General features: G+C 52.6%; 90 protein-coding genes (2 of these 90 only partly in view). 43 read left to right on the top strand and 47 right to left on the bottom strand.

Annotated features, from left to right (window positions below):
* From CBR65_RS12660 to CBR65_RS12640, 5 genes are all read right to left on the bottom strand, one after another.
* On the bottom strand, nucleotides 1-134 hold the start of the coding sequence (locus CBR65_RS12660; protein WP_087467181.1) for a TonB-dependent receptor. Its footprint begins 2,197 nt before the window's first position; 134 of the gene's 2,331 nt are visible here — the first part of the coding sequence; it begins with the start codon at nucleotides 132-134; its stop codon lies off the left edge, out of view.
* Between the two features lie 121 nt (nucleotides 135-255).
* The gene (locus CBR65_RS12655; protein ID WP_087467180.1) at nucleotides 256-639 is read right to left on the bottom strand and encodes a hypothetical protein; all 384 of its coding nucleotides are present in this window, start codon (nucleotides 637-639) and stop codon (nucleotides 256-258) included.
* Between the two features lie 15 nt (nucleotides 640-654).
* On the bottom strand, nucleotides 655-1,314 hold the full coding sequence (locus CBR65_RS12650; protein ID WP_087467179.1) for a DUF4142 domain-containing protein: 660 nt from the start codon (nucleotides 1,312-1,314) through the stop codon (nucleotides 655-657).
* Between the two features lie 21 nt (nucleotides 1,315-1,335).
* Nucleotides 1,336-1,941: a DUF4142 domain-containing protein gene (locus tag CBR65_RS12645; protein ID WP_087467178.1), complete on the bottom strand. Its 606-nt coding sequence runs from the start codon at nucleotides 1,939-1,941 to the stop codon at nucleotides 1,336-1,338.
* Nucleotides 1,942-2,165: 224 nt separating this feature from the next.
* On the bottom strand, nucleotides 2,166-2,648 hold the full coding sequence (locus CBR65_RS12640) for a termination factor Rho (protein ID WP_232461192.1): 483 nt from the start codon (nucleotides 2,646-2,648) through the stop codon (nucleotides 2,166-2,168).
* Nucleotides 2,649-2,801: 153 nt separating this feature from the next.
* On the opposite strand from CBR65_RS12640, the gene CBR65_RS12635 reads away from it, so the two are divergent.
* Together CBR65_RS12635 and katE are read left to right on the top strand one after the other, a co-directional pair.
* Nucleotides 2,802-2,978 carry a general stress protein gene (locus tag CBR65_RS12635; RefSeq protein WP_087467177.1) on the top strand — a complete coding sequence of 59 codons (177 nt, stop codon included), beginning with the start codon at nucleotides 2,802-2,804 and terminating at the stop codon, nucleotides 2,976-2,978.
* Nucleotides 2,979-3,107: 129 nt separating this feature from the next.
* A complete protein-coding gene (katE, locus tag CBR65_RS12630; protein ID WP_087467176.1) occupies nucleotides 3,108-5,240 on the top strand; it encodes a catalase HPII in 2,133 nt (710 codons plus the stop codon).
* 39 nt (nucleotides 5,241-5,279) lie between these two features.
* Here katE and CBR65_RS12625 read toward each other — a convergent pair whose 3' ends face one another.
* A complete protein-coding gene (locus CBR65_RS12625; RefSeq protein WP_087467175.1) occupies nucleotides 5,280-5,504 on the bottom strand; it encodes a hypothetical protein in 225 nt (74 codons plus the stop codon).
* Between the two features lie 119 nt (nucleotides 5,505-5,623).
* Nucleotides 5,624-6,604: an IS110 family transposase gene (locus CBR65_RS12620; protein WP_087465561.1), complete on the bottom strand. Its 981-nt coding sequence runs from the start codon at nucleotides 6,602-6,604 to the stop codon at nucleotides 5,624-5,626.
* A gap of 356 nt (nucleotides 6,605-6,960) precedes the next feature.
* Here CBR65_RS12620 and CBR65_RS12615 point away from each other — a divergent pair, with 356 nt between their 5' ends.
* From CBR65_RS12615 to treS, 4 genes are all read left to right on the top strand, one after another.
* The gene (locus tag CBR65_RS12615; protein ID WP_087467174.1) at nucleotides 6,961-7,203 is read left to right on the top strand and encodes a hypothetical protein; all 243 of its coding nucleotides are present in this window, start codon (nucleotides 6,961-6,963) and stop codon (nucleotides 7,201-7,203) included.
* Nucleotides 7,204-7,248: 45 nt separating this feature from the next.
* Nucleotides 7,249-8,178, top strand: coding sequence for a Ku protein (locus CBR65_RS12610; protein ID WP_087467173.1), 930 nt, complete (start codon nucleotides 7,249-7,251; stop codon nucleotides 8,176-8,178).
* 98 nt (nucleotides 8,179-8,276) lie between these two features.
* Entirely contained in the window at nucleotides 8,277-10,943 is a 2,667-nt protein-coding gene (gene ligD / locus CBR65_RS12605) for a DNA ligase D (protein WP_087467172.1), read from the top strand.
* A gap of 159 nt (nucleotides 10,944-11,102) precedes the next feature.
* Nucleotides 11,103-14,426 carry a maltose alpha-D-glucosyltransferase gene (gene treS / locus CBR65_RS12600; protein WP_087467171.1) on the top strand — a complete coding sequence of 1,108 codons (3,324 nt, stop codon included), beginning with the start codon at nucleotides 11,103-11,105 and terminating at the stop codon, nucleotides 14,424-14,426.
* Between the two features lie 31 nt (nucleotides 14,427-14,457).
* Here treS and CBR65_RS12595 read toward each other — a convergent pair whose 3' ends face one another.
* Nucleotides 14,458-15,198: a glutamine amidotransferase gene (locus CBR65_RS12595; RefSeq protein ID WP_087467170.1), complete on the bottom strand. Its 741-nt coding sequence runs from the start codon at nucleotides 15,196-15,198 to the stop codon at nucleotides 14,458-14,460.
* A 114-nt stretch (nucleotides 15,199-15,312) separates the two neighbouring features.
* Between CBR65_RS12595 and CBR65_RS12590 the strand changes: the two genes are divergently transcribed.
* From CBR65_RS12590 to CBR65_RS12580, 3 genes are all read left to right on the top strand, one after another.
* On the top strand, nucleotides 15,313-16,386 hold the full coding sequence (locus CBR65_RS12590; RefSeq protein WP_087467169.1) for a beta-ketoacyl synthase N-terminal-like domain-containing protein: 1,074 nt from the start codon (nucleotides 15,313-15,315) through the stop codon (nucleotides 16,384-16,386).
* 66 nt (nucleotides 16,387-16,452) lie between these two features.
* Nucleotides 16,453-17,559: a hypothetical protein gene (locus tag CBR65_RS12585; RefSeq protein ID WP_087467168.1), complete on the top strand. Its 1,107-nt coding sequence runs from the start codon at nucleotides 16,453-16,455 to the stop codon at nucleotides 17,557-17,559.
* 70 nt (nucleotides 17,560-17,629) lie between these two features.
* Entirely contained in the window at nucleotides 17,630-18,433 is an 804-nt protein-coding gene (locus CBR65_RS12580; RefSeq protein WP_157672059.1) for a hypothetical protein, read from the top strand.
* A gap of 35 nt (nucleotides 18,434-18,468) precedes the next feature.
* Here CBR65_RS12580 and CBR65_RS12575 read toward each other — a convergent pair whose 3' ends face one another.
* The 9 genes from CBR65_RS12575 to CBR65_RS12535 all read right to left on the bottom strand — a co-directional run bounded on the left by CBR65_RS12575 (nucleotide 18,469) and on the right by CBR65_RS12535 (nucleotide 27,046).
* The gene (locus CBR65_RS12575) at nucleotides 18,469-18,855 is read right to left on the bottom strand and encodes a hypothetical protein (RefSeq protein ID WP_087467166.1); all 387 of its coding nucleotides are present in this window, start codon (nucleotides 18,853-18,855) and stop codon (nucleotides 18,469-18,471) included.
* Between the two features lie 120 nt (nucleotides 18,856-18,975).
* Nucleotides 18,976-19,989: a lysylphosphatidylglycerol synthase domain-containing protein gene (locus tag CBR65_RS12570; RefSeq protein ID WP_087467165.1), complete on the bottom strand. Its 1,014-nt coding sequence runs from the start codon at nucleotides 19,987-19,989 to the stop codon at nucleotides 18,976-18,978.
* Entirely contained in the window at nucleotides 19,986-21,236 is a 1,251-nt protein-coding gene (gene clsB / locus CBR65_RS12565; protein ID WP_087467164.1) for a cardiolipin synthase ClsB, read from the bottom strand. The genes CBR65_RS12570 and clsB (CBR65_RS12565) overlap by 4 nt, the downstream gene beginning before the upstream one ends.
* 30 nt (nucleotides 21,237-21,266) lie before the next feature.
* Complete coding sequence (locus CBR65_RS12560) at nucleotides 21,267-22,337, bottom strand: YbhN family protein (protein ID WP_087467163.1); 1,071 nt, start codon at nucleotides 22,335-22,337, stop codon at nucleotides 21,267-21,269.
* Nucleotides 22,318-23,583: a cardiolipin synthase ClsB gene (gene clsB, locus CBR65_RS12555; RefSeq protein WP_087467162.1), complete on the bottom strand. Its 1,266-nt coding sequence runs from the start codon at nucleotides 23,581-23,583 to the stop codon at nucleotides 22,318-22,320. The genes CBR65_RS12560 and clsB (CBR65_RS12555) overlap by 20 nt, the downstream gene beginning before the upstream one ends.
* Complete coding sequence (locus tag CBR65_RS12550; RefSeq protein WP_087467161.1) at nucleotides 23,580-24,341, bottom strand: endonuclease/exonuclease/phosphatase family protein; 762 nt, start codon at nucleotides 24,339-24,341, stop codon at nucleotides 23,580-23,582. The genes clsB (CBR65_RS12555) and CBR65_RS12550 overlap by 4 nt, the downstream gene beginning before the upstream one ends.
* Nucleotides 24,338-25,255, bottom strand: a complete 918-nt coding sequence (locus CBR65_RS12545) for a DUF72 domain-containing protein (RefSeq protein WP_087467160.1) — start codon at nucleotides 25,253-25,255, stop codon at nucleotides 24,338-24,340. Before CBR65_RS12545 ends, CBR65_RS12550 begins: the two co-directional genes overlap by 4 nt.
* Before the next feature lie 39 nt (nucleotides 25,256-25,294).
* Complete coding sequence (locus CBR65_RS12540; protein ID WP_087467159.1) at nucleotides 25,295-26,599, bottom strand: zinc-dependent alcohol dehydrogenase; 1,305 nt, start codon at nucleotides 26,597-26,599, stop codon at nucleotides 25,295-25,297.
* A 33-nt stretch (nucleotides 26,600-26,632) separates the two neighbouring features.
* The gene (locus CBR65_RS12535) at nucleotides 26,633-27,046 is read right to left on the bottom strand and encodes a CBS domain-containing protein (protein WP_087467158.1); all 414 of its coding nucleotides are present in this window, start codon (nucleotides 27,044-27,046) and stop codon (nucleotides 26,633-26,635) included.
* Between the two features lie 594 nt (nucleotides 27,047-27,640).
* Between CBR65_RS12535 and CBR65_RS12530 the strand changes: the two genes are divergently transcribed.
* The 14 genes from CBR65_RS12530 (at nucleotide 27,641) to CBR65_RS12465 (ending at nucleotide 35,837) form a co-directional block, all read left to right on the top strand.
* Nucleotides 27,641-27,871: a hypothetical protein gene (locus CBR65_RS12530; RefSeq protein ID WP_087467157.1), complete on the top strand. Its 231-nt coding sequence runs from the start codon at nucleotides 27,641-27,643 to the stop codon at nucleotides 27,869-27,871.
* A 168-nt stretch (nucleotides 27,872-28,039) separates the two neighbouring features.
* On the top strand, nucleotides 28,040-28,696 hold the full coding sequence (locus tag CBR65_RS12525) for a hypothetical protein (protein WP_087467156.1): 657 nt from the start codon (nucleotides 28,040-28,042) through the stop codon (nucleotides 28,694-28,696).
* 122 nt (nucleotides 28,697-28,818) lie between these two features.
* Entirely contained in the window at nucleotides 28,819-29,304 is a 486-nt protein-coding gene (locus CBR65_RS12520; RefSeq protein WP_087467155.1) for a hypothetical protein, read from the top strand.
* Between the two features lie 274 nt (nucleotides 29,305-29,578).
* Nucleotides 29,579-30,064, top strand: coding sequence for a hypothetical protein (locus tag CBR65_RS12515; protein ID WP_157672058.1), 486 nt, complete (start codon nucleotides 29,579-29,581; stop codon nucleotides 30,062-30,064).
* Between the two features lie 67 nt (nucleotides 30,065-30,131).
* Entirely contained in the window at nucleotides 30,132-30,350 is a 219-nt protein-coding gene (locus CBR65_RS12510; protein ID WP_087467153.1) for a hypothetical protein, read from the top strand.
* A 71-nt stretch (nucleotides 30,351-30,421) separates the two neighbouring features.
* On the top strand, nucleotides 30,422-30,670 hold the full coding sequence (locus CBR65_RS12505) for a hypothetical protein (RefSeq protein WP_087467152.1): 249 nt from the start codon (nucleotides 30,422-30,424) through the stop codon (nucleotides 30,668-30,670).
* Between the two features lie 43 nt (nucleotides 30,671-30,713).
* Nucleotides 30,714-30,830 carry a GrpB family protein gene (locus CBR65_RS22720; protein ID WP_087467151.1) on the top strand — a complete coding sequence of 39 codons (117 nt, stop codon included), beginning with the start codon at nucleotides 30,714-30,716 and terminating at the stop codon, nucleotides 30,828-30,830.
* 124 nt (nucleotides 30,831-30,954) lie between these two features.
* On the top strand, nucleotides 30,955-31,356 hold the full coding sequence (locus tag CBR65_RS12495) for an SRPBCC family protein (RefSeq protein WP_087467150.1): 402 nt from the start codon (nucleotides 30,955-30,957) through the stop codon (nucleotides 31,354-31,356).
* A 108-nt stretch (nucleotides 31,357-31,464) separates the two neighbouring features.
* Nucleotides 31,465-32,001 (top strand): hypothetical protein, encoded by a 537-nt coding sequence (locus CBR65_RS12490; protein ID WP_087467149.1) that lies wholly within the window; start codon nucleotides 31,465-31,467, stop codon nucleotides 31,999-32,001.
* 104 nt (nucleotides 32,002-32,105) lie between these two features.
* Nucleotides 32,106-32,855 carry a type 1 glutamine amidotransferase domain-containing protein gene (locus tag CBR65_RS12485; protein ID WP_087469061.1) on the top strand — a complete coding sequence of 250 codons (750 nt, stop codon included), beginning with the start codon at nucleotides 32,106-32,108 and terminating at the stop codon, nucleotides 32,853-32,855.
* 380 nt (nucleotides 32,856-33,235) lie between these two features.
* Nucleotides 33,236-33,544 carry a hypothetical protein gene (locus CBR65_RS12480; protein WP_087467148.1) on the top strand — a complete coding sequence of 103 codons (309 nt, stop codon included), beginning with the start codon at nucleotides 33,236-33,238 and terminating at the stop codon, nucleotides 33,542-33,544.
* A 642-nt stretch (nucleotides 33,545-34,186) separates the two neighbouring features.
* On the top strand, nucleotides 34,187-34,594 hold the full coding sequence (locus CBR65_RS12475) for a helix-turn-helix domain-containing protein (RefSeq protein WP_087467147.1): 408 nt from the start codon (nucleotides 34,187-34,189) through the stop codon (nucleotides 34,592-34,594).
* A gap of 116 nt (nucleotides 34,595-34,710) precedes the next feature.
* On the top strand, nucleotides 34,711-35,163 hold the full coding sequence (gene arr / locus CBR65_RS12470; protein ID WP_087467146.1) for an NAD(+)--rifampin ADP-ribosyltransferase: 453 nt from the start codon (nucleotides 34,711-34,713) through the stop codon (nucleotides 35,161-35,163).
* Between the two features lie 200 nt (nucleotides 35,164-35,363).
* Nucleotides 35,364-35,837: a hypothetical protein gene (locus CBR65_RS12465; RefSeq protein WP_087467145.1), complete on the top strand. Its 474-nt coding sequence runs from the start codon at nucleotides 35,364-35,366 to the stop codon at nucleotides 35,835-35,837.
* Nucleotides 35,838-35,910: 73 nt separating this feature from the next.
* On the opposite strand, the gene glgX is transcribed toward CBR65_RS12465, so the two are convergent.
* The 5 genes from glgX to glgA form a co-directional block, all read right to left on the bottom strand.
* Nucleotides 35,911-38,082, bottom strand: a complete 2,172-nt coding sequence (gene glgX, locus CBR65_RS12460; RefSeq protein WP_087467144.1) for a glycogen debranching protein GlgX — start codon at nucleotides 38,080-38,082, stop codon at nucleotides 35,911-35,913.
* Nucleotides 38,083-38,186: 104 nt separating this feature from the next.
* Nucleotides 38,187-38,558 (bottom strand): DUF2934 domain-containing protein, encoded by a 372-nt coding sequence (locus tag CBR65_RS12455; protein WP_087467143.1) that lies wholly within the window; start codon nucleotides 38,556-38,558, stop codon nucleotides 38,187-38,189.
* Nucleotides 38,559-38,582: 24 nt separating this feature from the next.
* The gene (locus CBR65_RS12450) at nucleotides 38,583-41,402 is read right to left on the bottom strand and encodes a malto-oligosyltrehalose synthase (protein ID WP_087467142.1); all 2,820 of its coding nucleotides are present in this window, start codon (nucleotides 41,400-41,402) and stop codon (nucleotides 38,583-38,585) included.
* A 95-nt stretch (nucleotides 41,403-41,497) separates the two neighbouring features.
* Nucleotides 41,498-43,276 carry a malto-oligosyltrehalose trehalohydrolase gene (gene treZ, locus CBR65_RS12445; RefSeq protein ID WP_087467141.1) on the bottom strand — a complete coding sequence of 593 codons (1,779 nt, stop codon included), beginning with the start codon at nucleotides 43,274-43,276 and terminating at the stop codon, nucleotides 41,498-41,500.
* Nucleotides 43,276-44,832: a glycogen synthase GlgA gene (glgA, locus tag CBR65_RS12440; protein WP_087467140.1), complete on the bottom strand. Its 1,557-nt coding sequence runs from the start codon at nucleotides 44,830-44,832 to the stop codon at nucleotides 43,276-43,278. The genes treZ and glgA overlap by 1 nt, the downstream gene beginning before the upstream one ends.
* Nucleotides 44,833-45,087: 255 nt before the next feature.
* Between glgA and CBR65_RS22715 the strand changes: the two genes are divergently transcribed.
* Entirely contained in the window at nucleotides 45,088-45,279 is a 192-nt protein-coding gene (locus tag CBR65_RS22715) for a CinA family protein (protein WP_198300734.1), read from the top strand.
* Nucleotides 45,280-45,389: 110 nt separating this feature from the next.
* Here the strand turns inward: CBR65_RS22715 and CBR65_RS12430 are convergent, their stop codons facing one another.
* A complete protein-coding gene (locus tag CBR65_RS12430) occupies nucleotides 45,390-46,496 on the bottom strand; it encodes a mechanosensitive ion channel family protein (RefSeq protein ID WP_087467139.1) in 1,107 nt (368 codons plus the stop codon).
* A gap of 308 nt (nucleotides 46,497-46,804) precedes the next feature.
* On the opposite strand from CBR65_RS12430, the gene CBR65_RS12425 reads away from it, so the two are divergent.
* Together CBR65_RS12425 and CBR65_RS12420 are read left to right on the top strand one after the other, a co-directional pair.
* Nucleotides 46,805-48,358 (top strand): glycosyltransferase family 39 protein, encoded by a 1,554-nt coding sequence (locus tag CBR65_RS12425; protein ID WP_087467138.1) that lies wholly within the window; start codon nucleotides 46,805-46,807, stop codon nucleotides 48,356-48,358.
* A 160-nt stretch (nucleotides 48,359-48,518) separates the two neighbouring features.
* Entirely contained in the window at nucleotides 48,519-49,724 is a 1,206-nt protein-coding gene (locus CBR65_RS12420; protein WP_087467137.1) for a DUF5009 domain-containing protein, read from the top strand.
* A 340-nt stretch (nucleotides 49,725-50,064) separates the two neighbouring features.
* Here the strand turns inward: CBR65_RS12420 and CBR65_RS12415 are convergent, their stop codons facing one another.
* Nucleotides 50,065-52,050, bottom strand: coding sequence for a carbohydrate-binding module family 20 domain-containing protein (locus tag CBR65_RS12415; RefSeq protein ID WP_198300733.1), 1,986 nt, complete (start codon nucleotides 52,048-52,050; stop codon nucleotides 50,065-50,067).
* 739 nt (nucleotides 52,051-52,789) lie between these two features.
* On the opposite strand from CBR65_RS12415, the gene CBR65_RS12410 reads away from it, so the two are divergent.
* Both CBR65_RS12410 and CBR65_RS12405 read left to right on the top strand, forming a co-directional pair.
* On the top strand, nucleotides 52,790-58,630 hold the full coding sequence (locus CBR65_RS12410; protein ID WP_087467136.1) for a starch-binding protein: 5,841 nt from the start codon (nucleotides 52,790-52,792) through the stop codon (nucleotides 58,628-58,630).
* A gap of 18 nt (nucleotides 58,631-58,648) precedes the next feature.
* On the top strand, nucleotides 58,649-60,034 hold the full coding sequence (locus CBR65_RS12405; protein WP_087467135.1) for a DUF1552 domain-containing protein: 1,386 nt from the start codon (nucleotides 58,649-58,651) through the stop codon (nucleotides 60,032-60,034).
* A gap of 134 nt (nucleotides 60,035-60,168) precedes the next feature.
* Here CBR65_RS12405 and CBR65_RS12400 read toward each other — a convergent pair whose 3' ends face one another.
* The 7 genes from CBR65_RS12400 to CBR65_RS12370 all read right to left on the bottom strand — a co-directional run bounded on the left by CBR65_RS12400 (nucleotide 60,169) and on the right by CBR65_RS12370 (nucleotide 69,990).
* Complete coding sequence (locus CBR65_RS12400; protein ID WP_087467134.1) at nucleotides 60,169-61,110, bottom strand: cyclopropane-fatty-acyl-phospholipid synthase family protein; 942 nt, start codon at nucleotides 61,108-61,110, stop codon at nucleotides 60,169-60,171.
* Between the two features lie 171 nt (nucleotides 61,111-61,281).
* Nucleotides 61,282-62,307: an AraC family transcriptional regulator gene (locus tag CBR65_RS12395; RefSeq protein ID WP_087467133.1), complete on the bottom strand. Its 1,026-nt coding sequence runs from the start codon at nucleotides 62,305-62,307 to the stop codon at nucleotides 61,282-61,284.
* A gap of 176 nt (nucleotides 62,308-62,483) precedes the next feature.
* Nucleotides 62,484-63,374 (bottom strand): NAD(P)/FAD-dependent oxidoreductase, encoded by an 891-nt coding sequence (locus tag CBR65_RS12390; protein ID WP_087467132.1) that lies wholly within the window; start codon nucleotides 63,372-63,374, stop codon nucleotides 62,484-62,486.
* A 77-nt stretch (nucleotides 63,375-63,451) separates the two neighbouring features.
* The gene (locus CBR65_RS12385; RefSeq protein ID WP_087467131.1) at nucleotides 63,452-63,895 is read right to left on the bottom strand and encodes an Rrf2 family transcriptional regulator; all 444 of its coding nucleotides are present in this window, start codon (nucleotides 63,893-63,895) and stop codon (nucleotides 63,452-63,454) included.
* 152 nt (nucleotides 63,896-64,047) lie between these two features.
* Nucleotides 64,048-64,299 (bottom strand): hypothetical protein, encoded by a 252-nt coding sequence (locus CBR65_RS12380; RefSeq protein ID WP_087467130.1) that lies wholly within the window; start codon nucleotides 64,297-64,299, stop codon nucleotides 64,048-64,050.
* A gap of 357 nt (nucleotides 64,300-64,656) precedes the next feature.
* Nucleotides 64,657-67,737, bottom strand: coding sequence for an ExeM/NucH family extracellular endonuclease (locus CBR65_RS12375; RefSeq protein ID WP_087467129.1), 3,081 nt, complete (start codon nucleotides 67,735-67,737; stop codon nucleotides 64,657-64,659).
* Nucleotides 67,738-67,953: 216 nt separating this feature from the next.
* Nucleotides 67,954-69,990 carry a 5'-nucleotidase C-terminal domain-containing protein gene (locus tag CBR65_RS12370; RefSeq protein WP_087467128.1) on the bottom strand — a complete coding sequence of 679 codons (2,037 nt, stop codon included), beginning with the start codon at nucleotides 69,988-69,990 and terminating at the stop codon, nucleotides 67,954-67,956.
* A gap of 128 nt (nucleotides 69,991-70,118) precedes the next feature.
* On the opposite strand from CBR65_RS12370, the gene CBR65_RS12365 reads away from it, so the two are divergent.
* Together CBR65_RS12365 and CBR65_RS12360 are read left to right on the top strand one after the other, a co-directional pair.
* The gene (locus tag CBR65_RS12365) at nucleotides 70,119-70,697 is read left to right on the top strand and encodes a hypothetical protein (protein ID WP_087467127.1); all 579 of its coding nucleotides are present in this window, start codon (nucleotides 70,119-70,121) and stop codon (nucleotides 70,695-70,697) included.
* A 133-nt stretch (nucleotides 70,698-70,830) separates the two neighbouring features.
* Nucleotides 70,831-71,514 carry a hypothetical protein gene (locus tag CBR65_RS12360; protein ID WP_087467126.1) on the top strand — a complete coding sequence of 228 codons (684 nt, stop codon included), beginning with the start codon at nucleotides 70,831-70,833 and terminating at the stop codon, nucleotides 71,512-71,514.
* A gap of 127 nt (nucleotides 71,515-71,641) precedes the next feature.
* Here the strand turns inward: CBR65_RS12360 and CBR65_RS12355 are convergent, their stop codons facing one another.
* From CBR65_RS12355 to argH, 4 genes are all read right to left on the bottom strand, one after another.
* The gene (locus CBR65_RS12355; protein ID WP_087467125.1) at nucleotides 71,642-72,163 is read right to left on the bottom strand and encodes a lipocalin-like domain-containing protein; all 522 of its coding nucleotides are present in this window, start codon (nucleotides 72,161-72,163) and stop codon (nucleotides 71,642-71,644) included.
* A 173-nt stretch (nucleotides 72,164-72,336) separates the two neighbouring features.
* Nucleotides 72,337-75,225, bottom strand: coding sequence for a class I adenylate cyclase (locus CBR65_RS12350; RefSeq protein ID WP_087467124.1), 2,889 nt, complete (start codon nucleotides 75,223-75,225; stop codon nucleotides 72,337-72,339).
* Nucleotides 75,226-75,311: 86 nt separating this feature from the next.
* Nucleotides 75,312-78,002 (bottom strand): response regulator, encoded by a 2,691-nt coding sequence (locus tag CBR65_RS12345; protein ID WP_157672057.1) that lies wholly within the window; start codon nucleotides 78,000-78,002, stop codon nucleotides 75,312-75,314.
* A gap of 143 nt (nucleotides 78,003-78,145) precedes the next feature.
* The gene (argH, locus tag CBR65_RS12340) at nucleotides 78,146-79,546 is read right to left on the bottom strand and encodes an argininosuccinate lyase (RefSeq protein ID WP_087469058.1); all 1,401 of its coding nucleotides are present in this window, start codon (nucleotides 79,544-79,546) and stop codon (nucleotides 78,146-78,148) included.
* A 172-nt stretch (nucleotides 79,547-79,718) separates the two neighbouring features.
* Between argH and CBR65_RS12335 the strand changes: the two genes are divergently transcribed.
* Both CBR65_RS12335 and CBR65_RS12330 read left to right on the top strand, forming a co-directional pair.
* Nucleotides 79,719-80,801, top strand: coding sequence for a sensor histidine kinase (locus tag CBR65_RS12335; protein ID WP_232461191.1), 1,083 nt, complete (start codon nucleotides 79,719-79,721; stop codon nucleotides 80,799-80,801).
* 64 nt (nucleotides 80,802-80,865) lie between these two features.
* Nucleotides 80,866-81,603: a LytTR family DNA-binding domain-containing protein gene (locus tag CBR65_RS12330; RefSeq protein ID WP_087467123.1), complete on the top strand. Its 738-nt coding sequence runs from the start codon at nucleotides 80,866-80,868 to the stop codon at nucleotides 81,601-81,603.
* On the opposite strand, the gene cls is transcribed toward CBR65_RS12330, so the two are convergent.
* On the bottom strand, nucleotides 81,600-83,060 hold the full coding sequence (cls, locus tag CBR65_RS12325; protein ID WP_087467122.1) for a cardiolipin synthase: 1,461 nt from the start codon (nucleotides 83,058-83,060) through the stop codon (nucleotides 81,600-81,602). The two genes, CBR65_RS12330 and cls, sit on opposite strands and share 4 nt — an antisense overlap.
* A gap of 214 nt (nucleotides 83,061-83,274) precedes the next feature.
* Here cls and hemC point away from each other — a divergent pair, with 214 nt between their 5' ends.
* The 5 genes from hemC to CBR65_RS12300 all read left to right on the top strand — a co-directional run bounded on the left by hemC (nucleotide 83,275) and on the right by CBR65_RS12300 (nucleotide 88,376).
* The gene (hemC, locus tag CBR65_RS12320) at nucleotides 83,275-84,219 is read left to right on the top strand and encodes a hydroxymethylbilane synthase (protein ID WP_087467121.1); all 945 of its coding nucleotides are present in this window, start codon (nucleotides 83,275-83,277) and stop codon (nucleotides 84,217-84,219) included.
* Nucleotides 84,220-85,041, top strand: coding sequence for a uroporphyrinogen-III synthase (locus CBR65_RS12315; RefSeq protein ID WP_232461190.1), 822 nt, complete (start codon nucleotides 84,220-84,222; stop codon nucleotides 85,039-85,041). It abuts the gene before it with no gap.
* 24 nt (nucleotides 85,042-85,065) lie between these two features.
* A complete protein-coding gene (locus CBR65_RS12310) occupies nucleotides 85,066-86,229 on the top strand; it encodes a uroporphyrinogen-III C-methyltransferase (RefSeq protein ID WP_087467120.1) in 1,164 nt (387 codons plus the stop codon).
* A gap of 3 nt (nucleotides 86,230-86,232) precedes the next feature.
* Nucleotides 86,233-87,474: a heme biosynthesis HemY N-terminal domain-containing protein gene (locus CBR65_RS12305; RefSeq protein WP_087467119.1), complete on the top strand. Its 1,242-nt coding sequence runs from the start codon at nucleotides 86,233-86,235 to the stop codon at nucleotides 87,472-87,474.
* 158 nt (nucleotides 87,475-87,632) lie between these two features.
* Nucleotides 87,633-88,376 carry an SDR family oxidoreductase gene (locus tag CBR65_RS12300; RefSeq protein ID WP_087467118.1) on the top strand — a complete coding sequence of 248 codons (744 nt, stop codon included), beginning with the start codon at nucleotides 87,633-87,635 and terminating at the stop codon, nucleotides 88,374-88,376.
* 29 nt (nucleotides 88,377-88,405) lie between these two features.
* Here CBR65_RS12300 and metF read toward each other — a convergent pair whose 3' ends face one another.
* From metF to CBR65_RS12280, 4 genes are all read right to left on the bottom strand, one after another.
* Nucleotides 88,406-89,254 carry a methylenetetrahydrofolate reductase [NAD(P)H] gene (metF, locus tag CBR65_RS12295; protein WP_087467117.1) on the bottom strand — a complete coding sequence of 283 codons (849 nt, stop codon included), beginning with the start codon at nucleotides 89,252-89,254 and terminating at the stop codon, nucleotides 88,406-88,408.
* 141 nt (nucleotides 89,255-89,395) lie between these two features.
* Complete coding sequence (gene ahcY / locus CBR65_RS12290) at nucleotides 89,396-90,796, bottom strand: adenosylhomocysteinase (RefSeq protein ID WP_087467116.1); 1,401 nt, start codon at nucleotides 90,794-90,796, stop codon at nucleotides 89,396-89,398.
* Between the two features lie 214 nt (nucleotides 90,797-91,010).
* Entirely contained in the window at nucleotides 91,011-92,165 is a 1,155-nt protein-coding gene (metK, locus tag CBR65_RS12285) for a methionine adenosyltransferase (protein WP_087467115.1), read from the bottom strand.
* Between the two features lie 189 nt (nucleotides 92,166-92,354).
* Nucleotides 92,355-93,365: a metalloregulator ArsR/SmtB family transcription factor gene (locus tag CBR65_RS12280; protein WP_198300732.1), complete on the bottom strand. Its 1,011-nt coding sequence runs from the start codon at nucleotides 93,363-93,365 to the stop codon at nucleotides 92,355-92,357.
* A 291-nt stretch (nucleotides 93,366-93,656) separates the two neighbouring features.
* On the opposite strand from CBR65_RS12280, the gene tkt reads away from it, so the two are divergent.
* From tkt to CBR65_RS12260, 4 genes are all read left to right on the top strand, one after another.
* Nucleotides 93,657-95,654, top strand: a complete 1,998-nt coding sequence (tkt, locus tag CBR65_RS12275; protein ID WP_087467113.1) for a transketolase — start codon at nucleotides 93,657-93,659, stop codon at nucleotides 95,652-95,654.
* Between the two features lie 63 nt (nucleotides 95,655-95,717).
* On the top strand, nucleotides 95,718-96,026 hold the full coding sequence (locus CBR65_RS12270) for a hypothetical protein (protein WP_087467112.1): 309 nt from the start codon (nucleotides 95,718-95,720) through the stop codon (nucleotides 96,024-96,026).
* 37 nt (nucleotides 96,027-96,063) lie between these two features.
* A complete protein-coding gene (locus CBR65_RS12265; RefSeq protein ID WP_087467111.1) occupies nucleotides 96,064-97,236 on the top strand; it encodes a phosphoglycerate kinase in 1,173 nt (390 codons plus the stop codon).
* A gap of 311 nt (nucleotides 97,237-97,547) precedes the next feature.
* Nucleotides 97,548-99,137 carry a family 16 glycosylhydrolase gene (locus CBR65_RS12260; RefSeq protein ID WP_087467110.1) on the top strand — a complete coding sequence of 530 codons (1,590 nt, stop codon included), beginning with the start codon at nucleotides 97,548-97,550 and terminating at the stop codon, nucleotides 99,135-99,137.
* A gap of 65 nt (nucleotides 99,138-99,202) precedes the next feature.
* Here CBR65_RS12260 and CBR65_RS12255 read toward each other — a convergent pair whose 3' ends face one another.
* From CBR65_RS12255 to CBR65_RS12245, 3 genes are read right to left on the bottom strand one after another with little or no spacing between them, the layout of a single operon-like run.
* Complete coding sequence (locus tag CBR65_RS12255; RefSeq protein ID WP_198300731.1) at nucleotides 99,203-101,206, bottom strand: TonB-dependent siderophore receptor; 2,004 nt, start codon at nucleotides 101,204-101,206, stop codon at nucleotides 99,203-99,205.
* A 2-nt stretch (nucleotides 101,207-101,208) separates the two neighbouring features.
* Nucleotides 101,209-103,608: a response regulator gene (locus tag CBR65_RS12250; protein WP_087467108.1), complete on the bottom strand. Its 2,400-nt coding sequence runs from the start codon at nucleotides 103,606-103,608 to the stop codon at nucleotides 101,209-101,211.
* Nucleotides 103,609-103,610: 2 nt separating this feature from the next.
* Nucleotides 103,611-104,159, bottom strand: a complete 549-nt coding sequence (locus CBR65_RS12245; RefSeq protein ID WP_087467107.1) for a YfiR family protein — start codon at nucleotides 104,157-104,159, stop codon at nucleotides 103,611-103,613.
* 733 nt (nucleotides 104,160-104,892) lie between these two features.
* Here CBR65_RS12245 and CBR65_RS12235 point away from each other — a divergent pair.
* Both CBR65_RS12235 and CBR65_RS12230 read left to right on the top strand, forming a co-directional pair.
* Nucleotides 104,893-108,045, top strand: coding sequence for a discoidin domain-containing protein (locus CBR65_RS12235; protein WP_087467105.1), 3,153 nt, complete (start codon nucleotides 104,893-104,895; stop codon nucleotides 108,043-108,045).
* A gap of 290 nt (nucleotides 108,046-108,335) precedes the next feature.
* Entirely contained in the window at nucleotides 108,336-111,911 is a 3,576-nt protein-coding gene (locus CBR65_RS12230; protein WP_087467104.1) for a discoidin domain-containing protein, read from the top strand.
* Between the two features lie 56 nt (nucleotides 111,912-111,967).
* On the opposite strand, the gene CBR65_RS12225 is transcribed toward CBR65_RS12230, so the two are convergent.
* From CBR65_RS12225 to CBR65_RS12210, 4 genes are all read right to left on the bottom strand, one after another.
* On the bottom strand, nucleotides 111,968-112,345 hold the full coding sequence (locus tag CBR65_RS12225; protein WP_087467103.1) for a hypothetical protein: 378 nt from the start codon (nucleotides 112,343-112,345) through the stop codon (nucleotides 111,968-111,970).
* 127 nt (nucleotides 112,346-112,472) lie between these two features.
* A complete protein-coding gene (locus CBR65_RS12220) occupies nucleotides 112,473-113,882 on the bottom strand; it encodes an RICIN domain-containing protein (RefSeq protein ID WP_087467102.1) in 1,410 nt (469 codons plus the stop codon).
* A 426-nt stretch (nucleotides 113,883-114,308) separates the two neighbouring features.
* Nucleotides 114,309-114,674 (bottom strand): hypothetical protein, encoded by a 366-nt coding sequence (locus CBR65_RS12215; RefSeq protein WP_087467101.1) that lies wholly within the window; start codon nucleotides 114,672-114,674, stop codon nucleotides 114,309-114,311.
* Nucleotides 114,667-115,343, bottom strand: partial view of a hypothetical protein gene (locus CBR65_RS12210; RefSeq protein WP_198300730.1) — the 3' portion only. Its footprint extends 421 nt past the window's final position; only the last 677 of its 1,098 coding nucleotides appear in the window; its start codon lies off the right edge, out of view — the gene reads right to left on this strand; the stop codon is at nucleotides 114,667-114,669. Before CBR65_RS12210 ends, CBR65_RS12215 begins: the two co-directional genes overlap by 8 nt.

Here is a 115,343-nt window from a genome sequence, read left to right as displayed (position 1 = left end):
CGAACTTCTTCGACATTTTTAATCTGCGTCGCCTCGTGTGCGACAGCGGATGACGTGACAATTGCAAGTTGACCGAATACTGCCAGAGTAAAGTGTGGGATCTGTCTGGCAAGGCTGGTGTTACGCAGACCCATAACGTCCCCATTTTGTTGATTTATATGAAAGGGACGAATGTAGAGGAAAAGCGGGGGAGGTCCAATGTGGCAAATTGTCGCACCAGCGGCCTCCCTGCCGCGCGGTGCGGGATGATGCGTTTTAGTCAGAGTAGGTGGTTGGGGGTACGGTCCCGACACCGCGGTCAGTATCCAGATTTTCACCCGGTATAGTCGCGCTGGAGCTGCTCATACTATTGTCCATGCTGGACGACGATGAACTCGATCCGTAGCCAAGGCTCGCGTTCATATTGTTCTCTTCATACTGCTCCATATTATCTTCCACACCGCTAGGAGTGTGCCCGGGAGTCTGCGTATTCGGCGTGTTAGGGGTTTGTGATTCAGGATTTATCGTCGGTGAATTGTTTGTAGTGGGCTGGGGATCATTGTCGGGCGAGCAAGCGGCCAATGTCAGACAGGCAAGGGTACCTATAGCAAACATACGAGTCGCTGCAAACAGACGAGTAAACGGCAACGTTTTCTTCATAGTTAATCCTCCAGATTATTGAATTGTGTCAGCAGGTGGTTGTGGCTGCGTGTTATCGCCGGGATTCATCTCGCGCGGGGCCGGTTGCAACACCGGTTGCTCGGGTTCCACCGGTTCATCGGCAGGGGCATCAAAGGTTTTGCGCGGTGGTAATTCCACGCCCGCCGGTTTTATCGTGGCTAACAATGTTTCAGCCATCCGCCGATGTTCCTGCAACACGGGCAGATTTTTTTCGGCAAACTTACTGATATCGGCATCGTCGAGAAACACCGCTTTTTGAAACAGGCTGATTACTTCCTCGTGGGTGGTGATCTGATTTCTTGCATAGGCAATATCAAATGATTCGCCGTCGCGCACTTTCAGCATAGTGAGTTTGGCTTTGTTGAGCAGCTCTGCTTCATCGGCAATGGGAATATCTTTGCGCTGCGCGAGGCGGATCAGGTTACGGTTGATGGAGCCGTGTTCGCTGATCATTGTGCGGGCAAAACGCTTCACGTCAGGCTGCGAAGATTCACGTAACGCCAAATGACCCGCTTCAATTTCGGCGATGCCTTTAGCGGAAGCCTGGTCGACAAAGGTAGCAGCGGTAAACTGTTCATCAGCAACGGCCATGACGCAGCACAGCGATACCAACAGGATCGAAAAATAACTGAATAGTAACGTGATTGTTTTCATGTCTTATCCCAAAAAACGTGATTACGGATTGTCAGTCTGGTTGGTGTCTTCATCCAGATCTTTCAGATGCTGATGATTGTCGTAAGTTTTTCCTTCGCGATCCTGATAAATATCGGTTTTGGTTTCTGCGGTAGCCGCTACCAGTTGCTCAGCCATGCGCAGGTGCTGTTCTATAACCGGGAGATTTCTTCTGGCGAATGTGACAATATCAGCGTCTGATGAATCAACCGCACGCTGTAACATTCGTAACGTCTGCTGATGCGCAATGACCTGATTGTTTGCGTAAGCGATATCAAAATATTCTCCGACGCGGATTTTAAGCATCAAGGGCTTTACGCGTTCCTGTAACTCGTCGCTACGGGTGAGTTGGACATTTTTCTCCCGGGCGAGAGCCATCAGCTCCGCATTGATATCTTCATGTTCATTGATCATGTGATTTGCAAAGGCCTTGACTTCCTGTGAACTGGATTCTTCCAGTGCCAATTTGGCGTTGGCAACTTCCACCCACCCTTTCATCAAGGCTTCATCAATAAAAAAAGCGGTGTCTTCATCTGCAACCGCAAATGACGCTGCCACGCTAAATGCCAATGCCACTACGCTGTTGCGCAGGAGATTCATTCCGTTCATAGGCTGGACCCTTCATAAAAGTGAGCATCATTACATCCAGACATCTAGAAAAAAACGGGGGGCAAAAGTTTCGCGCTCGCCGCTTGGTTTTCCAGCAATGTAACTCAGTTACCCAAGTCTAAAAGATAGGGGAAAATTTCTTCGTGCGTGCGCGCACGAAGATGCATGTCATTAACGTGTTGGCAGTCCTACACCTTGCTGGTACAGGAATCCTCAAGGGGCACTTAACGCAGCGCTTCAATAAGTTGTTCTTTGTTCATCGTAGATCGGCCGTGGATATTTTTTGCGCGGGCTTTTTTGAGTAAGCTTTCCTTGGTTTCCATGTCGAGCGATTGGGAGCGGGGCACACCCCTACGAGAGGCTGCCGCGCGTTTTGCCGAGGTTTTTCGTGCCTGCTGTTTTTCAGTGGCGGACGTTTCTTTTCCTGAGCCGCCGCGTTCACCGCCGCCGGACTGTTTATTGACCGTAGCCCATGCAATGGCTTCGGCTTTTTCGCTATTGACTCCCTTTTCCTTGTAGCCTTCTTCAATATGCTCTGCTTTACGTTTTTGTTGCTCGGTATATTTTTCTTTGCTACCTCTGGCCATGATCTGTCTCCTGTTTAAACGCTGCCGGTAGATAAGGTTAAGGTCATTTTTGACCTTCAGGGGAGCATTTGTTTGACAGGAACCATCAATCAATTCGCCAAAGGAAACATCCGGCGACATCAATGTGTGATGCCAAACGAACAGCTCTAAATTTTCTTTTTAATCGTTAAAAACTATAAAAACAAAACGAACCTATCAAGCGGATCATCCTCCATGATGAGGAGCTTATGCTCTCAAGTCATTAATGTATTAACCAACTATGAGGAAATCACTATGACACAGCAACGAGGTGGTAAAGGTAACTTTGCCCGTGATCCCGAGCGTGCCGCAGAGGCGGGTAGAAAAGGTGGCCAGGTTAGCGGCGGTAATTTTAAGAATGATCCTGAGCGCGCCGCAGAAGCCGGACGCAAAGGTGGTGCAAACAGTCACGGCGGCGGCCGTAAATCCTGATGACATTTCAGGATTGATGCGACGGAGGCAGGGGCTTCCGTCGTCATCTGAAAAATAAGTTATGAGAATAATAACAACACCGCATCCAGCAACGATTAGCAACCAAACAATCAACAGGGGGAGAGGAAGATGGCAGATACAAACAAGCGCAGTGAAGTAGCCGGTACCGATACTACGGATCGTGAAAATACCAATAAAAAATTGGAGCAGTTGGAAAACTATCGTGAAGATGCTACCGGCGAATCCCTGACGAACAGCACGGGCGTGAAGATCGCTAACAATCAAAACACCTTGAAAGCCGGCGAGCGTGGTCCTTCGCTGCTGGAAGATTTTTTAATGCGTGAAAAGATCACGCATTTTGACCATGAGCGTATTCCCGAGCGGGTTGTGCATGCGCGTGGCGCCGCCGCTCACGGTTATTTTGAAGTTTATGAGCCATTAAAAGATGTGACCAAAGCGCACTTCCTGAATGATCCGTCATTGAAAACCCCGGTGTTTGTGCGATTTTCTACCGTGCAAGGCCCGCGTGGTTCTGCCGACACGGTGCGCGATGTACGCGGCTTTGCCACCAAGTTTTATACCGAAGAAGGTAACTTCGATCTGGTGGGCAATAACATGCCGGTGTTTTTTATTCAGGACGCCATTAAATTTCCCGACTTTGTCCATGCGGTGAAACCCGAACCCCACAATGAAATTCCCACCGGCCAGTCGGCGCACGATACCTTTTGGGATTTTGTGTCATTAACGCCGGAGTCGGCGCACATGGTGTTGTGGACCATGTCTGATCGCGCCATTCCTGTGAGTTTCCGCGCGATGCAGGGATTTGGTGTGCACACCTTCCGATTGATTAATGCAGCGGGTAAGAGTGTGTTTGTCAAATTCCATTGGAAACCAATATCCGGTGTGTACTCGCTGGTATGGGATGAAGCGCAAAAACTTGCGGGGAAAGACCCGGATTTCCACCGACGTATGCTGTGGGACGATATTGAAAAAGGCGATTATCCGCAGTGGGAATTGGGCATTCAGGTCGTGCCGGAAGAGGACGAATGTAAATTTGATTTTGATCTGCTGGACCCCACCAAGCTTATTCCTGAAGAACTGGTGCCGGTACGCCCCGTCGGGCGCATGGTGCTCAATCGCAACCCGGATAATTATTTTGCCGAAACCGAGCAGGCTGCATTCCATGTCGGTAACATCGTACCGGGAATTGACTTCAGTAATGATCCCTTGATGCAAGGCCGGTTATTTTCTTACACAGACACACAGCTCCTGCGTTTGGGCGGACCGAATTTCAATGAAATTCCCATCAATCGTCCGGTGTGCCCCTTCCACAATAATCAACGCGATTCATTTCATCGACAAACCATCAATAAAGGTCGCGCCAGTTATGAACCGAATTCCATCGATGGTGGTTGGCCGAAAGAAACGCCGGAAGCTGAGGTCGGCGGTGGTTTTGATTCTTACCGCGAAACTATGTCCGGCCATAAGGTTCGCGACCGCAGCGAATCCTTTGGCGATTTCTTTTCCCAGGCGCGGCTTTTCTGGAACAGCATGAGCCTGCACGAACAGGAACACATTATTGCGGCCTACAGTTTTGAATTGAGCAAAGTAGAGCGCATGCACATTCGCGAGCGACAAGTGAATGAGATTCTTGCCAATATCGATCTGGGGCTGGCGACGCGGGTCGCGGAAAATATCGGTGTACAACCGCCGCAGGGGCCGACGGTGCCTTTGCGGGTGACGGCACCGGAGGTATCACCGGCATTGAGTCAAATGAATTTATTGCCTGGCAATATTATGTCGCGCAAGATCGCGATTCTTATCGCCGAGGGTGTAGATGGCAGCGATGTTGACTACGTCATGAAAGAAGCCAAGCGCGAAGGCGCCAGTACCAAGCTGATCGGACCATCAGCGGCACTGATAAAAACGCATGAAGGTGCAACCTTAACACCCGATGCATCCATGGAAGGCATGCCATCCATTGCGTTCGATGCCATATTTATTCCCGGCGGGGAGGATGCAGCGAAAGCTTTAGTGGCGAGTGGTACTGCCGTGCATTATTTGTTGGAAGCCTACAAACATTTGAAAGCCATCGCCTTGTGCGGAGCAGCGTGCGAATTGACAGCGCGCCTGGTGCTGGACGCGGACGACGGCCTGGTGACAGGTGCATCGGCGAAGGATGTCTTCGGTGCGTTTGCGGCGGCTATTGCCCATCATCGTGTGTGGGCGCGGGAACCGCGGGTTAAATCCATTCCAGCGTAAAAAGAAAATGGGAGACAGGGAAGTCTAGGGTTAATGTTTTTATTCTTGTTGTTGATAATGTCCGGGCGTTTGGTGGGGGCGGTGGTGGTGAATGCCCATGACCTGTATGTCCGAGATGTCATTCGAAGAACTGACCGCATGTAGTGCTTCCAGATAAACCCGCGCCTGGTCGACCGACACGCGGTCAGCTTCCGTAGGAATTTCTGCTGTCTTTGGTTGGTTGTTCAGGATGTAACTCACTAAAAAAAGATGGCTGTCGCCCATAACGATATTCCTCATAAAAAAGTTAAAAGTGCCTGTTATCGAGACTCTCACCGCACCAACATGTTCCACAAATTATCGACCGTAGATACCATCTCTCCGATACCACCACAAGCAACCCATCAGGCCGCTTGTGGTGAGTATGCTGTTTGATGCTTGAGCACACCGAAACACAGGTGCACCAACTTACGCATCGCCGCCCCCAGCGCCTGCATCCTTGTTTTGCCGTTGCGGATCAGGCGGTCCTGTTGCGCTTTGATCGTGGGGTTATATTGACCCGCTACAATGGCCGCCATATACAATTTCGCCCGCACCTTCGGCGAGCCTTTCTTGCTCAGAAAGCTGCGCCCACGCAAGATGCCCGATTCACGCAGAGCGGGAATAACCCCGACAAACGCCGCGCATTCACTCGCCGCCTTGAAGTCCCGGCTGCGGATGACCGACAGCATCAGACGCGATACCACCCGGCCTACACCGGGAATACTTTTTAGTAACGCCACGTCATTTTTCAAATCCGGGTGACGGTCAATGTGGTCGTCTATCTCCTGATCCACCCGATCCCGCTCCCGTTGTAATTCCACAATCATCTTGCCCAATGATTCCAGAACAATCGTTGAGGCCTGGCTGATCTGCGCCTTTTCCTGACGATTTAATTCCCGCTGCAAATCCGTCTCCAGCGCCTCTAACCGGGCCAGCAGGGCCTTTAATTCCCGAATACTTTGCGGTTCCGGCTGCCATAAACCCGGACAAGCTCGCACACCGTATAACGCCAGAACGACACTGTCTTTCTTGTCCGTCTTGTGAACACTGCCCAGGCTCCGGGCAAAGTCGCGCACATAGGCCGGATTCACCACACTCACCTTCAACCCTTGCTCAAATAGCCAATAGGCCAGCGCTTCGTGATAAACCCCGGTGGCTTCCATCACCACCTGGATATCTTCCCGTGGTTGGGCAATATGTTTATCAAGCCAGGCGACCAGGGCCATATGGCCAGCCCGATCATTGGGGAAGACTTTCGATTTAACCTTGCCGCTCTCACGGTCTTTGAGCCACAACACATCCATCTTAGCTTTACTGACATCAATACCAACGATACTCGTCATCTCTGAAATTACCCTTGTCTATGCAGCGTCACTGATACATCAGGCGCTCGGATACCATTCAATTTTTCATCGAAGAACAAGCCGGGGATGCTATCTACAGCACAGGGTGTTTCCCTCAGGTCGAATACGCATTCACCCGGCTCGGGTGTTGAAGTTGGTAGCTAATCAACTTCTTCAGAGAGATACAAGGTCGGATTAGCGCAGCCTAATCCGACAATTTAATTTTCATGCGCACATACTATGTGAGCCGTCGCACCAAGCTGAATCGTTTTACCAAAAATCCGTCATTTGTTTGCCACAAACGAAACTCCTTTCGCTGGTCAAGTTCTTATGCAAACCCCGTGAAGGAAAAAGTCATGTTTAAAGATTTTTCGCATTACATAGCCTGGACGGACATCATGAAATCCGATGACGGTTTTGTCGGTTTGATTGAATACCAATCCAAGCGTCAAGGCTCGCCAGTTAATGTGCTTTGGGTTATCGCGCCGGATTGTGTTTGCGAAGACGAAGCGGAAGCGGTAACCGACGCCATGTTAGAACAGATCAGTAATATCACCCGCGCAGGAAAAGTGATTTACAGCGACGGTGTATCGCTTTAACGGGTTCCGGTTTTTATCCACTCACGTGTAACAGGAGCAGACACTATGCCGCGATCCATCTGGAAAGGTGCCATCAGTTTTGGCCTTGTGCATATTCCGGTGGGTGTGGTTTCTGCCACGTCATCGGAAGGGGTGGATTTTGATTGGCTTGACGAGCGCAGCATGGACCCGGTTGGCTATAAACGGATTAACAAGGTGACGGGTAAAGAGGTGACCAAGGAACATATTGTGAAAGGCGTGCAATATGAAAAGGGCAAATATGTCGTGCTGAGTGATGAAGAAATTCGCGCAGCCCACCCGAAAGCCACTCAGACGATTGATATTTTTTCTTTTGTCGACAGCGCAGACATTCCGCTGACCAATATCGATACGCCTTACTATTTGAATCCCCTCAAACGCGGTGAAAAAGTGTATGCCTTGCTGCGCGAAACCTTGTGTAAAACACGCAAGGTGGCATTGGCTCATGTGGTGATACGCACCCGTCAACACCTGGCGGCGGTCATGCCTTTGGCCTCGGCACTGGTAATGGTGTTATTGCGCTGGCCCGATGATGTGCGAGATGTCGAAGATCTGGATATCGGCGATGCGATTTCGGATGTGGATTTAAATAAAAAAGAATTGGATATGGCGCGTCGGCTGGTGGATGACATGTCGGCCAAGTGGAATCCTGAAGAATACCAGGACACCTTCACCGATAAAATTATGCAGCTGGTCGAACAAAAAGCCCGGGCGGGCAAGATTGAATCCGTGGAACGTGCCGATGATCAGGAAGAGCGGCGTTCGGCAGATATTGTGGATTTGACCGAATTGCTCAAACGCAGCCTGGGTGGCAAGCCGCATGCGCGCAGCGAAACAGGCAAGAAAAAAACCACCAGCCGAGCCAAAAAATCCACTGCTACCAAAACGCGAAAAACACCGGCAAAAACCACCAAAAAAACCTCGACCACCACACGCAAAAAAACCGCCAGCCACTGACCTGTGGCAAAGCGTAGGTCGGATTAGCACAGCGTAATCCGACACTAAAAGTGAACCACGTCCTGTAAAAACCGTTTTCAACAAAAGGACAGCACACAATGGCGAAATCCACCAAGAACGACAGCGAGTACAATCGCAAACGCAATTTCGATATGACTTCTGAGCCGCGCGAAGATCATGCCGCGCGAGAAAAAAAACCGTCGCGTCAAAAGCGCACCAATGCATTGCGTTTTGTGGTGCAAAAACACGCGGCGCGTCGACTGCATTACGACTTTCGTCTTGAGCTGGATGGCACGCTTAAAAGTTGGGCGGTGCCGAAAGGCCCAAGTCTCGATCCGAAGGACAAACGCCTCGCTGTGCATGTGGAAGACCATCCCATGGCTTACGCCAGTTTTGAGGGCAGTATTCCAGCGGGACAATACGGCGCGGGCGACGTCATCGTGTGGGATCAGGGCGTCTGGCGTTCGCTCGACGAAGATCCCACCGCCGCCTATGCGGCGGGCAAACTGAAGTTTACGTTAATTGGTGAAAAGCTCAGTGGCGACTGGAATCTAGTACGCACCACCATGCGCGCCAGCGGTGACAAGGAGCAGTGGTTGTTGATCAAGGAACGCGACCAGGCGGCGCGACGTGGGGAGGATTACAACATCGTCAAGGAAGAGCCGGACAGTGTGCTCAGTTCCGCCAATATCCCTGGGAAACCTGCCGGAAAATCCTCCGCCAGCGCCAACAAAAGCGCGAGCCGGTCGGCCAGTAAACATACGTCCTCACACAATGTTCGACCCATCAAGGCGGGCCAGTCTCTGCCGGAACATCTGGCGCCTGAGCTGGCGACTCTGGTTAGCGAACCGCTGACCGGGAAGTGGCTTTACGAGGTCAAGTTTGATGGTTATCGCATCCTGGCGCGTATTCTCGATGGGGAGGTGCGCCTGTTCACCCGCAATGACAATGACTGGACCCGCCGAATGCCCAAACAGGTGCAGGCGATCAAGGAACTGGGGCTGGATAATTCCTGGCTCGATGGGGAAGTGGTGGTGCTCAATGATGAAGGGCTGCCGGATTTCCAGGCATTGCAGCGGGCCTTCGAGATTGGCCGCAGTCACAATATTGTCTACTACGTGTTTGATGCGCCCTTCCTCAATGGCAGCGACATGCGCCGTTTACCGGTGGAGGAACGGCGCGCGGCGCTGGAAGGTGTCCTCCCGGGTAACAACAAAGGCTTGGTGCGTTTCTCCACTGCATTTGAGGACGGCCACGCCAGCATTCTGGAAACTGCCTGCGCCATGTCGCTGGAGGGCATTATTGGCAAGCGCTTGGGCAGCCCTTACGTGTCCCGGCGTAGCGCGGATTGGATCAAGCTGAAATGCCGCCTGCGGCAGGAGTTTGTGATCGTGGGCTACACCCCGCCTCAAGGCAGCCGCAGCCATTTTGGCGCGCTCTTACTGGGGGTACACAAGGCGGTGAACGACCCGGAATTGATCTACGCCGGTCGGGTAGGCACCGGCTTCAATGCCACCAGCCTGAAGGATATCCACCGTCAATTGCACCCGCTGGAGCGCACTGATTCTCCCTTGAGCCACAGCATCTCCAGTAGTGAAGCACGCGATGTCCATTGGCTGGAGCCTACCCTGGTGTGTGAAGTGGAATTTGCCGAATGGACCGGCGATAACCGTTTGCGCCAGGCGTCGTTCATCGCCTTGCGCAGCGACAAACCGGCGAGGGAGATTATTCGCGAGCAACCGCGCACCCCCGGTGATGTGGCCGGTGCCCGTAGCAATGCGGCAACAAAGAAGCACCAGACTACTAAGGCAAAAGCCGGACCGCACAACGACCAGGATAAACCCACAAAATCGAACAAAAAGGACAGCTCCACGCTGGCCGGGGTCAAGATTACCCACCCGGAACGCGAGCTTGATAGCGAAAGTCAGACTCGCAAGCTCGACCTTGCGCACTTTTATGACGACATCAGCGAATGGATTCTGCCGCATCTGGATAATCGTCCGGTGTCGCTGCTGCGGTTACCGACGGGTCTGGACGGCGAGCAGTTCTTCCAGAAGCATTCCGAGCACCTAGCGATCCCGGCGGTAAAGCAGCTCGATGCGGCCCTCGACCCCGGCCACGCGCGGCTGATGGAGATCGACAGTACGGCAGCGCTGGTGGGCGCGGTGCAGATGGGCACCATCGAATTCCACACCTGGGGTTCCACCAGTGACCGTATTGAAAAGCCCGACCGTATCATCCTGGATCTGGACCCGGACCCGGCCTTGCCGTGGAAAAGCATGCTTGATGCCACGCGCCTGACGCTCGCCGTGCTCGATGAACTCGGGCTGGAAACTTTCCTGAAGACCAGCGGCGGCAAGGGGATTCACCTGATTATTCCCCTGGCGCGGCGCGATGACTGGATCACCATCAAGGAGTTTGCGAAGGCGATTGCCCAGTTTATGGCACGCCAGTTGCCTGATCGTTTTGTAGCGCGTATGGGCCCGAAAAACCGGGTCGGCAAGATCTTTGTGGATTACCTGCGCAATCAGCGCGGCGCCAGTACCGTCGCGGCCTACTCGGTGCGTGCGCGGCCGGGCCTGCCAGTATCGGTGCCCATCGCGCGCGATGAATTGACGCACCTGCACAGTGCCGCGCAGTGGCATATCGGCAACCTGCGTCGGCGATTAGCCGCACTGAAATCTGACCCGTGGGCGGACTATGCTAACCAGCAGCGGATTACCAGGGCGATGTGGAAACGCCTGGGGGTTTCGCCGCCCGAATAATGGATTGGTGAACCCAACGGCGGTTTATCAGTCGACAGACAACAGCAGAAGGAGGGCGCCAGATGGTGAGGGTTCATCAACGCATAGCGCTTTATCTGGCAACGCAATGCCTTTGCGTACCTCCTGTTCTGGTTTATGAACATGACACGAGGTTTGCAGATGGCTAGCAAGGCAAAAACCGCGACATTTCTCAAAGACCCGCTGTGGTACAAGGACGCGGTGATTTATCAGGTTCACATCAAATCCTATTTCGATGCCAACAATGATGGCTCCGGGGATTTCCCCGGCCTGATTGAGAAACTGGACTACATCGCCGAGCTGGGCGTCAACACCATCTGGTTACTGCCGTTCTATGTATCGCCGCGCCGCGACGACGGTTATGACATTGCTGAATACCGCAGCGTCCACCCCGAATACGGCACCATGGCCGACGCACGCCGCTTTCTGAAAGAAGCCCACAAACGAGGTTTGCGGGTGATCACCGAATTGGTCATCAACCACACCTCGGATCAGCATCCCTGGTTCCAGCGCTCCCGCCGGGCCAAGAAGGGCTCCAAATGGCGCGACTTCTACGTCTGGTCCGACACCAATCAGAAGTATCAAGGTACGCGCATCATCTTCTCCGATACCGAAAATTCCAACTGGACCTGGGACCCGATTGCCGGCCAGTACTTCTGGCACCGCTTCTACTCCCACCAACCCGATCTTAATTTCGACAATCCGGCGGTGCTGAAGGAAGTCCTGAGTATCATGAGTTTCTGGTTTGATCTGGGTGTGGATGGCCTGCGGCTGGACGCGATTCCTTACCTGGTGGAGCGCGAAGGCACGCTCAATGAAAACCTGCCAGAGACCCACGATGTCCTCAAGCAGATCCGCGCCGAGCTGAACCAGAATTACCCGGATCGTATGCTGTTGGCCGAGGCCAATCTCTGGCCCGAAGATATCCAGCAATACTTCGGCAATGGCGATGAATGCCATATGGCCTTCCACTTCCCGCTGATGCCGCGCATGTACATGGCCATCGCCCAGGAAGACCGCTTTCCCATGACCGATATCCTGCGGCAGATGCCGGAGATCCCGGACAACTGCCAATGGGCTATCTTCCTGCGCAACCACGATGAGCTAACCCTGGAGATGGTGACCGACGACGAGCGGGACTATCTCTGGGAGTACTACGCCTCCAATCGCCGCGCCCGGTTGAACCTGGGCATTCGCCGCCGTCTGGCGCCGTTGGTGGAGCGGGACCGCCGCCGCATCGAGCTCTTGCACAGTTTGCTGCTGTCCATGCCCGGCACGCCGACGTTGTATTACGGCGATGAAATCGGCATGGGCGACAACCTGTTCCTCGGCGACCGCCACGGCGTGCGCACGCCCATGCAATGGTCTATCGACCGCAACGGCGGTTTTTCTCGCGCCGACCCGGCCAGTCTCGCTTCGCCGCCGATCATGGACCCGCTCTACGGTTTCCAGACGGTCAACGTGGAAAGTCAGGCCGTTGACCCGCATTCGCTACTCAACTGGACCCGGCGCATGCTGGTGGTGCGCAAGCAACAGAAAGCCTTTGGTCGCGGTACGCTGAAGATGTTAGCGCCCACCAACCGACGCATCTTTGCCTATCTGCGTGAGTACACGGGTCCGGACGGCGATCATGAGCTGATCCTGTGTGTGGCCAACCTGTCGCGCTCGGCCCAGGCGGTGGAGCTGGATCTGGCAGCTTATGCCGGCAAGGTACCGGTGGAGATGATCGGCGGCTCTTCGTTTCCACCCATCGGCCAGCTCAGTTACCTGCTGACCTTACCGCCCTATGGTTTCTATTGGTTTCTGCTGGCGGACGAAGCGCAGATGCCCAACTGGTATGTACCGCCGGTAGAACCCATGCCCGACCTGCCGCCGCTGATCATCAAGAAAGACCTGTCGGAGCTGTTACAGACACCCAATATCACCGTGCTGGAACATGAGTCCTTGCCGGATTACATCTCCCGCCGCCACTGGTTCTTCCATCGCGGACGCCAGCCGGAAGACGGCGATCTGCATCTGAGTTACCTCATACCCTTCGGCGAACCGGGCAAGAAATATGCGCTGGCTGAAGTGGAGATCCGCTACGACAGTGGCAGCGAGCACTACCAGTTACCGCTTGGTTATGTCGCGGAGAAGCGTGAGGGCAGCGCGATTCCCCAACAACTGGCTATGGCGCGCTTGCGGCAGGGCCGGCAGGTGGGGTTGTTGACCGATGCCGCGACCCTCACCGGCTTTGCACGGGAGGTGGTGCAGGACATGCGCCGCCATCAGGTACTGGCGCTCGAAGGCAGTGAAGTGCAGTTTATTCCGGCGCCGGAACTACAGCAGTTCAAGGAATCGGTGGAAAGCACCGAGGAAGACATCAGTTTTAGCACCGCAGAACATGCCAACAGTTCGATCGCCATCGACGAAACCATGCTGCTGAAACTCTTCCGCCGCATAGTGCCGGGCATTCACCCGGAGGTGGAGATGGGACGCTTCCTCACCGAGCGCGGCTTTACCCACACAGCCCCCTTCCTCGGCGAGGTGCGGCGGGTTGATCCGCGCGGCGAGACATACACCCTGATGGTGTTGCAGGGTTATCTGAGCAATCAGGGCGACGCCTGGCAGTGGACGCAGAATACCCTGGAGCGCGCGGTGCGCGACCAATTGGCGGCGGGCGACTCCAGTATTGAAAATGAAGCGACGGCGCTGGCAGAGCTGGACGCCTTTGCGCGCATTCTTGGCCGCCGCCTCGGTGAATTACACCAGACACTGGCGCAACCCTCAGATAACCCCGACTTCGATCTGGTGATCACCAGCGAAGCCGATGTGGTGGTATGCCAGGACGAGGCCCGTCAGCAAATGGAAATCGCGTTGCGTATGCTGGACGAACACCGCCATGAGCTATCCGGCAACGAGGCGCTGCTGGCCGAGAACCTGCTGACCCGGCGCGAACAGATACTGGCGCGACTGGATCAACTGGCCCTGGGTTCGCTGGGCGGTGTCATGCAGCGGGTTCACGGTGACCTGCATCTGGGCCAGGTATTGGTGGTACAGGACGATGCCTACTTTATCGACTTTGAAGGCAATACCCATCTCAGTCTGGCCGAGCGACGCCGCCGCCAAAGCCCCCTGAAAGATGTAGCGGGCATGCTGTGTTCCTTTGACTATGCCGCCGCCATGATCCTGCGCAACCCCGGCGGTGTGGATGATTCCCCGGAAGCAGAAACCGCGCGCCGCTCCATGGTAACCAGCTACCTGCAACATGCGCGGCGCGGCTTCCTTGATGCCTATCGCGTGGCGGCCGCCGATGTGCCCCACGAATGGGTTGAGCGGGATGGCGAGGACAACGCGCTGCGCTTCCACCGTCTCGACACCGCTGCCCATCAGGTGATCGCGGAGTGTCACGACCGCCCGGATTGGTTAGCCGTGCCACTTCAGGGGCTGGCAAGTCTGGTAGAGCATTTAGGGTTGAAGGAATAACCTGCGCGGTAACGATCCGCTGGCGTCTGGATTAGTCCACGACGCCGTGTTCCACCAATGCGGCGAACCGGGTCATCACCTCAGCGGCGTGGGGTGTAGAGATGTCGCGCAGCAATTGCTCGACGTCCTGACCCATGCGCTCCAATACCTCCGCCTGGTGTTCGATATAAGCACGCATGATCGGCGGCGTATATTCCGGGTGAAACTGCACACCCCAGGCGCGAGCGCCGATGCGGAAGGCGTGGTTAGGTTCATGCAGGTTAGCGGCCAGACGCACTGCTCCCGGTGGCAAGCGCAACACCGTTTGCGCGTGGGTGGTGTGGGCCAGAAATGACGGCGGAAAGCTGCGAAATAGCGGGTCCGCCGCGCACGCTGGCAACAGCTCAATGTCTTTGGTACCCACTTCTTTCCCTTGGGGGTGATAACCCACTTCACCGCCCATCGCCTGCGCCAGCAATTGATGCCCATAACACACGCCGAGGACCGGCACCTCGGCTTCTACCAAAGCCGGCAACCACGCCTCGATGGCCACGCTCCAGGTCAAACGCTCCGTCACCATCGCATGGGAACCAGTGATGATGACACCGGCGCAATCCTGAATGGCGGGTAGGGAAACGTCTTGTTGGATATCGAGTGCGACTACCGGTAGGGTCAGGTCACCAAGGGCGGCCTGGGTCCACGCATCAAAATCCCCTAAAGATTCAGCGGTGGCAGGAAAGGTGGAACCCACTTTGAAGATAAACAGCGAAGGGGTAGTGCGGGAGGAGGACATAACCACGGACTCTGAATAAACCAGGTCTTATCCTGCGGCGGTTGTAGTGGTGATGCAAGCGGGTTATGTGTTATTGATGGCGCAGTGCGACCTTACAAGGATTTGATTTACCCAATGGCCTCAACTGCAACCAAACACTTTTTCCTCGCCGCCAGTGGGATGGTAACGCCTCTTGGCGCTAACACCGTCATGACCGCCGCCGCCGTCAACGCCGGTGTCAGCGCCTATGCCCTGGCGGATTTCTACAACCGCCATTTCCAGCCTATTAAAGTCACGACAGTGCCGCCGACCGTCTTTGCTGAACAAGGTATTGATGTGGCCAACTGGAACGGCACCCATCCGGCGCGGGTGGCGGCCATGGCGAGCCTCGCCGTTCAACAAGTCATAATGGGTGAACCACCGGAAAAATCGATACCGCTGGTGTTGGCCCTTCCTGAAGCCAAGTATCAGGAGGTATCGGCCTTGGGGGCGGACCTGGTGAAATATCTCGCCGACACCTTTCCCGGCTGGATCTCGACGGTTATGAGCCGCTGCGTCTACTCGGGGCGCGCTGCCGGACTGGAGGCGCTGGCCTTTGCCTTTGATTATCTGTACGACCTGCCCACCCACTATATGCTGGTGGGCGGCAGTGATTCCCAACTGGAAGATGTGCGTCTGGCCGAATTGGATAAAGCGGACCGCTTGCTCGCGCCGGATAGCGGGGACGGTTTTGCGCCCGGTGAAGCCGCGGGCTTTTTATTGCTCACGCGCGCCCCGGCATTGGCTGCTGTAGTTAACGGCCACCGGATAGTACTCCACTCGCCAGGCATTGCCGATGAACCGGGCCACCTGGGCAGCGATGAGCCTTATCGCGGTGAAGGGCTGGACCAGGCGTTTAAAAAAGCGCTGGCCGGCGCTACGGTGCCGCCGATTCACAGCATCTACAGCAGCATGAATGGCGAAGACTACTGGGCCAGGGAATATGGCGTGGCCCATATCCGCAACCGCCAGGCTTTTGCTGATCCGGTAACCTTGCAACATCCCGCCGACTGCTACGGCGATATCGGGTCAGCAACGGCTCCGGTGTTGATCGCCCTGGCGGCGCAGGATTTATGGACGTCTTCTGTCGCTCGCGCGCATCTGTTATACAGTTCCTCCGATGGAGAGCGGCGCGGTGCGATAATTCTTGAAAAAGTGCCCGCTGCTTAGGATTCGCCACCAACATGTTTTATTCACAGCACATGGGTAATGGCCTCGCAATAACAAGGAAACGCGATGACGCAAATCGGTGAAAGTGTCAATGTCTCCACGATTCCGGAAGACCCGGAAAAATCCATCACTGCCGAGGTGCTGGAGCTGGAATTTGTGGACTCCTTTAAAGCCTGCCTCGCGCAAACCGTGATTAATCCACCGCACTGGCCGGCCACGCGCAGTCCATCGAATCAATCATCCAAAGCGGTGGTGTTCCGGTTTAACCATCGCGGCACCCAGAAAGCCAAGCTCAAGCTAAAAATCACCAGCAAGGGTTACAGCGGCAACGGCAAATTAACCGGCGTATTACAACGTTTTGAATTCGAAGGCAGCGTGCCACTGTCGTCTGGTGAGCATGTGGTGGAAGTGACGCTGAAAGAACCGCCGGACAGTTTACTCTGGTGCAAAGGCGAAATCTTTTGGGGTATCGATGCCACCGACCGCAGCATCATGGCCGGCCGCACCCATGTGGAAATTTTCTTCATCTTCGCCGATCCATCCTTGCAACCTTGTTTTGCCAGCGACGGTGTGTGGATCGAGGCGTTGAGATTTTTGTTTGACAACAGCAGCGTCAGCGGCGTACAGACGATGCCTTCAGCGGTGGAGAAAGTGACGCAGTGTTGTTTTGGGTTGCCGAATCATAAGTATGAAGTCACCCAGGGTGCCCCTGCCTATGGCGGGGCGAGCGGTACCTTTCACTTAAAAAATTACATTGATCACTCGCTGGGTTTTGTTAACTGTTACGACCAGACGTACGCGGTTATTGTGTTGTCCGCTGCACTGGGTATTGGTGTTGATGGCCTTTATCTGAACCCGTTCGGCTACATTCGCACCGTTAATCTGGTGGGTTGGGGTCCATGCAATAATCCGTTCCCATCCGGACGCCCGATTGCCGATCATCTCGTGGTGGCTCCGCTCGATCCTGCACGGAGTGGGTTTGGTAATCACATGTTTTGCGAATACAGCGCGAAAATTTATGACGCTTGTGCCGGGCCGGTGAAGGGAACGGTCGACAGGGCCGGATATGTCGCCAACACCATTGATACGAGTGTGCCGGGCGCAGTTAGCGGTACGGCAGCAGGTATTATCGGTATTGCTGGTACAACGGCGGCCGTAAGGGGCGTGCAGTGAGGAGTGCAAGGTTATGCATTATCTGCGAACAATTATTCTTCTGTTTGGCGTGTCATGGGGAGCGACGGCTATGAGTTTTGAAACTGACTTCAATCGCGATACGCGCGAAGCCTTTAAAAAATCTATTGACTACCCGTCGTTAGTTGTCCGTCGTCCGCCAGAAAAAATTGTTTTACTGGACTGGCAAAAGACCCTGGAAAAACTACGCGATGCGCAGGGCAATGAATGGTCTGGCAAGGTTAATGAACCCTCTCTGGGTTTGCTGGGCGAAGGTTCATTGCGTGTACAAATGCAATCGCAGAAGGGCGCAGCCATTGTCGACATCACCTCGCTCGCTGGTGACTGGCAAGAGCGTCTTGATTATGTAATGTGGCAAGAGTCATTAACCCACCGTACAGAAGTCAACGCGAAAGTGTTGCCGGGTATGGATGATCTCTACCTGGTTCCAAAATTATCACCCGGCACGGGATTTACAAATTTTTTGTACGGCAATTTTTTTATCGAAGTTAAAGCCTGGGATATCGACGATATCGACAGCTTGGCTAAAGCGCTTCATCAGGTTATGAAAGACAACAGCCGTGTTCTCGGAACGGAGCATAAACGCTGTTTTAAAGCGACAGCGGATAAAACCGTATTGTCTGTCGGCGAGGTTGTATCCATAACTATAGAGGGATTGGTAAAAAACTGGGATTCAGAATGGATAGCCAATCAATCACGCCAATTATTGGATGACGATATAGAGTATCTTGAGCGAAGAGGAAATGTGTTTTTACTTAAAGCCGTAAAAAAAGGAAAAATAAAAATCCCCTTTGCCGCGATGAACAAGCAAACCTTGTATGTGGAGCAGCAAGAGGTGGAGATAGAAGTTAAATAGGCCACGTTTTGTGGCCCAAAATTTCAGGTTGCGCGTTAATTTGCAGCGACTTTCCCTTCACTTTCAAACGCACTAATCGAGACTTTAAATTCGAGATTATTGTTACGAACGTGAGTCTCTTTTCCCAACTCAGATAAAAACGAGGGGCTGATGTTGTTGGTGCGGGTGATGATAATGGGCTGCACTAACACGTGACCATCAGCTGTGGGAGAAAGCGTCAAGCTGAGTTCATAACCCTGATCACCAGACACCTGAACTGAAGTCTTTTCACCAGGTATTACTGTCAATGTCGGCGCACCCAGCACTACACCATCTTCGATGATGGTTGCGGCTACGACATAGTGGTTAAGCTCTTCGGCGGTTACCGACAGACAGGTGAGTAAGCCACCAGCCAGGATGCTCAGGATGAAATTGCGAACCATGGTAAATCTCCTTTTATGTCAATTTATTGTGAGGTTGGAGCGTAGCGGTATAAGCAGGCTATGTAAACGTGTCTTGGTCAGTCTTCACGGCCGTATTCTATATAAATAAAAATGTATTGGTTAGTTTGACTTCTCATTACTCCCCCGCATCGCCTTGGCCCGCTTCTCCATCACCAGATATGCCACACAGGCAATACACAACGGCAACAAAAAATACAACGCGCGGTAACCAAGCAGTGCCGCGAGGATTTCGCTTTTATTAAATTCGTGTTGCAGCATGGTAAGAAAAATCGTTTCCAATACACCGAGGCCAGCGGGGATGTGGGTGATGATGCCGGCGATGCTACAGATGAGTAAAATCCCGAGTACGGTGGGGTAAAAAGCTTCCTCGGGTAGGAGTATATAAACCAGTAATGCCATCAGCATCCAGTTCACGGCGCCCATGGTGGCTTGCAGTATTGCGAATTGCCAGGTGGGTAAAGTGATTTCGTGGTCGCGGATTTTCCAGGTGCGGCGTTTGGAGAAGCGACAAGCAAGCAAGTAAATCGCTGCCACCAATAATAAGCCGAAGCCGATTAACTGTAAGGCCGTCGCGCCCAGGTTCCATTCGTCTGGCAGATTGAGCAGGCGCGCAGCAAAAATAATACCGGCGAGGATAATATAGCCGAGCCAGTTGGTGACGACGTTGATGGTAAAAATTTTGGTGATGGTGCCGACTTCCAACCCCAGACGTGAATAAAGTCGATAGCGTACCGCGAGGCTGCCGACCCAGGCGCTGAGGTTTAAGTTGAAGGCGTAGCAAACAAATGCGAGCGGCAGGATTTGCCGTGCGGGGAGTTTATGTTGGGTGTAATGCCGCGCAAGCAAGTCAAAGCTGCTGAATAATCCATAACTGATTAATGCGATGGCGGCGCCGAGTAAAAGCGTTGTGGTTTTGTATCCGGTGATTGCGTCTTTGACTTCCTGCCATTCGAGATTTTTTACCAGATTGAACAGTAAACCGAACACCAGCACGAACAACAAAACCGTTAAAGCGCGCTTGGTCCAGGTCCACCAGGGCTTCTCCTGCTGCTTTTGTGAATGACTTTCCGTGTGTCCTGTATTTTTTGCGGCGGCCGAACCTGATGTGCTCATACGATTTTTTCCTGTTCGCAAATCGTTGGTTTGGTGTCGCTGTCGTCTTCCAGTTCTTCCGCTTTTACCGGCTTGAGCACTGGCGTATGAGCGGGCAGCCAACCGGCGATGGCGGGAAAGTAGCGCGCGAAGTGGAAGCAGATAAAGACAAATGGCAAGCGCCACCAATAACCGCGCATGATTCGCTCAAGACTGATGGGTTTACAGGTTTTTGCAGCAAGCTCTTTCAGGTGTGAATAAAGTTGCTCGTTGAATGCTTTATCTTTGATAAAGACATTGGCTTCGAGGTTCATGGCAAGACTTAAGGGGTCGAGATTACTGGAGCCGATAGTGACCCATTCGTCGTCAATCAAGGCGACCTTACCGTGAAAGGGACGCTCGCAATATTCCAGAATTTCCACGCCCTCTTTCAACAAATAATTATAGAGCGCGCGGCTGCAAGCACTGACCCAGGGCATATCCGGCTGGCCTTGCATGATTAGCAGCACTTCCAGTCCCTGGCGCGAGGCGTTACGCAGTGCGCGCAATAAACGGTAGCCGGGAAAGAAATAGGCATTGGCGATAACGATACGTTTTTTTGCGGAGCGAATCGCTTGCAGATACAGGTGCTCGATATCGGCTTTGTGTTTATTGTTGTCACGCACGGCGACGAGCATCTTGCTGTTGCCTGCGGGTGGGTTTGCGGACGGCGTCGTGCGCGGAATATCAATGGGACCATTCTTTTTCGGTGTTGCGTCACGCAGCAGGCTCAGGCTGGCAGCATGGATATCGGCAACGATAGGACCGCGCACTTCCACGGCATAATCCTGTTTAGCCATCTCACCGAAGTCAGCGATATGTTCTTCAGAAAAATTAATGCCGCCGACATAGGCAATCTTGCTATCTACCACCACAATCTTGCGATGCAGACGACGAAACATATTGGTGCGCATGCCCAACATGCGCGGGCTGGGGTCAAACACACGCAGGGTAACGCCAGCATCAACCAGCTCGGTCAAAAAAGGCGTGCTTAAATCAAACGTACCGTAGCCATCGACCATCACCTCCACGCGTGCACCGGCCCTGGCGGCGGCAATCAACGCTTGCTGCAGTTGTCGGCCGATTTTGTCTTCCATGATGATAAAGGTTTCGAGCAATACTTCTTCGCGCGCATTGCGGATGCATTCAAACACGCGCGGGTAAAAGCCTTCGCCATTGATCAGCAACTCAACACTGTTGCCATCGCGCCATGTGTGGTTTTGCCTCATAAAAACCTCTTAACCTCTAGTATCCGGATTTCAGTTTTTGTCGAGCGGGTGGAAATGGTGATCCGTTTGTTTACGAATGACGATCACACCGGGTATTTCCTGAAGATTATCGCTGCGCCGCGCGCGTCGCCGCCAATGCCATACCTTGCCCTCCAGCACCACATAAACAACACACGCAACCATCAGCGGTAATAAAAAATAAATAACGCGATAGGCGATCAGCGCTGCCACGATGCTGGCGGTGGGCAACTGATGTTGCAGGATGCCGATAAAGACCGCTTCCAATACGCCGAGCCCTGCCGGAATCTGCGCAATCATCCCGGCGATGCCACTGATTAATAAAATGCCCAGCACCGCTGAGTAAGACACAGCATCCGGTAACAAAATAAAAATCAGCCAGGCCATCAACAACCAGTTAAGGGTGGACAAACCCGCCTGTGCCAGCGCCAGCCGAAAACTGGGCAGGGTGATTTCGTGGCTTGACCAATACCACGAGCGGCGCGATGAAAACTGGCACAGCAGGAGATAACCTGCGGCGAGTAACAACATGACGGCGCCGATGATATGTAGTGCCCCGGTATTGATCGCCCAACTCGCAGGCAACTTCACCCAACCGGCGGAGAAGATAAATCCTGCCACGATGATGTAGCCAAGACTGTTGGTAAACACACTCAAGCTCAATACGCGCGTAATCGTGGATACGCGTAAGCCCAAACGTGAATACAACCGGTAGCGCATGGCAACGCCGCCGATCCACGAACTCAGGTTCAAATTAAATGCATAACAGACAAAAGCCACCGGCAAGATTTGCCGTGCAGGTAAATGATGGTCAGTGTAAGCACGGCCCAGCAGATCGTAACTGCTGAAGGCAATATAACTGACCAGGGCGACGGCCAAACCCATGACCAGGGTTTCGCGCTGGTAAGCGTGCAATGCCTGCTTTACTTCGAGCCAATTCAGGTTATCCATCAACATGAATAACAACGCGGCCATGGCCACAAAAAAGCATAATGTCAGCAGGCGTTTCGCCCACCGCCAGTAATGGTGTTGTTCATCGCGTTGGGCAAGCGCGAAATAATCGTCAGGCTCTTTCCTGGTCATAATGGGATTTCTTCCATAAGTGTTTCTGTGAACCGACCCGCTCAAGCTTGGGAATGTGCGCGGGAAACCATCCGGCTATCACCGGAAAGTGACGCAAGAAATGAAACGATAAAAATATCAGCGGCATGCGCCACCAATAGCTGCGCTTTACCACTTGCATACTGACCGGTTCGCCATGTTCCTGCACCAAGGTGCGCAGATGTTTAAACAAGTGTTGATTGAAGGCTTCATCATCAATCATGACGTTGGCTTCCAGGTTGAGCGACAGGCTTAACGGATCAAGATTGCTTGAGCCCAGTGTGGCCCAATGGCGATCAGCCAAGGCCAACTTGCCGTGGAACGGACGTTCCTTGTATTCATAAATCTTCACACCTTCACGCAGTAAATAACCGTAGAGCAACTGCGCGCATAAACGCACCCAGGGCATGTCCGGCTCACCTTGCAGAATCAAGGTGACATTCACCCCGCGTCGCGCTGCATTACGCAATGCCCGTAGCAAACCGTAACTCGGAAAAAAATACGCATGGGCAAGTACCAGGCGTTCTTTGGCTGTGTTAACTGCGTGTAGATAATGCTTTTCGATATCCCGCTTATGCAATCCGTTATCGCGTATCGCCAACAAAGCGCGGACCGACTCCTGTTTTTCGGGAGGGTTTTCATGGTGGCTTTTATGAAGGGCGTCGTGTTGGCTTGCGGCGAATTTTTTCAAGCGTTGAAGCCGCGGCGGTTTGCTGTCGCCGTGGTGTAATAAATCCAGGCAGGCCTGATGAATATCCTGCACCACCGGCCCACACAAACGCATGGAATAATCCTGTTTGGCTTCTTCGCCAAAACTGGTTAATTGATCGGCGCAGTAATTGATACCACCGATAAACGCCACCTCGTTATCCACCACCACCAGTTTGCGATGCAGACGGCGGAATACATTCAGACGCAAATTAAATAAATGGCGCGTGGGCTCAAACAAATGCACATGCACCCCGGTATCGGCCATGGCCTCAAAAAATGCTGCGCTGGCTTCATTGCCGCCGTAAGCGTCGATGGTGATTTCCACATGCACCCCACGCCGCGCCACATACATCAGGGTTTGTTGCAATGCCTTGCCAACTTCATCGTCGCGGATGATAAACGTTTCGATAAGGACTTCGCGCCGGGCTTTGCGAATGCTGTCAAAGACGCGTGGAAAAAACGCTTCGCCATTGATCAGTAATTCGACTTCATTACCCGCGCGCCAAGGCTCGTTCATAGGTGAACCTCAACCGCCAGTGGTGCGTGATCGGACAGGTGCGACCAGGGGCGAATACGCAAGACTTCCGGGTTGCGGGCGGTGGCATTGCGCAGGTAAATCCGGTCCAGCCGAAACCACGGCCAACGCGCCGGAAAGCTGCGTGCCGGTTTACCGAATTGCTGAGCAAACACTTCTTGCATGCCGCAATGCTCCAGTATGGCATCGGCGCGCTGGCGCCAGTCGTTAAAGTCTCCTGCGACGATAACCGGCTCTCCCGGAGGCAGGCTATCGACCAATTTACACAGCAGCCGCAACTGCTGCTGACGATGATTTTCACGTAAGCCAAGATGCACGCAAATGGCGTGAACTTCCGTCTGGCCGGGCACATAAATCACCGAATGTAGCAAGCCGCGCTGCTCGATCGTGCCGATGGAGACGTCGAGATTGTGGTAGCGCACAATCGGAAACTTGGACAAGAGCGCGTTGCCATGATCACCGTGGGGATAAACGGCGTTGCGCCCGTAGGAGAATTCCGGCCACATGCTGTCAGCAAGGAATTCATACTGGGGCACCTCTGGCCAATTATCATAGCGGGAGGCGTGGCGTTTGTGTTCGCCCAGGACCTCCTGCAAAAACACAATATCGCTCGCATGGGTGCGCACCGCATCGCGCAATTCCGGCAACATAAAACGCCGGTTCAGTGCTGTAAATCCCTTGTGTAAGTTCAAGGTCAGAATCCGCAGGCAATGGATCGGCGTATCTGAAGATGAGGTCATGCAACGGCTCCTGTCAACTTGCCCGGTTCGGCCTCCAGCTGATCGGCCAAGCCGAAATACTCCAGCAGTTGGCGCGCATCATAGGGTGCGAAGAGTTTGTCGGTATTATCGAAATAACAATACACATCCCGACCGCCGCGCGCCTTATCTTTTTCCTTAACCACCAGATTCGCGTCGCCGGGCTGCCGCCCCTGGCTCCATAAGCGGATACGTTTATACCAGCGTTCCAGCGCTTTCTTGCCGTAACCGCTGTTATACAACTCTTCATCGCCATGCAGACGCATGTAAACAAACTCGCTGGTGAGATCTTCCAGATAAGGCCAGCGCCCGGCGGTATCGGCGACGACGAGTGCCACCCGATAACGACGCAGCAGATGGATAAAGGCTTCGTCCACAAAACTGTCGTGACGAATTTCCACTGCGTGGCGCAGCGGCATCTTGGCAGGGATGTCCAGATAGCCTTCCCGTTGCACCGCCGCGTCGCTATGTTTCGCATGGGTTTTAGCTGCATCGCTGGTCATGGGCAATTGCGCCAGGAATTCCTCAAACAAGGTTTCATCAAATGTAAAGCTGGGTGGAAATTGCCACAAGAACGGACCGAGTTTTTCTTTGAGGTGAAACATACCGGAGGCAAAAAAATTCGCCAGCGGTTGTTCAATATCACGCAGACGTTTTTCATGGGTAATGTGACGCGAGGCCTTCACACTGAAGATAAAATTATCCGGCGTGTCGGCGTACCAACGTGCGTAACTGGTGGGGCGTTGCAGCCCGTAAAACGAGCCGTTAATTTCAATGGAATTGACGGCGCGGGACGCGAAGTGTAATTCATCCTTCTGGCGTAGCCCCTTGGGGTAAAAGTTCTTACGCCAAGGCGCATAACGCCAACCGGAGATGCCAATACGAATATCGCTCATAAGCTCCCTCTGATGTGTGTTTGTTGTAAAAGCTGGTCCTTAATGATGACGCGCCGGCGCCGTCATTGACGGTGGATCACTGGCCGGAAAGGAATCATCCAGGGCATCGTCGAGCATGCCTTCATCATCCTCGCCAAGTTGACGTTGTTGCGGATTCAATTCTACTTTCAGCCAGCCGCTACGACGTTGATCAAAGGCTTTGAAAGCTTCAATCGCATCACCCATAGGTTTGACTTTTGTCAGAATCTTGCTCGGATCAATACGACCGCTCACCGTCAGTTCGATCAGTTTCGGAATATATTTTCGGTGATGGCAATTGCCCATATTGATCGTCAGGTTTTTATTCATCGCCATGCCAATAGGAAAGCTGTTGGACTGCTCTGAATACACACCGATGATGCCAAGAGTGCCCGCTTTAGCTAATCCTTTGATTGCCCACTCCAGTGCCTGGCTGGGACCGTCACCCGGTTGCCAATTTTCGCCATCGGGCTGCGCATCCGGCGCTGTTGTCTCGACCTCCTTGGCAAAGCGTTGTTCATCTTCCTTCGTTATATGGGTGTGGCGATGTTCAGCATCGACACCGACCGCATCAATGGCGCGATCAACCCCGATGTTTTTGGTCAAACGGTGCAGCGCTTCGACCGGGTCTTCCTCTTCAAAGTTGATCACTTCCGCACCTTGCTGGCGCGCCATGCGCAAACGGTCTGCGTGTTTATCAATCGCAAATACTCTTGCCGCACCTAATAAAAATGCACTCGCAATCGCGAACTGTCCCACCGGCCCGCAACCGAATACGGCGACGGTATCGCCATTGGTGACCTCGGCCAGATCAGCACCGAAATAACCGGTGGGAAAAATATCTGACAACAAGATCGCTTGGTCGTCGGTGATCTGCGGCGGGAGTTTAATTAATCCAACATTGGCATAAGGAATACGCGCTTTTTCCGCTTGCAATCCATGGAAGCTGCCGGTGGTCGCCGGTCCACCAAAAAATGCTGTACCCGCTTGTTTACCGTTAGGGTTGGCATCATCACATTGCGCGTAATAACCGGCACGGCAGTAAGAACAATTACCACAGGCGATGGTGGATGGAATGACCACCCGATCACCGATCTGCAAATTGCGCACATCATCACCGAGCGCTTCCACAACGCCCACACCCTCGTGACCAAGGATGGTACCTTGCTCCATACCACCCACCGTACCGCGCACAAAATGCAAGTCGGTGCCGCAAATAGCGGAAGCGGTTAATCGCACAATAGCATCAGTGGATTCCTGCAATTGCGGTTCGGGGACATCGTCCAAGCGAATATCGCCGATCCCGTGAAAAACGACAGCTTTCATGGTGACCTCCATAATAAATGGACGCGAAATAAATTAATGCGCGCGAGCAACACCTTGCAACACAGTGTCGCTGGTTTTTTGGCTATGACAGCTCGCGATATTTCCCAGCGAAACGACACCCACCAGACGTTTTTCGCGGTTGAGTACCGGCATCCGCCGCATTTCGTTTTCTGCCATGTTTTGCGCCACATCCTGAACGCTTTCGTCGTCGAAGCAGTAACGAATGGTGTTACTCATCACCTCGCGTATCGGCGTGCCACAATCCAATCCTTTGGCCACAGCGCGGATGGCAATGTCGCGATCCGTGATCATACCGATCAACCGGTCCTGCTCATTGACGAGCAGCGCACCGCTATCAATATCGGCCATCAGTGCAGCCGCTTCGCGAATACTTTGATCGGGGGTAAGGGTTTTTACTTCGGTGGTCATTACGTCTCGAATTTGCATCTTGTGTTCTCCTTAATAATTAACGTGAAAAGCAACAATAGAACATCAGCGACAGGTTCTTTGCTTTCTGTTCAAGGTAAAAGTTGCGACTGATGTACAAAGCCCAAGTTCAGTGGATTATTGGGCTTTGTTAATGAATTACTTAGGGGATTAAAGGCATGTTTACTAGGCGGGCGATGAAGGTCGAAATGGATGGCTTTCAATCCCCTATAGCGATGGAGAACCCAAAAATGGCCTCGCAGGCTAATATTTGGGAAAGGCATGCAATTTGCGAGGCGATGCCTTATGGATCAAAGGGTTAGTTGCTTTTCCGAAAAGGGGAATATGAGGCGCAGTGATTGTTTTGTACGAGGAAACATTTGAGGCAGTTTGCTCACAACCTTGACGCTTAAAGGATTCCAACCTAACGTTGCTTGAACGATGGGGGGCGGGATATGAGGCTCTGGGAAACGGTCCTTTGCAGCCACTAAAAGGATTTGGTGATCCGGAATCTGATTATGAGCACGGATATACCGCTGGTTTCAAAAAGGGATTCGCGGCTGGTTCCAACTGATAATCTTTGGCTGACATTCATATTTATTCAAGGAAATCACAATGAAATACAATATTCATTTACTCCTAATTATATTAGTGCCTATATTTTTAGCTTCATGTGGTGAAAAGTGGACTTGCCATACCAAAGAAAAAACCATGTTTTCTATTAGCGAGTCTGGAAAGTTAGGTAGTGCAGAAAAAGGGTGTAGCTGCGAAGAAATTCGTTCTTTCGAGCTTGAAACGTTTGGGGAAGTAGACGAAGAAGGTCTAGAAAATGATTTTGATTGTTAAATCTAATTAGCCATACAAGTCATAACAAAGTGTATCAACCCGCGCACTCCGTGCGATGGACAGTTTTTAAGTCGCGGCTTTGTGATTTTGCTGCGCAAAAGTAACCCACAAAGCCACAACTTAAAAACTGTCGTTGTACTGGGTGTTAGGCTATAGGAAGTTTCATTTATGGTTTCTCTATTTGAGCATCCCGATTCAAAGGAATTTTTGGAGCGAACGTATTCATTGCTTATGAAAGAAGCGGATAGAGGATGTGTTTTGCTCGGTGTTTCCTTATTAGATGAAGAGCTTACTAAAATGTTCAAGTCATTGATCCCGATCAACACAAGCGGAAAGCGAATGAAGGAAATCTTTGATGGTAAAGGAGCTTTCGGTTCCCTATCTGCAAAATTAGATATTGCATATGTTTGCCGATTATTACCTTCAGACTTAATAAATTGCATTCATTCATTAAGAGGCCTGAGAAATAATTTGGCACATCAAGCGTCTCCATTTTCTATCGAAGAAAACTTGGAGCGAGTTTACGAAATATTTAGCAGAACTAACGACAACCTTACTGCTGGAATGGCTCATCTTTCCGGTGAATTTATCTATGACCAGTTTATAGAAAAAATCATGAACACAAATGATCCAACTGATGAGAGCAAGAGACTGTTTAACTCGAAAGAAGAAGCAATTGCATATTTGAGAGAAAATGATGATGTGCAAAAAACACTTTTCGAACAAAGAATAAAAAGCATGTTTGTAATAGGTATTGCGAGCTTGGGAGCATCAATAGTATTTCATAGAGAAAAGTCAAAGGCTAAGTTTGCTGAGCAAGCCTAACAAGGCAATCAAACGGACGGTTTTTAAGTTGCATTTTTGCCATTCCGCTTCGCTCAACTTTATGGCAAAACTGCAACTTACAAACAACCGTTTATCGCAACGTTACGTATCAGGATAAGTTCATGCCTACAATAGAGGATATATATTGCAAATTTGGTTTCGTGGCAGAAGCCGCACAACTCTTGGAAACTCAACTTGGAACATTATTAATCATCGAAGAGGCCACGAATGCAGATTTAATTGAGCATCCTAATTCGAGCATGGCAACTGACATCTATAAGAAAATTAATAAATACACGTTAGGCGGGCTAATTAAAAATGCTAAAAACAAAGTAATTTCAATTGAAAAATTAGAAAATTTGCTGTCAGCGGCATTAACGGAACGAAATAGGCTTTCTCATTCTTTCTACAGGGAGCATAATTTCCGTCTGAGGGAGAAGTCTGGCAACGGAAGAGTTATTATGTTCGAAGATCTGGATCGTATGCACGACGTCATCTTGGATGCTTATAAAGCAGTAATGTTATTATCGGGTATTGATTTAGAAAACCCCGAATCAATATCTGAAGAATATCAATCAATCGAAATAAATGGGCACGTCAAAATATAAAGCACGTAACGAGTCGTTGCAGCTCCGGATCTTAGTGGACCCGGATTCTGAGAGCGAGATATCTTTCCACGCCAATTTATTGTTTGCACTGTTTGGTTTTTTTGTTGCCTTGTTCGGTATGTTTTTTAAAAAATTAAAGCAAGCATTTACTGTCAGCGTGGAATATAGCTAACGGAAACATTTAGGCAGCCTATTTGATCTTGATTCTATGGTCGCAATCTCAAATAAGGGCCTGTTATTGGCGAAGCTTACTAAAGCTGATTCGAAATTTATCATGAAATTATTAATCGTCTTCTTAATATTTATATCTTCGCCAGTCATCGCAGGTTCATTCCGACCTATGCTTGAAGAGTTTAAAATAACTACAGAAGAAGGTGTGCTAGCGATCAGGCCAGATTTTTTTGTGGAGTATATCCATAGAGGCTTTGATGACGGAAACGCCACATCAACTTCTGATGCGGGTATTATCACCTTCCAGTTAGCAACCATACCTCCTCAGAAGCAAGGTTATACTTTCGAAATAGTTGAAGGTGAATTCGAAGATCGGCTTTTCTATGAAGCCCCTGTTACACCAAGCAGGTTTGCTAAAAATAAAGGTAGTTTCACATTTATTTGGCTTGATGGTAACAGTTATGAGCAAGAGGCTTTTAAAATTAAAGTAAAAGTCGTTGGGGTTTCTAAGTCAGGTGCTCTGAGCGAGCCTCAATTTCTTGAAGTGTCACACCCAGGCATCAAAAAGCCTTGGTGGAAGCGGTGGTAAAAGTAGTAAAAAAGGTAAATAACCGATCCACCGTGCTCTGCCAACGTATCAACCGAGACTCAGGGATATGAATATAGAAACTGCAAAGAAAGTCGTTGAAACCTTAGAAGGTGTCAACAGATCAATGTTTGGATTGATCCCCTATCTTGAAGAGCGTTGTGACAATGAAGAATTAAACAACCTGAAACGAGAAATCGCTCGGGTGGCAAACGGAATAGATATTAATTTATATCCGATTATTCTAAAACAGTATCCTGAATTAAACCCACTTCAGGGCAAGGAGTGAGAGCTGTTTATTCCTGATGCCTGGTCTGATCTTGAAAAGGCGAGTACGGTGCTATTTTGGAAGGTGGAAGAATGAAAAGAATCCTGTTCTCGTTACTAGGCGGTTTAGTTGCCGGCGGACTTTGCATTGGCGTCACGTGGATTATCGGAGCGCTATGGGGTCCGTTATACCAAGGCGAAGATGAATCCACACGAAATTTTAAGATATTTCTAGTGATTTTCTTCATGTCTGTTTGCGCCGGGGCGATCTTCGGATTCATTGCGGGTAAAGAAAAAACTAAAAAATCAATTCAGCCGAATGCTGATGGGTTGGCTGGTTGAGCCATTAGTGCCCGAAGGAGATCACATTCCGTGAAACGAGCATATCGCATCCGAGTATGCACATCTGAAGCGGACATTGGCGGCTTCATATAAAGAAGATCGCGAAACATATACAGAGAAGAAATGGCCTTTTATACAGCAGGTGCTTCAGCGCGTCTAATGCTAACAAGCCAACCACTGCGATAGCTTTTCCGCTGCGGCTTCGCCTCCATTACAAAGCTGCGAGTGTTGGTGGCGTTAGTGATGTGTGAGCTCTCAAACCGAATCAATCCGAAGGACGTCATATGAATAAAGTGAAGCATATCAGTATCTACATTAATCGCTCGCCACACGAAACCTATGAATACGCTTCTAATCCCGAATACCTATCAAACTGGGCATCGGGTCTAGCTCAGGCCGATATTGTGAGAGACGGTGACGAATGGGTGGCTAAAGCACCCTTCGGAGAAGCCCGCATTTCTTTCGCAGAACCAAATAGCTTTGGCGTGATGGATCACGATGTAAAAATGGAGTCGGGTGTCACTGTGCATAATGCAATGAGGGTTATCCCAAACGGCAATGGAAGCGAATTTCTTTTCAGCCTATTCTTGCGGCCAGGTATGTCAGAAGAAGAGTTCGAGAACGACGCGCGGCACATCAAAAGAGATCTTGAGAAACTGAAGGAAATATTGGAAAACCAAGGCTAAATCATTCCGCATTTATTTATCATTAACAAGCCAAGCACGGTGAACGCCAAGCCTTCGCTTCACTATGTAAGCGTCGCGCGTCTGCAGTGTTAAAGGTACAGGGAATCTATGAAGAGCATTGAACTACTATCAACAGGAATTAGATTGCTTGGTATATACATTTTCATCTATGCCTTCCGCACTGGGATTTATCAATATCAAGCAATAATTCCATTGCGTTCTATATCCCAGGATGACATGGTTGTCTTTACCAGTCTGGCACTTATTCAGGTAGGCCTACTTTTCATTGTGTCATTATTAATGTGTAAGTTTCCTGTCAGTCTTGCCAAATGGTTATTGCCAAAAACCAAAGATAATGAAGTGGCTTTTGACGGCACAGCCAAAGATATAGAAGTTTCAATCTTCACTATCTTTGGTGTCTATATTCTCTCATGGGCAATACCTGATTTGTTTAATAATGGCATCTGGTGGTGGTACTCCACGCATAATGAGATTAGTGGTATGTGGGGGCAAGGTGCTGGCAGCGAATACATAATAAACCAAATAGTTACTGTGTTAGAAATAGCCATCGGCTTGTATCTGTGCTTGCGTGCTCAAGGTCTTAGCAATTTATTACGTAAGCTGCGAGAAGCCGGTACCAGGTAGCTTTAACAAGTGCCGGATGTCGAGCCTATGTCTTTTCACTCATGCTCAATCGTTATAAATTACGGACTGAAGCATCTAATATTTTTAATCGCATTAGGAAAAAAATGAAAATATTCAAAATTTTACTTCTGTCACTTTTACTGTTTAACACTGGTGAGCTACAGGCGGAAGAAGTCAAAAAAGTGTTAATTATGGTATCCAATATGATTGATATGGGAGATCCGGAAAAACACGAGGCAAGAAATGACTTATTCGAAGTTGCTCCTCCCTATCACGTATTTGTAAATCACGGGTATGATGTAGACTTTGTGTCTCCCCAAGGCGGAGAGGTTCATTTCATGAGGGAACCTCTTGGAATAATCAGCTACACCATCAAGTATGAGGGCTTCTTAGAAAAAACAAAGAATACGCTTTCTCCGAATCAGGTAAATCCAAATGAGTACTGGGGTGTTTTCACGGGGGGCGGCTACGGTGTTATGTTCGATGTTGCAAATAACACCAAATTGCATTCTATTATCGCAAAAATCTACGAATCTGGCGGAGTCGTTGGTGTTGGTGGCCATGGATCTGCAAGCATAGTCAACGTTAAATTGTCTGATGGAGAATACCTTGTGAAAGGTAAAAAAATTGCTGGTTTTCCAAATTCCACGGAAACCAGTAAGCCTTGGGCCAAACAGGGAACATTGCTTCCGTTCTTGATTGAGAGCCAGCTAAATAAAAATGGCGCTAAAGCCCAAAATAAAGAAACTTTACCAGACAAGAGTGAAGTGGTCGTAGATAAGCGTATTGTTTCAACAATGTTTTTACCCTCTGCAGCTTTAGTTGCAAAAGAAATGATTAATCTCGTTAAATGATTTTCCTGTACAGAAGTACATTTGTAGATTCATGCTGTAAAAATATTGCTTAACGAAATTAATATCTTACAAATAAATGGAGAACATCATGGAGTATCTTTATGGCATATTGGGTTGGGGCTCACCCCTTGGCATAGCCCTCTTCTTTTTCTTTTCCGGGGCTGGTGCAGGTCTATTTTTCTGGGGTTTATCCTGCCTCAAAAGAAACAACCCTGGCAGCGTTAAAGAGGGTTTATAGCAAATAATACGGCTGACGGAGACGCTGGAGAAGGAAGTGAAGCCCGATTTAACTAAGGTGCGTTTCAGTACTCTCGCTTACGATAAGTTCTCCAATATCGCCATGGAAAGCCACATTTGAATCGGCGTAAAGCGTCTCTTTTATGAATAAATTCATAGCTTGCACTATCAGTTTTATTTCTATATGTGCTCAAGCTGAGAAGATTGGTGTCTACCCCTTGGATTGTGGACCACTTGCACGTGGAGAATATGGGACGGTATTTAGGGTGGAGAGGTTTCCCAAAGGTCAGACGTATTTTAGCAAAGGACGAGCCAACGAATTATGCCCTAGGCTACTTTCCGGAAAGCTGATCTCTGGTTATGAAAAGAGACTTCCGGAAAATTATTTGTTTTCTGAGAGTGAGCAAACGGTAATAAAAGAATTTGTAATAGTCGCTGATGGCGAGAAGTAAAAAGCTTAACAGGCGGATCATAGGGTAATGAAGATGGTAGCTCTGAAAGTTCTGGAGAGTGGGCACATAACAATATGCTATGACCTTCGTGCGTCATGTGAACTACATACGCAGGCTTAAAATTTGACATCAACTTGTTCATAAACGGTAATGATACGAAAACATAATTTCATTTTTTCGGCATTAACCATACTCTTTCATTAGTCCCGACTTTGCGATACCTGTTGATCCGGTTCATTATTCGAAAGTCTACAACCGGGAATTGATGAAAGCTGGTGTAAACGTAACGCTCATACTCTATAAAACTGGCGGCCATGCTTTTGGAGTCAAGAAGCAAGGCAAAGATACGGATAGGTGGACTGTTGATGCGCTTGGATGGCTAAAGGATATCCATATCCTCTGATATGAAAACCTTCGGCTTAATAAATTTGTCCAGTTGAAATTTTAAGTGACGTAGCACCACTCCAAAGCGGCGAGTGTTTACGGCACTATGTTATTCAGCGACAGATATTTCATTTTCCTACGTAATGTCGTAAAACTGTCGCATCAAATGCGTACTGGTAACGTAATGTATTCGTTAAAGATTCCTGTGATTACTCATATCCTGCAACAGCCTCGACCACTAAATGACATGGGTATTTGATGAAAGTTAATGTTGATCTGGTGCTACAAATGAGAAGAGCCAGAGCCTGGTCCCAGGATGAGCTGGCAACAGCGTGTGGCTTGAATTTGCGAACGATTCAGCGGATCGAAAAAGAGGCAACGGCTTCGCTGCAGTCCATGAAGGCGCTAGCATCAGCATTTGATGTCAGTATTCGTGATCTCGAATATGAGGAATCTGAAATGATAAATGAGCTACTGGAAAAAGAGGTGATCATCTCGGTGGGGATGTCGAGTGGCCCAGGTTCTACAGTGTATGGCCACGCTGATGATATTAAGGGCGTGATCGTTGAAATCCAGGGTTCCTGGTTAAAGCTTATGTCTGGGAAAGGGAAGGACAAACCAGTTTATATAAATATTAGCCACATAAAGAAGATAACTCCCCAATAAGAGTGATGCCTTTTGTAACGGAGTTACATAACCAAATCTTTAACGTCGCCCTTCAGGCTATCGCCGCCTCCTGAGACGGCGTGTAATAAATTACCCGCAAGCAAAAGGAACGATATATGTCTGATGACTGGTTTCCCATTTCCCATGAAAACTGCCATAACGTCACGGGGCCGTTCTACCACGGCACCAAAGCCAAATTATCGGCGGGTGATTTTATTGTCACCGGGCACCATTCACATTTTGAAAAAGGCCGGGCGCTTAAGCATGTGTACTTCTCATCATTAATGGAGCCCGCTATCTGGGGCGCTGAACTGGCTATTGCGTTGTCGGATCTGGATGGGCGCGGCTATATATACATCGTTCAACCTGCAGGACCGTTTGAGGACGATCCAAACTTAACCAATAAGCGATTCCCAGGAAATCCAACCAAGTCATTTCGTACTACAGAACCGTTGAAGATCGTAGAGGTAGTAGAGCAGTGGGAAGGGCATCCAGAGGAAATGCTAAAGGCGATGTTGGAATCTTTGGCTGATCTTAAGCGAAAAGGGCTACCTGTAATTGAATACTAATAAAAATCTGTTAGTTCTGGTTTTTCTTCCGTGTTTATCTTGCATTCGATATAACACCGCATCATTTTCATTACAGTTTTACGAGTCCTCTGGTTTCAATAGTCATTAAAAACAAGCGTTTACCGCAAAGACAACAGCTTAACCAAATGACCTTGTCATTTTATACCAATCCTTTCCTTGGAAAAAATACGGAGAACAATATGGAAATCAAAGATGATCTATATAAAGCTGATTTGGAACTACTAAGTAAAACTCAAGATTTTTCCAGCGAGATATTGAGGCTATCTTTATTGGGAATGGCTGTATTTGGCTTTCTTTTAAATTCAGAATTCTTTGAGGTCACTGGAAAAGCGCATTTTTTTATTATTGCTGTTGCCGTTTTCTTTTTCGCGCTGGCTTCCTTGTGTGCTTTGGGTCATAGGTATTTTTCGAATGAAGGCTTTTTCTATCATTTAAGGGGTTTACGCAAGCCTGATGATCAAGGCGATCATAGCAACAGAAACAAGAACTACTTAGTCGCGGAATGGTTAATGAAAGGCAGCGTTCTCATGCTCGCAAGCGCATCGCTGATTTTGGCCGTCGGCTTGTCAATGGGGTTAAACGATTCTCCAGAAAAATCAGCGCAGCCGACCAATGAGGTGTCGGCTGTAGTAAGACCTCGCGTGTCGTCATGACATTATTCTCTTAATGTTGTGGACGGTTCCATGCAGGACATTGGTTTTTAATTTGTGTTCATGGACTTTGAATTTATTTCTCAACCTCTTTCTTATTCCCCTTCGTCTCCAACACAAACAACAACAACGACCGATTCGTCACCACATACAAGTGATTAAACGCAAAACGTTCTTCCGCAAAATTTGTTGGCCGGTTGGTGTCGACCAGGCAGGTCCAGGCGCAGCCTTCGGCAACTTCGGGCAGGCAAAAATTCACCACGTCGTGATGGGCATTTAGCACCAGTAACAAGGTGGCGTCGGCGCCGGGGCGGCGGATGCCGGTGGCTTGGGCGCGGCCGTCCATCAGCATGCCGAAGCAACGGGCGTTGCCGTCTTGCCATTGCTCTTCGGTCATTTCATTGCCGCAGGGTGATACCCAGGTAACGTCTTTTACGCCGAGTTCTTCGTTGTACATGCCCACCAGGAAGCGCCCGCGACGCAGGATGGGGTAGGTGCGGCGCAATTCAATCAGGCGTTTGGTGAAGCCCAGCATGGTGTTGCGGTCTTCGTCGAGATCCCAGTTGATCCAGTTGAGTTCGTTGTCCTGGCAGTAGGTGTTGTTGTTGCCTTTTTGTGTGCGACACAGCTCGTCACCGGCGACCATCATGGGCGTGCCCTGGGAGAACAACAGGGTCGCCATCAGGTTGCGCATCTGCCGCTTGCGCAGGTCGATAATTTTCTTGTCGTCCGTCGGGCCTTCCCAGCCGTGGTTGTAGGAGAGATTGTTGTCGGTGCCGTCGCGGTTGTCTTCGCCGTTGGCTTCATTGTGTTTGTCGTTGTAGGACACTAGGTCGTGCAGGGTGAAGCCGTCGTGGGCGGTGACAAAGTTGATCGATGAATGAGGCCGCCGACCTCGCTGGTTGAACAGATCGCCGGAGGCGGTCAGGCGGCTGGCCATCTCACCCAACTTACCGCCATCACCACGCCAGAAGGCACGGACTGTGTCGCGAAAGCGATCGTTCCATTCGGCCCAGCCGGGCGGGAAGCCGCCGACCTGGTAACCGCCGATGCCGCAGTCCCAGGGTTCGGCAATCATCTTCAGGCTGCTGAGTACCGGGTCCTGGCGCACGGCCAGATGGAAGCCATGGCGCTCGTCGAAACCGTCTTCCGGATGCCGGGCAAGGATGGTGCCGAGGTCAAAGCGGAAGCCGTCCACACCCATTTGAGTGGCCCAGTAACGCAGTGAATCCGTCACCATGCGCAGCACGCAGGGGTGGTTCAGGTCGAGGGTGTTGCCGGTGCCGGAATCGTTGATGTAATAGCGCTTGTTGTCTGGCAGTAATCGGTAATAGGTGGCGTTGTCGATGCCGCGCATGGACAGGGTCGGGCCCAGTTCGTTGCCTTCGGCGGTGTGGTTATAAACAACGTCAAGGATCAGCTCCAGCCCCGCATCGTGAATGTGCGCGACCATCTCCTTGAATTCGTTAAGGTGCCCGCTGGCGAGGTAAGGTGCGTGGGGCGCAAAGAAGGCGATGCTGTTGTAACCCCAATAATTGCGCAGGCCTTTCTCTAGCAGGTGCTGGTCTTCAATAAAGCCGTGCACGGGCAGGAGTTCAATACTGGTGACGCCCAACTCGCGGATATGTTGCAGTATCTCCCGGTTCATCAAACCAGCGCAGGTCCCGCGCAGGTTTTCTGGCACCGCCGGATGCATCATGCTGATGCCGCGCACATGCGTTTCATAGACGATGGTGCTGTCCCAGGGCACGCGCTTGGCGCGGTGGGTGCCCCAGGTAAATGCCGGGTCGATGACTTTGGATTTGGGCACATAGGGCGCACTGTCACGCTCATCAAAACTCAGGTCGCCGTCCGGCGAGCCGATGGTGTAACCGAACAATGCTTCGGACCAGCGCAGCTCGCCCACTAACTGTTTCGCGTAAGGATCAATCAGCAATTTGTTGGGGTTGAAACGGTGACCGGCTTCAGGCTCATAAGGGCCGTGGACGCGGTAGCCGTAGACCTGGCCCGCGTGTACATCCGGCAGGTAACCGTGCCAGATTTCATCGGTGTATTCCGGTAGTTCAATGCGCTCGATTTCGGTGGTGCCGTCGCTATCGAACAGGCACAGCTCCACCTTGGTGGCATGGGCGGAAAAGAGCGCGAAGTTAACTCCCAGGCCGTCCCAGGTGGCGCCCAAGGGAAAAGGATGGCCTTCGGTAACGCGGGAACGCTGTTTGGGTTCCGGTGCTGTCGGTTGCTTGCCCATGATGCTGGTTCCTTTTTTCAGACGTAACAAATTTGAGACGTAAAAAAGCCATCACCCGAACCGCGCCGGGTGAATCTGGAATCTTAGGTGGTCGTCAGGTCCGGTTAGACAGAACCTTCAAACCCATCGTTAATCGGTGAGAGTTCGGTATCCACCGTGTCATTGAGTGTCTTGGCTTTTTTCTGCCGGGTGGTTTTGGCGGTGGTGGATTTAGTCTCGGCGGCCTTTTTCACGGCTTTGGTCTCACTGCCCGCCGGTTGCTTTTTACTGCGTGATTTTTTCTGTGGTGCATCGGCCTGGGCTATCGCTGAGCCATTGCCCGAACCATTACCGGCAGCAGCCTGCCCGTCCATGCTCTGGTTAGCGGCCAGCTTGCAGGCCATCTCCCAATGACGGTGATGCTGGCCATGGGGTTTACCTTCGGATTCCCAGATTTGATAAGCGAATTCGCGCACGCGGTTCTCGTTGAGGTTCATGGTGGTTATCTCCGTGGTGTCGATTTACGTGTGATGGGGTGTTGCTGGGTCGCGCTTGAAATACAAGAGGTTGACCGGGAATTCCGCCAGCACCTCAGCGATGGCCAGGGTGCCCTGGCGCGGCTTGAGGGTGCCGGAAAAGACCCCGGATAATGACGCTTGGCGCAGTGGCTCCGGCAGGCGGATGCGGGTGTCCTGCCAGGCGGCGGAATCAGGGTGAGGGCATATCTGGTTGCCTAATAGTCCGGCGACCAGACGCGGTGCGACCCCGATCAGGTATTCATCGCCATGGCGGCGGCAGAAGGCGACAACCCGCCCGGCGTGTTCGCCCTCCACTTCCAGTGCCTCGTAGTTACCCAGGCAGAAGAGTTCGGCATGGGCTTCGCGCAGGTTTAGTACGGCTGCCAGCAGGTATTGCTTGACGCGGCCATCGTGCCATTGGGTAATCAATTCATTGAGGTTGCTGTGGGTGGACAGGGCGGCGACCCGCGCTTCGAAGTCCACCGGGCGGCGGTTGTCCGGGTCCACCAGGCTGAAATCCCAGAAGTCGGCGCCCTGATACAAATCCGGTACGCCAGGCAGGGTGGTGCGCAGCAGGCATTGGCTGAGGCTGTTGACGGCACCGGCAGGTGCGATGGCCATAGCCGCCGCCGCGATGTCGTGGCGCAATTCCCGGTAGGCTTCATCCGTCAGTAGCCGGGTCAGGAAATCGCGGCAAACGGTTTCATAAGCGGTGTTGGGTGCGCTCCAGTGGGTGCGCAGCTTGGCTTCCCGCAGGGCTTTTTCCTGCCAACGCAGCAGACGCTCCAGGTAGGTTTGCATCCCCGCTGCGTCATCTGGCTCCAGCCGCAACGGCCAACTGCCGAGGAGGGTCTGGTAGAGCATGAGTTCATCGGCGGGTGAGGGCGCGAGGCCATCGTCCAGGTCGCTGCGCAGGTTGCCGGTCTGTTGTTGCCAGTGCTCCACTTTTTCGCTGAACCAGACGGCGCGCTCGCTCAGCACACCCAGGCGTGCGCGGGTGTCTTCACCGCGTTTGTGATCGTGGGTGGCGGTGGTGAGCAGGTTGTCGGGAAAATGCGCGGCGCGTTCGCTGCAGCGGTGGTGGAAATCTTTCAGCGTGGTAGAAAAATGCTGGGGGTCAAAACCTACGTCGTTGCGCGCGAGGCTGACGGCAGAGCGATAGCAGGCAGTATCTTCCACCGCTTTGGCGGCGGCGGGTGAGGTCAGTTGCTGGAAGCGGGCGATGACCTTGCGGCGCTGTTTGCGGTTGGCGCCGGGCGCCATCTCACACAATCGCTGGCCGCCCAGCCAGAGGTCCAGATAGTTCAACAAGGGCCAGTCGCTTTCGGCCAACGTGGTGCGTGCCCCGGCCAATGCTTTCTCGAAGATCTGCCGATCCTGCACCGACCGCCCATTAACCCCGGCATAGGTGCGGTACACCGGAAAATGCACGATCAGCTCAAACAACGCCCGGCGAATAGCGCCGAGGGTCAGGTCGCGGGTATTGATATCAGTGCGCGCGACCAGCAGCAGTTCCTGCGCAAGGCTTTCAAAATCCCCGGCGAGCGAGCTGGATAACACCTGGGCGCGCGCCTCGCGTACCTCTTCCATGAAACTGGCGGTGCGCCCGGTGATGCTGGTCCACAGGTCGCTGAGCTGGATTTCGCCAACCGGGTCCTGTTGCAGCAGGGACATCTCATTCATGAACTCGTAGCCGGTAGTGCCGTCGGTGTGCCAGTCGGCGGGCAGTTGTTCGCCATCGCCCAGGATTTTTTCCACATAAATGGGGAGATGTTCATCCGTCAGCGGCGCGGGGCGCTTGGCTTGCAAGCCGTTGAGGCGCCGCCGCAGTTTGCGACAGTAGGCGCGGGGGTTGGCCAGGCCGTCGATGTGGTCGATGCGTAAGCCGTCCACCAACCCTCGTTCAATCAACTCAAACATCTTGGCGTGGGTCGCTTCGAAGACTTCCGCTTTTTCTACCCGCAGGCCGCCCAGTTCATTGATGTCGAAGAACCGGCGCCAGTTAATGTCATCCGCCGCCGTGCGCCAGCTGGCGAGGCGGTAATGCTGGGCTTCCAGCAGGTTGTGCAGGCGGTTGAAGTTGTCCTGGCTGAATTCGCCGTCCGGCTTAACCTCATAGCGCGACAGCGCGTGCTGGATGGCCAAACGCATATCCGGCGCCTGGGCAATATGTGCCAGCTCCTGACGCAATTCCTGTGCGGCTTGCCAGTAATTGGGACTGCGTTCCAGCGCTTCAAAAGGGCGCACCAGCGTCAGCAGATCATCGACACCGGTGTTACGCAGAATCTCGCCGTAGCTGGGTGGGTAAAGGGGAAAGCGGTGGTCGTAATGGTTGGCGTAAAAGCTGCCGTGGTCTGCATCAAAATGCAGGCCAATTTCATTGGCGGCGAGCACTTCGCCATAGTCTGTGCGCAGGAAAGGTACCAGCAGCTGGCCTTTCAGCAGAGGGTCATGGGAATTCCATTGGATATCAAAAAAGCGCGCATAGGGGCTGCTGATGCCCCACTCCAGTACGTCCAGCCACCAGGGGTTGGCATCGCCACCCACCGCCATATGGTTGGAGACAAAATCCGCAATCAACCCCATCTTGTGTTTGCGTAGCGCAGCGACCAGGCGTTCCAGCGCCGCCTCGCCGCCCAGTTCAGGATTTACCCGGGTGGGGTCTACCACATCGTAGCCGTGGAGGGAGCCGGGGCGGGCCTTGAGTAGTGGTGATGCGTAGATGTGGCTGATACCCAGGCGCGCAAAATAAGGTACCAGAGGTACCGCGTCGTCCAGGGTAAAGCCCTGGTGGAATTGCAAACGAAGTGTCGCGCGCAGCATAAACGATCCTGTTCTCAATCGACCTGAAGCCATCACTGAATAGTTGCCCGTGCCAAAGGGGTTGTCTGTGGGATGACGAACACTGACTGCCGACGTTAACTGAGGGTCACCATGGCGCTGCGCGGTGGCAGGGTTGCGTCGTGCCAGTGGCTGCTGTCAACCCGGTGGCTGAACAGCTGGCGGCGGTTGCCGGGCGGGCCTTCCAGCTTCACCAGGTTGTCGCTCAGATTCATATCGATCCGCAACACGCTGCCGTTGCCCAGGCGCCAGGCGGCCGATACCGCCCGCTCCGCGAGCTCGGTGACTTTCTCTACCCGCGTCTCTGGCAGGTGAGGTGTGATCCAACGTTTGCGCAGATCCAACAGCGTCCGGTAAAACTGCCACCAGGTTTCATGGCCCGGTTCGTGGCGTTCGCGGTAGTCGATCATCGAGTTCACGTAAGTCTGCGGATCATTGGGATCGGGAATTTTTTCGCGCATCTCCGGGTGGCTGAACAGCTCAAATTCCCGGAACTCATTGCGTCGCCCCTCGCACACGGCCTTGGCCAATTCGGCGTGATGGTCGGTGAAGTAAAAAAAGGGCTTACGCGTGCCCCACTCCTCGCCCATAAACAGCAGCGGCACCATGGGTGACAGGAGCAACAGGATCACCGCGACTTTGAGTGAATCTTCGTCGGTCAGATCAATCAGGCGTTCGCCCAAAGCGCGGTTGCCGACCTGGTCGTGGTTCTGCAAAAACAATACAAATGCCGTGGGCGGCAAATGGCCGCTCGGTTCGCCGCGCGCATGGCCGTGGCGACTCTTTTCGCCCTGGAAGATAAAACCTTCCCCCAGAAAACGCGCCAGCTTGGTGGTGGGCGATTCAATAAATTCGCTGTAATAACCTTCCTTCTCCCCGGTCAGCAGGTGATGAAGGATGTTGTGGCCATCGTCATTCCATTGAGCATCGAAACCTTGTTCTAGCAAACTGGCATTGTTGCCTTCGTTCTCCAATATCAGATGGATGTGACGATTGGTCGGTATAGCACTGCCGACCCGCTCGGCCAGTTCCACCAGAAAATCTTTTTCGCTGATGGCATGAACAGCATCCAGGCGCAGGCCATCGGCACGGTAATCTTCCAGCCACATCAGGGCGTTTTCGCAGAAAAAATCGCGCACCTCGCGGCGGCGGAAGTCGATGGCGGCGCCCCAGGGGGTTTGGATGTCTTCGCGAAAAAAATCGTTGGCATATTGCCCCAGGTAATTGCCCTCGGGGCCGAAGTGGTTGTACACCACGTCGATAATGACCATCAGCCCCAGGCTGTGGGCGGTATCGATTAAATGTTTGAGCTCGTCCGGCGTGCCGTAGCTGCTTTCCGGGGCAAAAATCTCGGCACCGTCGTAGCCCCAGTTGCGCGTGCCGGGAAATTCATTGAGCGGCATCAGCTCGATGGCGGTTACCCCCAGCTCGACCAGATGGGGCAGGATCACCTCCGTCTCCGCAAACCCGCCGAGCAGGCCGACATGCAGTTCGTAAATGATGGCTTCGTGCCAGGGGCGGCCACGCCAGGCTGTGGTTTGCCAGACATAGGCGTCCTGGTCTAGCACGCAGCTCATGCCCAGCACATCATCGACTTGCGCCCGGGACGCCGGGTCCGGCACCTCAAGGCGGCCATTGATCACGAACTTATAGCCCGTACCTGCACCGCAGGGCACCAGGCGGCTGAACCAGCCGTCGGCTAGGGGTTGCAGGTCGTGCAGTTGGCCATTGTCGAGCTTGACGGCAATTGCCGATGCATCCGGCGCCCAGAGGGAAAATTGGGTAGTGGCTTCCTGCGATAGCGGGGTGCCCCGTTTCTGCAACCGGGCACCATGGCGCGGAGCGAGCGTGTCCATCAAGCGCGCAGACCTCCTTCCGCTGGAATTAGTTGGCTCACCGAACTGGCCATGAGTTGGCGATACAGTTGGTCGTAAGGACGCACAGACTGGCGCCAGGTGAGCGGCGTCAGCATGGCCTGGCTGCGCATGGCGTGCAGCAAGTCCGGGCGGCGATATACATTGAATGCCCGCTGGATGGCTTTCCAATATACGTCTGGCTGGGCCTGTTGAAACAGGAATCCGGTTACGCCGTCATTGATGGTATCCACCAGTCCGCCGGTATGGCGCGCGATGGGCAGTGAGCCGTAACGCTGGGCGTACATCTGGCTCAATCCGCAGGGTTCAAAACGCGAGGGCATCAGCAGGAAATCGCTGCCAGCGAACATACGGCGCGCATCGGTTTCGTTAAAACCAATGTGCACACCGACGTCCTTTGGATACCGCTGGGCCAGTTTCACCAGTTCTTCCTCCAGGGCGGGTTCACCGCAACCGATGATCGCCAGGCGGCCACCGGCTTTGACGATGGACTCGCTGATCGCGATCGTCAGATCGATACCTTTTTGCTGTACCAGTCGTGAAACTACAGCAAAAAGCGGGCCGGGGCCGGCGCGCAAGCCGAACATCTGTTCCACGTAGCGGGCGTTGGCGGCCTTGCCTTCGCGGTAGCAAGGGTCGTAGTTTTTCACCAGATGGTGATCGGTTTTGGGGTCCCAATTGTCATCAATGCCGTTGGCGATGCCGCTCAATCGACCGCGGTCAAATTTTTGCTTCAATAAGCCGTGCAGTCCGCAACCGAACGCGGGGGTGGTGATTTCCCAGGCGTAGGTCTTGCTGACGGTGGTGATGTGGTCTGCGTAGCTGATCCCCGCTTTCAGGAATGACAGCTTGCCGTAGAACTCCATACCGTTGATCTGTAATGCCTCCGGTGCAAGCCCGAGAGATTCGCTGTACTCAGTGCTGCATAAACCCTGATAGGCAAGATTGTGAATCGTAAAGACGCTGGGGGTGTCTTGCCCGCGCCAGCGCATATAGGCGGGCGCCAATCCGGCGGGCCAGTCGTTGGCATGGACCAGATCCGGCTTCCAGCGGAGGTTGGCCTGGTCGGCGGCAATCTCCGCTGCTGCTAATCCGAGGCGCGCGAAACGCACGGGATTGTCCGGCCAATCCTGGCCGTGGTTATCGCCGTAAGGCGTGCCCATGCGCTCATACAATTCCGGGCACAACAACACATACAGCACCTGCCCGCTGGGTAAGTTCATGCGCGCAATGCGACAAGCAGGAATTTCTCCCTGGGCCGGTACGCTGCCGACAATGCGCAGCGGAAAACCACTGTTGATAATTTGCGGGTAACCGGGAATCAAAACCCGGATGTCATAATCCGGCGCCAGAGCTTTGGGTAGGGCAGAAGACACGTCACCTAAACCACCTACCTTGACCAGATCGCTATATTCTGACGTGACAAACAGGATTTTTTGCTTTTGTTTTTCTGCTTGCGGCTTACGCGAATATCGCTGATTGCGCGTTAACAGGACATCCAAATTTTCAAACCGGGAGAGCGCAACAGCGTGTCCCATAACTTCCTCCGTTTATAAATGCAATGTTAAAAAATAAATAAAAGTAATAAAGAAAATAAAATTTTTGCCGCCGCGATATCTCGCTCACAGACTAGAGAAAAAGTATTTACGAATCGTGAAGGCTTGATATTGATGACTGGGTCACATAAAAGAAGTTTCTGAGTTTTACCTTTAAACGGCGAAAAAATTATTGCGCATAAATTAAAGACAAAAGCAAAAACTGGCAGCGTACTTTAAGGCAGGCTGCAGTCTCTGGTGACCCAAAAATTAACGCTGACAACAGCTGAGTCCTGTACCGCCAGTATGCAGGTATGCATGCTGGCCGAAGTGCCCGGCTGCGGAGCGGCATTACAAATTGGTTACGTTGTCTATTCAAAAGAATCGAAACAATCGTGTCTGGGCGTTAGCTTACATACGATCGATATTTTTGGATTAACCAGCGAATAAGTGGCGCGTGAGATGGCGCTTGGCGCACTAAAACGCAGCAAGGCCACAATTGCGCTGGCTAACACCGGGCCGTATCCCTTATGGGTATGAACGTTTATGTCAGCCCCGGACTACACTGGAGGCTGGCGCTCCGGTTCACTGATGGTAGAGGTTTCCTTTTTCTCTTCTTTTTCTTCGCTGACAGTGGCGCGTAATTTGGGTAAACCTTCCGGATAATTCTGCGCAATAAAACTGATCATCTTCTCGCGAATGTAACAGCGCAGGTCAAAGTTTTTACCTGAATCGCTGGAACTGACCAGCACCCGAATCTGCACGGAATTTTCCGTGGTTTCGGTCACTTGCAAACCACTGACGCGCCCGTCCCACAATTCCGGCACTTCCTTAACCAGTCGTTCCAGCTCGCCGCGTAACGGATCGATGGGCACGGAATAATCCATCCAGAAAAATACCGACCCAATTAAATCGGAGGTGGTGCGCGTCCAGTTCTGGAACGGGTTTTCAATGAACCATTGCAAAGGCACGATCAAACGCCGTTCGTCCCAGACTTTCACCACCACATAGGTGCCAGTAATTTCTTCGACCCGGCCCCATTCATTCGCGACGATGACTACATCATCGAGCCGTATCGGTTGGGTAAATGCAATCTGCAACCCGGCAATTAAATTGCCCAATACCGGCTTGGCCGCAAAACCCACTGCCAAACCGGCGAGGCCGGCGGATGCCAGAATGCTGGTACCAAATTGACGCGCCGCCGGAAAGGTAATGAGCATCGCTGCCGCACCGAACAGCAACACAAAAAAACTGAGTGTCTGCACCAGCACTTTGGTTTGCGTCTGGATGCGACGGGCGTTGAGGTTGTCTGCAACATTAACCGGGTGGTGATGAATAATGACTTTCTGTATCGCCAGGACGACGCGCATACCCAGCCAGGTAAACGCGCCGATGATCAATAGCAACGTGATATGGCGCAGACCGGCCATCCACAACAATTCATCAGACGCTGCCGTCCATACCGCCTGGACACCAAGCAATGGCACAATCAGGTGCAAGGGTGCTTTGGTTTGCTCCAACAGGAGGCGCGGAAATAAAAAAGGCCGCGTAACACGCGCCAGGATTCTAGTGGCCACATGCGCCGCGAGCCATAGTGCGAAGGCGATACCAAGGGCAATAGCAAGGGTTTTTAATTCAGGAAGGTAAGGCATCCAGTCGATAGTCATCGTCGCAGCTCCATAACGTCGTGAAACGGGATTTCTATAATGACTGAATCATGCCAGTGGGGTTCACTGGTGTGATCACTATTGATAGCCCAGCAACATAACACTGGCGCAAGGGTTTGGCTGTCAGGGTGCTTGCGATTGTGACGTTTAAATCGTTGGTTGGCTGCTTAGGGTTATTTTGACTCTTGACTCAACCTTGCCTTGCAGTAAAGTGACATCCGCTGATCCATTCATTGAGGCTTTCTCAATAGGGACTGAAAAGTAGATGCCTGAAAAGACATTTCAGGTAAAAAATAAAGGACAATATTATGCCTCTCCTGACGCCGCGCGTTAGCGCTGTTTTTGTTTCGTATTTTCACCGTTGTTATTGCTTCTGTTTTGCCATTATTTTTTCCTGGTTATTTCTCGGTGTGTTATTTGAAAACAAGGTGTACCGCTTTAACACCCTGGCGATTATCGTATCGATTCTGGGATGGCTGGCGGCGACTGCTTACCTGTATCGCTGGATGAGCCGACGGGAAGCGCTGCTGGTTCGACGGGAGAAACCCATTCTTGCGGTCAGTATGTTGTTGCTGTTTGTCGGGCAGTTATCGCTCGGATATTGGTTGGCTGTAGCAACGGCTTGGGATACGGAAGCGGTTTATCGCGGCGCGGTCAATCTGGCATTGCAGGGCAACCTCGGTAACTATCGCGATTACTTCCATATTTTTCCCCACAATCTTGGTGCAACCAGTTTGCTGGGGCTGCTGTTTTCTACCGGCGCAGCGCTGGGCATGGAAGATCTCTATTGGTTGGGCACCATTTACAATGTGGTGTCACTCACCTTGGGCAGTTTATTGGTATATGGCATCTGCCGTGAATTGAAAGATGTTAAACACGGTCTACTTGCGCTCTGGTTGCTCACGACTTGCATCCCCTTGCAATTTTATACTCCGGTATTTTATACCGACACGCTGTCCTTACCCTTCGTTGCGGCGCTCTATTATTTTTACCTGCGTTTATTAAAGCAGGAAGTTTTTTATAAGCGTTTATTGCTGGGCATTTTTCTGGGGCTGCTCTGCGCCATGGGCGCGTTGATAAAATTTTCGGTTGCGATTGTTGCTGTGGCTATCCTGGCGGATCTGGTTATTCGCGGGCAGCTGTGGCGGCAGCGTTACAGTCTTGTTGCAGCGTTGCTGATCTTTTTTATCTTGCTGAAAAGTTTTACCGCCTATCGTGACAATCATCTGCTTGATGAACGCTATTCAGATCTGAAGCGGGTGCCGCATCTCCATTGGGTCATGATGGGGCTGAAAGGCAACGGCGCATACAATGGTGAGGATTATGGATACACCCATAGTTATCCCACCTATGAGCAACGGGTCGACGCTAATCTTGCGCGCATCAAGGAGCGTTTGGCGGATTACGGTTTCCGGGGCTATCTGGAATTCCTGGGCCGCAAGCAGCAATTAAATTTCGGCAGCGGTATTTATGGCGTGCACGAGATGATCGATGACAATCCCCAGCGTCGCAATGCCTTGCATGAGTTTGCGCTGGATGGCGGGCGTTACTTTGATTATTACAAAGTCCTCGCCCACGGCCATCATGTGCTGATATTTTTGTTGATCATCTGGGGCCTGTGGTATGACGCGGTCACCCGCAATAAACAGGCGGCTACTATTTTTGCCGCGCGCACCGCTGTGGTGGGTATTTATCTCTTTTTATTACTGTGGGAGGCTAATTCCCGCTACATCATTAACTTTATTCCGGTCTTCGTTATTTGCGCGGTGTACAGTTTTCCCGATGCATACCGGGTTCTGACCGCCTTGCGTCGCACCCTGCTGGATAGCCTGCGCCCGCACGATGAAGCGGAAGCCGCGTAGACATCTCACCGTATACCGGGCAGCGGTTGGCGGATGGAATAAGTACCGCTTAACACCTGCCCGTTAATAACTGTTAAACCGCCAGATAGCGATTGCGGGTGACAGTTTGCCTCGGTTATCGTAAGCCTTCGGTCAATACAAAACTAAAAGGCTTATAACAATGAATCAACTGGCATTGGCGGCACGTCGGATTTTATCCATTGACGTGTTCCGCGGTATTACCATTTTTACCATGGTGTTCGTCAACGAACTGGCGGGCATCTCCGATGTTCCCCAATGGATGAAACACTATCCCGCCGACGTGGACGGCATGACCTTTGTCGATCTGGTTTTCCCGGCATTTTTATTTATTGTGGGCATGTCCATTCCCTTTGCGACCCAGGCGCGTTTCAGCAAAGGCGATGCCACCCAGGATGTCCTGAAACATGTTGGCCTGCGCAGTCTGGCCTTGATCATCATCGGCGTGTTTATGGTGAATGCGGAGTCCGGTTATCTGGCGGAAGCCATGGTCATCCCCATCTCGCTTTGGACCTTGTTGATGTTCGGCTGCGTGCTGCTGATCTGGTCCCACTATGCCAAAACCCTCTCACCCCTGGTGGTAAACGGCGGCAAGATTCTCGGCGTGCTCGGGTTGTTGGTGTTGTGGGGTTTATATCGCGGCCCTGATGATACCGGCATGACACCGCAATGGTGGGGCATCCTCGGGTTGATCGGCTGGGCCTACCTGATAGCGAGCGTGATTTATATCGCCAGTTGTCATTGCCCGACACCGCTGTGGCAATTAATTACCTTGATGGGTTCAGCCATATTGTTGCTGGCGATTTTTTTCATGCTGGACGCGATCAAGGGGCAACATATTCCGATACTGGAAACCCTGGCAGCCAATAACGGCAACCACACCCATGCAGCTATTGTGTTGGGCGGCGTGATACTGTCGTTATTGTTTTATCATCCGGGCCTGCAGTCTTTTGGTCAGCAACATTATTTTATTTTTACCTCGGTGGTGGGATTACTGGCGTTTATCAGTTGGGAGTTTACGCCCATCTCCAAAATCTGGGCGACGCCCAGCTGGACACTATTCAGCGTGCTGTTTTGTTGCATTATTTTCGGTTTGATTTATTGGCTGGTGGATGTTTACAAAAAGCAGGCGTGGTGCAAGTTATTTGAACCGGCCGCGGTGAATCCGTTGTTGGTTTATATTCTGCCGTATATTTTATTGTCGTCACTGGCGCTCTTCGGCATCCGTTTGCGTCCGGAATTTTTTAATGCCGGTGTGGCGGGAATTTTATGGAGCCTCGCCTTTGCCATCGTCATCATGTTCATCGGCGCGGGATTAACGCGCCTTGGTTTTCGATTGAAATTGTAAATGTCGGATTACGCCTCGCGGCTAATCCGACCTACGGGAAAGATCGGATTGGCATGTAGCATGTAGGTCGGATTAGCGCAGCGTAATCCGACACAGATGAAGTGAGTTTGGCGTTAGGGGTTTGGTTTCGAAACCCTCAATTCAGGGATGAATTGAGGGAGCTACAGGGATGATTCATTCACCACATCCCTTTGGTTCACCCTTCGGGCAGCTTCTCTGTGCAAATTGGCTGTCCTGCCAATTTGTTATGCGTTTTCGAAACCAAACCCCTAATGACAAACGGATTGCGAAGTGATTTGGAATGATTCGACTCGTAATCAATTGGTCACGAGCAAAAAAATCAAAACCCACCCACCGTACTCGCCCCACTCCCCGTATTCACACTCGTATTTCCACCCGCTTCCCACACTACACCCGCCGCCGGATTATTTTCCTCGCGCTTTAAACATTTCCATTCAATACCCGTATTCGCCGGTAATTGAATCGTGCCAGTCCAGGTGGGATAACTGGTGGGATTAAGCTTTACCGCATTGGCCACCGACCAACTGCCGATAGCGGCATTGTTGCCCACCACATACACACTTTGTCCCGAATAAGTTGTGCCATTCTGACAGGTGAAATTCACCGCAACCGTGCCCGACGTGCTGCTGGAACTTGAGCTGGAACTGCTGCTGGTTGTTGCAGGCGTTAACGTGTAAGCGAGACTCGCATCGTTAAGGGTGATGGTGTAATTACCGGCGGACGTAATCCCGATATCGGCACCGCTGAGATTGGCAATGCCATCGTTGTTGGTATCACCGAAATTGGTTTGCCAATCGCCGTACACATCAAACTTGAAACGGTCATTGCTGCCGCCGGTAAAGTTGGCGCTGCCGGTCCAGGTGCCGTTGGCACAGGTCATGGCTTGTGAACCCCAGCTGTTAAACGTGCCGCGTAAATTCATGGTGTCGTAAACACATTCATTGCCCGTGATGGGGCCGACAATGGCGTCAGCGTGAATAGCGGATGCACCTTTTGCGCCGACAGAAAAACTCGCATTGCCGTTGGCGCTGACGGTGATAGTCGGGCCGGTGCACACGCCGTTGGAAAAATCACCTTTGATGACATCGCAATAGGTGCCGGCAGCCAGGCCGGTTTGCAGGGTGGTATTTAATGTGCCGCCGCTTTCGCCGTTGATCACCACAAAACCGCGATCACCGCGCCCGAAAGCAATTTGATTTGCACCGTTGTCCCACCAGTTGGATACATAAAATGCACTTTGTGTGGCGTTACGGAAGCTGACCATGTTGGCGATTTCGCGATTGCGGTGCTCACACAACCAGCCGCCGGAACAGGTGTTAGCCGCGCTGCTGGGTGGACCTTGATCGTGATCGTTCCAGTTGTAGCTAGACATCACTTTCGGGTAACCATAAGGCCAGGCCAGCGCAAAAACGTGCGCAATATTATTCACATTCGTGCCGTCTTTGTGGGTGATGATATTGCCGGTGTTTTGCCGTTGGTTATCGTGATTCGCGACAAAGGTAATGGCATCCGCACTGTTCAGCCAGCCACTCCATACACCGATGTTGCGCAACTCGCGCAGTGCGCCGCGCCCTTTAAAATAATGGCCCAGGGTGTTGGAAAAATTAAACTCGGTCACATCGCCGATATAGGTGTATTGGTTCGGTTGAATCGGCTCACCATCTGCGCCAATCACTTCCTGAAAAATATAGGGGTTGCCATTTAATCGGCTAACGATGTTGGCGATGTCGCCACTGGGGATATGCTTGGCCGCATCAATCCGGAAACCGGCTACGCCCAGGCTGGTTAAATCGTTCAGGTAGTCGGCAATCTTGCCGCGCACATAATCCGCTTCAGTTTTTAAATCATTCAAACCCACCAGATCGCAATTCTGAATTGACCAGGCATCGCTGTAATTGATATCGGTGGTACAGGTGTGGAAATCGTTAGGGCCATAGGGCACTTCAGGAAAATTACGGTTGCCGACGGACATGTGATTAATAACGGCATCCACATAAATATCGACACCCACGGCATTGCAACGCGACACCATGCTGGCGAATTCCGCGCGCGTGCCCGAGCGACCTTCAATGGCATAGCTGACCGGTTGGTAACGAGTCCACCATTGGCTGCCGCTGACAGATTTTTGCGGTGGCGACACTTGCACCGCCGCATAGCCTTTGGGGCCGAGATGGTTTTCACACTCGCTGGCGATCGCATTCCACTGCCATTCAAACAAATGAACGAAGGTGGTTTGTGCGGCAGCAGAAAAAGACAGTAAAAGACTCGCGGGAAATAATAACAAGGTGAAGAATAGTTTTTTCATGGCTTTTGACCTGTTAGAAAAATTATGGTTATTGTTTAACAGTGCGTGCATGAGGCTGTTGAAATGCAACGCTGGGTATTGAGTGTAAATGAATTAAATAGAAACGAAAGGGATAAAATTCTTGTGGCGACTGGAAGTTCTTGCGGTCGATTTATGATTGATATTGCGTGATGTTATATGTATTACACCCTTTTAGTGATGCAGCCAACACAAGGGATGTGCTGCATACGTATGCACTTATAAAAATACTCATCGCCTAGAATTATTCGCTGTTTATAAAGAATTTTATTACATAAAAACCATGACAATTTACCACCTGCAACAGGTTATTGAATACGTATTCATATTGCCTGGCGTTAATTTAATCACCTATATTGCTTAGACGCTAAATAACAATAACTCAATTTGTCAGTGCCCACTGGCTAGTGTTTTTTATCAAATCATCTGCGGGTTCGGTTAGGTGCCCACGGATATCCAGCTTTCATCATCTCAACGGCAGTCGTATTGCCGAAAGCATTACCTGAAACAATGCCGCAAGGTTTGCGGCTGGAGTTTTTTTGCCGGATGCATCTTCATAGACTATTGCACGCGCTGCCAGCGCCGTGGGGCGAGCTATTGTCTGCATGTCGACAAGCAGCGCCATTGCATGAATAACAATAACGATTTCCGGGTGGATAGCAGAGGTAGTTTGCGGTGCTGCATACCTGGTTGCTACTCAGGAAAAACACAGGAAAAATTTATGCCCGCATCACACCTGACACCCTGGTTCAGTCGCTGTTTTTTTATTGCTTTATTGTTTTCATCCGCTTGGGTGAATGCGCAAACCTGGCCGGAAGCACACGTACGCGGCACGTCGAATAATTGGGCTGCCACGGCAATGAGTTGGAATACCACCACAGGCCTGTGGGAAACACAATTAGCGTTTTCCGGCACAAACCCGCGCTTTAAAATCAGCCGCTATGCCAATAACTGGAATGAAGCTTATCCCGGGCAGGATTATCCAGTTACGCAAGGCGATGGCGATTATCGAATTACCTTTGATGATGCAACAAAAGTCATCAGTTTGAGTAAGGTGGCGCAAACTCTTTCACCCAACACGATTTGTTACAACAACGCCGGCAATCACGCCAACCCCACGATTTATTTCTGGAATCCGGTACCCTCCGGCTCTATGAGCCCTTTGCCCGCTTGGCCAGGCAGCAGCATGACCCGGCGCGGCAACTTTTTTTGTTACGATTTCAGTGCACTGTTGAGCAATGGCGTGATGCCTACGTCGATGGGCATTATCTTCAGCAACAATGGCAGTGCACAAACCAATAACCTGACATTCAATGGCGCCGGTTGTTATGAAGATGGCAATTGGAAAAATTTGCAACAATGTGGCTTCGCGTTAACCACAGATGGCTCATCGTCAAGCTCTGTTGCAAGCCAATCGAGCAGTGCGAGCCAATTGAGTTCAAGCCAGGAAAGTTCGGTCCAGGCAAGCTCAGTCGAGGACAGTAGCGCGAATTCCTCCAGTAGTTCCAACTCGCCAATCAGCTCGTCCAGCGTCAGCAGCGCGCCAATTTCCGCAACGCGCATTTATTTTTATAACTCACTCAATTACACCGCGCCGTATATTCATTACTTTAATGTCGCACCAGCACAGGCCAACACCAACTGGCCTGGCGTTGCGCTTACCGCGCTGGGCGATGGCTGGTATTCCTATGACTTTGCAGCGCAGATAAATACCGCCGGTATTGTGTTTAACAATAACGGTGCACCGCAAACCCAGAACCTGCAATTCAATGCGCCGCTGAATTGCTATCGCGATGGTGTGTGGCAAACCCCTGAACAATGTGGGGCGCCCATTGACTTGACTGCGCCTTTTAATTTTCCTATCACCGGCAATGTATCCGGTGGCGACTACCGTTTTGAAAAAGCCTACCCCAACCTTGATGATCAATTTCCCTCGCCAGTGATGGTATTACCCGATGGTGTGAATGATGTGATTTATGTGGTTGATAAAGTCGGCACCATCTTTGTGTTTCCCAATGACGAAACTGTCACCAAACCGGAAGTGCGCACATTGCTCAATATCAACAACGTCGTGCGCAATTATCATGAGCAAGGTTTGCTCAGCATGGCATTTGATCCGGACTATGTAAGCAACGGTTACTTTTATATTTATTACATCCACGGCACCGATGATAACGAGCGCGCGTCCAACGGCCAGTTCGGCGACGCGATCCTCGAACGTTGGACGGTAGACGATCCCTACAATCCCACCGCCGTGGTACCCGATTCGCGCGTGGAAATTTTACGCGTGCCCCAACCCGGTCCCGATCACAAAGGCGGCATGATGCAATTCCATGCCGAAGAACATTATTTGTATCTGAGCATTGGTGACGGTGCCTACGGGCATAGCGCTATCACGTCATACCCGGTGGACCCGCGCACCAACAACAACGCGCAGATCACCAGCAATTTGCTCGGCACCATGATCCGTATTGAATTGCTCGACACACCGGTCGACGGAAAATATTACGCGGTACCGCCGGATAATCCGTTTGTTGGCAATCCGGATTTCCGTCCGGAAATCTGGTCCTACGGTCATCGCAATCCTTGGCGTTGGGCTTTTGATCCGGATGCGCCTTACACCATCTGGCAAACCGAAGTAGGGCAGTCGGGTTTTGAAGAAGTGAACCTGATCCAGAAAGGAAAAAATTACGGCTGGCCGGTGTGTGAAGGTTTAACCAATCGCGGTGATCTGGGGGGCGACCCCGCAAAAAATTGCAGCACCGATTTTGAACCGCCGCGCGACGGCTACAACCATCCCACCGGTTATTCCATCATCGGCGGCGTGGTGTATCGCGGCAACAAGTTACCCGGTTTGACCGGCCGGTTTATCTTCGGTGATTACGTCACCAAGCGTTTGTGGTCAATCGTCGACGGCGAAGCGAAACAACTTATCAGCGAAGCCTTTCCGGAAAACATTGTGTCCTTCGGCACTGATTTAAGCGGTGAAGAATTATTGGTTTCCACCTACGGCGTGGAATACGGCGGACGTTCAACCATTTACCGCGTGGTGGATGATGCGGCGCAAGCGGCAGAAATTCCCGCGCACTTATCGGCAACGGGTTTGTTTGCCGACCTGGAAAATCTGACTCCGGTCAATGGCGTAGTTGAATACGCACTCAACAGCAACGGCTGGTTCGACGGTGCGCAAGCGCGGCATTTTATGGCCATCCCCAACAACACAACCATCGGCTTTGATCCGACCCAGCCTTGGGATCTACCTGTGGGTTCGGTGCTGGTCAAACACCTGAGTATTGCCACGGAAAATAATCCCCAGCAACCCTTCACGACCTCGGTGTTATTTCGTCAGGACAGCGGTTGGCAAGCCGCAAATTATCACTGGAATGCCGCCGGTACCGATGCCAATTTGGTAACGGAAACCATCAACGTGATGGATGGCGGAATGATTAATCGCGAACGCGCCGTGCAATCGGCTGCCGATTGTGGCTCCTGCCATGTGGGCAGCGGCAGTAAAGATCCGCTCGCGGTCAACACGCGTCAACTCAATCGCACGTTTGATTATCAGGGCGTGAGTGACAACCAGCTGGTGGTGTTCGATCGCATCGGTTTATTCAGCGAAGGCATCGATCATCCGGTGGCTTACGAACAGTTTGCAGCGCTCGATGATGCGACGGCCGATCTCACGGCGCGGGTCAAAGCCTACGCCGACACCAACTGCGCGCACTGTCACAACAGCAGCTTTATGGACATGCAATACGACACCCCGCTGGCAGATATGCGCTGGATCAACCAGGCCACCAGCGGCGGAAAATATCGTGTGCGCCCCGGCAGTACCGACGACAGCGTGGTGTACATCTACCAGACCAGCGACGGCAATCGGATGCCCAAGGGTTCGCGCTACACCAACCCGGTGGCGGAAGCGGTGTTTGCGGAATGGATCAACGGCCTGGATACCAGCGGTAATTCATCCAGTGCCACTTCATCCGACAACAGTTCAAGCTCATCCAGTTCGTCGTCGGCGGCCATTACCGCGATAGAGATTGCGCCCGCCAGCGTCGCACTGGCCGATGAACAACAACTGGTGGCCTACGGTGTGCGCAGCGACGGTATGCGCGTGAATCTATACGGGCAGGTGAGCTGGCAGATGGTGAGCGGTGCCGAGGTGGCATCAGTGAGTGCAAACGGACTGCTCACGCGCCTGGCCGCTGGCACCGCAGAGGTCGAAGCCCATTACCAGGGAATGACCGCGACCCTGACCCTTGTCGACAGAGCGCCCGGTTTGCAGCTGCGCTTTGATAACGCCGCCGACTGGGCCAACGTGCGCATCTATGTGTGGACTGTCGTCAACGGCGCCAACCAGGTGGTAGCACCCTGGCCCGGTGTGGCAATGAATGGCCCCGACGCCGATGGCTGGTGGACTTACAGCGTGGAACCGCAACACCTGCATAACGGTGCTATCAACGTGATCTTCACCAACGGCAGCGGCGCGCAAACGCCGGACCTGAGCATCACCACTTCTGCCAGTTACAGCTTCGCCAGTAACAGCTGGACGCCCTGGAACCCCGGCGGCTCGGGGGACAATACGCTGTATCGCCTGTCGGTGATCGGCGGCAGCACGCCGGACAACGAGCGCGATTTCCGCGCCGGCACGGTGGTGACTATCGCCGCTGATGAAGCACCCTACGGCACCACCTTTGCTGGCTGGACCGGCGATGGTTTGCCCTACGTCTTTACCGATCCTACCCAAACCGAGGTGCAACTGGTCGTCCCGGCTCACGGCCTCTCGTTACAGGCGCTGTTTGAGGGCGACACCCACGGCCCCGCGCGGGATCTCTATGCTGGCCAGTGCGCCAGTTGCCACGGCGAGCAGGGCAAGGGCGGCGTAGCAGCCGCACTCGATAATCTGCACGAAAGCAGCGCCTGGACGGTGGAACTGCTGGCGGACTACATCAGCGTCTACATGCCGATGGGTACCGCCAATCAATGTGCCGGCACCACCCCCGGCGACTGCGCCTACGACATTGCCAGCATGATCATCGCCAACGCCTGGGAAGCGCCGGACGTCTGTAGCGGCACCGACTGTCCATCCCAGTCCAGCCTGGATGCGCGCAATTTGCGTTTGCTGACGCGCACCGAATACCTCAACAGTGTGCGCGATATCTTCGGCATTGCCTTCCCCGATAACCTGATGAACCCGGTCCCGGCGGACGGTCGCTTGCGCAACTTTGAAACTGCTTCCTTCCTGATCGCGGACAACGAGCGCACCCTGGGTTACGAGATGGTCGCCGCGGAGGTGGCTGACCAGACTATCACCGATAAAGGCTTTGCCGGCCTAGCGCCGGGCTGTAGTGATCACCCCTGCGTGGTGGAGCGGTTAGGCAAGAAGCTGTTCCGTCGTCCCTTGTCAAACGACGAAGTAAGCACTTACACGGCACTCTATGACAGCACCGACGCCGGTCGCACCCTGGTGCAGGCACTGTTGATGTCGCCCCACTTTATGTACCGCTCGGAACTGGGCGTGGCGGACACAGACACCGGCCTCTATCGCCTGACCGACTATGAAATCGCGACCCTGCTGGCCTACACCTTCTGGGTCACGACCCCGGACGAGAACTTGTTGGCCGCTGCCGATGCGGGGACGCTGGATATCGCCGCGCAGGTGGAACGCTTGCTGGCGGACCCGCGTGCCGAACGCGGCCTGCGGCGCTTTGCTTCGGGCTGGCTGATCGACAACCAATACGGGTTTGCGGCCATCCAGAGCCCCACGCTGATCGCTGCGTTCAAGGAAGAAACCCTGCGCTTCGTGGTGGAAGCCATCAAGGAGAACAAGCCGTTCAACGAGCTGCTGACCGCCAATTACACCTGGGTCAATGCCGAACTGGCCGCCCATTACGGGATGCCGGCGGTGACGGACTGGACGCGCCGCTTCCATACCAGTGGGGAAGCGCGCTCCGGCGCGGGTCTACTGGGTCACGGCGCCTTCCTCGCGTCGCGCACCAACACGGTTAACCCGGCGCCGATCAAGCGCGGCGTGTATGTGCGTCAGGCCTTGATGTGCCAGGAATTCCCGCCGCCCGCCGCCGCTGATTTCAATGTGGTCTTCGAGCCGAGCGACAGCAACCGCGATGCCACTGCGCGCCACACCAGCGATCCGGCCTGTGCCTCCTGCCACCAATTTATCGACGGCGTTGGCTTCGGTTTCGAAAGCTTCGGCAGCGATGCGCTGTTCCGCACCATCGAAACCCTGGGCAACGGCGACACCCGCGCGGTGGATGCTAGCGGTGCCATCAAAAGCCTGAACTCGCCGGAGACGACCCTTGACCCCAACAGTCCGGCGGTAGCCTACAACTCCATCCCGGAGCTGGCCGCATTGATTGCTGACAGCGGGCAGGGTGCGGCCTGTTACTCACGGCAGTTCTACCGCTACACCCTGGGGCGCAACGAAACCCAGCTTGATGAGCCGATCATTCGCGCCTACAGCGCGGACCTGCGCGCAGGTGGCGGCATGCGCGACATGCTGATCGACCTCACCTTATCCGACAGTTTTATCTTGCGTCGTTAATTGCAGAGGACCATAACAATGACAAACTCCCACAATCGTTCGCGTCGCAGTTTTTTAATGAACCTCGCACGGACAGGCATGTTGCTACCCTTCGCGGGGCAGATGCTCGGCCAACAGGTACTCGCGCAAACAGCGAGCGCGCAACGTGTTTTATTTTTGTATTACCCCAACGGCGTGGTGCCCTACAACTGGCGACCGGCGCAGGACAACGGCAGCATCAGCAACGGTACTGAATTGAGTTTTGGTTTGGGGCCTTTGAAGGATTGGCACAATCGGATGATCGTGTTTAAAAACCTGAATCTCGATATCGGCCAGGGCGCCGGTGCGCACTACAACGATATGCGCGGCATCCTCACCGGTAACAACCAGATCAGCGATGCCAGCGCAAGCATCGATCATTTAATTGCGGAGCAATTGGGCAGCGAGGGTGTATTGAGTCTGGGTGTACGCACCGGACCAAAATCCGACGCGATGATCTCCAAACCGCGCAACGTCGGCACCAATGCGCGGCCGATTCCCAACAATGATCCCGCCGATGTCGCGCAAAAATTAGCGGCGCGCATCGGTGATGCGGGTGGTGAAGTGTCGGATTTAAAACGGCGCCTGTACGAAACGATTTTGGCAGATTTTGAACATTTGTCCGATGCAACGCTGGAGGGCACACGGCAGGACAAGATTGATTTACACGCGAACGCTTTGCGGCGGTTGCGCGATCAAACCGGCGTACAAGTGGGTGAATGCAGTTTTAATCCGAATGTGCTCGCCGATCCCTATGCGCAAGCGAATCAACCGCTGACGCCGACAGAATGGCAAATGTTTCCGCACCTGTGCCGCGCGCAAATTGACAATATTGTCGGCGCGTTTTCCTGCGGCCTGCATCGTGTGGCCACGCTGCAAATGTCCAAAGGCGATGAGAACGGCAACCTGGTGAATTACGCCTTCGATGAATGCTGGCAAATGGCACAGGACGCCATTGCGCAAGGCATCAAACACGATACCAACAGCGGCATCGTCGGCGCTGTAACGCGCTGGTATAACGAACACGCCAGCCACAACGCCTCCCACCGCCCCGGCGATGTACCGCACACCGCGCAAGTGCGCTGGTATCACTCGTTGCTGGCTTACACCCTGCAACAATTACAAGCGAAAGGATTGCTCGACGATACCCTGGTGGTAATGTTTTCCGAAGTGGGCGACGGCTCCAAACACGGCGGCGCTGCCGGCGCAGTCACCCTGGCCGGCGGTGCCGGCAGCGCGCTGCAAATGGGCCGCATCATTTACTGCGGCGACGGCGTCAACAACGGCCAACGCGTGTGGGGCACACACGAACTCTTCGGCGATATCGCCCGTCTGCTCGGCGTCACCAACCTCCCTGAAAACCACTGGCGCACCGGCATAATCTAAAACGCAACCACAGGCCCCGTAGGTCGGATTAGCCGTAAGGCGTAATCCGACACCCCACTTCCTCCCTGCGAAAATTTTTCATACTTGCGAAATGCATTGTCGGATTACGCTGTGCTAATCCGACCTACGACGGTTTAGGTTTTGATATCCGGTTTATCACCCGTGACGAGGTAATAACCAAATGCCTTGCGATTCATAGCCAAACCTAATCCCCACAAAGGCGCGAGCAGATGATGCCAGTGTTGCGGGTTGCGGTCACCTCGGCAAAGCAGCTTAACCCCATACTTAATAATCATCCATGGCACAAACAAGGCTGAAGGCAGCACCCGCCAGCTGAGGTCGACGACCTTGATATTGACAAACCCCAGCTCGGCCATGTGTGCGGTGACTTGATGTAAATCGGGGAAGTGGCCGAGTGCCCAATGGTGGCAGGTTTTTTGATAGCACAGGCGTGTAAAGGCGGAGTGCGTTTGCGTGGTCATAAACCCATCGCACAGGGTCAGGGTGGCGCCGGGTTTTAATAATCGCAGGGCTTCTTGTAACAGAGAGGTTTTGTTGTGCTCGGTGCTGTGGCACGCGCTTTCAATGGCATAGATGCCGTCGAACTGGGCGCTCTCAAAAGATGTGTGATGGTAATCCGCACGGTGGAAGCCAAGTTTATGCGCACCGGGTAGGTCACAGCTTAACGCGCGCGCTTCTTTCACCTGGTTGTTGGCAATGGTAATGCCCGTGATGCTGGCCACTGTTGTTTGCCCGGCGGCAAAACGGGCAGTGGCTCCCAAACCGCACCCCATATCCAATACATAATTTTGCTGACCCCGCAGTTTGAGGCTTTGCAGTACCGCGCGATTGGTATTTTCCAGCATGGCCTCAAGATTGAATGGGTTGGTGCCCCACTCATAGGTACCAAAGTGCATGTTCAAGCCTTTACTCCAATCGCGATACCCTTCACTGGCTTCGGCGTAATAGGCTTGTACACGCTCAAGTTGCGGGATTTTTTCAGATGTGGGCTTGGCCTGTTCGGTGGGATGAGTATGAGTGGTTAACGCATTTTTAAGCATCAGGTTGGCGGGCATGGTGACGTCCTTTTTGAATGAATCTGCCACCAGCTTGGCCAAGCGACCGTGTAGCAACCTCCAGATCGATCTGTTTGGTGATTCTTTGCGATGTGGTTTTTAAATGCTTTTTGAAAACAAGAGGTTAGCGAGTTCCAAAATGATCATTTTGCAGTTCAAACTCGCAACAGGTTACTCCGTGCGAGTGAGAATGCCGTGTTGTTTGCGGTATTGCCCCGGGGTCAGTCCGGTCACTTCGCGAAAGGCGGTGTAGAAGGATGACTGCGAACTGAACCCTACCGATAGCCCGACCGACAACACCGACGCATTAGGTTCCTGGGTGAGCACCAGCTTGGCGGCATTGATACGGTATTGACGGACGAGGCGCGAGAAGCTGATATCAAATTGCGTATTGATCAACTCGGAGGTCTGGTGCGTGGTTAAACCTAAGGACTCGGCCAGACGTGCCAGACTTAAGTCCTCATCTTTATACAACTGTTCTTTATGCATCAGGGTTTGCAATTGTCTGGCAAGGGCATCGCAATCGTGATTTTTTAGCGTGGAGACTGCATAGCTTGTCGTCACGGCTTCAATCGCTTTTTGTAGAAGGTCGGGGTAACGCAGCAGTAACCAAAGAATGGCGGCAAGTACCAGAGCGGTGAGGTTGGCGTAGGCCAAAACATAAAAACGCTCACCCAGCCAGGGCGCAAATAGCCCGACAAAAAATATCACGCAGGCCACCAAGGCAATACCCAGTAAGCCAAACCGCTCCAGTTCAAAGTGGCGGCGTTGGTCTTTGAGGCGGTGCAACTTCAGCGTGAGCCAAAAGGCGCTGAGCCCTCCCATCGCAAAAGCCAAGGGCAGAGCAATCTGTACCGGTGCCCATGGCCCTGATATCACCGGCACGATGGCCAATGCAGCAAGCGGAGGGATGCGGGCTTGTGGCTCAATCAATTCCCGGCAAAAACCATAGAAGGCTACCGGCGAGGCAAACAGCAGAGCGAGGTAAAAAGGCTCTTCAAATACCTGCCCATCAAACGCCAGCGCCCAACCGTGAAATACCTGGATGCTAGCGACAATGGCTAACATGGCCGTGCACGCAAATTTAGAAAACCCCGTTTTTTCAAACGCCTGATAGGTCCACCAATACACGCCCCACAAGATAACCATGGCGACTAAACTAAAACCGATGCTCCATTGGGTAATCAGAGTCAACATAAAGGGCAGTGTCCTGGGGTATGAATAATGAGTTCAAACCATATCAGGTGTTTTGGGGGCTTTGAATCTTTTATTTTTTAAGGGCGCATGGTGGTGATTTTTTTGTTGGGAAATTTTTCGCATTTGCCAGAAAGATGTCGGATTACGCCTTGCGGCTAATCCGACCTACGGGTGGGTTAGTGCAAGCCTTCGAGCATGAGTGAGCGATGGGCGGCGGTGCCGGCCATGACACCGTCGGCAATGGCAAAGGTTACATTCCCCGCTGCGCGAGCCGCATCGCCGCAGGCAAACACATGGCGAATGCTCGTCTCTTTAAGTGCATCTGTTTTAATGATAAAACCGAGTGGACTTTCTTCCAGATCGCAACCGAGTTGTTCTGCCAGGGGACTCGATACAGAGACTTTGCTCGCGACAAACAATCCGGCTAATGAAATCATACGACCGTCGCGCAAGGTGACGATGGCGTGGCCGGAAATATCAGTGATCAGTTCTTTTTCAATCGAGACATTGCGCACAGCTAACTGCCGCTGTTGTTCCTCATCAGGTTCAAAGACGCCGTTGATAAAAAACGTTGTGATACCCCAGTCCGGAATCATCAATGCCTGATGCATGGACATTTCACTGGTTGCAATCACACCCAGATGGCCGTTATTTAATTCATAACCGTGGCAATACGGACAATGGAAAACAGATTGGCCCCAGCGTTCTTTTAATCCCGGAATGCCGGGAATGTTATCGCGTACACCCAGCGCCAATATCAAACGCTTGCCGATAAAGGTTTCATTGCTATCGGTTTTTACCACAAAGTGTTCACCGTTTTTTTCGGCCGATGAGGCTGTTCCGTCGCGCCAGGTGACACAGGGATATTCGAGCAATTGCGCTTTGGCATTGCTGGCGATTTCGTCAGGTGTTTTGCCATCCTGACCGAGCAAACCGTGGGAAGCGCTGGCAAATCGATTGCGCCTTACGCCGGCGTCAATCACCAGCACGGAGCGCCGGCCCCGCGCAAGTTGTAATGCAGCGGCCATGCCGGAATAACTGCCGCCCAGGATAATAACGTCGAACATAACCTACCCCTGTTAATGACGAATCAATAAAAAATTTGCGTTGTGCCTTATCTTTAGCGGTACGCGAAAAATATTTTCTACGAGCAAGTGCTTTTGCGTTTCTGCATGCGCCGATGAAAATCCTTGCTCAACTGTGCCAGCGTTACTTCGCGAAAACGGCTAAGCAATAATGTTTCGGCATCGTGAAATGCCTGATTCATCGCCGCATTCACCGCCTCTTCCACCAGACAGCCCGGCGACTCGGTGCGATTGCCCATAGCAAGCATCGTCGGTGAACCGAGGGCGAGATAAATATCGTGCAGGGTAATCTTGTTCAGGTCGCAGGAAATTCGCCAACCACCACCGTGACCCTTCTCGGAATGCACCAGTTTCTGCTCACGCAGCCCGCCAAGAATGCGGCGAATCACCACCGGATTAGTCTGCATCATCCTGGCCAAGGCCTCGGACGTCTGCGGCTCGTCGCTCTCCGCCATGTGAAGGAGCACGTGAAGAACACCGGAAAGCCTGCTGTCACGTTTCATAAGAAAAACCGTATGTGGATGTCATGTAACAAATGTTATTACATGATGCGGCAAGACACAACCCCGTAGGTCGGATTAGCCGTCAGGCGTAATCCGACGCAGATTTTCAGAAGGAAATTTTTGGCAGGTTCGGAATATCGGATTACGCTACGCTAATCCGACCTACGGTCGTGGTCATCCGGATCATCCTCATCGTCATGATCGGGATCTTCAATATCATCGCGGGCAACCATAAAGATAACGATAGGCACCACCGCCAACAGTCCAAGGGTAAAGATCGGCAGAACCCAGGCATCGCTCTCAAACGTCTTCATCATATCCATCAGGTTGACAAAGCCATAACCCAACAGCACCAGACCCCCTAACACGGGAATGATCAATAATTTCTTTAACAAAGGATTCATGGCCGCTCCTGACGCAATGACAATCACCGAAGCGCCTCCATGCTAAAACCTTGAGATCAGCGTTTCGGGAATGTTGGAAGCATAGCAGATTTGAGGTGTGACTTCCTGCGATGGAGGGCAATGGGAAAGATGCTTTGCTCAATTGTGGAATAGATCTGCCGTATTGCTCGGTGCAAGTTTGGTGTTAGGGCGTTGGTTTCGAAACCCTCAATTCACGGATGAATTGAGGGAGCTACAGGGACGTATTTATGCGTTTTCGAAACCAACGCCCTAATGCCAAACGGACTACGAAGTAAATATCGAAACGGTTAAGTGAAACCTCAGGAGAGCTCGACTCTCCTGAGGTCGTTATCATTACTACGAATGCTTACTCTGCGCCAACCACAATGTCCAGATCAGCATATCCAACAAACTGATCCGTCCATCATCATTCAAATCAAACTGACTGTTGCTATCGGTAATTTTCTTACCAAGATTACGCAACAACAATTTCAAATCCTTACCATTAATTTTTTGATCCTCATTAAAATCACCGCGCACCGCTTCCGGCTGTGGCGCCGTCAATGCCAGTTCAATAATCAAAGGATCGTGGTCCGAAGCGCGCCAGGCTTCCGGGCTGTACAAGCTGATGACTTGCTCTGGTGTTTTAAACTCCTCGTTATAATCCAACACGCGCGGCTCATCGGCGTTGACATGCCAATCGACAGCGCCAGTGACCTGGCTGCGCAAACTATTACTGGCCAGCGCGTGGTCGAGGTAACCGGCGAGGCCGGTGAACACGTAGGAGTAGGCGAGGTCACCGGAAAAATCCTTCAGCAGATTAACGTAGCCCGCTGCTTCGATGGTAGTAATCGGATCTTCCTTGGCGTAGGCATTCAGGTCGCCCATGATCAGCACGTCTGTGTCGTCACTATTGGTGGGATCGTTGGCCAACCAATCGGCCATAGCCTCAGCGGCCGCAGTGCGAGTGAGGTTGCAATTGCCCTGGCCATCGCCGGTATCGGGATCACTCAGGTCGTTGCAATCAGAGCCTTTGGATTTCAAGTGCGTAACCGCAAGTGTCACCACACCTTGCGTGGCAATTTCACGAAAACTCTGCGCCAGTACCGGACGATTTTTGTTATCGATAAAACGTGGATCGATGGATGAATCGAGAATTGCCGACGCGTTTATCAGCTCCACCGTTTCTGGTTTGTAGATGAAACCGACGGTAATTTCATCGGTGCCGATTTGTGCAACACCGGGATTCACCACAGCATAATCCAGCCCGGCATCATACAAACCATTCACCAGATCCTGAATCGCACTTTGCGGACCGTAGCCATCGTTTTCAATTTCGATCAGGCCAACGATATCGGCATCCATCGCTACCAGTGCCGCGATAATCTTTGCGCGTTGCCGTGCAAATTCTTCCGGTGTGTTAGCGCCGCGCGAGGTGGGGAAACCACCGCCGAGGCCATCGCCATTGAAATAATTCAGCACATTGAAAGAAGCAATCTTCAAACTGCCGCTGCCCGGTAGATCCGGTTCAGGTGTGCGTGCATTATCCGGTACAAAGATCGGCGTGCTGGTGGGTTGAATGCGGTACTCATCAAATGAATAGTGCAATACGCCTTGCAAGCCAGTAACGCGATCGCCGGAACGCACCGTATTGTAGGCTGATAATTCCGGTGCGGGATAAGGAATGACGGCCGGATTCTGGCGACCACTGCCATCGTCCAACAAAATGCGACGCAGATTATTTTGCGCTGCAACGGCTTGTGCTGCTGCACCTGGCATTGCAACTTGGGTCGGATTAAACAAGCGGCCATCGGCGGACAATACCAGCTCACCGTAGCGACCCAGATTGTAATTCTCCGTCACGGTCAGATCTTGCTGAACCACAATAGACATGCCTTCATGATTTTCCAGATCGCTGAGAGTAGTTACCGGTAAAACCAGGACGCTCGGCGTAACGCTGACACCGGTGGCACACACTTGCATGCTCGCCGCCGTGATTTGCGTCATGTTGAAATATTCACTGACGTTACCGGTAATGCGTACCAGGTCACCGGCGTTGATGGTCATCGCATTGGTGCTATCAAAAATAAAAATACCTTCCGAGGTGAGCGAATTGTTATCGCGGTCGCTGTCTTCTTCCTGCACAAAAAAGCCACTCAGGCGATCGCTGCCCTGGAAGTCACCTACCACGACGCCTTCAATGGTTTGTGTGGTGCCGATAAAACTGCTGGTAGCGCCATCACCCTGAATCGTGTGAATTTTGGTGGCGGGCATGCCGCATTGGTCGACAACTACCGGTGCGCATTGGTTGGCTGCGCCGGGTGTCGGTAATGCCTGGCCATAATGGCTGGTGTTACGCAGACCGCCGCTGCCGTTCGGGCAACGCTGGCTGGATTGCATGACACCATCGCTGTTTGCATTTTCATCCACCTGCGGCTCGTCGGTATTAAGCAGTGCCAATAATTCCACATCATCGGCATCGCTGGTGCCGTAGACGATTGCATCAATTAAATTCTCGACGGTGATGTTGCTGCCGTTAGGGAAGTTGCTCGCATCAGTCTGGTACAACGCAACGGCATCGGCGCCGTTTTGAATAGCGTTGGACGGCACAACAAAATCGACATTGGCAACCGCTTCATTGCCAACCACAAAATAACCCTCGGCATTGGTGGTATAACCGGTAAGGTCAATGGTGTTGTAGCTGAGATCGTTGCTGCCGTTAAACAGCACCAGCACAAAACCATCCAATGAGGTAAAACCGGCACCGCCGTCAAACAATTCAATAAATTCCAGCGTGTCTGTGCCGGCGGTATCCGCATCTACTTCGTTGATTAATAGTGTCGTTGTACCGGGATTGCTGCTACCAAGATACTGGCCAAGGTCAGCGAAAGTGTCTTGCGCAAAACCTTCCCACTGTTGCGCAGGATCAAAAGCATCATAACCATCGGCATCGCCCTCGGTTACCGACGTCATGCGGCGTAAGGTTTTATTGGCGGTAGCCGTATCGCCAGTGCCCCACTGTGAACCTGGATCAACGCCGATCTGGCCGATCACATCAATCGGATTGCCGCCGTACAATAACGCGACGGCATCATCGCCGTTAAACCAACCAGCGCCGTTGGTTTGATCGGCTACGGCAAGGATATCGGGATGGGCTGCGCTGTGGGCCAACACATACACCTCACCATCTGGCAAAGTGCCTTGCAACGCAATCGTTAATGCAGCATTGGTGTTGCCGTTGAAAAACATCTGTACTTCATAAGCAGACAGATCAACGGTAGCGCCGGTGTTGTTATAAATTTCCAGGGCTTTGTTGTTGCTCGAACCTTCGATGTATTCAGAAAAAAACAAATCCGCACTGGCCAGCGAGCTGCTGGACAAGAGTGCAGTTATTAAGATGTGACGTAATAAACGAATGGGATCAGATGTCCATTGCATAGCGGCGGCTCCTGTTAAACATTATTGGAAAAAGCGCACGTATGTTGATCGGCAGCCGTGACAGTGCTGTGATCAATTGATGACAGAAATAACGCAGATTTATGACAGGAAAGCAGGTCGCGACCTTGCGATGGGTGTAGTTCGTCCGTGGAAAAAAATCAGATAATGGGCTGGCATCCCTGCAGCCCTATATTCATCCTTTGGAATAAGCGTTAATTAATACCCGGTACAAGTCTCGGTGCTGTGGTTGCAAGCATCACGCCCAATATATTGTTGCGTGCTGTATTCACTCACCGGTAATTTTTCCAGCGCATCGCCGTTGGCTGCCAACTGTTCGATGTAGTCAATAAATGCCTGGGTATACAAGGTGAAGGTATTCACGTATTCACCTGCATCAAACAATTCGCCGAAGGTGGCGTAACCGTCCTGGCCGGAGGCGATAAAATCATTGGTGACTACGGTGTAGGTTTCAGTGTCGCTGATGGCCGTCCATTCACCACTAACGCGTGAATTAACTTCAATATTGGATACGCGCGAACCGTCTGCTGCTGATGCGTCGATGTGGTAACGCAAACCGGAAGCGTAGGGGTAGGCACCGCTTGATCCGCCGACACGCAGGGCGTTGGTCATAGCATCTTCCAGGACTGCTTTAATTTGTGCGCCGGTCATGTCGAGCGTGACCAATGTGTTGGTGAAAGGCAACACGTTGACGGCTTCAGCAAAGGTAATATCACCAGCGGCTACGTCGGTGCGCACGCCGCCACCATTTTGAATGGCGATATCGGCGGTGGGCGTAACCGTCATAAACGCTTTGGCGATGATGTTGGAAATATCGCTACCGAATTCAGCGGTCACGCTGGCATCACAAATTGTTGAGCGGCTTTCACCGGGAAAGCGCACCAGGCATAAATCGTCAGCGGCGCTGCCGATAACCTGTTGTTCGAGTACGCTGACTTCGTCGTTGTAAACACTCAACACACTCGCCGTGGTTGCATCGGGCACAACCGCAACAACTTCCGGTAATTTGGTGATTTGCTGACGCACCTTAAACGCATCGCTGGCATTCAGCATACGGTCATCACCGTCGGCGTAGGCGTAGCTGAAGTTGTCAGCAACGGGTATATAAGGCATGCCGTTACAGGCAGTTACTTTACCTTCGCCATCAAAATTCACTTCCAGTTTGCCGAGCAGGTGCGCGTACTCCCAGGCTTGCACAATACACACGGTATCGCCGTCCAGATTGGTTGCCACGGTCGGGTATCCGCCGGCGGGGTTAAAGCCGAGGCTGGTAAAGGTTTCGCCGCCGAGCAAGGTATGCGAATCGCCACCGACAATGACATCCACACCACTCAGATTTGCAGCGAGTAATTTATCGTTTTCATATTGGTAGTGAGTGACCAATACAATTTTATTAACGCCTTGTTCGTGCAGTTCATCAATATAGGTTTGTGCTGTAGTGGTTTCGTCGAGGAAGTTGGTATCGGCATCGGGCTTGGACGAGTTTTTGGTTTTGTCGGCGATGTCGATGCCGATAAATCCCACTTTTTGTCCCTGGATGTCGCGGATCAGGTAAGGCTGGATATAGCCATCGCGGATTGCCGAGGTTTCACCCGGCTCGACGTTGGCCGCTAACACGGGTGTCGTGCAGGCACCGGCTTGCAGGTCATCCAGAAAATTTGCCAGGCCCTGGTCACCGTTATCAAATTCGTGGTTGCCCAGTGCAAACATGTCGAAACACACCTGGTTCATCATGGCGGCATCGGCGGCACCATTGAACAGGGAATAATAGAGGGTGCCGGTGATGGCATCGCCCGCATGAATTTTTATCGGATTGGTTGATTGTGCCGCGAGACTATCAAACAGCGATACCAACATCGGGAAGCCGCCGTAGGTTACCGACACTTCGCTGATTTCCGCATCGGCAGCGGTGCGCGCCGTCAATGCCAAACCAGAAACATCGTAATCAAAGGCTTCAGCCGCGATATGCGAATGGTGGTCGTTCATATGCAGAATCGTCATGGTCAGTGGCGCGCCATCTTCTGCTGGTGGATTCTGCAAATCATCAAGTTGTTCTTCGAGATCGGTAATCTCGTCATTCAGTGAATCAATTTCCTGTTGCGCCTGATTCAGATCGGCGCGCAGGTCACGCACCTCTCCATCGTTGTCATCGTCGCTGCCGCAGGCGGACAGGATCAGTGTGAGTGATAGGGGAAGTAGATACTTAACTGCAGCGGTATTATTGAATAATTTCACGTCCTGAACTCCATGAGGGTGATAGGTCTGGGATATTTGTCGCTCTTATCAACAGGAAGACGGGGAGGAATATAAAGACAAAGCATGATATTTTGATGACGGTTTTTTAAACGGATTAGAATCGCGCCATGCTTAAAGACATTATCAGTGCCCTTGCGATAGCACTGACCCTGTTCGCTTTCCTGCCCTACATTGCCTCAACATGGCGGGGACAAACCCGACCGCATGTGTTCTCGTGGGTGATCTGGGGTATTACAACCTTTATTGTATTTCTGGCGCAGGTGAAGGATGGCGGCGGCGCGGGTGCCTGGCCCATTGGCGTGTCGGGTGTGATTACGATCGGTGTGGCGATTGTTGCCTACCTCAAGCGTGCCGACATCAGTATTACCCGCCTGGATACCTTGTTTTTTATCGCGGCGGTTTCTGCTGTGCCCTTGTGGTATTTCACCGCTGACCCGATGTGGGCGGTGGTGATACTGACGGTGGTTGATCTGTTGGGCTTCGGTCCAACCTTGAGAAAAGCATTTCACTTTCCGCATGAAGAGAATCTGACATTCTTTGGATTATTTCTATTGCGTAATCTGCTGGTAATTGTTGCATTGGAACGCTACTCGGTAACCACCCTTCTGTTTCCGGCAGCGGTTGCGCTGGCGTGTCTGTTGTTGATTTTGCTGATTGGTTATCGCCGCACGCTCAATCGCGCCTGAAAAAAATAGCGCGCCATCTTTGTAGTTTTTTGTAAAACCTGTGGGCCGGAATATTTATTCTTCTCCGTTATCTGTTAAAAATCATCCGGTGAAATTTTTTTCACACTTTTGCCCAACAATCATCGGAGGATTTATGAAGAATAAACATAACTTTCAGTGGCGTTATTTCGTGTTGTTTTTGTCTGTCTTGTGTTTCAACTTTCTGTCGTTTAATACCTATGCGGAGTCTTCGTCGCTCGCGGCTGAAAAGGTGCGGCCCGGACCGGTGGATCGGCAGCTGAAAATTTTCAAATATGCTGAATCGACCCAATGCAATAACGATGGCATCCCTTTGAAAAAAATGGTTGAGGAATTAAGGGTGGCGGGTATTACATTTACCTGCGCGCAACGCGCTTATGATGGTATGGCCTATCCGGCTGTATGTGGCGGAGCGACCGGTGAGATTAATGTGTTCCGTATTTATGCATCGGATTTGCCGCTGGCGCGACGCCTGGGTTATGCCCCGGTTTCCACCTTGCCGGAATATCAGGATCGCCCTTGCGGTAAAGCCAAGGTATTTAAATATGACGGCTCCACCCAGTGCAATAACGATGGTATTCCCGTGAAAGTCATGGCGCAGGAATTAGTCGGTGGCGGGGTGGATGTTATCTGCGGGCAGAAAGCCAGTGATGGAATGATGTACCCGGCCGTGTGTGGTGGCGGTACGGGCGCAATCAATGTGTACCTGATCCACCCGGAAAATTTATCGGACGCCGAGGCCCTGGGTTTCAGCTCGGTTAATGAATTGCCGGAGTATCAGGACACCCCGTGTCAGTAAATATTGTGCAACCCTGACCGTAGGTCGGATTAGCGTAGCGTAATCCGACAAACTCCTCATACGAAAAATTTATCGCAATGATCAGGAGCAGTGTCGGATTACGCTGCGCTAATCCGACCTACGGGTTTTATTTAATGCGCTTGAAGACGGAGTAGAGATAACCATCCGCATCGCCCAGACCTAATTTGGTAATAGGGTAATCGCCTTCCTGAATCATGGTGTCGCCATCAATCGTGATCTTGAAACGAATCGATTCGCCCTCGTAGTTGGGGTAATTCATGTATTCGATATGCTCTGTCAGGTAACCATCAGCAAAGGTGTAACGCCCACCGCCGCCACCGAAGTTTTCAAACGCAATGACTTTTTCCTCCGGCGTTAATTGGTAAGAGGTAAAGCGCGGACGTTTGTCGCCGTTGCTCACGAAAGCAAAATGCGTGTCGTTGAACAGCTTCATCATCTTGTGTGTGGTGGGGTTAAAGGTCGGGATGGTTTTTCCGTTGATGCGGATTTCTTCATGCATTAATTGCCAGGAACCAATCAGGGATTGTTCCGGCGATGCGTTGTTTGCGATGAGGTGATTGCTTTGTGTCGTACAAGCAGAAGCGAAAAGTAAGACCGAACATAAGCCGAAGATGCTGAGCAATTTCATTGTATAAATTCCTTATGGACATTGTTTTGATGCACGGTGATGCGTGCGGGGGCTATGGTAGAGAGCGGGGCTGTTACCGACAAGTGTATTAAATATTCTTTGCACAAGGGATGTCGGATTACGCTGCGCTAATCCGACACAAGCCATCAGACCAGCGCGATGTAAAAAAGAAATCACGGATGCGGCGCAATAACATTCAACGCCCGGGTAAGCCGATCTTCAAGATCAGCTTTAACTTGCAGATAGTGACTCAACTGCAACCCGGTTTGCGGTGCAATTAAATCGCGGCAGAGGGAGAGATCAAGGTCGGTGATATAGCAGGGATACCGTTCGCCGCCAATGCGTTGCTGCAAGATATAACGCGCGACGGCCTGGCATAAACCCTCACCATATTCCAGGGTAGAAAATTCCTGCTGGTTGCAGTAAATGGTATAGCGGATATGTCCATCAATATCCGGTTCGGCAATAACCTGAATATTAATAAATCCCAACTGACTGATATCGCTGTTAACCTTGCGTTGTTCCAGGTAACCCTGCTGCTGTTTCACATTGCCCATTACTTCAAAAAACTGTACCGACTGCATCTTCAATTGCTGCAGCGACACATCGCCATGCAGGCTCTGGCGTTCCATGGCGGCGCGAATAAACCGGCTGAGCGGTCGCAACAAGGTTTGTTGGTTGTGGTAGGGCATCTCGGTAGTAAACAGCGAGCCTTTTTCATCAATCACCGTAACGCTGGCAAGGGGCTGCTCTGTATGCGTCTGAAGCTGATAGAAAACATACACGCCCGGCATGTTCAGCGCATCGGCAAAAAGCTTTAACGGCTTATCGCGCAAACCGTAACGGTCGATCACAATCGGACTGTAATCCAATTGGGCGTTGCCGAGTTTTTCCAATAATTTTTCGTAGGTTTTATAGCGGATGATATGCGGCTGCTGCTGAAGAAATTGCAATAGCAGATATTCATCACCCATCTCAAGGATGTAGCGGCTGTTGCGCGGGCGCGTGTTGGAGTAGTAACAGGCGATGATGTCACGCCATAATTCCTCCAGTCGCTGCGTGATAATGGCGCCCTGGCCGCTGCTGAAACAGCGAATGGTTAATTCCGGCAAGGCGAGGCCACGGCCGGGCGGCAACATGCGCAGGTAATGCAGCAGGCTGTTGATCAACGCATCACCGGCGTAATGGCGACACACAATTTCCTGCCAGGTATTGATCTGGACGACATCCACCGTCAACACCAGATTTTCGCGGAAGCCGCTGTAGCCGAGAGCATCCCGCTGGTTGCTCAACAGCTGCATGCCTTTTTTGTGTAACTCGGCCTGGGGTTCTACGCCGAGATTAAACAGCAGCAAGAGGCGGGTGGGTTGTGCGCTCTGTTTGAATTGTTCGTGGGATAAAGGTGGCAGGGGTAAGGGCAGCCATTGATGAAGGCTTTGTAACACCTGCTGTCGCTGGATGTTACTGAGCTGAAAGCTGTTGCTGATGACATCCAGCTTGGTATCCATATTGAGAATGCCGTTGCAATAACTCCAGAGTAACAATTCCACCAGGTTGCGCGACCGTTTAATAGGTTCTACTGCGGTATGGCGCATTTGCAATTCGGCATAACTGCCGCGATACAGTTGCCAGAGGTCCTGTTCATCGCGGCGCTCCTGCACAAGGCTCAATGACTCTTCATGCAGGTCGCGGGAGATGCCGGGATTAATCCATTCAATCTTGCCCGCCTTGCGTTCAAACGCCGCGTGAAGTTTCCGCCCGAGGATCATCAATTCCTCGTTGGTAATAGTCGCCTGGGTAAAATGGTTTTTATTGATCTCACTCAGCAGTCGATAGCTGTTACTCAGTTCATTCACCAGCAATGTGCGTTCGGTAATAACCTGCGGAGCTTTCCAGCTCAAATGATCATCCAGCAAATGCAGGTGATGCGCTTGCCACTGCCATTGCTGCACCATGGATTCCAGCAATAATCGTTGCCAGGATTTTTGCGGGCTGCGACTGCCACGCGTCAGGGGCTTGTTGACCTTGAAATAAAAACAGCGCCGCACCAGTTCCAGCCGTTGGTGCTGTGCGCGACTGCCGAGGTAATCTTCCAGCCGCTGGTAAATCATCACATAGGGGTCGAGCGTATTGGCATCCGGCGTATCCTGGTAAATCGCGCGCTTGAATGTCAATGCCAAGGGCTCACTGTCGGTATCGCTGGCATAGGTTTCCAGCAACAATAATTTCAACACCGATTTATACGGCGCTTCGATACCTTTATAGACCTGCCAGATACCGGCACCAATAAATTCATTCTGGGGAATACTCGGGATGCCGCCAAAATCGATCACATCTTTTTCACGCAAAAAGCGTTTGGTCAGCAGGGTATTGGTGTAGTTGTCGTAATCCTGTTCCTGGCTCGCGGGCACAAACCACCACAGCGGCACCTTGCCGGCGAGCCACAGGGCGGTGCGATAAAATTCATCGAGTAATAAAAAATGTTGCGCCGAACCGCTGCCTTCACTGCTGAGTTTGGCCACCTTGCCTTCGCGGAAACTCTGGCAATTCATTAAAAAGAAATGCGCTTCCAGATGGATATGTTGTTCGGCCCATTGACTGATGCGTTGGCATTTCGTGTGTAAATCGGCCAGCGCCTCGGGCGATAAATTATCGGTGTGACAAATCCAGATATCCAGATCGCTGCTGTCGCTCTGCGCAATGGTGCCGATGCTGCCCATGACAAACAATGCATCGATAGCACTCTGACTCGCGATTAAATCGCGGTTGTAGTTAAAACTGCGCGCGAGGTTTTTGGCAATGCGCAATTCTTCCTTGCCGGGGGTGTACTGATGAATACCGCAGGCGGTTTGATGGGAAAAATAACCCGGTAACATGGGGTGGTTCACATGGAACAGCAGCGGCAGGAGTGACAGGAATTGTTGCTGGCGGTCGGACAATGCCGCCGCCGTGCGCTGATAGCGCTGTTGATTCAACTCGATAAAACGTTGCCGGACGAGGTTGAGCTGTTTGCGGTCAACGCCCTGGTCAAGGTCGTGGATGTCTATCGTTTTGGAAAACATGGGTAAATCGAAATGCCTCGCCAGCGGTCGGAAGCTCGGCTGAATGGTGCCGATTATTTTTTTAAAAATTTACGCGATGTAATAGTTTAAAGATCGTTAATATCTTTCTTGGTCGAGCGCGTGCGTACCATATCCGATAAAGTGCGATACAGCATATCGGGCATGATGGGTTTGCTCAGGTAACCATCCATGCCGGCTGCCAGACAGCGCTCGCGATCACCGCGCATGGCCTGGGCGGTGATGGCAACAATGGGGATGCTGGTGTTGACTTGCCCCTGCCGAATCATCTGGGTAGCTTCGTAACCGTCCATCTCCGGCATCTCCAGATCCATCAGGATCATGTCGAATTGATCGCCCTCTGCCGCAAATAATTCCACTGCTTCACGCCCGTTATTCACCACGCGCACATCAATACCTTTTTTCTTGAGGATACCGCGCGCGACCTGTTGGTTAACCAGATTGTCTTCCACTAACAGCACGCGCAGATTGTTCAGGTATTCATCGTCTTCGCCGGACTCTTCAGTATCAGGCGTCATCAGCTCGCGCAATGGGTGGTCTTTGGTAATGGCATGGCTGATGGTGTCGAACAAGCGCGATTCGCTTACCGGCTTGCTGAGGAAACCATCCACCAGCGTCGCATTGTCATTGTCTTTAAAAATTTCATCGCGGTGATAAGACGAAATCAATAACACCAAGGGTATGGTCGTTAGGGTGGTGTCCTGTTTGATCATGGCAGTTGCTTGCAGGCCATCAATCAGCGGCATCTTGTAATCCATCAACACCAGGTGATACGGCTTACCCTGAATATCTGCTGCACGGATTTTTTCCAGCGCATTGGCGGCGCTATCGGTCGTGTCGGTGTGCATGCGCAAACTGTGCGCAGTGCTGGCAATAATGTTGCGCGCAATGGTGTTGTCGTCGACGATCAGTGCGCGCAGTTTGGTCAGCGAATGTGGCTGGTCGTGCACCGAGCGCGGGCCGATATGGCTGTTCTCAAAACGCGCAGTAAAACTGATCTTGCAACCTTCCCCTTCTTTGCTGCGAATCTGGATGCGCCCTTCCATCAAAGACACCAGATGGTTGCAGATGCTCAGACCAAAACCCGCTTTACCATCCCATTCGCCGCTGCCTTTTAGCAACAGCGCTTGCAGTTGCTCAACCTGGGTTTGACTCATGCCCACGCCGAAATCCGTGATGGTAAATTCGAGCGTGACATATTTACTGTTGGATTTGACATTGGTTACGCCGACCACCACCTGGTTGGTGGTGGAATACTGCAGCGCGTTGGTAATTAAATGGCTGATCACCTGACTCAGGCGCGAGGCATCGCCGCGCAGGAAGCGGGGCACATTGCTGCGAATGTCATACACAATATCCACAGCGCGGTGGAGCGCGCTGATCTCAAACAGCCGCGATAATTTTTCGAACACCTGATCCAGATCGAAGTGCGCGTTCTCCAGCATAATCTTGCCGGTTTCGATCTTGGAGAAATCCAACACCTGATTGATGATATGCAGCAAGGATTCCGCTGCGGTACTCATGCTGCTGAGATAACTTTTCTGTTGTTCATTCAGCGTGGTGTCATGCAGTAGATGGCCGAGGCCGATGATGGCATTCATCGGTGTGCGAATTTCGTGGCTCATTCGAGCAAGAAATTCGCTTTTGGTTTTATTGGCTGTGTCCGCCTGGGTTTTTGCGGCCAACAATTCTTCTTGCGAGTGAATAAAATCAGTGATGTCCGCGTTGATGCCGACACAACGGCGGGGGCGACCATCCGCATCCGGCTCAACAAACTTTGCGCGGGAGTAAATCCACAGCACATTGCCGTTTTGATGCAGCATGCGAAACTCAAGATTCATGTTCGGCCGGTGGTTATCAATAGCCGCCATGTACTGGGTAATCACCCGCTCCGCATCTTCCGGATGCAGAAAATAATCGCGCAGGGTGTCGAGGGTGTTGGGCAGTTCATCGCTGCGATAGCCGAGCATGCGCAGGTAACTGCGGCTGAAATAAATTTGTCCGGTGGGGATGTTCCAATCCCACAAACCATCGCGCGAGGCTTCCATCGCATATTGGAATCGCGTGTCCCGATCAGCAAGGGTGCGCAGTAATTGCTGGCGATCTTGCACGCTGAACAACAGATCCGCCAGGACGCTGATCTGTTCGAGATACGGCTCCATCCAGGTGCGCTGCTGCATGCTGTGCAGCACCAGGAAACCTTCGGTGTGGTGGTTACGCTGAATCGGGATCAGCAGGCTGTGGCGTATGCCGTTATCAGTGAGGCTGGCAGGCGCGAGGGATTCGGGCAGTATCTGGTGCTTGCCGGTTTGCAGTGCCGGTAACTGGTCATGGTGAGCGGCGAGCAGCGCGTTGAGCCATTGGGTATCGGGCGGTAAGCTGATGCTATGCCACTCGCCGCAGGGCTCCACCTGTTGTTGCCGATCCCGCCGCCACAGGCTGCACGCGCAAAGCGCGAACACCTGGCCGAGCTGTTCGAGGGTGTAATTGATGCTGGCGCTGTTGTGTTCGGTAAGCAGGTGGCGGATGGTGTCGATCAGCCAGCTTCTGGCTGACTCGTGTTCAATTTGTTGGGCGCGTGCCTGGCCTTTCAGGAAATCGAGTTCCTGTTGCAGGCGCTGAATGGTGGCTTCCAGCTCTTCCTTGGAGGGATCATCGTTAGCCATGACATCGTCTTTAGAGCTGCCGGGCATCGGCAAGGTTGGAGATAAACACGCCGTGCGTGGGCCGGAAAATTGCCAGGGCGCAATCCGTCCCAAGCCCGGTGGACGCTTGAATAGTAAGAATAGTTCCTTTTTACGTGAATGCCAGACGCATCCTGTCGGAAAATGCCGAAATTTGTCGGCCGGGAGGGAGGGAAGTAGGTCGGATTAGCGTAGCGTAATCCGACACAATCAATCTATCAGCTTCTTTCCGCCAACCGCACCCTGGCCCGCTCAACAGCGGCTTTCACCTGCACCGGCGCGGTACCGCCGATATGGTTGCGCGCGGCTACCGAACCTTCAAGCGTCAACACCTTGAAGACATCCTCGCCGATCACATCAGAAAACTGCTGCAACTCAGCCAAGCTCATCTCGGACAAATCCTTGCCGGTCTGCACACCATAACCCACAGATTTACCCACAATCTCATGAGCATCGCGGAAAGGCACACCCTTGCGCACCAGGTAATCCGCCAGGTCGGTGGCGGTAGAAAAACCGCGTTTGGCGGCTTCGTACATGTTTTCCTTGCGCGCCTGAATCGCCGGGATCATATCGGCAAACGCGCGCAGACAATCCTTCACGGTATCAATCGCATCAAACACCGGTTCCTTGTCTTCCTGGTTGTCTTTGTTGTACGCCAGCGGTTGGGATTTCATCAGCGTCAGCAGCGCAATCAAATGGCCGTTCACGCGACCGGTTTTACCGCGCACCAGCTCGGGCACGTCAGGATTTTTCTTCTGCGGCATGATGGACGAGCCGGTGCAAAAACGGTCCGGCAGGTTGATGAAATTAAATTGGGCGGAGGTCCACAACACCAACTCTTCACTAGCGCGGGACAGGTGCGTCATCAACAGCGCGGCAAAGGCACAGAATTCGATAGCGAAGTCGCGATCGCTCACCGAGTCCAGCGAGTTCTCGGTCGGCGCGTCGAAGCCCAGCAGTTGCGCGGTGTAAGCGCGGTCGATGGGATAGGTGGTGCCGGCCAGCGCGGCAGCCCCCAGCGGTGATTGATTAACGCGCTTGCGGCAATCCATCAGGCGTCCGTAATCCCGTTGCAGCATCTCAAACCAGGCCAACAGGTGATGACCGAAGGTCACCGGCTGCGCGGTTTGCAAATGGGTGAAACCGGGCATGATGGTGTCCGCTTCGCGCTCGGCCACGAGCAGCAGGCCCTGTTGCAGGCGGGTCAGTTCTTTGGCAATCGCGTCGATCTCATCGCGTAAATACAAACGAATATCGGTGGCCACTTGATCGTTGCGCGAACGTCCGGTATGCAGCTTCTTGCCGGTGATGCCGATGCGCTGGGTCAGCATGGCTTCGATGTTCATGTGGACATCTTCGAGGCTTACCGACCAGGTGAATTTGCCGGCCACAATCTCCGCGCGAATCTCTTCCAATCCCTGGATAATCTGGTCGCGCTCTGCCTCGGTCAGCACACCCACCTTGGCCAGCATGGTGGCATGGGCGATGGAGCCGTTGATGTCGTGGTGATACAGGCGGTAGTCAAAACCGATGGACGCAGTAAAACGCTCGACGAAGGCATCGGTCGCTTCGGTAAAGCGCCCGCCCCAGGGTTTGATGGGCTGATCGTTTTGGCTCATGAAGGGAATATCCGCTAAAGTGCTGTTGAGACCCGGCGCGCGGGTGAAAAGGCCGGCATTATAGCCCAGATGTCTATGCTGTGACCCACCCATCGCGGGATGGGTTGCATAACAATATTGTAGGTCGGATTAGCGCAGCGTAATCCGACAACATCTACATCGGAGTGGATTCTTGAGCGATAACCAGAATAACGACGCAGCTGCCAACGGCTCACTGCCCAACGATTTCCTGCCGGACCTGTGCACAACCCAGTCGATCTTTTTATTGGTGCTGGTGGCAGAATTGCTGGCGCTCCTGATGGCGCTCACCTCCGTCGGCCTGCAATACCTTAACTGGGATATCCTCGCGCTTATCTCTTTTCAGGTGCAGTGGATTGCGTTAGTCAGCGCGGCCTTACTGTGCAAGTTGCGCCCCTACCTGCGGCGCTGGTCGCCGGTGCGCGCGGGGGCAATCAGTTACGCCAGTGTATTGCTGGTGGCTCTGGTGTTATCGGTATTGGGCCAATGGGTGCTGGGCATGTTTGAAGGCCGGGCAGGTCAGGGGCGCTGTTTGAACATCGACGGCTGGCTGTTGGCCACGAACCTGTGCGCCGCTGCTATCCTCGCCGGCATTGTGTTGCGGTATTTGTACTTGCAACAACAATTGCGCAATCAACAACAGGCAGAATTGCAGGCGCGCATCCAGGCGCTACAGTCCCGTATCCGGCCACATTTTTTATTCAACAGCATGAACAGTATCGCCAGCCTGATCGCCACGGAACCGGAGACCGCCGAGCGGGTGGTGGAGGATTTATCCGAGCTGTTTCGCGCGAGCCTGGCGGAGCCGACGTTAATTCCGCTCAAGCGGGAATTGACCCTGTGCCGTCATTACCTGGAGATAGAAAAGCTGCGTCTGGGGGATCGCCTGCAGGTGGAATGGCAAATCGATAACCTGCCGGAAGAGTTGCAGATTCCCGGTCTGCTGCTCCAGCCGCTGCTGGAAAACGCCGTCTTCCACGGGATAGAGCCGCTACCCAAAGGCGGGCGGATTTTGATTGAAGTGCGCATCAAGGAAAAACAGGTGGTGATCCGTATCGCCAACCCGGTAGTCCTGGCGGCGCATCACGCAACCGGCACCGGGCGCCAGAGCAATCGCATGGCGCGCCAGAATATTCGCCACCGGTTGACGGCGCATTACGGGCCGGATGCGCGCTTATCCACTATGATTGATAGCGGTACGTTTACCACATTGATTACTTACCCAAAGAATCCCTGAAACAATCACCGCGTTGCCGACGCGAAGATTTCAAGGGTTCCATAAAAATAGAAGGCAAACCAAGATGGACGTGCTCATCGTCGACGATGAACCTCTCGCGCGCCAACGCCTGGCGCGCATGCTGGATAAACTGGACGGCTACGACCTGGTCGCCGAGGCCGAAAATGGCGAGGCGGCACTGGCGGCTATCTGCAAATTCGATCCGGATATCGTGTTGCTCGATGTGCGCATGCCCGGCGAAGACGGCCTGAGCGTAGCGCGGCGCATCGGCGCGCTGGATGATCCACCGGCGGTCATCTTCTGTACCGCGTTCGATCAATACGCGCTCGATGCTTTCGGTACTGAGGCCGTGGGTTATCTGCTCAAGCCGGTAAAAGCCGAGCAATTGCTGGAAGCCCTGACCAAGGCGCAACGCCTGAACAAGGTGCAACGCGCGGCCTTTTCCCAAAACCAGACACCTACCGGCAACCTGCGCAGCCATATCAGCGCCAAGACGCGCCGTGGTGTGGAGCTGATTCCCCTGGACGACGTGCGCTATTTTATTGCGGATCACAAATACGTCACCGTCTATCACGTGCACGGCGAGCACCTGCTCGATGAAACCCTGAAAGAATTGGAGGAAGAGTTCAATCAACGCTTTTTGCGGATTCACCGCAACGCCCTGGTGTCGGTAAAACACATCGAAGCGATTGAACGCACGATGCAAGGTCAGTATCAGGTGCGTTTATCCAATACCGAGATGCGCCCCATCGTCAGCCGGCGCCATGTGGGGGGATTAAAAGCGCTGTTGAAACACCTTTAAATCAAGGGGCTCATCAAGTGCATGATGTTTTCAAACAGATGGGAAATGCGGCTGCGCTGTTGCCAGGCAAGAGGATCAAGCGGTTTCGTCAACCGGCGGTAACCTGCCACGATCTCGGCCAGCTGGGCCACGGTCGGCCGGTCGTACACGATCAGCGTCATCTCAAAATTCAGCCAGAGGCTGCGCTGATCCATATTTACCGTACCGAAAAATGCCAGTTGATCGTCAATGACGATGCACTTGGTGTGCAATAAACCCTGCTCGAATTGCAGGATACTCACCCCCGCCTCCATCAAGCCACTGAAGTAAGAGCGGCTGGCATGGCGCACCAGAAACGAATCCACCCGCTTGGGCAAAATCAGATTCACTTTTACGCCGCGCCGCGCGGCAATACTCAACGCCAGTTCCAGTGCTTCGCCGGGCACAAAATACGGCGTGACGATATCCACCGAACGTTCTGCCGAATAAATCCCTTGCAGCAGGCTTTTCAGAATACTGTCGGTCACATTGTCCGGCCCTGACGGCGCCACCTGCGCCACCATCTGGTCCTGGCGAATTTCTACCAGCGTGGGTAACAGGGTAAGTGTCTGGTCCGTTTCGATATTCCAGTACCACAGAAACACCGCGTTCAGTACCTGCACCAGTGGCCCTTCGATCCGCGCCATCAAATCAATCCATTCACCCACTGCCAGCGATTGTTTGAAATGGGCGGGATCAATCAGATTAAAACTGCCGACATAAGCCACCCGGTTGTCGATGATCACGGTCTTGCGATGGCTGCGCAGGTCGTAACGGGCGAGGCTGGCGGGGATAACGCCGATAGGGCAAGCCTTGATCAGCTCAATTCGCGGGTGTTGCAAGTTATCGAAGAGGGCCGATTTAAAAAACGCACTGCTGCCCACCGCATCGAGCATGATCCGGCAGTACACACCGCGCTCCGCCGCGTCCACCAGTGCTGCGGCCACTTCATCGGCAATGCCGCCGGGATGCCAGATATAAAACTCCAGATGGCAGGTGTGGCGGGCGCCGCGAATATCGCGGCACAGTTGCTGAATGGTGGCCTGGGCGGTTTGCAAAAACGCCACGCGATTACCGCCCAGTGCCGGAATGCCGGTGGTCTGAAATTCCAGCTGCGCCAGCGCCTGGCTGGCCGGGTGAAATTCATGCCATGGCTGCTCCACCATGGGTGCATTGCGCAGGGCGGGAATATCAAATAACTGCTGCAACCGCGCGCGCCGCTGTTGATGTTTAACCCCGAGGAACCGTTCGCCGAACAACAGGTACAAACCCACACCCACATACGGCAATAACGCGAGCACCAGCAACCACGCCAGAGAAGCCCCGACCGGCAAACGCTGGCTGATGACACGCACGGCGAAGGTGATAACCAACACGAAGTGCAACAGGATTAAACCTTGTTGAGCGAGGCTGACGACAGCCCAGAATGAATCCGGCATAGCAGTTCCTGAGTGTTTTTTCGATGCAAGTGCACGATACGGCCATTGCCGGCGAAGGTTCCTTTGCGATAGCTGGAGTGTAGACAGTTGCGTAAAAGCTGCGCAAGCCGAGGCAAGGTATAGGTTCACAGGTTGTCGCGGATTCGCATCCCGCCGAACAGCCTCTGTTATCATAGTGCCCATCTTTTAGCTCTCTACCCGGACTTCTCTCGTTATGCCCGTTTCCCAACGCCCGCTGCGCATCGCCACCCGTAAAAGTCTGCTCGCCCTCTGGCAGGCGGAATATGTGAAAGCCGAACTGGAACGTCACCATCCCGGTCTGGTGGTGGAGCTGGTGCCACTGGTAAGTCGCGGCGACAAAATCCTGGATGTGCCGCTGGCAAAAGTCGGCGGCAAAGGGCTGTTCGTTAAGGAACTGGAAAATGCGCTCCTGACGGATGAAGCAGATATCGCTGTGCACTCCATGAAAGACGTCCCCATGGAATTTCCGGAAGGTCTGGGGCTGGCGGTAATCTGCCCGCGCGAAGACCCGCGCGATGCCTTCGTCTCCAATCGTTTCGCCGACCTCGACAGCATGCCATCGGGCAGTGTCGTGGGCACTTCCAGCCTGCGCCGCCAGTGCCAGTTGTTGGCGCAACGCCCGGATCTGCAGGTGAAATTTTTGCGCGGTAATGTACAGACGCGTTTAGCCAAGCTGGACAACAATGAATACGACGCAATTATCCTGGCCGCCGCCGGATTGTTGCGCTTGGAATTAAAAGATCGCATCCGCTCCTGTCTATCTCCCGAACAAAGTTTGCCCGCCGGCGGTCAAGGGGCCGTGGGGGTCGAATGCCGCCTGGCGGATGCGGAAACCATCGCGCTGTTGCAACCCCTGCGCGATCAACGGACCACTGAACAAGTCACTGCTGAACGCGCGATGAATCGCCGGTTACAAGGCGGCTGTCAGGTGCCGATTGCCTGCTATGCTCTGCATACAGAAGACGGATTGTGGTTGCGTGGCCTTGTCGGCGCGCCGGATGGCAGCCAGATGTTGTTCGATGAAATTCGGGCGCCGATCAATGAAGCAGAGCAGATGGGGGTGACCCTGGCGGAACGTTTGCTGAAGGCCGGGGCCGATAAAATCCTGGCCGCCGTCTATCAAGAGGATGTTCGCTAGGTGTCCGGGAATTTGTCGCCACTGCGGGTCATCATTACCCGCCCCCTTGCGCAAGCAGAAAAATGGCGCGCACAACTGGATGCTGCCGGTATTGCCAATGTGGTGGCGCCGCTGCTGGAGTTGCGCGGCGTCAGTGCACCGGAACAAATTCGCGCGATAAAAAATGTGGTGCTGGATTTCGATTTATATCAAAAGGCTATTTTTGTCAGTCAGAACGCCGTGGACTTTGCGATGCAGTGGCTGGAAGACTATTGGCCGCAATTACCGATGGGTATTGAATACTTTGCTGTTGGCGACACCACCGCGCGCCATCTGCAACAACACGGTATTACGGTGAGTGCATTAACCGCTACCGAAACCGGCGCGATGAACAGCGAAAGCCTGTTGCAGGCAGTTGAATTGCAAGAGGTCGACGGCGAAAAAATTATTATCTTTCGTGGTTGTGGCGGGCGCGGGCATATGGGTGAAATCCTGCAATCGCGCGGCGCCGCTGTAACCTATTGTGAATTGTATGAACGCCATTTGCCGACACGGGCAGCGGACATCATACGTGAGATTTTTGCAACCGATACTGCCTGGCAATACCGCAATATTATTACCTTGCATAGCGGCGAAAGTTTGCAGCACTATCAACGCGTGTTGGAAGAATTGGAGCAGGCGGCGCACACCACCGAACTGGCAAAACGTTTGCGCTTTCTGCCCTTGCTGGTGCCGGGCGCGCGCGTGGCACAACTGGCAAATCAGGCAGGCTTTGGGCAAGTGCATATTGCTGAAAACGCCACGGATGCCAGTATGTCGTCCGCCTTACGTCAACTTATTTAATTGTCTTCAAGAGAGTGAATTATTGTGACTGATGAAAAACAAGCTCCTGTCATGACCGATACGGCGGCCACGGATGTACCCAAACCGGACGTGCGCGAGCCGGCTTCATCGGCCACCCGTTCTAATAACAGCAACAACTCCACCACGCCGCCACTGCGGCCGACTTCCGGTTCGAGTAACTGGGGTGTCTGGCTGGTTCTGCTGTTATTGATTGCCGGTATTATTTACGGTGCCTGGTATTTTGCGCAGCAGTACATGGTGCAGCAACACTTGCTGGAAAATGTACAAGCTCAATTACAACAGCAACAGCGCGCGACGCAAATGCAACAGGATACGCTCGCGGCGACGGTGGAGCAGCAGCTGGCTGAACAGCAGGATGAAGTGCAAAACGCGATGAACGAAATGGCGCAGCGGGTAGACAATACCGCCGCGCGGGTGTTGGCCTTATCCAGCGTAAATCGCGATGACTGGAAGATAGCCGAGGCAGAATATTTATTGCGGCTGGCCAACCAGCGTGTGCTGCTGGAACGCAACAGCGGCAATGCCGTGGCCTTGGCACAGAATGTCGATGAAATTCTGCGCGATTTAAATGATCCTGATTTATTTCCGGTACGCAAAGCTCTGGCCAGTGAGATGAGCGAATTAACCCTGGCCGGCGATATTGATCGCGAAGGCGTTTACCTGCGCTTGCTGGCTCTGTCGGAGCACGTTGAAAAATTGCCGCTGATTGAACCCCTGGGCTCAACGGAAGAAATCTGGCCGGAAGATGAGCCCCAGGAAAACGACAGTTTGTGGGTTAAAACCAAACGCGGTTTTATTAATGTGCTGAACAAATTCAGTCATCATTTGCGGGTACGTGACCATGCGCAGCCGGTGCCGGCGATCCTCGCCCCGGACAATCAGATTTATCTCAAACAAAACATGCGGTTGATGCTGGAACAGGCCCAGGCCGCGCTCTTGCGTGAAGAAGCGCAGGTTTATCAATCCAGTTTGCAAAAAGCCCAGGAGTGGTTAAAAACCTACTTCCCGCTCAACCCTCAATCCGTTGCGGCGCAAGCCGAACTGGCAGATTTGCAGAACGTGATCATCACTCAATCCCTGCCGAATTTTGCAGAGTCTACCGAGTTGTTGAAAGCTTACATCGAGCGTAAACATACCAAAGCAGCTTCACGGCGTGGAGGCAAGTAACCAATGAAAAAGTTGTTATTCATTGTTGTTGCCCTGTTTGCATTCGGTCTGTGGGTGATGTTCAGCCCACCGGAAGACGGCGGCTATATGCTGATTGCCTTCGGCAGCAAAACCTTTGAGATGAGCTTATGGTTTGCGGCGCTGGTGTATATTGTCAGTATCTTAGTGATATGGTTGGCGGCGCGTTTGCTGTTCGGCAGTTTCTATATCGTGCGGAATTTTTCTGAGTACATGAGCTTCGGTGGTAGCGAGCGCGCACAAAAACGTACTGCCAGCGGATTGGTAGATTACATCGAAGGCAATTGGTTACAGGCACGTAAAAAATTATTGCGCGCTGCACCCAAAGTCGATGCACCGCTTATTAATTATCTCGCCGCTGCGCGCAGCGCTTACGAATTAGGTGATCGTGCGGAAGCCGAAAAATTACTGACAATCGCCAGTGAAACCGGACCCGATGCGGAACTGGCTGTGGCCTTGACCCGCGCGCGCATGGAATTATCCAGCAAACAATACGATCAATGCCTGATGACCTTGTTGCGCATTAAAGGCAAGGCACCGCAAAACCCGGTGCTGCTGGATTTGTTGTGCGAGGTTTATATTGCCCGCCAGGATTGGGACTCGTTGCACGGCATTATTGATCGCCTGCGCAGTTACAAGATTCGCTCGCCGGAAGACTTGGCGCAGTTGGAGCTGACTATCCATCGCGAACGTTTGAAGAAAATTGGCGAAGAAGTCCGTTTGTTATTACAAGGTGATCGCTTGCCAAAACTGCGCGCTGCCTGGGAGCGTGTGCCGGCGTATTTGCAAAAAGATAATGACATGATCGATGTCTATGCGCGGCAGCTGGCGATAAATTTTGAAGACCAGGAAGCTGAAAGTCTGGTGCGTAAAGCACTGAGCAAGGAATGGCATCCGGGGTTGGTGCATTTATACGGCCTCCTGCGCGGCCGCGATCCGCGTCAACAACTGACAACGGCGGAGGCCTGGCTTAAACAACATCCGCGCGACGCGGTGCTGTTGTTAACACTGGGGCGCTTGTGCTTACGCAATGAAATCTGGGGCAGCGCGCGGGATTATTTCAACGAAAGCCTGCGCGTCAAGCGCGACCCGGAAACCTTTGCTGAATTGGCACGCTTGCTGGAAAGCCTGGGCGAAACCCAGCGCAGCAGCGACTACTACCAGCAAGCATTGGGTATGGCTGCGTTGGGATTGCCGGAATTACCGCAGCCGAAAACCCGCGTGTAATGCTAATACCGGGAGGTGTCGGATTAGCCCGCAGGGCGTAATCCGACACCCCTCCAATTCTCCCCCAATGCTGTAACCCAACCTTTCCCCATTAACTGTCACTATCCTCATCGCGACACTGAAGTAAAATTCATCAAATTTTTCTCAAGGACGCAAACATGGAAAAAAATATCATCATCACCGGCGGCAGTCGCGGCATAGGCGCCGCCACCGCATTATTGGCAGCCGAACAGGGCTACAACGTCGGCATCACCTATCGCGAGCAAGAGGCCGCCGCCCACGCCATAGTGACGCAAATAAATCAAAAAGACGGCAAGGCCGTAGCCGTGCAAATGGACGTGAGTAAAGAAGCGGACATCGTGCACGCCTTTACGCAATTCGATAAACAATTGGGTCGGGTCACGGCATTAGTGAATAACGCGGGCACGCTTAAACAAGGACGTGTAGTGGACACCAGTGCGGCCTATCTCGAACAATTATTTGCCACCAATGTGATCGGCAGTTTTATCTGCGCTCGCGAAGCCATCAAGCGTATGTCCACTGCTCGCGGCGGGCAGGGCGGAGGAATCGTGAATGTGTCCTCCATTGCTGCGCGCCTGGGATCAGCCAATGAATACGTTGACTATGCTGCAACGAAAGGTGCGATTGATACCTTCACCATCGGTCTGGCCAAGGAAGTGATTGATGAAGGCATTCGTGTCAATGCGGTCAGGCCGGGATTGATTCATACCGATATTCATACAAGTGGTGGTGAACCGGGACGTATTGAGCGATTAAAGAATTCTCTTCCAATGAAGCGCGGTGGCTACCCTGAAGAAGTCGCGCGCGCAATTTTGTGGCTGCTATCAGATGACGCGTCTTACTCAACCGGTGTTTTATTGGATGTGTCAGGCGGGCGCTGATGAGGTTTGGCCCCATCAGCGTGATGAAATTATTCGGTAGGAATTAACCCGAGATTGCTGACAATTTGCGCCGTAGGTTCGGTCTGGTTCATGGTGTAGAAATGCAAGCCGGGCGCGTCATTTTCCAGCAGCACTTCGCACAACTCGCTCACCAGATCCACGCCAAAACTTTTCAGGCTGGCATCGTCATCACCGAAATTTTCCAGGGCTTTACGCAACCAGCGCGGAATTTCGGCGCCGCAGGTATCGGAAAAGCGGGTCAGATTGCGGTAGTTGATAATCGGCATAATGCCGGGGTAAATCGGTTGATCGATACCGGCTTTGTGACACTGCTCCATAAAATAAAAATAGGAGTCCGGGTTAAAGAAGTATTGGGTAATACCGCTGTTGGCACCCGCGTCAAACTTGCCTTTTAAATAGCGAATATCATCGCTGTAACTTTTGGCTTGCGGATGAATTTCCGGGTAGGCCGCCACTTCCAGATGAAAATGATCGCCGAAGTGTTTGCGGATAAAGGCCACCAGTTCATTGGCATACACCAACTGATAGGCACCGCCGACACCGGAAGGCATATCGCCGCGCAAGGCAACGATGCGATCGACACCAGCCGCTTTATAATCCTGCAATAATTCCAGGATGGTTTCTTCATCGTCACCGCCAAAAGATAAATGCGGTGCGGTGGCAATGCCCGCTGATTTAAAGCTGGTCACAATGCCTTTGGTATTATCGCGCGTCGAACCCCCGGCACCGTAGGTAACGGAAAAGAAATCCGGCGCGAAGCTATTGAGCTGATCGCGCACATGAATGAGTTTTTGCTTGCCTTCCGGGGTCTTCGGCGGAAAAAACTCAAAACTTAAACGTGGCTGAGAGTCTGTCATATTGTTGTTCTGCAATGTGGTTGTAGGTCGGATTAGCGCAGCGTAATCCGACAAGGTTGGTCAATGTGGCCGATCAACTTTTCGTTGTGCATTGTCGGATTACGCTGCGCTAATCCGACCTACGGGTACACGAGTTTTACATTAGTATTTATAACTTTCGGGCTTGAAGGGGCCTTCTGTTTCCAAACCGATATATTCGGCCTGTTGCGCCGTCAGTTTGGTAATCACGCCACCAAAACCTTCCACCATATCTTTGGCCACTTCTTCATCCAATTTTTTCGGCAGCACGCGCACGTACAAATGCTCTGTTTTTTGGTCTGCCGGCAGATCCGCAAATTTTCGTTCGTACAAATACATCTGTGCCAATACCTGGTTCGCAAAGGAACCATCCATAATGCGCGACGGATGACCGGTTGCATTGCCAAGGTTCACCAGACGACCTTCGGACAAAATAATCAAATGATCATTGGTCGCCTTATCGCGATACACCTTGTGCACCTGCGGTTTCACTTCTTCCCACTCCCAATGCTTGCGCATATACGCGGTATCAATCTCGCTGTCGAAGTGCCCGATGTTGCACACCACTGCACTGCGCTTTAATGCACGCAACATAGCCGAATCACACACATTCACATTACCAGTTGTGGTAACCACCAGGTCAGTCGTACCCAAAACAGTGTGATTAATATCTTCATACTTGCCGGTGTTGATGCCATCGTTGTACGGCGATACTACCTCAAAACCATCCATACACGCCTGCATGGCGCAGATCGGGTCGATCTCAGTGACTTTAACAATCATGCCTTCCTGACGCAGCGACGCCGCCGAGCCTTTACCCACATCACCGTAACCAATCACCAGCGCTTTCTTGCCCGACAATAAATGGTCAGTGCCGCGCTTGATCGCATCATTCAAACTGTGGCGGCAACCATACTTGTTATCGTTCTTACTCTTGGTAATGGAATCATTCACGTTAATCGCCGGCACCTTCAAGGTACCTTTCTTCAACATGTCCAACAAACGGTGAACACCGGTTGTGGTTTCCTCAGAAATCCCATGAATGCTATCCAGCATCTGCGGATACTTCTCATGGATAACCTGCGTCACATCACCACCATCATCCAGAATCATATTCGCCGCCCAAGGCTTACCATCCTTCAAAATGGTCTGCTCAATACACCACCAAAATTCCTCTTCCGTCTCACCCTTCCACGCAAACACCGGAATACCCGCCGCCGCAACCGCCGCCGCCGCATGATCCTGCGTCGAAAAAATATTACACGACGACCAACGCACCTCAGCACCCAGCTCGATCAATGTCTCAATCAACACAGCCGTCTGAATCGTCATGTGAATACAACCAATAATCTTCGCATCCGCCAACGGCTTGCTGTCCTTATACTTACGACGCAACGCCATCAACGCCGGCATCTCACCCTCAGCAATCTCAATCTCCTTACGACCCCAATAAGCCTCCTTCTGGAATTGTTCGGTAGTCTTTGCAGCGACTTTATAGTCAGTAAAATTTGCAGCGATATTCATAATAAAATCCTGTGTTTGCCTGGCCGTCGTTTGCCACCAGTTTTGTCTATTAATTGCGGTTATCGATGTTTTGAAAAGTAAACTAATCTTCGATGCTAAGTTGGAGTCGGTTCAAAGGTTTGAAACCATCACCGACACGGATGTCGGTGTTGAGCCCCCAAGGATGGGTTCACGGCGTGTTTCAAACCTTTGAACCGATTTCAACGCCACCCAACTACAAATACTTCTTCAAAGCATCCGCCTTGTCAGTTTTCTCCCAAGTAAACTCCGGCAACTCCCGCCCAAAATGCCCATACGCCGCCGTTGCCCGATAAATTGGCCGCTTCAAATCCAACATCTCAATCAACCCACGCGGCCGCAAATCAAAATGCTCACGCACCAACTTCACAATCTCCGCATCTGGCAACCTACCCGTACCAAATGTATTAATCGAAATCGACGTCGGCTCCGCCACACCAATCGCATAACTCACCTGAATCTCACAACGATCAGCCAAACCCGCCGCCACAATATTCTTCGCCACATAACGACCCGCATACGCCGCCGAACGATCCACCTTCGACGGGTCCTTACCGGAAAACGCACCACCGCCATGCCGCGCCATACCACCGTAGGTATCCACAATAATTTTACGGCCCGTCAAACCACAATCACCCACCGGACCACCGATAATAAATTGCCCGGTTGGATTAATGTGATACTGCGTATCCGCATGCAACCATTCGGCGGGCAACACCTGATTGATAATTTCCTCGCGCACCGCTTCACGAATATCCGACTGCTTTACATCCGGCGAATGCTGCGTCGACAACACCACCGCATCCACCGCTATCGGCTTGCCGTTTTCGTAACGCAAGGTCACCTGACTTTTTGCATCCGGACGCAACCAGGGCAACACATTCTGTTTACGCAAATACGCCTGGCGCTCTACCAAACGATGCGCAAAATAAATCGGCGCAGGCATCAACACATCAGTCTCGTTGGTGGCATAACCAAACATCAAACCCTGATCACCCGCGCCCAGATCCTTACTGTCCGCTTCATCCACACCCATGGCGATATCAGAAGACTGTTTGCCGATTGCATTCAACACTGCACAGGACGCACCATCAAAACCCACATCACTGGAGTTGTAACCAATGTCGAGGATGACCTGACGAATCAAATCCTCCAGATCCACATAAGTCGATGTGCGCACCTCACCGGCCACAATCGCCATACCGGTTTTCACCAGAGTTTCTACGGCAACGCGCGCGTTCGGATCATCTTTCAGGATCGCATCCAGCACCGCATCGGAAATTTGATCCGCCATCTTATCGGGATGGCCTTCAGAGACAGACTCAGATGTAAAGACGGAATACTCAGACATAGTGTTTTCCTTAAAAAATATTAAATGTACATTTTTTTCATGCGGGCACTGAGTTCAGGTGGATAAGGCGTAGTAGTCAAAACCCTCGCGTCAGGGATGACGTGAGGGAGCTACAGGGATGTATCCACGCGTTTTTGACTACTACGCCTTATCCACCTGAACGATCTCTTGCAGAGCGCTCAGCCTTTTTTAAAAATTTGCTTGCCTAAAAAACTGCCGCAACTGAATTTGAAAACCATTGCGCAACGCAAAATAAACACTCTGGCCTTCATCCAGCCCCGCCGCCTTTGCCCAACGGGTAAAATCCTGCGGCTCAAAACCCTGCCACAAATCACCACAAGCGTCGCGCGCCCAAACTTGCTCATGACGACATAAATCCGCGACCAACAACGCGCCGCCTGGTGTCAGCGCCTTACTTAAATCTGCAAAAATATCGGCGGGCGAAGGCGTATGGTGCAACACCATGTTGACCACGATGCAATCCGCCAACACCTTGTGCTCGTGTAATGAACGGGTGTCACCAAGAATAAATTCAATATTGCGCAGATTTTTTTCGGTGGCATAACAGCGCGCTTTTTCCAACATAGTTGCAGCGTTATCCAGCGCGACCACCTGTTTAAAACGCTGTGACAACACCGCCAGAAATTCCCCTTCACCGGGGCCTACTTCAAGCACCAGGTGCCTGTCGGGCAAAGGCGTGCTGTTGAGCAACTGGGTCATCTGCTCGGCATACACCGGATAGCTCGCAATCAAATCCTGCTGCGCACGAAATTTATGTGCGTTCTCGCTGAAGAATAATTGCGCAGCCTCGCTACGTTCGTGATGCAGTTGTTGCAACTGCTGCGCAACAGCCGCAGACACAGGTTGTTGATCAATTGTGGCAAACAATTGTTGCTGTAACGCGCTGAGCGAATGGTCTGGCGCAAAAAATGCGCGACGATAAAAGATGGAATTGCCTTCACGGCGAGAGGTCAACAAACCGGCGCTGGTCAACACCTTTAAATGGTGGCTCATGCCGGACTGCTTGATCGAAAAAATCTGGCACAGCTCCAGCACGCCAAATGAATCCTGGGCCAGTACACGCAAGATATCGAGCCGCAAAGGATCACCCGCCGCTTTAAGTAAACCGGCGAGTTGGTCGAGGCTGGCCTCGTTGGTGCCTTCATCCGGGGCATCAGGAGCTTTTTGAAGTTGATTCATGCCCGGCAGTCTAGCAGGATGCATTATCTATATCAAAATTTTTTGATATAGATAATGGTAAATGTGACTATTTGACGATAAAGTGCGCTTCCCTGCCGATCTTGCCTTTACGGGCGGCGGCGGCTGAGAGAGAATGTCGCCCCATTTTGTCCGATGAAAGAACTTCTCATTTGTCGGAGCAGCCTCATCGGGCTGAAGACTTGCCGGCGATAGATAAATCAAAGGTCCGCCAGAGACCGACTCTCAGATAACAGCAATCAACGACATACTCATCAAGGAGCATTCAGTCTCATGCCTTCTCGTACCGAACTTGCCAATGCCATTCGCGTCCTCAGTATGGACGCCGTTCAGAAAGCCAACTCCGGCCACCCCGGCGCGCCGATGGGGATGGCAGATATTGCCGAAGTCCTGTGGAACGACTTCCTGAAACACAACCCCAAGAACCCCAACTGGGCTGATCGCGACCGCTTTGTGCTGTCCAACGGCCACGGCTCCATGCTGATTTACTCCTTGTTACATCTGACCGGCTACGACCTGCCGATGGATCAACTCAAGCAATTCCGCCAGCTGCACTCGGCGACCCCGGGTCACCCGGAGCGCGGTTACACCCCCGGTGTTGAAACCACTACCGGTCCGCTGGGCCAGGGTATTGCTAACGCCGTGGGTATGGCGCTGGCGGAGAAAACCCTGGCGGCACAATTCAACCGCGAAGGTCACGATGTCGTTGACCACTACACCTACTGCTTCCTCGGTGACGGTTGCATGATGGAAGGCATCTCCCATGAAGCCTGTTCATTGGCCGGCACCCTGGGCCTGGGGAAATTGATGGCCTTCTATGACGACAACGGCATCTCAATCGACGGCCATGTCGAAGGCTGGTTTACCGACAACACCCCGCAGCGTTTTGAAGCCTACGGCTGGCATGTCATCCCCGGTGTTGACGGCCACGACAGCAATGCGGTGCGCGCTGCTATCGAAGCCGCCCGTGCAGAAACCTCCAAGCCGACATTGATCTGCTGCAAGACTGTGATCGGTTTTGGTTCGCCGAACAAACAAGGCTCACACGATTCCCACGGTTCTCCGCTGGGCAATGATGAAGTGGCACTGGTACGGAAAACCCTCAACTGGAATCACGAACCTTTTGTGGTACCGGAAGAAATCTATGCGGGCTGGAATGCGGTAGAAAAGGGCGCTAGCGCTGAACAAGCCTGGGCCGACAAAATGGCTGCTTATAAATCTGCTCATCCTGACTTGGCTGCCGAGTTTGATCGCCGCGTCGTTAAAGGTGATTTGCCCGCAGACTTCGCTGCAAAAGCGGAAGCCTTTATTGCCGAGTGTCAGGCCAAGGGCGAAAAAATTGCCAGCCGTAAAGCCTCACAAAATGCTATCGCCGCTTACGCTGCCTTGCTGCCGGAATTGCTCGGTGGTTCAGCGGACCTGGCCGGTTCTAACCTTACTCTGGTCAAGACCTCTAAAGGTGTGACCGCCGAAGATGCGAGCGGTAACTACATTTATTACGGCGTGCGCGAATTCGGTATGAGCGCCATCATGAACGGTATCTCTGCCCACGGTGGTTTTATTCCTTACGGCGCTACCTTTTTGATGTTCCAACAGTACGCTGCTAACGCCGTGCGTATGGCGGCGCTGATGAAATTGCGCAACGTGTTTGTTTATACCCACGACTCTATCGGTCAGGGTGAAGACGGTCCGACGCACCAGCCGATTGAAGTGTTAGGGACTTTGCGTATGACCCCCAACATGGAAACCTGGCGTCCGGCGGACGGTGCTGAATCGGCCGTGGCCTGGAAGGCGGCGATTGAGCGCAAAGATGGCCCAAGCGCTTTAGTATTTAGTCGTCAAAACCTGGACCCGATTTCACGCACGCCGGCGCAAGTCGCTAACATCGCGCGCGGTGGTTATGTGTTGCGTGATTGCGACGGCGAGCCGGAAGCGATTTTGATTGCCACTGGTTCGGAGTTGGCGGTAACCGTGAAGGCGGCGGAAGCGTTGACTGCGAAAGGTAAGAAAGTGCGTGTGGTTTCCATGCCGTCGACGTCTGTGTTTGATCAACAGGATGCGCTTTACAAAGAGTCTGTTCTGCCGCTGTCTGTGCTGGCGCGTGTTGCGGTGGAAACTGCGCATGTGGATTACTGGTACAAGTATGTTGGTCTGGATGGTCGCGTTGTGGGAATGACTACTTTTGGTGAGTCTGCACCCGGTGGTGTGTTGATGGAGCATTTTGGTTTTACTGTTGACAATATTGTCGCGACAGTTGAAGAGTTACTTTAAAAAAACAGGTTTGGAGCATCCAGTTAAGCTGGGTGCTCTTGAATTAAACATGGAGTGATTAAGATGAAGAGCATCGCTATTAGTATATTTCTTTCTTTAATAACTTTAGAGGTGGTTGCCGAGACGGTATCTGGTGAAATTGCGCGTATTTATCCGAGTGTTAACAAAATCCACTTCAAACTAAAAAATGATCAATGTGGAAAACCTATAAGTAGTTATTACACTTTTGAGTTGGATTCAGAATATAAAAAGGCTTGGTATGCAATGTTATTGGCCGCTGCGAACACAGGAAAGCCAATTAGAGCATCTATTCCAGGATGCCCCGTAAATGATGAAATGATACCTGTAAACTATATTGTTCAAGATTTTTAATAGCGCTTTGAGACATCGAACCAAATAGGTAATAACCATGACTGTTAAATTGATGAAAGACCAGGATCTCACCGGTAAACGTGTATTGATTCGTCAGGATCTGAACGTGCCGTTGGAAGACGGAAGAATTACCAGTGCGGTGCGTATCGATGCATCCATTCCGACCATCAAGGCAGCTTTGGAAAAAGGTGCGAAGGTGATGGTGATGTCGCACCTCGGTCGTCCGGAGGAGGGTGTTTATGACGAAGCTGCTTCGCTTGCGCCGGTGGCGGAATACCTGAGCAAAAAACTCGGTCGTGAAGTGCCGTTGGTAAAAGATTGGGTTGATGGCTTTGAAATGAACGGCGATCTGGTGTTGCTGGAAAACGTTCGTTTTAATGTGGGTGAGGGTAAAAATTCTGATGAGCTGTCGAAAAAAATGGCGGCGTTGTGTGATGTGTTTGTGATGGATGCGTTTGGTACGGCGCACCGTGCCCAGGCGTCGACTCACGGTGTGGCGAAGTTTGCGCCGATTGCTTGTGCGGGGCCGTTGTTGGCTGCTGAGCTGGAAGCTTTGGCTAAGGTGCTTGATAACCCTGCGCGTCCGTTGGTTGCTATTGTTGGCGGTTCTAAAGTATCAAGCAAGTTGAGCGTGCTTGATGCGCTGTCAAAAATTGCGGATGTGTTGGTAGTGGGCGGCGGTATTTCCAATACTTTTGTTGCGTCGGCCGGTAATGAAGTAGGTAATTCCCTGTACGAAAAAGATTTGATTCCTGAAGCTCAACGTTTGTGTGCGGCTACGGAAGTGGTGTTTGCGACTGATGTGCGTGTAACCAAAGATGGTTTCAAAGAGTGGAGTCATAACTCCGCGACCGAAGTGAAGAAAGTTAACGAGATCAAAGCGGACGAAGAGATTATCGACTACGGTCCCGAGACGGCAGCGCGTGTAGCTGAGATTATCAAGAACGCCAAAACCGTGTTGTGGAATGGTCCCTGCGGTGTATTTGAATTCGATGCGTTTGCCAAAGGCACAGAAGTTATTTCCCGCGCGATTGCCGAGAGTGACGCCTTCTCGGTTGCCGGCGGCGGTGACACGCTTGCTGCTATCGATAAATGGAATCTGGCCGACAAGATTTCTTACGTGTCTACCGGCGGCGGTGCATTCCTGGAGTTTGTGGAAGGCAAAACATTACCGGCCGTCGCCATCCTGGAAGAGCGTGCCAAGAACTGATTTTCAGTATTATCTCCAGAAAAACACTACCGCAAAGCACCTGACGAAAGTCCGGTGCTTTTTTTATAACTATTTTTTGAAGAAAAATTACTCGGCTGTTCTGTGTGTCCTGTCTTGTTGTTATTGGCTCTCAAATCCGTTTAAAAACCCTACAACCTTATAACCATACCTGTAATTGTCGTAATTTTTTACAAATTCAAACAATAAATTCGTGATTGATTCGAGGTCAGGTTATTTCCATCGGTGAGAATATCAGCGGCACAATACGGATAAACATCCGTAAAAAAATTTATAAAGGGTTAAGGTCGGTTATGAAAAATCTCGGCAGTGTCTGTTTTTTCGGTCTTGGGGTAGTGGCGTTTTTACTGGTCGGTTGTGGTGGCAGTGGTGGGCCTTCGGCTTCACCGCCGCCGGTGACGCCGCCAGCGGACAGTCCGGTTGTGGCTTTTTCTGAACCTTTGCCGAGTGCGAGTGTGGCAACGTCCATGGCGGTGAGTGTCAAGGCGCGGGTTACCTTGGCAGGTGGGGCGACGGCGACTGACGTTGCCTTGTATCGCAACGATACATTGGTGGCGACAGATGATGAATCACCCTATGAATGGACGCTGGAAGATTTGCCACCGGGCTTGCATACCTTGAGAGTGAGTGCGACTGATTCCAACGGTAAATCCGGCGAGGCGATTCGCCAGCTGAGCGTGGTGGATACTTCCATGCTGAATGAATCGGTGGTGTGGGCAGTGAATGCCGGTGGTGACGCGTTTGTGTCGGTGGATGGGATTGCCTATGCCGCTGATGAAGGCTTTACTGATGGCGCAACGCGACAAATTTCTGCGGAGATCAAAGCGACGCACAACCCGACGCTCTACAAAAGTGAACGCCGCGGCACACAGTTTTCCTATGCACACGAATTGCCAGACGGCACCTATAACCTGACGCTACGCTTTGCCGAAAATATCGTTAACAACGCTGGCGAACGGACTTTTTCGGTACAGGTAGAAGACGAAGAGCGGATCACTGAGTTGGATGTGCGCAATATCGCCGGTGCGACCAACACGGCCTATGACGTGACAGTGCCGAACGTTGTGGTTGCCGATGGTGAAATCAATATTGTCTTTAGCGGCGTTGTCGGCGAAGCCATTTTGAGTGCGCTGACCATTACGCAGCCCCATGACGAAGGTGCGTGGGAGTTATTCTGGTTTGATGAGTTTGATTACACCGGCGCACCCGATGCTACCAAATGGAACTTCGAAATCCAGGCGCCGGGTTGGGTGAACAACGAGTTGCAACGCTACACCGACCGTGAAGAAAATGTGCGCGTGCAGGATGGTGTCTTGATCATTGAAGGTCGCAAAGATAATTACCTGGGCAGCGAGTATTCATCCGGTCGTATTCATTCGCAAAATAAAGGTGACTTGCTTTATGGCCGCGTGGAAGTGCGCGCGAAGTTACCGGCGGGGCGCGGCACCTGGCCTGCGATCTGGATGATGCCGACGGACTACACCGGCTACGGCACTGGCTGGCCCGACAGTGGTGAAATCGACATTATGGAACACGTTGGCTACGACGAAGGGCAGGTTCACGCTACCACCCACAATAAGGCCTATTACTGGGTTAACGGCATGCAGCGCAAAGGTTCTGTGTTGATGCCGGACGTGACGCAGGCATTCCATACCTATGCGGTTGAGTGGGATGAAGAGCGCATGGATTTTTATATCGACGACGTGCACTACTTTACCTACATCAACGACCATCGCGGCTGGGAGTCCTGGCCGTTTGATAAATCGTTTTACGTGATCCTCAATCTCGCTATTGGCGGCAATTGGGGCGGTGCAGCGGGTGTTGATCCGGACATTTGGCCGCGCCATATGGAGGTGGATTATGTGCGGATGTATAAACGATAGGAACAGAAATTTGTAAGTGGTCAGACGTTGTCGCATCACGCAAGCGATGCGACAACGCAAGCATCCTAACGAAATTGCCAGGTCAATTTGGCAAAAATACTGCGTTCAATTTCTGCTGCATTGAGATCATCGATAGTGCTGAACTCACGATGTGCCGGGTCAAGTAAATTTTGCCCGACGAGATTGAATCGAACATTATCAGACAACTCCACACCGAGATTCAGATCCAATCGGACATAACTGTCCACATCACTTGCTGGCAATTGATCCGCATAACTTACTGTTGTACCCAGCATGATATTTTCACGAATATCCCAATACACTCGCGCGCTCGCGCGATGCCGTGGGCTGAGTCGTTCCGCTGCTTCGCGATCTTCATCATCGCTGATCAGTGACATATATAAATAACTGTAACTGGCGGAGATTTGCAATGTCGGCGTGATGGTCCAGCCGGAGGTTATTTCAGCACCGCGTGTATGACCATACATGCTATTGACGAATTGCACGGGCACTAAAAAGTGCAGCGGATCACTACCATTATTAATCAGCTCAGGCTCACCAATACTAACCGTGGAAAGTTTGTCATAGTCGTTATAAAAAGCGGCCAGGTCCATCGAAAAAGCCGGTGTAAATTGATGGCGATAACCGAATTCATAAGCGGTGAGTTCTTCCGAGGCAACATCATCGTTCGGAACAAAGGCTATGCGTATACTGGGTGCCGTGATGAGTGTGCTGGTGAGATCTTCCTCAATGGGAGTGGGTGTTCGCACAGCGCGCGATATCGCTGCCCAGAATGATTGATCATTGTCCATCAGCCATTGCAGTCGCACGTTGGGCTGCACTTCGTAACCGGAAAAATCGTTGTGTTCGACTTTGGTGCCCAAGGTCAGGAACCAACGCTCAGGCACAAGAGTAATTTTGTCCTGCACGAACGCGTTATACACGGCATATTCATCTTCTTGCGGTGTAAATTCGACGTTGCGATTTCCTTCCCGGTCATCAAACAACCACCGCGCGCCAGCGCCGGCAATCACTGCATGACGTTCTGTCGCCGCAAAATCATACTGCGCCTCCAGGTCTACCGTCGTGCGGTCGTCGATAAAATTAAAGGGTTCATCGCGCCGATTCCAATCGACATAGGCTTGCATGGTAAGCGTTGGACCATTCCACGTTTTATCTGTCCAGCGCCCGAGCAGATTGGCGCCTTCGTAGATAATCGTTTGTTGTTCGATGGTCGTGGGGACGGTGAATGAAAAATCCGGGCGCAATTGTTGCGCGTCGGTGCGGTAGGCATCGCCCTGCAAGGTAAATTCGTCGGCCCAATCCATGCGGAAACCGCCGCGATAGCCATCCCATTCGTCGTAGGTATCTGCTGGAGAACCCGTTCCCATATCCGGCTTGATGGATGAATCCCGTTTGAATCCTTTGGCATAAACGCGATAAGTACCGCGCGCGCCGAACACGCCGCCATGGCGCGCGTTCAGGGTGCCTTTTTCTTCGTCACCTGCGACGGCACTGACGAGGGAACCTTGTGTGTCCCGCGTGTGTTTGGTGGTGATATTGATAACGCCGTTGACCGCATTTGCACCCCATAAAGATCCACCGGGACCGCGAATCACTTCGATGCGTTCAATATCTTCCAGCATGAGTTCGTGCGCTTCCCACAAAACGCCGCCGAACACCGGGTTGTAGATGGACCGACCGTCGACGAGAACTAATAACTTATTAGCCAGGGTTCCGTTAAAACCGCGAATACTGATTGCCCAGCTATTGGCGTCCGCTTGTGCAACTTCAACGCCGGGAACCATGCGCAAGGCATCCGGAATAGTGGTCACACCTGAACGTTCAATGTCTGCACTGGTGATGGCGTAAATCGCCGCTGATGTGTCGCCGAGCGATTCGGTTTTTTTTGCGGCACTGTGCACCTTTACATTCAACAGTTGCTCAAGGCTCATCGCCATGTAATTGTTGCCGGCAAGCGACGTCTGCGTGCACAACAAGATTCCCAGGCTGAAGAGACACTTAACGCCCGTCGATGTTATCGTTGTGTGGATTGGTTTCAGGCGCATCTTTATTTTCTCTTGGTTAGACATTCCATATTTTTAAATTTCAATATTCCAAGGTGGAGAATGGCATTCACCAGGTCATCAATATTAAACGGTTTGGTGACGACGGTATTCATCCCTGCGTCGCGAGCGGCGTCGATTTGTGTTTCAAATACACCCGCTGTTAACGCAATGATCGGAAGCTTCGCGCATTCAGGTCGTGAGCGAAGATGGCGGGTGGCTTCGTAACCATCCATCATCGGCATCTGCACATCCATCAGGACCAGATCCAGCGTGGCGAGATTCGTCGTGATCCATTCCACGGCCATCTTGCCGTCTTCCGCAACGCTGACCTCCGCCCCTTCCGACGTCAAAAAACGCATGGCAACTTCGCGGTTTACCGCATTGTCATCAACGACCAGTACGTGGAGCCCCGCCAAACGTTTTATTTTATTTTGTTTCGTTTTTTCCTGGCTATGTTGTTTCGTGTGCGGTTGCAACACCTCGCCGATAATATTGTATAGCGATGAACTGGTCACCGGCTTATTTAGCACGCTGCTGATATTACCACTGATAACCGGTGTTTCGTCGCGCGCGAAGGTCGGCATCATGAGGATAATCGGCGGTAAGTCGTCCTTGAACGCTTTCTGAATCATTCTGGCGACATCAAGGCCAGTACCATCGTCCAGCTTCCAGTCAATTAATATGGCATCGAATTTTCCGTTGCCGGATTTTTTTTCTTGCAACTTTTGAACGGCGATTTCACCGGCGAGTGCGCGTTTTCCACTCCAGCCGAGGGATTGCACAATACGTTCGAGATTCTCGCTGGCAAGCGGGTTGCTATCCACAATCAGAATATCCAGCTTTGCGGGCGTTTTATTTTTTTCGCCGTCCGGCACAACATCCAAAGGTACCGTAAACCAGAATTCACTGCCTTTATCCGGTTCACTGTTCACACCAATATCGCCGCCCATTAATTTCACCAGATGACGACAAATGGTTAAGCCCAAACCGGTGCCGCCAAAACGGCGTGTGGTGGAAACATCCGCCTGGCTGAACGCTGAAAAAATCTGTGCCTGATTTTCTGGCGGAATACCGATGCCTGTATCTTTGATAGAGAAACGCAGGTCCACATGCTTGTCATGTTCAGCGACTTTCTGGATGTCCACGACAATCGATCCCCGCTCGGTAAATTTAATGGCGTTGCCGACGAGGTTAATGAGAACCTGTTCGAGCCGCAGGGCATCGCCAATCAGTTGGCCGTTGATGTCAGGTGCCGGCGACACGATCAGTTCAATCTCTTTTGCGCCTAAATTGGCAGCGGTAATGCTAACCAGATTATCAATCACCTCGGCGATATCGAAAGGCACATGCTCGATCTCCAACCGCTCAGCATCTATCTTTGACAGGTCGAGAATATCGTTGATGATGGATTGCAACGAGCGCCCTGCGTTACGGATTTTTCTGACAAGATCGGCTGAGTCTGCATCGAGTTCGCTTTGGTCGAGCAAATAAGCGAGCCCGAGAATGGCATTCATCGGTGTGCGAATTTCGTGGCTCATGTTGGCAAGGAATGCCGCCTTGGCGCGATTGGCGCTTTCTGCTTCCTCGGTGCGCGCTATCAGGTGCTCGTTGGCAATCTGTAATTCCGTCGTACGCTGCTCAACCCGTTGTTCCAGCACCATATTAAATTGACGCACTTCTTGTTCGGCGGCGGTGCGTTCCGCAATTTCGTGCTCCAGGGTATTCAACATACCGTTGAAGTCATCGGCCAGTTGGCCGATTTCATCCTGGGTAATTTTGGTGGCCCGCAACTGATAATTGCGATGCACAGTAACTTGCCTGGCCACACGGCTGATGGCTTCAATGGGTACGGAAACCCAGCGCTGTAAACGCGTAGAAATAAATAAACTGAGGCCGAGGCTCAAGGCAAGAATAATGGCGAGGATGGTGAGGTAGCTGCTGAGCCAGGTGGCTAAATTAAATTGTTGCACCAGATAAACACTGCCGACTACCCCGCTCGGCGTCTCGATTTGTTTGGATACAATCAATTCACCGTTACGAAATTGAAAGCTATCGTTGTTGAGTGGCGGTGAAGGCAGCACATGTTGATAATTGTCGTCACCGTAGCGGGCAAATAATTCCCCGTCGCTGGTGAAGATTGCACCCACGACAATGCTGGGGTTGGCTTCAAGTAATGCCAGGTTTTCCTGGGCTACATCAACGTCATCAAAGTCCAGGGCGACGGCACTGCCCTGGGCAAGAATACTGGCGAGCGTGGTCAATGCGGCGGCAGTTGTTTTGCGATACTCATTTAAATCGTGGTACAGCAAGGCGCTGCCCGCAGCAGCCAGCGCAAAAATATTCGCGAGCAGCACGATGAGCAACAATTTTTGACGAACTGAGCGAAGGCGAACGGGGTTCATGGTTAACTCCGCTTCTGAATATTCAGGGCGACGTTCAGCAAACGTGCACTTATTTTTATGTCGCAAAGATTTGCGCGCGTGACAGAAATCTCAAAGCGAATGTAGTCATCAACGGGAACAAAATTAATAATGCTACCCGATTCAAGTGCGCCTTCTGTTTCGGTGACGGTCAGCACCGGCGCGGAATCAACCTGGTGCAATATGCTTTGCAGCTTTTGCCCGGCCTGACGACCCACAAATAACATCTGCACACCGGAGATCCGGTCAGAGGCGGAGAAGCGTTTGATGCTGACGGGGCGTTCATTGATCTGGATGCCGTCGCTTAGCCGGATCAACTCATCGGCCACATCGTCTGCATTGACGACGCCGATCTGGAAATTTTCGTCCGTTGCAGAAAAAGCAGTCGCAGGCCACTCGACATAGCCAGCAAACTTATAGAGAAAGGCGGCCTTGACCTGGTGCTCAATGCCATCGTGGTTTCCGCCAGCGCAAACGACGAGGCTGTGGCATAGCAATGCAATCAGTGCCAATACTTTGTGCATCTTATCCATTCGCACCTCGACCCGACCGACAGCACGTCCCCCCGGCGATCCTGAGATCACGGAGCAGTTGCCATGATGCAATGTTTACCTGATGCCATGATTACCTGATGATAGTGCGCAGGTGAATAAATGGTGATTCAGATTATAGAGAGTAGCCCAGCCATAGTTTTTATCCAAAGAGGAAATGTGAACCTGACCGCAGTCGCTTACAACTTTGTTGGAATAAATCGTTTTTTTGCCGGTTAATTCGAGCTTATATAACGCCATCACGCGTAATGGCTCGTTTATAAAAGATTTAAGCACTACGATGACGTGCGTTAGCGAACATATCCTATTAATGATTTACACATCCCATAACCATGATCAGGTTCACACTCTGCGGACCAGGCCACCCGGACCGGATAAAAAATTGCAGTAGCGATTTTAGCGTGAGCAGAGACTGCGATTATTTTGTTTTTCCCACTTCATACTTCACGGATCAGAACGCGTGTTAATGCGTTTTTTCTTGTGTCGCCCCTGTTTGGCAAATGGCTCCGACACTAGCATGCAAGTCCTTTAACGGCGCGGCTTCGCGAGCTGTTGTCACTTTGCGATGAAAGGTGGACCTAATCCACCTTGCCCTTCACGGCCAAAGTGGGACGAAGGGTTTGGGTGAGTATGCGATTCTCGTTACACAAGGACACATCGGTACAGGTTTTGCCCTGCCGGCTTCAGGATAACAATAATTGACGAGGCCTAAAGAATGAAAAAGACAATCATGGCGCTGGCGATGCTAGCCGCCAGTAATACTTCCTTTGCTCAAAGCGCATGCGGCTGGACAGAAGTCTGGCGCGACGATTTCAACACCCTCAACAAACAAGTCTGGTCCGCCGAGGTGAATGGCGATGGCGGCGGTAACAATGAGTTGCAGTTCTACACCGAACGGCCTGAAAACCTCTATGTCGAGAATGGCCTGCTGAACATCAAGGCGATTCGCGAAGCCTATCAGGGCAAGACCTGGACTTCCGCGCGCCTGCGGTCCAAGCACGGTAAAGACTTTACCTACGGCAAGATGGAAGCACGCATCAAGTTGCCCAATGGCTCCGGCACCTGGCCGGCCTTCTGGATGATGCCCAGCGAACTGCCGCGCGACTCCCACGGCTGGCCCAATGGTGGTGAGATCGACATCATGGAAGCCGGCGGTACCACCGAAGAAATCCACGGCACCCTGCATTACGGTCCTTATTGGCCCTACAACGGCAACACCGGCTGGCCCGATCCCAGCCTGAATACCATCCACCCCGAAGCCGGTCGCACCAAGACCGAATTCCAGACCTACGCGGTTGAATGGTACCCGGACCGCATTGTGTGGCTGGTTAACGATGTACCCAAACTCAGCATGACCCGCGCACAGCTGGATGGCCCCAACCCCGTCCGCTCCAACTGGGATGCTTTCTACAACCGTCCTTTCCACTTCATCCTCAACCTCGCTATCGGCGGTTGGTTCAGCGGCAACCCGGACGGCTCGGAAGCGCCGATTCAGTTGATGCAGGTGGACCATGTGGCGGTCTACAAAAACGAGGACACCTGGTCGGTAGAAGGCGACACCTACGCTTATCGCGGTGAAACCCGCAAGACCTACCGCATTGATGGCCCTGCAGGCGCCAGCTACCAGTGGAGCGTACCGGCGGGTGTAAACATCCTGTCCGGTCAGGGCACGCGCGAAATTACCGTATCCATCGGCAGCAGCGCGCGCAACGGCGATTTCAGCGTGACCTTCAACACCGGTTGTGCCGGTACCCAGACCTTCAGCAAGCCGGTCACCATTGAGCAGGGCGATGTGCAGGTCGTGACCAACTATGAAAATGGTTTGGGCGTAACCCACCTGCAAAACGGTTTTGCGCTGACCCAAAGCGGCGTCACCACCAACCCGGCACCGGGTGGTATCAATACCTCCAACAGTGTGCTGCATTACATCCGCGATGCGTCCCAGCAGTGGGATAACCTCAAGCTCACCGGTTTCGGCAATATCGACGCGGGCGAACTGCGCAGTGGCCGCGCCAAGTTGTTTGCGGATGTCTACTTCACAGCAGGCAACAGCTTGCTAGGTAAAGACTTGGGCGGCGGCCTGGAGAATTCAGCCGCTGCCGGCGCTGCGGAACCCTGGGACGGCAACACCGGTCGCCTCGCACGTTTCCTCGGCACCATGGGCAAACCGGGTCAGTGGCATACGGTAGAGCTGTATTACACCGGCACGCCGGACTCCAATATCGCCGCCAGCGAAGCGGATGCTTTGGTGTTTATGGTCCACGCAGGCTTCAACCTGCCGGCGGAGTTGTATCTGGATAACATCCGCATCGTGCGCCCCGACAATGGCTACAGCCTGCAATCCATGGTGGCCAACTTTGACGGCACCACCAACGGCGCGATCAAAGCCTCACCGGCGACCAGCGGCGCTCATTCAGTGGTCGCTAATCCGGCGCCGAACGGCGTAAATAACTCAGCGAACGTGCTGCGTTATGTGCGTGATCCGGGTGCAACCTACGACACGCTTGCCTTCAACGGCGTGACCGGTATTCCTGACGCGCTCGACGCCCGTCACGGTATGGTGCGCGTGCTGGTGGACGTTCATACGACGGCCCCGGCGGGCACTATCATCTCCATGAACCTGGAAAATGAATTGGCGGCGGCTTCTGTCGGACCGGAAGACTGGCAGGTGGGGCGTCACAGCTTCTATCAGGCCCAGACCACCACCTCCGGCCAGTGGGAAACCCTGGAGTTTAACTACAACTTCCCGGCGGCGCTGGGCGATTGGGAAAACAATCGCGCTTCTGCACCCTTCAATGCGGTGGATCAGTTGATCTTCCTGATCACTCCCGGTCAGGCCACCAGTGGCACCTTCCATTTCGATAACGTCCGGGTGATGGCATACAACGATAACGCCCCGGCCTGTGTGGGCAGCGGTTGTGCGTCCAGCTCTAGCACCAGCTCAGTGCCATCAAGTAGCTCTAGCGCTTCCAGCGTACCGCCCAGCTCAAGCTCCTCCAGTTCCAGTGTGGTACCGAGTTCATCCAGCAGTGTGTCATCCAGTGTGAGTAGTTCATCGTCCAGCAGCAGTTCAACGCCGGCGGTGAACCTGGTTTCCAATGGTCGCCCGGTTTTTGCCAGCAGCCAGCTGATGGCCGCCAGCAACGCCGTTGATGGCGATGGTGGTACTCGTTGGGAATCCAGCCATGCAGTTGATCCGAGCTGGATCACGGTGGACCTGCAAAGCCCGCGCTACCTGGCGCAGGTAGTGATCGATTGGGAAGCGGCCAACGCGGCCAATTACCAGGTTCAGGGCTCCAACAACAACGCTGACTGGACCACTCTTGCTACCCGCACCGGCGGCACCTTCGGCAACCGCACGGATACCGTGAATGTGAGTGGTAACTATCGCTACGTGCGCATCTACGGCACCGCGCGCAGTGCGGGCAATAACTGGGGATATTCGATCTTTGAACTCAAGGTTTATGCGGGCGCGGAACCGGTGCTGCTGCCACTGAGCAACGCTGCCGCCAGCACGCAACTGTTGCCTGCCAGTGCCGCGATTGACGGTAACGGTGGCACCCGTTGGGAATCAGCCCACGCCCTTGATCCGAGCTGGTTCAGCGTGGACCTGGGCAGCGCGCGCAACCTGAGCCGTGTGGAGATCGACTGGGAAGCCGCCAACGCGGCTAACTACGAAGTGCAGGGCTCCAACAACAACAGCAGTTGGACCACCCTCGCCACCCGCACCGGTGGCGCCTTTGGCAACCGTACCGACAGCGTGAATGTGAGCGGTAGTTACCGGTATGTGCGCGTTCTCGGTACACAGCGCAGTGTGGGGAATAGTTGGGGTTATTCGATCTTTGAGATGCGTGTGTTAGGGAATTGATGAGCGGTGTGTCGGATTACGCCCGTTGGGCTAATCCGACAATATAAACAAGAGTTTGCTATACCCGGGAAATCACTGAAAACGATCTATCGCAATACCGATCGTTTTCAGCGATTCCCCAACCGACAAATGCAACCTGAATTCCTTGTCGGCAATAACAATAATTTTTGCTTCGCTGTACCAAGACCTGTGAAAAGGCCCTGACCATTCCGCAACGGCTTGCCGATTTTTTTGCGCTGTTTAACGCGCGAGGGTTTCGCTCGCCTTAAAAAAAATAATGTGGAGACACTATGAATAACCAACAAACCAAAAACCTGCTGCTGGTTGCCCTGGGCCTGTGCTCCAGTGCCGCTCTGGCAACGGAGTACAACGATCCCTGGTGGATCAACCCGAATGTCAATTCCAGCTTTGTGGATCACTTCAACGGCTCATCCATTGACCGCAGTAAATGGCTGGTGGAAAAAAATATCTTCGTTAACGGCGAAGACATCGACTATCAGGACGTGGAGTATCCCGCCGCGGATTGGACTTTCCGCGTAGGGCAAGACGATGCCGACGCGCTCGACGGCAAGGTATTAAATTTGAAAGCCCGTTATATGGACGGCGAAATCCAGGATTACTACGGCGGTGTAGCGGGGCAGGGCAAACCGATCTTTATCCGCGCGGGTCGTATCGAATCGCAGATCACCGACGACTCGACCTTCGTGTTCGGTAAATTCGAAGCGCGCATCAAGATGCCACCGGCACGCAACGCTGAATTCCCGGCCTGGTGGCTGCTGGGCAATTTCCCCGACGTGGGCTGGACCGCCTGCCAGGAGCTGGACATCGTCGAGTTCACCGGCAACAACGTGAACACCATTCCCCAGACTCACTGGTCCGCGCCTTACGCCATCTACGGCGGTAACCCGAATCCGGTGACCTACAGCCAGTTCGGCATCAACCCGAGCAACCAGTACGTGACCTACGGGGTGATCAAGACGCCAGAGTACGTTGAGTACTACGTGAACGGCGTGAAGACCTACACCTGGTCCCGCGAAAATATGGGCGAGGAGCAACCCTTCCCCTATGTCACGCCCATGCGCATGATCCTTAACCACGCGATTACCCACGTCGAATGGCCGGATGTGGGCAACTACAACGCCTTTTCCACCAACCCGAACGTGGCAAATAAAACTGGCTATACGCGGGTAGTGAATGGCGTGACCGAATATGAATACCTCGACACCGCTGCCATGGACCAGAACATCGGCCGCGCCGGGACTGACTTCCTGGTGGATTACGTGGCCCACTGGCCGCTGCCGCCTACGGATGCCAGTTATCCCTACATCGACGAGAGCAAGTACAGCTTCTTCCGTGATAGCAACAACACCGACGGCTTCTACCCCTTGAAAGGTTGGCTCGCGCCCGTGGCGGTGACCGGCGATGACTACGACAAGCCCGGCACGCCGACTGACTTCCGCGATAACGCGCCGGACAATGCCGCCGACGGTTATGTGGGTTCCAAGTGGGCTACACCGAAGGACGATAACCTCCACTGGGTGGAGATCGACTACGGTAGCGACAGGAACATCAAGTACTTCTGGATCGAGTGGGCCTGGAACCTGCCCAAGTCTTACGACATCTATGGCAAGACCTCGTCCGGTGCCTGGGAGCACATCCTGACCTCGGATCAGGACGCCACTGGCTGGGCGACCCACACCTTTGATGTGAACAAGACCTACCGTTACATCAAACTGGTGACCAAAGGCCGCATCGACAAATCCGATTCCATCTGGCTGCTGGAATTCAAAGCCTTTGAAGACGTGGCCAACGTGTACCCGAAACCCGCCGGCACCGCGCAGGTGGATCGCACAGTGAACATGCTCTCCAACGGCAACTTCACTGCCGGTCTGGAAGGCTGGGGCACCGAGTCGTTTGACGGTGCAACACCCAGCTACAGCGTTGTGGGTGGCGAAGCGCGCATCACCACGGGTAATCAGGGCGCCAACAGTGGCTCGATCCAGATGCACACCTCCAGCTTCGGCTTGAAGCGCAACTACCGCTACCAGATTTCTTTCCGCGCCCGCGCCTCGGCCGCGCGCGATATCCAGCTGCGTCTGGCGGAAAACACGCTCAATCCTTCGGGCGCCGGCACTTACCTGACGCAAACTATTGCACTGGGTACCGGCATGAATACCTACACCTACAACGTCGATTTCACTGCCGCCGATAACCCCGGCCGCCTGGCCTTTTTGATGGGTGGTATGGGCACGGCAACGGTGTATATCGACGATGTGGTGATTCGCGAAATTACCTATATCGGCAGCGGTGATCCGCTGGTACCGGCCATTGCGTCCACCAACTTTGTCAGCGCCAGCGGCGGTTGGGAAACTGAGTGGTGGGGCGCAGCACAACGCGCGGTAGACGGCGCGACTGGCAACAAGGCAAGCAGCCGCGAAGGTTTTGAAGGGCAGGACCAGTCGGTCAATATCCGCATCGATCCGCACTATGAAATCAAGGAAGTGCTGGTCGCGGGTGATAACTCCGCACCGCGCAGCCTGGATCAGTTCCGCGTGACCTACGGCAGCAACACCCTGATGAACTGGACCCCCAGCACCACCGACGGCGTCTTCGAAAGCTTCACCAACTTTGCCAGCCAGCCGCCGGTGAGCCAGCGTGACTTTACGCTGCACTTCCGTCCGCCGGCCGGGCAACTGGTTGAGGTGTCCGACGTGCAGTTTATGGCCATCGACCATATGCCGTACCGCATCTACACCATCGCGCTGGATGGGGGTGGCTCCATCAGCCCTGCGGGCACAGTGCGCTACAACCGCAACGGCACCGACTCGGCAACCTACACCTTCACGCCGCCCGCCGGTCGCGCTGTGGCCAATGTGATCGTGGATGGTGTGTCACAAGGTCCGCTGAATAGCTATACCTTCAACGGGATCTCCGCAAGCCACACGCTCGCCGTCGCCTTTACCGGCAGTGGCCAGCCCAGCTCGTCATCCAGCAGCAGTGTGCCCAGTTCCAGCAGTTCATCGGTGTCGAGCAGTTCGTCCAGCAGCGGCAGTGTGGTGCTGGTGTCCAATGGTCGCCCGACTTTCTCCAGTACGGCGCTGACACCGGCCAGCAATGCGGTGGATGGCGATGCCGGTACCCGTTGGGAGTCAGCGCATGGCGTTGATCCTTCGTGGATGACGGTTGACCTGGGTTCTGCACGCAACCTGGCGCGGGTGGAGATTGATTGGGAAGCGGCCAACGCAGCGGTTTACGACATCCAGGGCTCCAACGACAACAGCAACTGGACCACCCTGAAAACCGTCACCGGCGGCACCTTCGGGGCGCGCACGGATACCGAAACTGTTAGTGGCAGCTACCGCTATGTGCGTATCAACGGCACCCAACGCAGCGCGGGCAACAGCTGGGGCTATTCGATCTGGGAATTGCGTGTATTCGCCAACAGCGGCAGCGCATCGTCCAGCAGTGCCAGCAGCGTCGCTGTGTTAACGCCCGCCGCCGCGACCGCCAGTACCAACTTCCAGCCTGCTGCCCTGGCCATCGACAACAACGGCGGCACCCGTTGGGAATCCGACCACGGCGTCAGCCCCAGCTGGTTGCGGGTTGACCTGGGCACCGCGCGCAACCTGAGCAAGGTTGAGATCGATTGGGAAGCGGCCAATGCGGCTAATTACACCGTAGAAGGTTCCAACAATGGCACCAGCTGGACCAACCTCGCCACCCACACCGGCGGCACCTTTGGTGCTCGCACGGACAGTAAAAACCTGTCCGGTAGTTACCGTTATGTGCGCATCAATGCAACGCAGCGCAGTGCGGGGAATACCTGGGGTTATTCGATCTTTGAGGTGCGAGTGTTTGGGAATTAATTAAAGAAATCACGTCCTCGTTTGCTTGGGCAACACTGGAAAGTGCTTGCCCTTTTTTATTTCAACAACGCCATAATCTGCTTGCTGTAAATCGACATCACCAGGCCCGCGATACACACACCAATACCCACCAGCTCAACCACATTCGTCTCCTTGGCTTTCAAGATAAATACCTGAATCACCACGCCAACAATGAGCGCAAAAATGTGCGCATAAATCACCATCGCCGGGTAACTGAAAAATGTATCGCCGCGCCCGTAATAAATCGCAAAACCCGTCGTCGCAATAAAAATTAACGGCAACGACATACCCGCAATTTTCAATGCGTCCACCAGTGACACCAGTCCATCCTGATATTGTTCGTGAATGCCGAGTAAATTGGGGACTTGAACGCAAAGTGTGGCGAGGGCTAACCAGAGGAAGCAGGCGAGCATGGCGGATCTCCTTAATCAAAACCGGTGTGATTAAAGAGACCCGAAAAAAGTATTAGTTCGGTTGTATCAATGGTGCTGTTGGAGCTGATTTTATGGAAGGCCAGATTGCTCTGGCCTCATGCAAACATTAGTAGCGCGGCCAACCGCTGGAATCCCAATTCAGGGTGCTCATCAACAACTTGGGTGCTCCATTGTCAGACGCATCATAAGCGTGTCGAGCAATAACATCGGTGTTGCCGATATCCTGCCCACCCGGGCCAACCCATTGGCTGTTACCGGCATCCAGCACCGTGCCGCCGCCATTCATCAGATTCACACCATTCTTGTCGACATAGGGGCCTGCCACATTCGTAGAACGTCCGTATACGATTCTGTAGGTGCTGTTAACACCATCGCAGCACACGCCGATGGATGTGAACAGGTAGTAATAGCCCTGGCGATAAATAATGGTCGGCGCTTCAATGCCGCCGCTGCGACTGGCGATGGAATGAATCATGCCGGTTGGCTTCATGGTATTGGGGTTCAGGCGTACCAGTTTGATACCGCTGTTCCAGGAACCGAAGGTCAGCCACGGATTACCGTTTTTATCGATGACCAGGTCGGGGTCGATCGCATTGTAGTTATCGGAATTGGTCGTGCGGATAACCAACCCATCGTCACGCCAGCTGCCCGCACCAACGCTGGATGCAGAAGCCAGACCGATGGCCGAGACTTTTGAGCCGAACGTGGAAATAGAGTAGTACAGCCAGACCCGGCCATTAAAAGACTTGAGGTCCGGAGCCCAGACGTCTATGCCTGCCTGGTTCGGTACGTAGGTCTTCCACCAGCTAAGGCCGTTGGGGAACACGGCGGGCAGGGGATTCCAATAGAGGCCGTCGGTGGAGTATTTGCCATAGATGCCCGGACCTGTTTGCATCAGAAACCAGGTTCCGTTTTCGTAAATGATGGTTGGGTCATGGGTACCCAGATTGCCCGAAATCGGCCAATGGTTGACGGCGCCATTGGTGGTGGAGGTGTCTGTGGGCACATTGCTGCTCTTGATGGGTGTTAACAGGAAGCGTTGCGCGTCTCCGCCCCAGTAGCTCCACTGTGCAATGTTGGCACCGTCAGCCGTACTGAAGTTGTACAGGTCGAGCGCTTTACCACTGAATTTGTTGATGAAGCTGACCACACCATTGCCGTGCTCGGTAATGCTCCACAGCTGTGAGTCGCCACCCCAGTAGTCGTACTGCACGATGTTGGCGCCATCGGCGGAATTCCATTCGAACACCTCCATGGCTTTGCCGCTCAGGCGATTGGTAATGGAGTAGTACCCGCTACCACGGCTCGTGACGATCCAGTGTTGATGCTGGCCACCATTGTCAGACCACTGAAGCACGTTGGCGGCGTTTGCCGTCGATGCACCCGTAACTTCAACGGGTTTTCCGCTGACCTGGGAGGTAATGAGATAGGTACCATTGCTCACTGCTGCTTGTACATGACTGAAACAGAGCGCGCCAATGATGAGTAAATAACACTTGAGTGTTTTCGAAAACATATTACAGACCTCTGAAGGATTTTATTGTTATGTCTCTGTAGTAACGGATCAGGAGAGAAAGTAAGAGAAAGAACGGATAGCTCAGTACGTCACGAATTTCATCTTATTATCTTTTCCATCGTGATAAGCCGTTCCCTAAGCAGTTCAGTCCATCCGCAAGAGTGTAGTGATTTGCCCTTAATTTGTCTTATATATTTTTGCAATATAAGCGGGTTTAAGTGGTAAATAGCCGGATATCGGATGATTTACGGAAATTATGTAATATTATATTTTTCAAAAAAGAGGGAAATGCACGAACGAGGGCTGCGGATTCACCGCCTAAAAACACCACCCCACGCGTAGGTCGCGTTAGCCGCACAGCGGCGTAACCCGACAGACGTAACCTACATAGTGACCGCGATATAGTGACGGCGATCAGATTCCCGATTACGATCCGCGCGTCATAAAAGCAGCCAGCATAAGCGCACAAAAGATGCCGGCATTAAGCTTTGGTTGCCAGTATTCGATAAACAGAAATGTAATGGCGAGCCATCCAAATGCGGCGGCAATGGACAGCAGCAACACAGGTACTTCGCTGAGTAGATTCATCGCACGCCACGCCAAATAAAGCCCCAGTAAACCAAACGCCACCTTCCCCAAGGAAAAGGCAGAGTTAAGCCCATAGTAAAGCGTGGTTTCCAGGCCGGGTGCACGCGTGCCGCGCACATATTGGGAAACCACATCGATGATGAAATGCAACACGCCAGTGAGTGCGAGCCAGCCATAGGCCGCGTAAATGAAATATTTATGCATGGTGAGTTCTCATGTTGGTCTGATTGGGCGATGCAATAAAACGGCTGGGAGTCATTCCTGCCAATCGTTCAAAATCGTTAACCTGTGTCTCTGAGAGGATTGATTGCCACTGTGTCCGCCACCGCTTGAAAGCACCACCGTCGCCGTCAAAGGTCAACGCCAGAAACGCCAAAGCGAGATCTGCGGTAGCAATTTTGACTTTAGGATTGAGTGAAAAACCGCCGGTGAAGGGACGGTCCGTAAACATGCTGTGAGAGCCGCCCCTGAACACAGCGAGCAACTTATGTGGATTGGTGATGGCCTCGAAGATGGCCAGCCGATCTTCGGCACCTGAGCGATAGCCCGGAATCTGGATCACGTCGTCAGTGGCCGTGATGTGAATGGTCGGTACCGCGACGTTTTTCAGTATCGCTGCCAAATCGGACTCGCCATAGAACGGCGGCGCGGAGATAACGACCGCAGCAGCAAAACGTGAGTCCAGGCAGTCAACGGTCTGGCCGTTTCTTACGACTTGCGCGCCAACAGTAAGCAGCGTGGTATTGGCTCCATAGGAATGACCTGCCGCGACCAGACGTTGATGGTTTATTGCAGCAGCCTGATAACCGGACGCATCTGACAGGATTTTATCCAGTGCAAAGCGCATATCAGCGGCACGTGCGATAGCTTCTT

Source organism: Cellvibrio sp. PSBB006 (genome assembly GCF_002162135.1).
In the GTDB taxonomy this organism is placed as follows: domain Bacteria; phylum Pseudomonadota; class Gammaproteobacteria; order Pseudomonadales; family Cellvibrionaceae; genus Cellvibrio.
Note: the sequence above shows the minus strand (reverse complement) of the source record. Positions and strands in the feature narration are given on the sequence as shown.

What these genes read in the sequence shown, in the direction of transcription:
- CBR65_RS12655 (WP_087467180.1), bottom strand. Translation starts at nt 639, where the DNA reads ATGAAGAAAACGTTGCCGTTTACTCGTCTGTTTGCAGCGACTCGTATG.
- CBR65_RS12650 (WP_087467179.1), bottom strand. Translation starts at nt 1,314, where the DNA reads ATGAAAACAATCACGTTACTATTCAGTTATTTTTCGATCCTGTTGGTA.
- CBR65_RS12645 (WP_087467178.1), bottom strand. Translation starts at nt 1,941, where the DNA reads ATGAACGGAATGAATCTCCTGCGCAACAGCGTAGTGGCATTGGCATTT.
- CBR65_RS12640 (WP_232461192.1), bottom strand. Translation starts at nt 2,648, where the DNA reads ATGTCGCCGGATGTTTCCTTTGGCGAATTGATTGATGGTTCCTGTCAA.
- CBR65_RS12635 (WP_087467177.1), top strand. Translation starts at nt 2,802, where the DNA reads ATGACACAGCAACGAGGTGGTAAAGGTAACTTTGCCCGTGATCCCGAG.
- katE (WP_087467176.1), top strand. Translation starts at nt 3,108, where the DNA reads ATGGCAGATACAAACAAGCGCAGTGAAGTAGCCGGTACCGATACTACG.
- CBR65_RS12625 (WP_087467175.1), bottom strand. Translation starts at nt 5,504, where the DNA reads ATGGGCGACAGCCATCTTTTTTTAGTGAGTTACATCCTGAACAACCAA.
- CBR65_RS12620 (WP_087465561.1), bottom strand. Translation starts at nt 6,604, where the DNA reads ATGACGAGTATCGTTGGTATTGATGTCAGTAAAGCTAAGATGGATGTG.
- CBR65_RS12615 (WP_087467174.1), top strand. Translation starts at nt 6,961, where the DNA reads ATGTTTAAAGATTTTTCGCATTACATAGCCTGGACGGACATCATGAAA.
- CBR65_RS12610 (WP_087467173.1), top strand. Translation starts at nt 7,249, where the DNA reads ATGCCGCGATCCATCTGGAAAGGTGCCATCAGTTTTGGCCTTGTGCAT.
- ligD (WP_087467172.1), top strand. Translation starts at nt 8,277, where the DNA reads ATGGCGAAATCCACCAAGAACGACAGCGAGTACAATCGCAAACGCAAT.
- treS (WP_087467171.1), top strand. Translation starts at nt 11,103, where the DNA reads ATGGCTAGCAAGGCAAAAACCGCGACATTTCTCAAAGACCCGCTGTGG.
- CBR65_RS12595 (WP_087467170.1), bottom strand. Translation starts at nt 15,198, where the DNA reads ATGTCCTCCTCCCGCACTACCCCTTCGCTGTTTATCTTCAAAGTGGGT.
- CBR65_RS12590 (WP_087467169.1), top strand. Translation starts at nt 15,313, where the DNA reads ATGGCCTCAACTGCAACCAAACACTTTTTCCTCGCCGCCAGTGGGATG.
- CBR65_RS12585 (WP_087467168.1), top strand. Translation starts at nt 16,453, where the DNA reads ATGACGCAAATCGGTGAAAGTGTCAATGTCTCCACGATTCCGGAAGAC.
- CBR65_RS12580 (WP_157672059.1), top strand. Translation starts at nt 17,630, where the DNA reads ATGAGTTTTGAAACTGACTTCAATCGCGATACGCGCGAAGCCTTTAAA.
- CBR65_RS12575 (WP_087467166.1), bottom strand. Translation starts at nt 18,855, where the DNA reads ATGGTTCGCAATTTCATCCTGAGCATCCTGGCTGGTGGCTTACTCACC.
- CBR65_RS12570 (WP_087467165.1), bottom strand. Translation starts at nt 19,989, where the DNA reads ATGAGCACATCAGGTTCGGCCGCCGCAAAAAATACAGGACACACGGAA.
- clsB (WP_087467164.1), bottom strand. Translation starts at nt 21,236, where the DNA reads ATGAGGCAAAACCACACATGGCGCGATGGCAACAGTGTTGAGTTGCTG.
- CBR65_RS12560 (WP_087467163.1), bottom strand. Translation starts at nt 22,337, where the DNA reads ATGACCAGGAAAGAGCCTGACGATTATTTCGCGCTTGCCCAACGCGAT.
- clsB (WP_087467162.1), bottom strand. Translation starts at nt 23,583, where the DNA reads ATGAACGAGCCTTGGCGCGCGGGTAATGAAGTCGAATTACTGATCAAT.
- CBR65_RS12550 (WP_087467161.1), bottom strand. Translation starts at nt 24,341, where the DNA reads ATGACCTCATCTTCAGATACGCCGATCCATTGCCTGCGGATTCTGACC.
- CBR65_RS12545 (WP_087467160.1), bottom strand. Translation starts at nt 25,255, where the DNA reads ATGAGCGATATTCGTATTGGCATCTCCGGTTGGCGTTATGCGCCTTGG.
- CBR65_RS12540 (WP_087467159.1), bottom strand. Translation starts at nt 26,599, where the DNA reads ATGAAAGCTGTCGTTTTTCACGGGATCGGCGATATTCGCTTGGACGAT.
- CBR65_RS12535 (WP_087467158.1), bottom strand. Translation starts at nt 27,046, where the DNA reads ATGCAAATTCGAGACGTAATGACCACCGAAGTAAAAACCCTTACCCCC.
- CBR65_RS12530 (WP_087467157.1), top strand. Translation starts at nt 27,641, where the DNA reads ATGAAATACAATATTCATTTACTCCTAATTATATTAGTGCCTATATTT.
- CBR65_RS12525 (WP_087467156.1), top strand. Translation starts at nt 28,040, where the DNA reads ATGGTTTCTCTATTTGAGCATCCCGATTCAAAGGAATTTTTGGAGCGA.
- CBR65_RS12520 (WP_087467155.1), top strand. Translation starts at nt 28,819, where the DNA reads ATGCCTACAATAGAGGATATATATTGCAAATTTGGTTTCGTGGCAGAA.
- CBR65_RS12515 (WP_157672058.1), top strand. Translation starts at nt 29,579, where the DNA reads ATGAAATTATTAATCGTCTTCTTAATATTTATATCTTCGCCAGTCATC.
- CBR65_RS12510 (WP_087467153.1), top strand. Translation starts at nt 30,132, where the DNA reads ATGAATATAGAAACTGCAAAGAAAGTCGTTGAAACCTTAGAAGGTGTC.
- CBR65_RS12505 (WP_087467152.1), top strand. Translation starts at nt 30,422, where the DNA reads ATGAAAAGAATCCTGTTCTCGTTACTAGGCGGTTTAGTTGCCGGCGGA.
- CBR65_RS12495 (WP_087467150.1), top strand. Translation starts at nt 30,955, where the DNA reads ATGAATAAAGTGAAGCATATCAGTATCTACATTAATCGCTCGCCACAC.
- CBR65_RS12490 (WP_087467149.1), top strand. Translation starts at nt 31,465, where the DNA reads ATGAAGAGCATTGAACTACTATCAACAGGAATTAGATTGCTTGGTATA.
- CBR65_RS12485 (WP_087469061.1), top strand. Translation starts at nt 32,106, where the DNA reads ATGAAAATATTCAAAATTTTACTTCTGTCACTTTTACTGTTTAACACT.
- CBR65_RS12480 (WP_087467148.1), top strand. Translation starts at nt 33,236, where the DNA reads ATGAATAAATTCATAGCTTGCACTATCAGTTTTATTTCTATATGTGCT.
- CBR65_RS12475 (WP_087467147.1), top strand. Translation starts at nt 34,187, where the DNA reads ATGAAAGTTAATGTTGATCTGGTGCTACAAATGAGAAGAGCCAGAGCC.
- arr (WP_087467146.1), top strand. Translation starts at nt 34,711, where the DNA reads ATGTCTGATGACTGGTTTCCCATTTCCCATGAAAACTGCCATAACGTC.
- CBR65_RS12465 (WP_087467145.1), top strand. Translation starts at nt 35,364, where the DNA reads ATGGAAATCAAAGATGATCTATATAAAGCTGATTTGGAACTACTAAGT.
- glgX (WP_087467144.1), bottom strand. Translation starts at nt 38,082, where the DNA reads ATGGGCAAGCAACCGACAGCACCGGAACCCAAACAGCGTTCCCGCGTT.
- CBR65_RS12455 (WP_087467143.1), bottom strand. Translation starts at nt 38,558, where the DNA reads ATGAACCTCAACGAGAACCGCGTGCGCGAATTCGCTTATCAAATCTGG.
- CBR65_RS12450 (WP_087467142.1), bottom strand. Translation starts at nt 41,402, where the DNA reads ATGCTGCGCGCGACACTTCGTTTGCAATTCCACCAGGGCTTTACCCTG.
- treZ (WP_087467141.1), bottom strand. Translation starts at nt 43,276, where the DNA reads ATGGACACGCTCGCTCCGCGCCATGGTGCCCGGTTGCAGAAACGGGGC.
- glgA (WP_087467140.1), bottom strand. Translation starts at nt 44,832, where the DNA reads ATGGGACACGCTGTTGCGCTCTCCCGGTTTGAAAATTTGGATGTCCTG.
- CBR65_RS12430 (WP_087467139.1), bottom strand. Translation starts at nt 46,496, where the DNA reads ATGACTATCGACTGGATGCCTTACCTTCCTGAATTAAAAACCCTTGCT.
- CBR65_RS12425 (WP_087467138.1), top strand. Translation starts at nt 46,805, where the DNA reads ATGCCTCTCCTGACGCCGCGCGTTAGCGCTGTTTTTGTTTCGTATTTT.
- CBR65_RS12420 (WP_087467137.1), top strand. Translation starts at nt 48,519, where the DNA reads ATGAATCAACTGGCATTGGCGGCACGTCGGATTTTATCCATTGACGTG.
- CBR65_RS12415 (WP_198300733.1), bottom strand. Translation starts at nt 52,050, where the DNA reads ATGAAAAAACTATTCTTCACCTTGTTATTATTTCCCGCGAGTCTTTTA.
- CBR65_RS12410 (WP_087467136.1), top strand. Translation starts at nt 52,790, where the DNA reads ATGCCCGCATCACACCTGACACCCTGGTTCAGTCGCTGTTTTTTTATT.
- CBR65_RS12405 (WP_087467135.1), top strand. Translation starts at nt 58,649, where the DNA reads ATGACAAACTCCCACAATCGTTCGCGTCGCAGTTTTTTAATGAACCTC.
- CBR65_RS12400 (WP_087467134.1), bottom strand. Translation starts at nt 61,110, where the DNA reads ATGCCCGCCAACCTGATGCTTAAAAATGCGTTAACCACTCATACTCAT.
- CBR65_RS12395 (WP_087467133.1), bottom strand. Translation starts at nt 62,307, where the DNA reads ATGTTGACTCTGATTACCCAATGGAGCATCGGTTTTAGTTTAGTCGCC.
- CBR65_RS12390 (WP_087467132.1), bottom strand. Translation starts at nt 63,374, where the DNA reads ATGTTCGACGTTATTATCCTGGGCGGCAGTTATTCCGGCATGGCCGCT.
- CBR65_RS12385 (WP_087467131.1), bottom strand. Translation starts at nt 63,895, where the DNA reads ATGAAACGTGACAGCAGGCTTTCCGGTGTTCTTCACGTGCTCCTTCAC.
- CBR65_RS12380 (WP_087467130.1), bottom strand. Translation starts at nt 64,299, where the DNA reads ATGAATCCTTTGTTAAAGAAATTATTGATCATTCCCGTGTTAGGGGGT.
- CBR65_RS12375 (WP_087467129.1), bottom strand. Translation starts at nt 67,737, where the DNA reads ATGCAATGGACATCTGATCCCATTCGTTTATTACGTCACATCTTAATA.
- CBR65_RS12365 (WP_087467127.1), top strand. Translation starts at nt 70,119, where the DNA reads ATGCTTAAAGACATTATCAGTGCCCTTGCGATAGCACTGACCCTGTTC.
- CBR65_RS12360 (WP_087467126.1), top strand. Translation starts at nt 70,831, where the DNA reads ATGAAGAATAAACATAACTTTCAGTGGCGTTATTTCGTGTTGTTTTTG.
- CBR65_RS12355 (WP_087467125.1), bottom strand. Translation starts at nt 72,163, where the DNA reads ATGAAATTGCTCAGCATCTTCGGCTTATGTTCGGTCTTACTTTTCGCT.
- CBR65_RS12350 (WP_087467124.1), bottom strand. Translation starts at nt 75,225, where the DNA reads ATGTTTTCCAAAACGATAGACATCCACGACCTTGACCAGGGCGTTGAC.
- argH (WP_087469058.1), bottom strand. Translation starts at nt 79,546, where the DNA reads ATGAGCCAAAACGATCAGCCCATCAAACCCTGGGGCGGGCGCTTTACC.
- CBR65_RS12330 (WP_087467123.1), top strand. Translation starts at nt 80,866, where the DNA reads ATGGACGTGCTCATCGTCGACGATGAACCTCTCGCGCGCCAACGCCTG.
- cls (WP_087467122.1), bottom strand. Translation starts at nt 83,060, where the DNA reads ATGCCGGATTCATTCTGGGCTGTCGTCAGCCTCGCTCAACAAGGTTTA.
- hemC (WP_087467121.1), top strand. Translation starts at nt 83,275, where the DNA reads ATGCCCGTTTCCCAACGCCCGCTGCGCATCGCCACCCGTAAAAGTCTG.
- CBR65_RS12305 (WP_087467119.1), top strand. Translation starts at nt 86,233, where the DNA reads ATGAAAAAGTTGTTATTCATTGTTGTTGCCCTGTTTGCATTCGGTCTG.
- CBR65_RS12300 (WP_087467118.1), top strand. Translation starts at nt 87,633, where the DNA reads ATGGAAAAAAATATCATCATCACCGGCGGCAGTCGCGGCATAGGCGCC.
- metF (WP_087467117.1), bottom strand. Translation starts at nt 89,254, where the DNA reads ATGACAGACTCTCAGCCACGTTTAAGTTTTGAGTTTTTTCCGCCGAAG.
- ahcY (WP_087467116.1), bottom strand. Translation starts at nt 90,796, where the DNA reads ATGAATATCGCTGCAAATTTTACTGACTATAAAGTCGCTGCAAAGACT.
- metK (WP_087467115.1), bottom strand. Translation starts at nt 92,165, where the DNA reads ATGTCTGAGTATTCCGTCTTTACATCTGAGTCTGTCTCTGAAGGCCAT.
- CBR65_RS12280 (WP_198300732.1), bottom strand. Translation starts at nt 93,365, where the DNA reads ATGAATCAACTTCAAAAAGCTCCTGATGCCCCGGATGAAGGCACCAAC.
- tkt (WP_087467113.1), top strand. Translation starts at nt 93,657, where the DNA reads ATGCCTTCTCGTACCGAACTTGCCAATGCCATTCGCGTCCTCAGTATG.
- CBR65_RS12270 (WP_087467112.1), top strand. Translation starts at nt 95,718, where the DNA reads ATGAAGAGCATCGCTATTAGTATATTTCTTTCTTTAATAACTTTAGAG.
- CBR65_RS12265 (WP_087467111.1), top strand. Translation starts at nt 96,064, where the DNA reads ATGACTGTTAAATTGATGAAAGACCAGGATCTCACCGGTAAACGTGTA.
- CBR65_RS12260 (WP_087467110.1), top strand. Translation starts at nt 97,548, where the DNA reads ATGAAAAATCTCGGCAGTGTCTGTTTTTTCGGTCTTGGGGTAGTGGCG.
- CBR65_RS12255 (WP_198300731.1), bottom strand. Translation starts at nt 101,206, where the DNA reads ATGCGCCTGAAACCAATCCACACAACGATAACATCGACGGGCGTTAAG.
- CBR65_RS12250 (WP_087467108.1), bottom strand. Translation starts at nt 103,608, where the DNA reads ATGAACCCCGTTCGCCTTCGCTCAGTTCGTCAAAAATTGTTGCTCATC.
- CBR65_RS12245 (WP_087467107.1), bottom strand. Translation starts at nt 104,159, where the DNA reads ATGGATAAGATGCACAAAGTATTGGCACTGATTGCATTGCTATGCCAC.
- CBR65_RS12235 (WP_087467105.1), top strand. Translation starts at nt 104,893, where the DNA reads ATGAAAAAGACAATCATGGCGCTGGCGATGCTAGCCGCCAGTAATACT.
- CBR65_RS12230 (WP_087467104.1), top strand. Translation starts at nt 108,336, where the DNA reads ATGAATAACCAACAAACCAAAAACCTGCTGCTGGTTGCCCTGGGCCTG.
- CBR65_RS12225 (WP_087467103.1), bottom strand. Translation starts at nt 112,345, where the DNA reads ATGCTCGCCTGCTTCCTCTGGTTAGCCCTCGCCACACTTTGCGTTCAA.
- CBR65_RS12220 (WP_087467102.1), bottom strand. Translation starts at nt 113,882, where the DNA reads ATGTTTTCGAAAACACTCAAGTGTTATTTACTCATCATTGGCGCGCTC.
- CBR65_RS12215 (WP_087467101.1), bottom strand. Translation starts at nt 114,674, where the DNA reads ATGCATAAATATTTCATTTACGCGGCCTATGGCTGGCTCGCACTCACT.